The organism is Rhizobium sp. RU20A, from assembly GCF_900155885.1.
Classification (GTDB): domain Bacteria; phylum Pseudomonadota; class Alphaproteobacteria; order Rhizobiales; family Rhizobiaceae; genus RU20A.
Window position 1 is genome coordinate 56,935 of sequence record NZ_FTMB01000009.1, and the last position, 93,532, is coordinate 150,466.

Annotated in this window: 86 protein-coding genes and 1 riboswitch (1 of these 87 cut by a window edge); of the genes, 38 read left to right on the top strand and 48 right to left on the bottom strand. The window is 66.2% G+C overall.

The window, feature by feature from the left end; translation table 11 throughout:
• Together F3H41_RS17840 and F3H41_RS17845 are read left to right on the top strand one after the other, a co-directional pair.
• Positions 1-116, top strand: partial view of an MDR family oxidoreductase gene (locus tag F3H41_RS17840; protein ID WP_149740037.1) — the 3' end only. It extends 880 nt beyond the left edge of the window; 116 of the gene's 996 nt are visible here — the last part of the coding sequence; its start codon lies beyond the left edge, outside the window; it ends in the stop codon at positions 114-116.
• 16 nt (positions 117-132) lie between these two features.
• Positions 133-1,419, top strand: a complete 1,287-nt coding sequence (locus F3H41_RS17845) for a glycerate kinase (protein WP_149740038.1) — start codon at positions 133-135, stop codon at positions 1,417-1,419.
• Positions 1,420-1,545: 126 nt separating this feature from the next.
• On the opposite strand, the gene F3H41_RS17850 is transcribed toward F3H41_RS17845, so the two are convergent.
• Both F3H41_RS17850 and F3H41_RS17855 read right to left on the bottom strand, forming a co-directional pair.
• Positions 1,546-2,739, bottom strand: a complete 1,194-nt coding sequence (locus F3H41_RS17850; RefSeq protein ID WP_149740039.1) for a low temperature requirement protein A — start codon at positions 2,737-2,739, stop codon at positions 1,546-1,548.
• A 258-nt stretch (positions 2,740-2,997) separates the two neighbouring features.
• A complete protein-coding gene (locus F3H41_RS17855; protein WP_149740040.1) occupies positions 2,998-3,987 on the bottom strand; it encodes a P1 family peptidase in 990 nt (329 codons plus the stop codon).
• Between the two features lie 156 nt (positions 3,988-4,143).
• Between F3H41_RS17855 and F3H41_RS17860 the strand changes: the two genes are divergently transcribed.
• Positions 4,144-4,902 carry an SDR family oxidoreductase gene (locus F3H41_RS17860; RefSeq protein ID WP_149740041.1) on the top strand — a complete coding sequence of 253 codons (759 nt, stop codon included), beginning with the start codon at positions 4,144-4,146 and terminating at the stop codon, positions 4,900-4,902.
• A gap of 192 nt (positions 4,903-5,094) precedes the next feature.
• On the opposite strand, the gene F3H41_RS17865 is transcribed toward F3H41_RS17860, so the two are convergent.
• Both F3H41_RS17865 and F3H41_RS17870 read right to left on the bottom strand, forming a co-directional pair.
• Positions 5,095-5,883: a Crp/Fnr family transcriptional regulator gene (locus F3H41_RS17865; RefSeq protein ID WP_149740042.1), complete on the bottom strand. Its 789-nt coding sequence runs from the start codon at positions 5,881-5,883 to the stop codon at positions 5,095-5,097.
• A gap of 87 nt (positions 5,884-5,970) precedes the next feature.
• The gene (locus F3H41_RS17870) at positions 5,971-6,357 is read right to left on the bottom strand and encodes a hypothetical protein (RefSeq protein WP_149740043.1); all 387 of its coding nucleotides are present in this window, start codon (positions 6,355-6,357) and stop codon (positions 5,971-5,973) included.
• A gap of 124 nt (positions 6,358-6,481) precedes the next feature.
• Here F3H41_RS17870 and F3H41_RS17875 point away from each other — a divergent pair, with 124 nt between their 5' ends.
• Together F3H41_RS17875 and F3H41_RS21635 are read left to right on the top strand one after the other, a co-directional pair.
• Positions 6,482-7,231, top strand: coding sequence for an SDR family oxidoreductase (locus tag F3H41_RS17875; RefSeq protein ID WP_149740044.1), 750 nt, complete (start codon positions 6,482-6,484; stop codon positions 7,229-7,231).
• Between the two features lie 301 nt (positions 7,232-7,532).
• Entirely contained in the window at positions 7,533-9,947 is a 2,415-nt protein-coding gene (locus F3H41_RS21635; RefSeq protein ID WP_149740045.1) for a methyl-accepting chemotaxis protein, read from the top strand.
• A gap of 226 nt (positions 9,948-10,173) precedes the next feature.
• Here the strand turns inward: F3H41_RS21635 and F3H41_RS17885 are convergent, their stop codons facing one another.
• From F3H41_RS17885 to F3H41_RS17905, 5 genes are all read right to left on the bottom strand, one after another.
• Positions 10,174-10,923 carry a pyridoxine 5'-phosphate synthase gene (locus F3H41_RS17885; protein WP_149740046.1) on the bottom strand — a complete coding sequence of 250 codons (750 nt, stop codon included), beginning with the start codon at positions 10,921-10,923 and terminating at the stop codon, positions 10,174-10,176.
• Positions 10,924-11,371: 448 nt separating this feature from the next.
• A complete protein-coding gene (locus tag F3H41_RS17890) occupies positions 11,372-12,118 on the bottom strand; it encodes an ATP-binding cassette domain-containing protein (protein ID WP_149740047.1) in 747 nt (248 codons plus the stop codon).
• A complete protein-coding gene (locus tag F3H41_RS17895; protein ID WP_149740048.1) occupies positions 12,111-13,166 on the bottom strand; it encodes a ribose ABC transporter in 1,056 nt (351 codons plus the stop codon). The genes F3H41_RS17890 and F3H41_RS17895 overlap by 8 nt, the downstream gene beginning before the upstream one ends.
• 170 nt (positions 13,167-13,336) lie before the next feature.
• A complete protein-coding gene (locus F3H41_RS17900; RefSeq protein ID WP_149740049.1) occupies positions 13,337-14,329 on the bottom strand; it encodes an ABC transporter substrate-binding protein in 993 nt (330 codons plus the stop codon).
• Positions 14,330-14,463: 134 nt separating this feature from the next.
• Entirely contained in the window at positions 14,464-15,387 is a 924-nt protein-coding gene (locus F3H41_RS17905) for a sugar-binding domain-containing protein (RefSeq protein WP_210246674.1), read from the bottom strand.
• A gap of 306 nt (positions 15,388-15,693) precedes the next feature.
• Here F3H41_RS17905 and F3H41_RS17910 point away from each other — a divergent pair, with 306 nt between their 5' ends.
• From F3H41_RS17910 to F3H41_RS17925, 4 genes are all read left to right on the top strand, one after another.
• A complete protein-coding gene (locus F3H41_RS17910; RefSeq protein ID WP_149740114.1) occupies positions 15,694-16,608 on the top strand; it encodes a tagatose-bisphosphate aldolase in 915 nt (304 codons plus the stop codon).
• Positions 16,609-16,624: 16 nt separating this feature from the next.
• Positions 16,625-18,196 carry an ROK family protein gene (locus tag F3H41_RS17915; protein ID WP_244616263.1) on the top strand — a complete coding sequence of 524 codons (1,572 nt, stop codon included), beginning with the start codon at positions 16,625-16,627 and terminating at the stop codon, positions 18,194-18,196.
• A gap of 152 nt (positions 18,197-18,348) precedes the next feature.
• Positions 18,349-18,597: a BrnT family toxin gene (locus F3H41_RS17920; RefSeq protein WP_149740050.1), complete on the top strand. Its 249-nt coding sequence runs from the start codon at positions 18,349-18,351 to the stop codon at positions 18,595-18,597.
• Complete coding sequence (locus F3H41_RS17925) at positions 18,594-18,929, top strand: BrnA antitoxin family protein (RefSeq protein ID WP_149740051.1); 336 nt, start codon at positions 18,594-18,596, stop codon at positions 18,927-18,929. Before F3H41_RS17920 ends, F3H41_RS17925 begins: the two co-directional genes overlap by 4 nt.
• Before the next feature lie 6 nt (positions 18,930-18,935).
• Here the strand turns inward: F3H41_RS17925 and F3H41_RS17930 are convergent, their stop codons facing one another.
• Positions 18,936-20,348 carry an XRE family transcriptional regulator gene (locus F3H41_RS17930; RefSeq protein ID WP_149740052.1) on the bottom strand — a complete coding sequence of 471 codons (1,413 nt, stop codon included), beginning with the start codon at positions 20,346-20,348 and terminating at the stop codon, positions 18,936-18,938.
• 204 nt (positions 20,349-20,552) lie between these two features.
• On the opposite strand from F3H41_RS17930, the gene F3H41_RS17935 reads away from it, so the two are divergent.
• The 6 genes from F3H41_RS17935 (at position 20,553) to scpA (ending at position 28,973) form a co-directional block, all read left to right on the top strand.
• Complete coding sequence (locus F3H41_RS17935; RefSeq protein WP_149740053.1) at positions 20,553-22,085, top strand: acyl-CoA carboxylase subunit beta; 1,533 nt, start codon at positions 20,553-20,555, stop codon at positions 22,083-22,085.
• Positions 22,086-22,198: 113 nt separating this feature from the next.
• Positions 22,199-23,104: a glutathione-dependent disulfide-bond oxidoreductase gene (gene yghU, locus F3H41_RS17940; RefSeq protein ID WP_149740054.1), complete on the top strand. Its 906-nt coding sequence runs from the start codon at positions 22,199-22,201 to the stop codon at positions 23,102-23,104.
• A 9-nt stretch (positions 23,105-23,113) separates the two neighbouring features.
• Entirely contained in the window at positions 23,114-23,491 is a 378-nt protein-coding gene (locus F3H41_RS17945) for a hypothetical protein (RefSeq protein ID WP_149740055.1), read from the top strand.
• A 218-nt stretch (positions 23,492-23,709) separates the two neighbouring features.
• A complete protein-coding gene (locus tag F3H41_RS17950; protein WP_188129522.1) occupies positions 23,710-24,030 on the top strand; it encodes a hypothetical protein in 321 nt (106 codons plus the stop codon).
• Positions 24,030-26,036: an acetyl/propionyl/methylcrotonyl-CoA carboxylase subunit alpha gene (locus F3H41_RS17955; protein WP_149740056.1), complete on the top strand. Its 2,007-nt coding sequence runs from the start codon at positions 24,030-24,032 to the stop codon at positions 26,034-26,036. Before F3H41_RS17950 ends, F3H41_RS17955 begins: the two co-directional genes overlap by 1 nt.
• A gap of 798 nt (positions 26,037-26,834) precedes the next feature.
• Entirely contained in the window at positions 26,835-28,973 is a 2,139-nt protein-coding gene (gene scpA / locus F3H41_RS17965; protein WP_149740058.1) for a methylmalonyl-CoA mutase, read from the top strand.
• A gap of 687 nt (positions 28,974-29,660) precedes the next feature.
• Here scpA and F3H41_RS17970 read toward each other — a convergent pair.
• The 4 genes from F3H41_RS17970 to F3H41_RS17985 all read right to left on the bottom strand — a co-directional run bounded on the left by F3H41_RS17970 (position 29,661) and on the right by F3H41_RS17985 (position 34,906).
• Entirely contained in the window at positions 29,661-30,572 is a 912-nt protein-coding gene (locus tag F3H41_RS17970) for a DMT family transporter (protein WP_149740059.1), read from the bottom strand.
• A 118-nt stretch (positions 30,573-30,690) separates the two neighbouring features.
• On the bottom strand, positions 30,691-32,244 hold the full coding sequence (locus F3H41_RS17975) for an EAL domain-containing protein (RefSeq protein ID WP_244616264.1): 1,554 nt from the start codon (positions 32,242-32,244) through the stop codon (positions 30,691-30,693).
• Between the two features lie 70 nt (positions 32,245-32,314).
• Positions 32,315-33,526, bottom strand: coding sequence for a CaiB/BaiF CoA-transferase family protein (locus F3H41_RS17980; RefSeq protein ID WP_149740060.1), 1,212 nt, complete (start codon positions 33,524-33,526; stop codon positions 32,315-32,317).
• Positions 33,527-33,718: 192 nt separating this feature from the next.
• Positions 33,719-34,906: an acyl-CoA dehydrogenase gene (locus tag F3H41_RS17985; protein WP_149740061.1), complete on the bottom strand. Its 1,188-nt coding sequence runs from the start codon at positions 34,904-34,906 to the stop codon at positions 33,719-33,721.
• A 293-nt stretch (positions 34,907-35,199) separates the two neighbouring features.
• Here F3H41_RS17985 and F3H41_RS17990 point away from each other — a divergent pair, with 293 nt between their 5' ends.
• Entirely contained in the window at positions 35,200-36,921 is a 1,722-nt protein-coding gene (locus F3H41_RS17990; protein WP_149740062.1) for a methyl-accepting chemotaxis protein, read from the top strand.
• 66 nt (positions 36,922-36,987) lie between these two features.
• Here F3H41_RS17990 and htpG read toward each other — a convergent pair whose 3' ends face one another.
• The 3 genes from htpG to F3H41_RS18005 all read right to left on the bottom strand — a co-directional run bounded on the left by htpG (position 36,988) and on the right by F3H41_RS18005 (position 42,064).
• Entirely contained in the window at positions 36,988-38,892 is a 1,905-nt protein-coding gene (gene htpG / locus F3H41_RS17995; protein WP_149740063.1) for a molecular chaperone HtpG, read from the bottom strand.
• A gap of 311 nt (positions 38,893-39,203) precedes the next feature.
• The gene (locus F3H41_RS18000; RefSeq protein ID WP_149740064.1) at positions 39,204-40,658 is read right to left on the bottom strand and encodes an NAD-dependent succinate-semialdehyde dehydrogenase; all 1,455 of its coding nucleotides are present in this window, start codon (positions 40,656-40,658) and stop codon (positions 39,204-39,206) included.
• Between the two features lie 131 nt (positions 40,659-40,789).
• Positions 40,790-42,064: a 4-aminobutyrate--2-oxoglutarate transaminase gene (locus tag F3H41_RS18005; protein WP_149740065.1), complete on the bottom strand. Its 1,275-nt coding sequence runs from the start codon at positions 42,062-42,064 to the stop codon at positions 40,790-40,792.
• Positions 42,065-42,259: 195 nt separating this feature from the next.
• Between F3H41_RS18005 and F3H41_RS18010 the strand changes: the two genes are divergently transcribed.
• Positions 42,260-43,075, top strand: a complete 816-nt coding sequence (locus F3H41_RS18010; protein ID WP_149740118.1) for a cupin domain-containing protein — start codon at positions 42,260-42,262, stop codon at positions 43,073-43,075.
• A gap of 234 nt (positions 43,076-43,309) precedes the next feature.
• Here the strand turns inward: F3H41_RS18010 and F3H41_RS18015 are convergent, their stop codons facing one another.
• Together F3H41_RS18015 and F3H41_RS18020 are read right to left on the bottom strand one after the other, a co-directional pair.
• Positions 43,310-44,716 carry a carbohydrate kinase gene (locus F3H41_RS18015; RefSeq protein WP_244616265.1) on the bottom strand — a complete coding sequence of 469 codons (1,407 nt, stop codon included), beginning with the start codon at positions 44,714-44,716 and terminating at the stop codon, positions 43,310-43,312.
• Entirely contained in the window at positions 44,713-45,510 is a 798-nt protein-coding gene (locus tag F3H41_RS18020) for a DeoR/GlpR family DNA-binding transcription regulator (protein ID WP_149740066.1), read from the bottom strand. Before F3H41_RS18020 ends, F3H41_RS18015 begins: the two co-directional genes overlap by 4 nt.
• Positions 45,511-45,691: 181 nt before the next feature.
• Between F3H41_RS18020 and F3H41_RS18025 the strand changes: the two genes are divergently transcribed.
• From F3H41_RS18025 to F3H41_RS18040, 4 genes are all read left to right on the top strand, one after another.
• Positions 45,692-47,215 (top strand): sugar ABC transporter ATP-binding protein, encoded by a 1,524-nt coding sequence (locus F3H41_RS18025; protein ID WP_149740067.1) that lies wholly within the window; start codon positions 45,692-45,694, stop codon positions 47,213-47,215.
• Positions 47,215-48,219 (top strand): ABC transporter permease, encoded by a 1,005-nt coding sequence (locus F3H41_RS18030; RefSeq protein ID WP_149740068.1) that lies wholly within the window; start codon positions 47,215-47,217, stop codon positions 48,217-48,219. Before F3H41_RS18025 ends, F3H41_RS18030 begins: the two co-directional genes overlap by 1 nt.
• A 10-nt stretch (positions 48,220-48,229) precedes the next feature.
• Complete coding sequence (locus F3H41_RS18035) at positions 48,230-49,171, top strand: ABC transporter permease (protein ID WP_149740069.1); 942 nt, start codon at positions 48,230-48,232, stop codon at positions 49,169-49,171.
• A 66-nt stretch (positions 49,172-49,237) separates the two neighbouring features.
• The gene (locus tag F3H41_RS18040) at positions 49,238-50,344 is read left to right on the top strand and encodes a substrate-binding domain-containing protein (RefSeq protein ID WP_149740070.1); all 1,107 of its coding nucleotides are present in this window, start codon (positions 49,238-49,240) and stop codon (positions 50,342-50,344) included.
• Positions 50,345-50,661: 317 nt separating this feature from the next.
• Here the strand turns inward: F3H41_RS18040 and F3H41_RS18045 are convergent, their stop codons facing one another.
• From F3H41_RS18045 to F3H41_RS18115, 15 genes are all read right to left on the bottom strand, one after another.
• Positions 50,662-51,174 (bottom strand): copper chaperone PCu(A)C, encoded by a 513-nt coding sequence (locus F3H41_RS18045; RefSeq protein ID WP_149740071.1) that lies wholly within the window; start codon positions 51,172-51,174, stop codon positions 50,662-50,664.
• A 91-nt stretch (positions 51,175-51,265) separates the two neighbouring features.
• Positions 51,266-51,649: a hypothetical protein gene (locus F3H41_RS18050; RefSeq protein ID WP_149740072.1), complete on the bottom strand. Its 384-nt coding sequence runs from the start codon at positions 51,647-51,649 to the stop codon at positions 51,266-51,268.
• A gap of 139 nt (positions 51,650-51,788) precedes the next feature.
• Positions 51,789-52,787 (bottom strand): TerC family protein, encoded by a 999-nt coding sequence (locus tag F3H41_RS18055; protein WP_149740073.1) that lies wholly within the window; start codon positions 52,785-52,787, stop codon positions 51,789-51,791.
• Between the two features lie 163 nt (positions 52,788-52,950).
• Positions 52,951-53,226, bottom strand: coding sequence for a hypothetical protein (locus F3H41_RS18060; protein WP_149740074.1), 276 nt, complete (start codon positions 53,224-53,226; stop codon positions 52,951-52,953).
• A complete protein-coding gene (gene phnN, locus F3H41_RS18065) occupies positions 53,213-53,833 on the bottom strand; it encodes a phosphonate metabolism protein/1,5-bisphosphokinase (PRPP-forming) PhnN (RefSeq protein ID WP_149740075.1) in 621 nt (206 codons plus the stop codon). Before phnN ends, F3H41_RS18060 begins: the two co-directional genes overlap by 14 nt.
• The gene (locus tag F3H41_RS18070; RefSeq protein ID WP_149740076.1) at positions 53,830-54,969 is read right to left on the bottom strand and encodes an alpha-D-ribose 1-methylphosphonate 5-triphosphate diphosphatase; all 1,140 of its coding nucleotides are present in this window, start codon (positions 54,967-54,969) and stop codon (positions 53,830-53,832) included. The genes phnN and F3H41_RS18070 overlap by 4 nt, the downstream gene beginning before the upstream one ends.
• A gap of 1 nt (position 54,970) precedes the next feature.
• Entirely contained in the window at positions 54,971-55,678 is a 708-nt protein-coding gene (locus tag F3H41_RS18075; RefSeq protein ID WP_149740077.1) for a DUF1045 domain-containing protein, read from the bottom strand.
• 143 nt (positions 55,679-55,821) lie between these two features.
• Positions 55,822-57,324, bottom strand: coding sequence for a phosphonate ABC transporter, permease protein PhnE (phnE, locus tag F3H41_RS18080; RefSeq protein WP_149740120.1), 1,503 nt, complete (start codon positions 57,322-57,324; stop codon positions 55,822-55,824).
• A gap of 61 nt (positions 57,325-57,385) precedes the next feature.
• On the bottom strand, positions 57,386-58,348 hold the full coding sequence (phnE, locus tag F3H41_RS18085) for a phosphonate ABC transporter, permease protein PhnE (RefSeq protein ID WP_149740121.1): 963 nt from the start codon (positions 58,346-58,348) through the stop codon (positions 57,386-57,388).
• Between the two features lie 118 nt (positions 58,349-58,466).
• On the bottom strand, positions 58,467-59,372 hold the full coding sequence (gene phnD, locus F3H41_RS18090; RefSeq protein ID WP_149740078.1) for a phosphonate ABC transporter substrate-binding protein: 906 nt from the start codon (positions 59,370-59,372) through the stop codon (positions 58,467-58,469).
• Between the two features lie 85 nt (positions 59,373-59,457).
• Positions 59,458-60,300 (bottom strand): phosphonate ABC transporter ATP-binding protein, encoded by an 843-nt coding sequence (phnC, locus tag F3H41_RS18095; protein WP_149740079.1) that lies wholly within the window; start codon positions 60,298-60,300, stop codon positions 59,458-59,460.
• Positions 60,301-60,428: 128 nt separating this feature from the next.
• Positions 60,429-61,043: a DapH/DapD/GlmU-related protein gene (locus F3H41_RS18100; RefSeq protein ID WP_149740080.1), complete on the bottom strand. Its 615-nt coding sequence runs from the start codon at positions 61,041-61,043 to the stop codon at positions 60,429-60,431.
• Positions 61,040-61,747, bottom strand: a complete 708-nt coding sequence (phnL, locus tag F3H41_RS18105; protein WP_149740081.1) for a phosphonate C-P lyase system protein PhnL — start codon at positions 61,745-61,747, stop codon at positions 61,040-61,042. The genes F3H41_RS18100 and phnL overlap by 4 nt, the downstream gene beginning before the upstream one ends.
• A 17-nt stretch (positions 61,748-61,764) precedes the next feature.
• Entirely contained in the window at positions 61,765-62,541 is a 777-nt protein-coding gene (gene phnK / locus F3H41_RS18110; RefSeq protein WP_149740082.1) for a phosphonate C-P lyase system protein PhnK, read from the bottom strand.
• Positions 62,538-63,419 (bottom strand): alpha-D-ribose 1-methylphosphonate 5-phosphate C-P-lyase PhnJ, encoded by an 882-nt coding sequence (locus F3H41_RS18115; RefSeq protein ID WP_149740083.1) that lies wholly within the window; start codon positions 63,417-63,419, stop codon positions 62,538-62,540. Before F3H41_RS18115 ends, phnK begins: the two co-directional genes overlap by 4 nt.
• A gap of 50 nt (positions 63,420-63,469) precedes the next feature.
• On the opposite strand from F3H41_RS18115, the gene F3H41_RS21365 reads away from it, so the two are divergent.
• Entirely contained in the window at positions 63,470-63,616 is a 147-nt protein-coding gene (locus F3H41_RS21365; protein ID WP_188129523.1) for a hypothetical protein, read from the top strand.
• 11 nt (positions 63,617-63,627) lie between these two features.
• On the opposite strand, the gene F3H41_RS18120 is transcribed toward F3H41_RS21365, so the two are convergent.
• The 3 genes from F3H41_RS18120 to phnG are packed head-to-tail and all read right to left on the bottom strand — an operon-like array spanning position 63,628 to position 65,842.
• The gene (locus F3H41_RS18120) at positions 63,628-64,734 is read right to left on the bottom strand and encodes a carbon-phosphorus lyase complex subunit PhnI (protein WP_149740084.1); all 1,107 of its coding nucleotides are present in this window, start codon (positions 64,732-64,734) and stop codon (positions 63,628-63,630) included.
• 2 nt (positions 64,735-64,736) lie between these two features.
• Positions 64,737-65,372 (bottom strand): phosphonate C-P lyase system protein PhnH, encoded by a 636-nt coding sequence (phnH, locus tag F3H41_RS18125; protein WP_149740085.1) that lies wholly within the window; start codon positions 65,370-65,372, stop codon positions 64,737-64,739.
• A complete protein-coding gene (phnG, locus tag F3H41_RS18130) occupies positions 65,372-65,842 on the bottom strand; it encodes a phosphonate C-P lyase system protein PhnG (protein ID WP_149740122.1) in 471 nt (156 codons plus the stop codon). The genes phnH and phnG overlap by 1 nt, the downstream gene beginning before the upstream one ends.
• Positions 65,843-66,026: 184 nt before the next feature.
• On the opposite strand from phnG, the gene phnF reads away from it, so the two are divergent.
• On the top strand, positions 66,027-66,773 hold the full coding sequence (gene phnF / locus F3H41_RS18135; RefSeq protein WP_149740123.1) for a phosphonate metabolism transcriptional regulator PhnF: 747 nt from the start codon (positions 66,027-66,029) through the stop codon (positions 66,771-66,773).
• Positions 66,774-66,788: 15 nt separating this feature from the next.
• Here the strand turns inward: phnF and F3H41_RS18140 are convergent, their stop codons facing one another.
• Positions 66,789-68,261, bottom strand: coding sequence for a protein adenylyltransferase SelO (locus tag F3H41_RS18140; protein ID WP_188129532.1), 1,473 nt, complete (start codon positions 68,259-68,261; stop codon positions 66,789-66,791).
• 360 nt (positions 68,262-68,621) lie between these two features.
• On the opposite strand from F3H41_RS18140, the gene F3H41_RS18145 reads away from it, so the two are divergent.
• The 4 genes from F3H41_RS18145 (at position 68,622) to F3H41_RS18160 (ending at position 73,816) form a co-directional block, all read left to right on the top strand.
• The gene (locus tag F3H41_RS18145; protein WP_149740087.1) at positions 68,622-69,731 is read left to right on the top strand and encodes a PAS domain-containing protein; all 1,110 of its coding nucleotides are present in this window, start codon (positions 68,622-68,624) and stop codon (positions 69,729-69,731) included.
• A 12-nt stretch (positions 69,732-69,743) separates the two neighbouring features.
• Positions 69,744-70,199: a response regulator gene (locus tag F3H41_RS18150; protein ID WP_149740088.1), complete on the top strand. Its 456-nt coding sequence runs from the start codon at positions 69,744-69,746 to the stop codon at positions 70,197-70,199.
• The gene (locus F3H41_RS18155; RefSeq protein WP_149740089.1) at positions 70,196-72,511 is read left to right on the top strand and encodes a GAF domain-containing protein; all 2,316 of its coding nucleotides are present in this window, start codon (positions 70,196-70,198) and stop codon (positions 72,509-72,511) included. The genes F3H41_RS18150 and F3H41_RS18155 overlap by 4 nt, the downstream gene beginning before the upstream one ends.
• 189 nt (positions 72,512-72,700) lie before the next feature.
• Positions 72,701-73,816: an ABC transporter substrate-binding protein gene (locus tag F3H41_RS18160; protein WP_149740090.1), complete on the top strand. Its 1,116-nt coding sequence runs from the start codon at positions 72,701-72,703 to the stop codon at positions 73,814-73,816.
• A gap of 89 nt (positions 73,817-73,905) precedes the next feature.
• On the opposite strand, the gene lldD is transcribed toward F3H41_RS18160, so the two are convergent.
• The 3 genes from lldD to F3H41_RS18175 all read right to left on the bottom strand — a co-directional run bounded on the left by lldD (position 73,906) and on the right by F3H41_RS18175 (position 77,002).
• Positions 73,906-75,039, bottom strand: a complete 1,134-nt coding sequence (lldD, locus tag F3H41_RS18165) for an FMN-dependent L-lactate dehydrogenase LldD (RefSeq protein ID WP_149740091.1) — start codon at positions 75,037-75,039, stop codon at positions 73,906-73,908.
• A gap of 3 nt (positions 75,040-75,042) precedes the next feature.
• Complete coding sequence (locus tag F3H41_RS18170) at positions 75,043-75,864, bottom strand: FCD domain-containing protein (RefSeq protein ID WP_149740092.1); 822 nt, start codon at positions 75,862-75,864, stop codon at positions 75,043-75,045.
• Between the two features lie 457 nt (positions 75,865-76,321).
• Positions 76,322-77,002, bottom strand: coding sequence for a GntR family transcriptional regulator (locus F3H41_RS18175; RefSeq protein ID WP_149740093.1), 681 nt, complete (start codon positions 77,000-77,002; stop codon positions 76,322-76,324).
• Positions 77,003-77,100: 98 nt separating this feature from the next.
• On the opposite strand from F3H41_RS18175, the gene F3H41_RS18180 reads away from it, so the two are divergent.
• From F3H41_RS18180 to F3H41_RS18220, 9 genes are all read left to right on the top strand, one after another.
• Entirely contained in the window at positions 77,101-77,703 is a 603-nt protein-coding gene (locus F3H41_RS18180; RefSeq protein ID WP_188129524.1) for an amino acid synthesis family protein, read from the top strand.
• Positions 77,678-78,499, top strand: a complete 822-nt coding sequence (locus tag F3H41_RS18185) for an alpha/beta hydrolase (RefSeq protein WP_149740095.1) — start codon at positions 77,678-77,680, stop codon at positions 78,497-78,499. The genes F3H41_RS18180 and F3H41_RS18185 overlap by 26 nt, the downstream gene beginning before the upstream one ends.
• Positions 78,489-79,412 (top strand): flavin reductase family protein, encoded by a 924-nt coding sequence (locus F3H41_RS18190; RefSeq protein ID WP_149740096.1) that lies wholly within the window; start codon positions 78,489-78,491, stop codon positions 79,410-79,412. The genes F3H41_RS18185 and F3H41_RS18190 overlap by 11 nt, the downstream gene beginning before the upstream one ends.
• Positions 79,413-79,415: 3 nt before the next feature.
• Positions 79,416-80,453, top strand: coding sequence for an LLM class flavin-dependent oxidoreductase (locus F3H41_RS18195; protein WP_149740097.1), 1,038 nt, complete (start codon positions 79,416-79,418; stop codon positions 80,451-80,453).
• A 10-nt stretch (positions 80,454-80,463) separates the two neighbouring features.
• Positions 80,464-81,927 (top strand): aldehyde dehydrogenase, encoded by a 1,464-nt coding sequence (locus tag F3H41_RS18200; RefSeq protein WP_149740098.1) that lies wholly within the window; start codon positions 80,464-80,466, stop codon positions 81,925-81,927.
• A gap of 93 nt (positions 81,928-82,020) precedes the next feature.
• Entirely contained in the window at positions 82,021-83,031 is a 1,011-nt protein-coding gene (locus tag F3H41_RS18205; protein WP_149740099.1) for an ABC transporter substrate-binding protein, read from the top strand.
• 77 nt (positions 83,032-83,108) lie between these two features.
• Complete coding sequence (locus F3H41_RS18210) at positions 83,109-83,969, top strand: ABC transporter permease (RefSeq protein ID WP_149740100.1); 861 nt, start codon at positions 83,109-83,111, stop codon at positions 83,967-83,969.
• 12 nt (positions 83,970-83,981) lie between these two features.
• Positions 83,982-84,794, top strand: a complete 813-nt coding sequence (locus tag F3H41_RS18215; RefSeq protein ID WP_149740101.1) for an ABC transporter permease — start codon at positions 83,982-83,984, stop codon at positions 84,792-84,794.
• Positions 84,791-85,873: an ABC transporter ATP-binding protein gene (locus tag F3H41_RS18220; RefSeq protein WP_149740102.1), complete on the top strand. Its 1,083-nt coding sequence runs from the start codon at positions 84,791-84,793 to the stop codon at positions 85,871-85,873. The genes F3H41_RS18215 and F3H41_RS18220 overlap by 4 nt, the downstream gene beginning before the upstream one ends.
• Positions 85,874-86,024: 151 nt before the next feature.
• Here F3H41_RS18220 and F3H41_RS18225 read toward each other — a convergent pair whose 3' ends face one another.
• The 3 genes from F3H41_RS18225 to F3H41_RS18235 all read right to left on the bottom strand — a co-directional run bounded on the left by F3H41_RS18225 (position 86,025) and on the right by F3H41_RS18235 (position 90,083).
• Positions 86,025-87,014: a TRAP transporter substrate-binding protein gene (locus F3H41_RS18225; protein ID WP_149740103.1), complete on the bottom strand. Its 990-nt coding sequence runs from the start codon at positions 87,012-87,014 to the stop codon at positions 86,025-86,027.
• Between the two features lie 11 nt (positions 87,015-87,025).
• Positions 87,026-88,840, bottom strand: coding sequence for a TRAP transporter large permease subunit (locus F3H41_RS18230; protein ID WP_244616269.1), 1,815 nt, complete (start codon positions 88,838-88,840; stop codon positions 87,026-87,028).
• A gap of 96 nt (positions 88,841-88,936) precedes the next feature.
• A riboswitch (TPP riboswitch) is annotated at positions 88,937-89,083 on the bottom strand.
• A 73-nt stretch (positions 89,084-89,156) separates the two neighbouring features.
• Positions 89,157-90,083 carry a ribokinase gene (locus F3H41_RS18235; protein ID WP_149740105.1) on the bottom strand — a complete coding sequence of 309 codons (927 nt, stop codon included), beginning with the start codon at positions 90,081-90,083 and terminating at the stop codon, positions 89,157-89,159.
• Between the two features lie 195 nt (positions 90,084-90,278).
• Here F3H41_RS18235 and F3H41_RS21370 point away from each other — a divergent pair, with 195 nt between their 5' ends.
• The gene (locus F3H41_RS21370) at positions 90,279-90,455 is read left to right on the top strand and encodes a hypothetical protein (protein ID WP_188129525.1); all 177 of its coding nucleotides are present in this window, start codon (positions 90,279-90,281) and stop codon (positions 90,453-90,455) included.
• Between the two features lie 345 nt (positions 90,456-90,800).
• Here F3H41_RS21370 and F3H41_RS18240 read toward each other — a convergent pair whose 3' ends face one another.
• The 4 genes from F3H41_RS18240 to F3H41_RS18255 form a co-directional block, all read right to left on the bottom strand.
• Positions 90,801-91,502 (bottom strand): class II aldolase/adducin family protein, encoded by a 702-nt coding sequence (locus F3H41_RS18240; protein WP_149740106.1) that lies wholly within the window; start codon positions 91,500-91,502, stop codon positions 90,801-90,803.
• 133 nt (positions 91,503-91,635) lie between these two features.
• On the bottom strand, positions 91,636-92,280 hold the full coding sequence (locus F3H41_RS18245; RefSeq protein WP_149740107.1) for a nucleoside/nucleotide kinase family protein: 645 nt from the start codon (positions 92,278-92,280) through the stop codon (positions 91,636-91,638).
• Positions 92,281-92,536: 256 nt separating this feature from the next.
• Complete coding sequence (locus F3H41_RS21640; protein ID WP_244616266.1) at positions 92,537-92,851, bottom strand: hypothetical protein; 315 nt, start codon at positions 92,849-92,851, stop codon at positions 92,537-92,539.
• Positions 92,852-92,899: 48 nt separating this feature from the next.
• The gene (locus F3H41_RS18255; protein WP_149740108.1) at positions 92,900-93,148 is read right to left on the bottom strand and encodes a WGR domain-containing protein; all 249 of its coding nucleotides are present in this window, start codon (positions 93,146-93,148) and stop codon (positions 92,900-92,902) included.
• A 166-nt stretch (positions 93,149-93,314) separates the two neighbouring features.
• On the opposite strand from F3H41_RS18255, the gene F3H41_RS21445 reads away from it, so the two are divergent.
• Positions 93,315-93,532: hypothetical protein (locus tag F3H41_RS21445; RefSeq protein ID WP_210246675.1), on the top strand; the 218-nt coding region annotated here is incomplete at its 3' end.

The following is a 93,532-nucleotide window of genomic DNA, read 5'->3' on the forward strand; positions in this document are numbered from 1 at the left end:
CCGCTCTTCTCGATGCCATGACGGAGGTGCGGCCGATGAGCGATATCGTCGGGCTCGCCGATGCGATCATGGCCGGCACGGTGCGCGGCCGCGTCGTCATCGACGTCACCGCCTGATCCGTCCCGCTTGCCCATGGCCGGTCTTCCCGACGATCCCGCCCGCGATCCCGAAACCTTCCTGCGCCGTCTGTTCGACCGCGCGGTGGACGTCGCCGATCCCATGCGCTCGCTTTCGGCCTTCCTGCCGGCAAAGCCGGAGGGCCGCGTCGTGGTGGTCGGGGCCGGCAAGGCTAGCGCCCGCATGGCGGAGGCGGTGGAGGCCGCCTGGGGCCCGTGCGAGGGGCTCGTCATCACGCGCTATGGCTATGGCCGCCCCTGCCGCGGCATCGAGATCGTCGAGGCCGCCCATCCGGTGCCGGACGAGGCGGGCCGCGCCGCGACCGCCCGCCTGCTCGCACTGCTCGACAGCCTCGGCGAGGAGGATGTGGTGCTCGCGCTGATCTCCGGTGGCGCCTCGGCCCTGCTGGTGCAGCCGGCCGAGGGCCTGACGCTGGCCGACAAGCAGGCGGTGAACGCCGCGCTGCTCGCCTCCGGCGCGCCCATCGACCGCATGAACACGGTGCGCAAGCACCTCAGCCAGGTGAAGGGCGGGCAGCTGGCCGCCGCGGCCTTTCCGGCGCGCCTGCTGGCCCTGATGCTGTCCGACGTGCCGGGCGACGATCCCGCCTTCATCGGTTCCGGCCCGACGGTCGGCGATGCCTCGACGCCGGCCGATGCACTCGCCATCCTCGACCATTACACCGTGACAGTGCCCGAGGCGGTGCGCGCCGTGCTTTCGCGCCCCACCGGCGTCGTGCCGCCCGGGGATTCGCGCCTGTCGCGGGCCGAGACCGTCATCTATGCCGCGCCCGGCCAGTCGCTGGCCGCCGCTGCCGATCTCGCCCGGCAGGCCGGCTGCACGGTGCATCTCATCGGCGACGATCTGGAAGGCGAAGCGCGGGCGGTGGCGGCGGAGCAGGGCGAACGGGCGCTTGAAATCCGCCGCGCGCTGCGGCCGGGCGATGCGCCGGTGCTGCTGCTGTCCGGCGGCGAACTCACCGTTGTCAGGCGCGGCGAGGGCATCGGCGGCCCGAATGCCGAATTCTGCCTGGCGCTCGCCCTTGCCCTTGATGGCGCCGAGGGCATCCATGCGCTTGCCTGCGATACCGATGGCGTCGACGGCGCCGCCGAGGTGGCCGGTGCCGTCATCGACCCCGCAACGCTCGCCCGCGCGGAAAAGGCCGGCATCGACCCCGCCGCCGCCCTTGCCCGCAACGACGCCCACGGCTTCTTCGCGGCGATCGGCGGTCAGGTCGTCACCGGCCCGACGCTCACCAATGTCAACGATTTCAGGGCCATCCTCATCCTGCCGCCGGTGTGAGGCGTTCTTGCGTGCCGCGCCGTTTTTACGGTTCAGAAGGTCTGCGGAGCAAGCCGAGCGTCTCTTCTCCCCTCGGGGAGAAGGTGCCGGCAGGCGGATGAGGGGCTCTGACCCGCCTGCGTACCCTCACGCCACGGCCTTGGCGCGGTTCAGCGCCCTATATTCCCACAGGCACACGCCGAACAGCACGGCGGTGGCGAAGAATTGCAGTCCCATATTGCTGGCGAGCGAGATGGCCCCGCCGCTGAGCGCCAGAAGCGCAAGGCCCGCCGCGTGGGAATAGGGCAGCGCCGCGCCGGCCGATAGCTTCATCCAGCCGACGCCGATGAGGAAGAGGGCGGGCCCGCCGAGAATGGCGGCGGCGTGGGCGGGTGTCATCGCATGGGCATGGGAGAGCGCGAAATCCTCGCCCACAGCCGTGAGGATGATGCCGGCGACGATCGGCAGATGCGTGTAGGCAAACAGGGTGCGAACCGTTCCGACGGGCTTTTTGTCCGACACCGCCTCGTCTTCGGCCTCCTCGGCCTTCTCGGCGGCCTGCTGCTGGCCGTCATGGAAATAGAGCCACCACATCAGCACCGTATTGACGAAGGCGCAGATGAGAACCGGCAGCGTGGTTGTCTCGTCGAAGCGTTCCGAGGCATTCTTGCCCGTCGTCAGAATGGTTTCGCCGAGCGCGATGATCACGAAGAGCGCGGCGCGTTCGGCCAGATGTTCGCCATTGATGCCGGTTTCCTCGCGCGTGCCCCGTCCCAAACCCGGCAGCCAGTAGCGGATCACGGGCGCCAGATATTCGATGAGGAGGGCGATGGCCCACAGCGTGATGCGCGTTTGCCCGTCCGCCAGCCCGCCGGCCAGCCACAGCGCCGCGCTCGCCGCGGTCCAGAGCGTCACGCGCAGGAAGGTGCCCGCCTGCTCGCTGCCGGCGCGGCGCAGCGCCACGAGCGCAAAGACCGAGCGCGTCATCTGCAGCGCGGCATAGGCACCGGCGAACAACAGCCCTTTCTCGCCGAAGGCTTCGGGCAGGGCGATGGCCAGCAGGATGCCGCACAGCATCAGCGCAAAGAGCAGCAGGCGCACGCTCTCGTGCTCGGCATTCAGAAGGTTCGTCACCCAGGTCGTGTGGATCCACACCGACCACAGCGCGAGGATGAACAGCAGCGCCTCGGCGGCGATGCTGACGCTGAAATCCTTCGCCAGCGTTTCGGATAGCTGGATCAGCGCGAAAACGAAGACGAGATCGAAGAAAAGCTCGGGAAAACTCGCCTTTGAGGATTTCCGGTCGTCCTGCCGCAAGAGCCCGCCGCCGGGCGCCGGCATGCGTTCGCTGTCCCTGTCCAAGGCGTGATGTCCCCCATGTGATGCGAGGCAACGCGCGAGCGCGCAAAGGGTTCCGGCGGCGCCCCTCATCCGACCCTTCGGGCCACCTTCTCCCCGAGGGGAGAAGGGCACGCGGCAAGGCTTGCGGCAAATCGACGAGCGGCCCCGGCGTTACCTCCACGTCTCTTCTCCCCCTGGGGAGAAGATGCCGGCAGGCAGATGAGGGGCTACCCCTCCGCCCTACCGCTCCCCGCTCCATCACGCCCCCCAGCGGTCCCGCCAGCTCGCCTGCGCGCCCTCGACGGCGAGTGCGTCCGCCGCATGCACGCCGCGGCCGATGGCGCGGGCCATGGTGGTGGCGGCGAGGTGGCAGAGTTCGAGGAAATCGGTCATGTCGGGCGGGCCTTTTTCGCCCGTCGCGGCGGCGAACACCGTGTCGCCGTCGAGGCCAAGATGGGCGGGCAGGATGGCACGGGCGATGCCGTCATGGCCGAGCAGGGAGAGCCGGTGCGCCTCGGCCTTGGTTAGCGTCGCATCGGTCACGACCGCGCCGATGGTGGTGGCGATCCGGCCGGCGCCCTTGATGCGCAGTGCCACATGCTCGGCCGTCAACGGCGCGGGCAGGCCAAGTCCGCCGAATTCGCCGTCGCGCTCGAAGGGGGCGGCCCAGAAATGCGGACCGTCGCCCACCGTCGGGGCGCCGAGCGAATTGACGACGACGATGGCGGCGATGGTGAAGCCACGCGCCGTGACCGCGCTTGCCGAACCGAGCCCGCCCTTCACCGTCGCCGTCGTCGCGCCCGTGCCCCCGCCGACCGAGCCGAGCGCGAAAGCGCCGCCCGCAGCGTTGCGATAGGCCTCAAGCCCCATGTCGCGATAGGGCGAATGCAGCCCCCAGTCCTTGTCGCCGCCATTCAGGAGGTCCATGACGATGGCCTGCGGCACGATGGGCACGCGCGCCGGCCCCACCGCAAAGCCGCGCCCCTCGGCGCGCAATCCCGCCTGTACCCCGCCCGCCGCATCGAGCCCGAAGGCCGAACCGCCCGACAGCACGAAGGCATCCACCGCGCTGACCGTCATGGCGGGATCGAGCAGCGCCGTGTCCCGCCCGCCCGGCGCCCCGCCGAGCACGCTGCCGGAGGCGGTCGCCGGCCGGTCGAAGACGATCGCGGTGACACCCGAGCCGAGCGCGAGATCGGTGGCGTGGCCGACGCGCACGCCGGCAATGTCGGTGAGAAGGTTCAGCATGCGGTCGGTCTCTCCTGCAAGGTGCGTCAGCATGGCATGTCGGCAGGGGCGGTTGAAGCCACGTCGTCCCGCGCCCGCAGGCCGCCCCGGCAGAACGGCCTGCGGCAAACCGAAAAGATGCGCTAAAGCAGAGGAGAAGAGGGAGGAATCAGCACCATGACACAGCCAAGGATCGCACTCGTCACCGGCGGCGGCACGGGCATCGGCAAGGCCATCGCGACGGCGCTCGCCGGCGATGGCTACACGCTCGTCATCAGCGGCCGGCGCCTTGCCGTGCTGGAGGAAACGGCAGCCGCCATCGCGGCCGAAACGGGGGCGGAGGTGCGCGCCATTGCCGCCGATGTCGGCGATCCCGCCTCGGTCGCCGCGCTCTTCGCCGCCATCGAGGCCGCCTTCGGCCGGCTCGACCTTCTCGTCAACAATGCCGGCATGGGCGCCCCGGCCGTGCCGATGGAAGAGCTGACCTTCGAGCAATGGTCGGCCGTGCTCGCCGCCAATCTCACCGGACCCTTCCTCTGCACCCGCGAGGCCATGCGGCTGATGAAGGCGCAGACCCCGCGCGGCGGGCGCATCATCAACAACGGCTCGATTTCCGCCCAGACGCCGCGGCCCTTCTCCGCGCCCTATACGGCCACCAAGCACGCCATCACGGGCCTCACCAAGTCCACCGCCCTCGACGGCCGTCCCTTCGATATCGCCTGCGGCCAGATCGACATCGGCAACGCCGCCTCCGACATGACGGCCCGCATGGGCGGCGGCGTGCTGCAGGCCAACGGCGAGATCCGGCCCGAGCCGACCATGGACGTCACCCACGTCGCCCGCGCCGTCCTCTACATGGCCAGCCTGCCGCTGGACGCCAATGTGCTGACCATGACGGTCATGGCGACGCAGATGCCGCTGGTGGGGCGGGGGTAGGGGTGGGTTGAGGGGCGGGCGTCGCAAGCCCCTCATCCGCCCTGTCGGGCACCTTCTCCCCGAGGGGTGAAGGGATGGGCGGCGCTTGTGTGGCCTACCCTCCTCGTCTCTTCTCCCCAGCGGGGAGAAGATGCCGGCAGGCAGATGAGGGGGTTAAACACCATCCCTCATCCCCCCTAGACCCGCCACGCCTCAGGCGAACGCCGGCGTCGCCGTCGCTGCCACCACGGGCGGGACTACGGCCCCGTCAGCGCGCTTGGCCTTGCGGGTGCCTGCCGTCATCCCGCCGGCCAGCGCCGCCAGCAGGCCCATGTCCTTCACCGTCACCACTTCCGGGTGGTCGAAGGCGATCACGCTGTCGCGCTTGAAGGCGTTGAGGCAGCGGCTGACGGTTTCCAGCGTCAGGCCCAGCCAGTCGGCAAGGTCGGCGCGGGTGAGGTAGAGCGTGAAGGTCACGCGCCGACTCGCCGCATGGCGCTGCCGGCGGGGAAACTGGGCGGCGAGGTCGATCAGGGCGGAGGCGACGCGCTCGGTCGCCGTCTTGCGGCCGAGCAGCGTGGCATGCGCCAGCGAGCGGGTCAGCATGTCGCGCATGGCCGCCTCGATCGCGCCGCGCTCGGCCGGGCCGGTCGCATCGAGCGCCTCCAGCCGCGTGAAGGTCAGCGTTTCCGCCCCCGAGGGCGCGCCGCCCGTCAAGGCATTGCCGATGAGACGGCCGGGGCCGAGCACGTCGATCACCTGCCGCCGCCCGTCCGGCAGCGCCTGGAAGACGGAAACGCACCCTTCCGTGATGCGATAGACGAAGGGGCAGATGATGCCCTGGTGAAAGAGCGCGGTGCGCGGTGCGATCAGCGTGTTGCCGAGCGGGCGGGTGCAGAGCGGCCGCTCGCCGCAAACGGCATCGCAGGCAGGCTTCAGCGCAAGGGTTTCCGCAGGGGTTTCCAAGGCCGGAACGGCGGCGATCAGCGTCGGATTTGACATGGGTACGGCTTCCTTCGGCGACGGCGGCACGCTTTTTCGGCCGCACGGCGGATGGCTTTCCCGCCGGGCATCCGGCAGGCGGTGACATCAGGCAGGAAGAAGGGCGGGCGGCCCACGCGCCGAAAGCGCGCCGGTGCTGAGCGGGGGCGGCGCGGCAGCGGCAAAGGCCTCCATCCGGCCAAGGCTGATCCGGTCGGGGCCATCGAGCGCCAGCGGGCCGGGCCCGGGCAGAAGGAAGGTGGTCGGCAGGCAGCAGGCGAGGCATTTGCCATGCCCGCCGCCATGGTCCGGCTCATCGTCGCCATCGAGGCAAAGGTCGGGAAGCGTGCCGTCCGGCAGGGTGAAGGCGGCCATGGAGGGCCCGGCCTTCACCGTGCGCGCCGCCACCGGCGGCCAGACCAGCGCCAGGCACAGCACCGCGACGGCGCAGACGATGCGCAGCCACAGCGAGCCCTTGGACGTCCTGTCGATCATGCCGGTTCCCGGTTTCGTTCCAAACAGATAGGCGTTACGGTGTCTTACCGCAATGCGGCAGTTTGTCGGCAGACGGCGCACCCCGTTCATTTCGCTGTGACTGCAATGCGCGAAAGGAGTTCCCATGTTCGATCTTTCCGGCAAGACCGCGCTCGTCACGGGCGGCGGGCGCGGGCTTGGCCTTGAAATGGCCAAGGCGCTGGCGCGGGCCGACGCGCGCGTCTTCATCAACGGCCGCGATGCGGACGCGCTCGCGGCAACCGTCGATGCCGCCGGTGCCGAGGGCGTGCGTCTGGAGGCGGTGGCCGGCGATGTGCAAGGAGACGCGGCGCGGATCGTTGCCGATGTCGTGGCGGCGGCTGGCGGCCTCGACATCCTCATCCACGGCGTCGGCGTGCGCGACCGGCGCGGCATTCGCGATCTGCCGGTCGCCGATTTCTCCCGCCTTGTCGAAACCGATCTCGTCGCCGCCTACGGCATGGCGCAGGCCGCGCTGCCGCATCTGGAGCACGCGCCGGCGGGACGGCTGATCTTCGTCACCTCGATTGCCGCGACCCATGCCAAGCCCGGCGACCCCGCCTACACCGCTGCCAAGGGCGGGCTCGAGGCGCTGACCCGCTCGCTCGCGGTCGAGATCGGCGCCGATCGCCTCACCGTCAACGCCATCTCGCCGGGCTGGTTCGCCACCGAGACGAACCGGCATCTGGCCGAGGATGAAAGCCTGAAGCCCTTCGTCGAGGCGCGCATTCCGCTGAAGCGCTGGGGCCGGCCCGACGAGATCGCGAGCGCCGCCGTCTTTCTCGCCGCGCCGGAATCGAGCTTCGTCAACGGCCATACGCTCGTCGTGGATGGCGGCATGACGGCGCAGATGTGACCGATCGCGGGAATTTGCAATCGTCATTTTGTACTGTCGGACATGCCGATTTCTACTGATGGGTGATCTATTTTATTTCAGTTCTACCGTATCACTGTCTCACATATGAGACAGAATGTTCGCACGTACGAGTTGAGAAATATCTTTAAAATATTGATTAAGCGGCATAAATAGCATTTTAGGATGCTACGGATCTCATCATTTGCGTTAAGGATGTCGAAACCCTGCGCGTGAAAGCCTCGCCCCATCAAGTCATTCCAGCGATCTTTTCTTCTGTTCTGAAGAAAAAAGGGGGTTCGTCATGCAGTTTCGATCGATCAAGGCAAAAATCGTCGTGCTCTCCAGCCTGAGCATGATCACCGCCAGCGGCGCCCTGCTCGCCTATGGTTTCATCTCGTCCTCCAGCAGTCAGGCCTATGTTTCCGACAATGTCTCGGAGATGACGCGGGACCTGACCAAGGAGAGCCTGCTTCGGCTCGGCGCTTCCCAGGCAGCCACGATCCGCGCGTCCCTCGACGGCGCCTTCGATGCGGCGCGCAATCTCGCCCGCGGCTTCGAGGCGGTGGTCGGCGGGCCGGCCGCGACGCCCCCTGCCGAACGCCGGGAACAGCTGAATGCCATGCTGCTCACCGTTCTCAAGGACAATCCGCGTTTCAACGGCACCTACAGCGCCTGGGAGCCGAATGCGCTCGACGGGCTCGATGCGGATCACAGGAACGACCAGCGCGCCGGCTCGGATGCCACGGGCCGCTTTCTGCCCTATTGGACGCGCGATGCGGCCGGCAAGATCGATATCCAGCCGCTCGTCGAATATGACAGCCGCGATCTGCACCCCAACGGCGTGATGAAGGGCGGCTGGTATATCGGCCCGCAGTCGGGCACGGGCGAAAGCATTCTCGATCCGCTTCCCTATATCGTGCAGGGCAAGAAGGTCTATCTTGCCACCATGTCCGTGCCGATCACCGTCGACGGTCGTTTTGCGGGCGTGGCGGGTGCCGACTTCGACCTCTCCTTCGTCCAGACGCTGGCCAATGAGGTGAAGGCCGGCATGTATGACGGCAAGGCCTCGGTCGAGATCATCAGCAATATGGGCCTCGTCGTTGCCTCCAGCGAGCGGCCCGATACGATCGGCCAGCCGGCCGAGGTGGCAACCGCCGCCATTCCGGACCTGATGGAAACGATCCGCGCCGGAAAGGCCGTCGCCACGCACGCCAAGGGCCGCCTGCAGGCCGTTTCGCCGATCGTCATCGGCCGCACGGCAACGCCCTGGGCCGTGATGATCGACGTTCCCGAGGATGTCGCGCTCGCCAAGGCGATCGCGCTGGATCGCTCGCTTGCCACCCGCAATGCCCGTGACCAGTGGATGCAGACCCTTGTCGGCCTCCTCATCGCCGGTGCCGGCGTGCTGGCCATGTGGTTCGTCGCCCGCTCCATCGCCCAGCCGATCAGCGCCATGACCGGTGCGATGCGCCAGATCGCCGGCGGACAGCTTGAAACCGAGATCCCGGCCGCCGACCGCGTCGACGAGATCGGCAGCATGGCGGGCGCCGTCGCCGTCTTCCGCGACAATGCCATCGCCAATCTCGCTTTGGAAAAGGAAGCCGGCGAGCAGCGCCAGATGGCCGAGGGCGAACGGCGCCGGGTGGCCGATATCGAAAAGCTGAAGGCCGAAGAAACCGCCCATGCCACCGGCCAGCTCGCCACCGGCCTCAAGCAGCTGGCCGCCGGCGACCTTGCCGTGCGCCTCGACGAGCCCTTCGCCGACGCCTTCGAGGACCTGCGCGCCGACTTCAACCGCTCGGTCGCCCAGCTCGCCGAGGCCATGGCTGCCGTATCCACCGCGGCCGCCTCCATCGATGCCGGCTCGGCCGAGATCAGCCGCGGTTCGGACGATCTGTCCAAGCGCACCGAGCAGCAGGCCGCATCGCTCGAAGAGACGGCTGCGGCGCTGGACCAGATCACCGCCAATGTGTCGAATTCCTCGCGCCGCGCCGACGAGGCCCGCACCGTCGCCACGGAAGCCAATCGCAGCGCCGCCGAAAGCGCCCGCGTCATGTCCGGTGCCGTGGAGGCCATGGAACGCATCGAGCGCTCCTCGACACAGATCGCCAACATCATCGGCGTCATCGACGAAATCGCCTTCCAGACCAATCTTCTGGCGCTGAACGCAGGAGTCGAGGCGGCCCGCGCCGGCGAGGCGGGCAAGGGCTTTGCGGTCGTCGCCCAGGAAGTGCGCGAGCTTGCCCAGCGTTCGGCCAAGGCCGCCAAGGAGATCAAGGACCTCATCCGCAATTCCGCGACCGAGGTGGAGCACGGCGTGCGCCTCGTCTCCGACACCGGCGAGGCCCTGCGCGCCATCGGCACCCATGTCGCCGCCATCCACGAACATATGGAGGCGATCGCCACCTCGGCGCGCGAACAGTCCGTCGGTCTGTCGGAGGTCAATACTGCCGTCAACCAGATGGATCAGGTCACCCAGCAGAACGCCGCGATGGTGGAGGAAACCAATGCCGCGAGCGCCGCGCTCGCCAGCGAATCGACCGCGCTGCGCAGCCTGATTGCCCGCTTCCGGCTTGCCGGCGGTTCCGACCATGTCGTGGAGGCTCTGCGCGCCACCGCCCGCGGCATGGCCCAGCCCTCAGCGCCCGCCACCATCCGTCGGGTGGCCACTGCGCGCGCGGCCAAGGGCCCGGCGGGTGGCTGGCAGGATTTCTGACCGAGCAGTGTCAGGAACGGTGCGCCGATCCCGAACGGCCCCTCCGGGACGGCGCACCCATCAAGAAAACGCCCCGCCACCTTGCCCGCAGCGCCCCCGCTGCGGGCTTTTTCCTGCCACACGGCGACCGTCTCTTCTTCCCCCGGGGAGAAGGTGGCCCGATAGGGCCGGATGAGGGGGACCCCCAGACGCGCCGCCTGCCGTTATCCGGTAAAATACGCTCGCCTCACACGTCCTGCCCGCAGGCGCGGCGGAAGCGCCGCACGGTTTCGGCCATGCCGTGGATCAGCGCGTCGGCCGTCAGGTCATGGCCGATCGAGACCTCCGCGAGCTTCGGGATACGGGCAATCAGGGCCGGCAGGTTGGCCACCGTCAGGTCGTGGCCGGCATTGACGTCGATGCCGCGCGCCAGCGCCGCATCCGCCGTGCGACCGAGCAGGTCGAGCTGCTTCTCGGCGCCGGCGGGATCGGCATGGCAGCCGCCATAGGGTCCGGTGTAAAGCTCGATACGATCCGTGCCGACGGCCTTTGCCACATCCATCGCCGCTTCGCTGCCATCGCCATCAGCAAAGCAGGAAACGCGGATGCCGTGCCCCTTCAACTCCTTGATGGTCTCGGTGAGGAAGTCCTTGTGGGTCGCAAAGTCCCAGCCATGGTCGGACGTCGCCTGAGACGGATCATCCGGCACCAGCGTCACCTGATCGGCGCGCCCGGCAATGCACAGGTCGAGAAACTGCCGGGTCGGATAACCCTCGATGTTGAATTCGGCCTCGGCAAACGTGTCGATGAGATCGCGCAGCACCGGCACGTCGGAAAAGCGCACATGCCGCTGGTCGGGGCGCGGATGCACCGTCAGCCCCTGCGCGCCCGCCTCCAGCGCGATCTTCCCGATCCCCTCGACGCTCGGCCACGGCAGGTCGCGGCGGTTGCGTAAGTATGCGATGGCGTTGACATTGACGGAAAGGGCAGTGGTCATCGGCATGTCCAGACGTTGTGACGGATCGAATGTCGCGCGCCACAATGCGGGTGGCCGCGCGCCGACCATATCGGGGCGGCGGCGCCGGTGAAAGAGGCGGCGGAAGGATTTGGCGTCAGGGTGACAAGTGGGGGATAACCCCGAGGAATGCGTCCATTACCGTGGTGTACAAGACCAGCGGGGGCGTCTGGTTGACATGACAGCGACCTTCAAGTCAGCCTATCTTAAGAGATGATCTCCGGGGAATGCGTCGGAAATCGGGCGCGGTGCAAGGGCGCCGTCTTCACCGGGCTACACCCTATCGGCGGTCATCCTCGGGCCTGACCCGAGGATCCATTCCTCGAGCGCATCGGGTGCCGTGTGGATGCTCGGGTCAAGCCCGAGCATGACGGCGGTTGGGCTGAGGGCCTGCACGACAGCGAACGCCGCCGCCGAAAGCCGCTCCCCATCACCCCCCGATCATCAGCTTCACCACCTCGTCATGCGTCGTCTCCGCGATGTTGCGTTCACCCGCGACAACGCCGCGGCGCAGGACGACGATGCGGTCGGAGACGGCGAAAATGTCCTGCAGGTTGTGCGAGATGAAGATCACGCCTTTCCCTTGGGTTTTCAGCGACTTGATGAGAGAGATCACCTTGCGCTGTTCCGGCACGCCAAGGGCTGCCGTCGGCTCGTCCATGATGAGGATCTTGGCGTTCCAGTAGACGGCGCGGCCGATGGCGACGGCCTGGCGCTGGCCGCCGGAGAAGTTGCTGACCGGGGCGTCCAGCCGTTTGACGTGGAAGTCGAGCTTGGCCATCGTGTCGCGGGCCGCATCCGCCATCTTCTTGCGGTCGATGGCCGGCAGGAAGCCGAAGCGCTTCTTCATCGGCTCGCGGCCGAGGAAGATGTTGGCCCCGATCGTCAGGTTGTCGGCGAGCGCCAGATCCTGGTAGATCGTCTCGATGCCGAGCGCACGGGCCTCCTGCGGCGAGCCGAAGCTGACCGGCTTGCCCTCGATGAGGATCTCGCCGGAGGTCGGCGGATAGACGCCGGACAGCGCCTTGATCATCGTGGTCTTGCCCGCGCCGTTGTCGCCGGCCAGCGCCACCACTTCGCCCGGACGGACCACCATCGAGCAGTCCTGCAGGGCCTTCACCGCGCCGAAGTGGCGGGACAGATTGCGGATTTCCAGGAGGGGGGTCTGACTATTCATCCTGTTTGCCTCCGCTGAAGCGACGCTGTGCCTGGTCGATGAGGACCGAGATGATGATGACGATGCCGACGGCGATGAACTGCCAGAAGGGTTCGACGTTGAGGAAGACGAGGCCGTACTGGATGACGGCGATGACGAGCGCGCCGGCCACCGTGCCGATGATCGAGCCCGAACCGCCGAACAGCGACGCGCCCCCGATGACGACGGCCGCGACGCTGTCGAGCAGCAGCGGCTCGCCGGCCTGGGCGGCGCCGGCCGTGAAGCGGGCGGCATAGAGCGCGCCGCCGAGGCCCGCGCACATGGCCGAGAGCACGTAGAGCTTCAGGATATGGGCGCGGATATCGATGCCTGCGCGGCGTGCGGCCTGCATGTTGGCGCCGATCGCGTAATTGTGCTGGCCGAAGCGCGTTTGGCTGAGAATGTAGTGCATCACCAGCACGAAGACGGCGGTGACGATGACGAGATAGGGAATGCCGAAGATGCGGCCGTTGCCGAGCATGGCGAACCAGCTGTTGTTGACCGGCACCGTGGTGCCGCCGGCCAGAAGGAAGGCCGCGCCGCGGGCGACGCCGAACATGCCGAGCGTGCCGATGAAGGGCGGAATCTTCAGCCGCGAGATCAGCAGGCCGTTGATGATGCCGGGAATGGCGGCAGCCGCGACGGCGGCCATGATGCCGACGAGCATGGCGACCGGCAGCGGCATGGCGAGACCGGCGAGATTGACGATGTGGGCCGCGACGACGGCAGCCAGCCCCATGATGAAGCCGGTCGAGAGGTCAATGCCGCCGGAGATGATCACGTAGGTCTGCCCGACCGCGATCATCAGCGGCGCGACGGCAAAGATCGCCACGGACTGCCAGTTGAAGGGCGAAAAGATGAAGGTGCCGCCGAAGGACAGGCGTGCCCAGATCTCGAAGGTGATGATCAAGGCGCCGAGGAAGAGCCACGCCCGGAGCTGGGCGATGCGCTGCATCAGCGTCTTGCCGGTGTCGGCATGGTCTGCCTCGGGGGCGACATGCTTGGCGGCTTCGGTGGTCATGGTTGACATTTCCGTCCTGTTGTCAGCGGGGGCCTGTTTCAAGCTGCAATGGTTTCACGAAGGGGTATGGGGCGGCGTCCCGAGGCACGGCCTTGGCGCGTGGCGACGGCAGCGCCCGGGCCTGATGCATCAGGCGCTGCCGTCAACCCTCGGGAGGTACCTCGGTGAAGCCTTGCGGCTTATTCGGAGTAGATGAACTTGGCGACGTTGGGGTCGGCCACGTTGTTCTTGTCGATGACGGTGAAGCCGGTGCCGATCGCTGTCGGAACCGAGTTGCCCGTCAGGTGCGCATAGGCCGCCATCACGCCGAAATATCCGATTTCGGCCGGATGCTGGGCGATGGCAACGTCCACGAGGCCGCTGTTGATGTTGTCGACGATGCTGCCGGGCGCGTCGAAGGCAACGACCTTGACGGTGCCCGTCTGGCCCGCCTGCTGCACGCCGTTGGCGGCACCGAGAGCGGAGAAGAGGTTCGCGCCGAAGACGCCGGCCAGATCCGAGTTGCGGGCATAGACGGCCTGCAACTGCGAGGCAGCCTTGTTGGCGTCATTGTCGTTGAACTGGGTTTCGAGAACCGTGATGCCCGGATATTTGGCCATCTCGTCCTTGAAGCCCTGCTCGCGCTGGTCGGTGGTGGAAATGCCGGGCTTCACGTTGGAAACGTAGACCTTGCCCTTTTCGCCGATCGCAGAGGCCAGCGCACGGGCAGCCATGGCGCCGCCGAGCACGTTGTCGGAGGCGACGTAGGAGATCGGGAAGTCGGCATCGCCGGCACCCGTCTGGTACTGGCCGGTGCCGATGAAGGTATCGACCGTGATGACCGGGATGCCGGCGTCAGCAGCCTTCTTCAGCGGCTGCACGAGCTGGGTCTTGTCGGTCGGGGCGATCAGGATGGCGTCCGGCTTCTTGGCGATGACGGCATCGAGAACCGGAACCTGGGTGACCGGGTTGAAGTCCGGCGCGCCCTGGAAGACGAGTTCGGCGCCGACAGCCTTGGCGGCCGCTTCCGCGCCCTTGCGCATGGTGATGTAGAAGGCGTCCGTCGTCAGGCCCGGAATGAGCGCGATGGTGAACTTCTTGCTGTCCTGGGCGCTGGCGCTACCGGCCGAAAGCGCAATGGCGCCTGCCACAGCCAGAACACCGGCGGCTTTGAAAAGTGAACGACGCTGCATGGTCTCCTCCTCGAGATGAGCGTTTTTTCGAGCACGCCCCACTCCTCCAGCGGGCCGTGCACGCCTATCATCACGCCCGATTTTGTCGCGCGTCAAGTGCAATTTTTTCCAGAAAGATATTTCTTAGTGCTTTTTTAGGTGTGATCGCCCGCACGGGAGGCCGCCAGGCGGCCCAGTATCGCCTGCGCCGAGACCGTGTCGGTCACCAGCGCATTGACCATGCCGGCCCGCACGGCGCCGATCATCGCCTCGGCCTTTTCGGCGCCGGCCGCCACGCCGATCGACAGCGGCGCGGTGCGCAGTTGCGCCGCCGAGGCCGCGATCATCCGGGCCTCGCCCTCCCAGTCGAGAAGGCGGCCGTCCTCGCTGACATAGTGGCGAATCACGTCGCCGGCAGCCTCTACCAGCGCCTTTTCGCCGGCCGTCGCCGCGCTCGTCTCGGAGGGCTGCGGCGCGTGGGTGAGGCCAATCCCGACGATGGCGCAGTCGAGCCGGTTCCACAGCGCCACGGTCTCGCTGACGGAGGGATCGGCCAGCACCGCCTCGCGCAGTTCGGGCGAGGAGAGGTAGGGAACATGCAGGAAATGCGGGGCGCCGCCGATCTGCTCCGCGGCGAGACGCACGAATTCATTGATCTGGAAATGCGCCGCCGCCTGCTGCATGCCGCCGGTCAGCGGCACGATGCTGGCGCGCCCCAGCGCCGGCAGCCCGGCCAGCACCACTTCGCGCACCGCGCGTCCCCAGCCGATGCCGATCACCGCGCCGTCGCCGAGCCCGGCCGCCTTCAGCATGCTGCCGAGCGGCTGCGCCAGTGCGCCGAGCACGCCCGTCTGCGGCGTATCGATCACCGCGGCCGTCTTCAGGCCGAGAGCGGCGATCAGGTCCGCCGTGATCTCCTCCGGCGAGACCAGATCCAGCACCTCGATGCGCACGATGCCCACGGAACGGGCCTTTTGCAGCATGCGCGAGACGGTGGCCGTGGACACGGAGAGTTTGCGCGCGATGTCGATTTGCGACATCTCGGACTCGTAGTGCAGCTTGGCCACCATGTGCAGCATGGCGCGCGTTGCCGGCGTCTCGGAGGCGGGTTGCGGAGGCAGCTTGCAATTCCTTTCAGAAACGTGTTACATCACCCTCATTGGAGTTATCGCCGAAAACCAGCGTCTGCGCAACGGAGACTGCGACACCTGCGATCCCCCGACTTTGGCGGGGCTCGAGCGGTTTTGCAGCCGAAGGCGCCGTGCTGCGCGCTTTTGGCCGAAGCGCCGGTCCGAGAGGGCGGCGAAAACATGCGGCGGGCGAAGGCCCGCCCGGAAGCGGGCCACGATCGTGCCCGCAAGGGAGGAAGACCGATGACTGCCCCGATGAACGCGATGACCACGGCCGAACTGCGCGGCTACCAGCAGATCTGCGGCCATGACGGCGCCATGATGGTGATTGCCTGCGACCAGCGCGGCGGCATGCGCCAGGTGCTGGCCGATACGCCCGAAGCCCAGGCGAAGATCGGCAACGACGTGCTCGGCGACACCAAGGCCGATATTGCCCGCTACCTCGCCGTCGAGGCCGGCGGCGTGCTGGTCGATCCCGTCTGCGCCGTGCCGCAGATCGTCGACAGCTGGACCCTGCCGCGCAACACCGGCCTTCTCATCGGCCTCGATGCCTCCGGTTTCGACGTCACGCCCGAAGGCTATCGCCTCTCGAAGCTGGTGGACGGCATCACGGCCCGCCGCGTGCGCGAACTGGGCGGCACCGGCGGCAAGATCATGGTCTATCTGCGCGCCGACAGGCCGGAGGCCAACGCCCACAATATCGAGATCCTGAAGAGCTGCATCGAGGATTTCGTCCGCGAAGATCTCTTCCTCGTCGTCGAATTCCTCACCTATCGTCTCGAGGGCGAAACCAAGGAAGCTTATGAGGCGGCCCTCCCTGGCCTCATCGTCGAGGGCAGCCGCATTTGCCTCGATCTCGGCTCCAAGGTGCTGAAGATCCCCTATCCGGGCTCGGACGAGACCTGCGCGGCCGTCACCAAGCTGTGCGCCGGCGTGCCGTGGGCGGTGCTGTCCGCCGGTGTCGATCATTCGACCTTCCTCGGCCAGGTCGAAAGCGCCATGAAGAACGGCGCCTCCGGCGTCATCGCCGGCCGGTCGCTGTGGAAGGACTGCATCTCGCTCGACCGCGCCGTCACCAAGCAGCGCCTCCAGGAAGTCGCCGTTCCGCGCCTGCGCGAGTTGCAGGCGATCATCGGCAAGTACTTCGCTGCACCGCGCGCTGCGGCGTAAAGCTGGTCCGCGGATCATGGCGCTGACAGGTTTGCGTGAGGCGATCGGCCTCGACATTGGCGGCACGCGCATGCGCGTCGCCCGTGTCGATCAGGCCGGCACGATCATCGCGAAAAAGATCATCGACGGTTGCCAGGAGCCCGAGCGGGCACTGGCGATGATGATCGACCTCATCGCGGCCTTCGACCGTCCCGAGGTCGCCGCCATCGGCATCGGCATTCCCGGCCGTGTCGATGCACGCGCGGCCAGGGTGCTCTCCGGCGGCTTTCTCGATCTATCCGGCATCGACGTGAAGGGCCGCATCGAAGCGCGCTTCTCGCGGCCGGTCAGGCTGGAAAACGACTGCTCCATGGCGCTCATCGCCGAGGCCCGCATCGGCGCGGCGAAGGGGCTCGAGAACGTCGTGATGCTGACCATCGGCACCGGCATCGGCGGCGGCGCCATGCTGGATGGCCGCATCGTCTATGGTCGCCAGGCCGCCGGCCAGCTCGGCCACATCGTCGTCAACGAAAACGGCCCGACCTGCGTCTGCGGCCAGCAGGGCTGTGTCGAACTCTATTCCTCCGGCACCGCCTTCGGCCGCCTGAAGACGGCCGCCGGCTTTCCGGCCGACCTGCGCTGCGAGGAGGTCATCGACCGGGCCGGGGCGGGCGACGGGCCGTGTGCCGCGCTTCTCTCCGACTGGGCCCGCCCGCTGCGCGCCGCCCTCAACACGCTCTCCGCCAGCTTTGATCCCGATATCCTGCTGCTCGGCGGCGGGCTCGGCGACAGTGCGCTGAAGGCGCTTGCCCACGCCCCCGACGCCGGCCGCTGGTATCGCACGCCGGTCGCCGCCGCAAAGCTTGGCGACGATGCCGGCATGATCGGCTCGGCGCTCGCTGCGCTCGAAGCGCTGGGGCAGGGCATGTCCGGCTCTTCCACCCGGCCAAGCACCGCCGACTGTGCGGCCACGGTGTCCGCGCAAGCGTCCACACCGGTCGCTGCTCCCCCCTTTGCCGCGCCCCCCTTTGCCGCGTCCATTGGCGCGGACACTCGCATCGACCAGCCAGCCAGCGCTGCAAAACGCCTCATCCTCGTCAACGGCGTGCCGGCCTCCGGCAAGAGCAGCGTCGCGCGGCGCGTTGCCGCGCTGACGGGCGCCACGCTGATGGCGCTCGATACGATCAAGAACCCCTTCCTCGCCCGCATCGAAAACGTCGACCGCCCCTTCAACCGCACGCTCGGCCAGGCAAGTTATCAGGCGATCTTCGATGTCATCGCCGCCTCCGCCCCCGGCACATCCTTCGTCGTCGATGCCTGGTTCGGCTTCCAGCCGCTCGAAGACCTCGATCGCTACCTTTCCGCCTCCGGCGTGACAGTGCTCGCCGAGATCTGGTGCAGCGCGCCGCCCGAGGTGATCGGAAAGCGCTATCGCGCCCGCCTCACCGAACGCCTGCCCGGCCACCCCGGCGAAAGCTACGTCCCCGAACTCATCGCCCTCGCCGCCCGCGCCACCCCCACCGGCCGCGCCCCGCTGCTTACGGTGGACACAACCGTGCCGTTCAACGAGGAAAGGGCGATGACCTGGCTGGATGGCGTGTTGGGGTAAGGGCGGCGCTCAAACGAGCTCCGAGGCAGGCTCCGTCTGTCTTGGGACGCTTCGATCACCGAACTAGCCACAGTTTCCGTTGACCGCGCCCGCCCCGAGTTCCGTGCGGGCGCATTCTTGTTGACCCTTGATTTTTCGTGTACGAAAAATACATGAAGATCGTCTATGGCAATTCCAAGCGCCTGACCAATCTTCAGACGCACGGTCTGGATTTCGCCGATCTCGATCTGGACTTTTTCGATCAGGCGGTGGTCGTACCGGCAAAAGGCAACCGCTCCCTGGCGATCGGCCCGTTTCAGGGGATGATCATCGCGGCGGTGCTTTTCAAGCCGCTGGGTGCGGAAGCTCTGTCCATCATCTCCCTGCGTCCCGCCAGCACGAAGGAAAGGAAGCTGCTATGACTGTCCGGTTTTCCTCAAAGCGTCCCCTTACGGAAGAGGAAGAGGCCGACGTGCAGCGCATGATTGCCTCTGACCCTGACAATCCCGAGGTCACCGAGGAGCAGGTCGCAAAGGCGCGCCCCTTCCGCGACGTCTTTCCGGATCTTGCCGCCAGCATCGACCGGGAAAAGGCACGGCGCGGCCGCCCCAAGCTCTCCTCGCCGAGGGTCGCCGTCACGCTCCGCATGGAGCCGGCCGTCCTCGAGGCCTTCAAGGCAACGGGCGAAGGATGGCGCAGCCGGATGGAAGACGCCCTTCGCCGGGCCGCCGGCATCGATGAGACGGCGGGCTAGCGCCCATCACCCCATCTCATACGGCAAGGCCCCGCGCCGGTCGTGGTCGATCGTCAGCTTGCGTTTCAGCGGCGGCACGGCGCGTTGCGGGCAGCGGGTGCGTTCGCAGATCCGGCAGGAAATGCCGATCGGGTCGAAGGCGGCGCGGCTCTTGAGGTCGAGGTCGTCGGCATAGACGAAGCTTTCGGCATAGGAGATCTCGCAGCCGAGCGCGATGGCATACCGCGGCTGAAGCGCGCGAAAGCCGCCGCCGCCCTTGGTGATCTGCGTGGCGAGACAGAGGTAGCGCGCGCCATCGGGCGTTTCGGCCAGTTGACGGATGATGCGGCCCGGCTGTTCGAAGGCCTCGTGCACGTTCCACAAGGGGCAGGCGGCACCGAAGCGGGCGAATTGCAGCTTGGCGGCGCTGTGGCGCTTGGTGATGTTGCCGGCCCGGTCGATACGGGCGAAGAAGATCGGCACGCCCTTCAGGCCCGGCCTTTGCAGGGTCGAGAGCCGGTGGCAGACCTGTTCGAGGCTGGTGCCGAAGCGCACGGCCATCAGTTCGATATCGTGGCGCAGCAGCCGCGCCGCCTTCAGGAAGGGCTGATAGGGCATGATCAGCGCCCCCGCGAAATAATTGTGAAGGCCGATGCGACAGATCTCCTCGGCCTCGCCGGTGCGAAACCCCGCTTCCGAAACGATCGTCTCCACCAGCGGGCCTGTCTCCAGCTGCGCGATCTGCAACGCCGTCTGGAAATCGCGGGTCGGCGCCGGCGCATAGGCATTCAGCGTCAGGATGCGGGACGCCGGATCGTAGCGGCGCAGCGTCTCGTCGCCGGGCTCGGCCCTCACGACACGCACGCCGTGGCGGCGTTCGAGATGGGCGGCGAGCGCGCCCGGCCGCTCCCCTTCGCCGAGCCCGATCTCGGCCGCCAGTTGCTCGGCGGCAAGGTCCAGCGCGTGGATATAGTTGTCGACGAAGTGGAAGAAGTCGCGCACCTCCTCGTATGGCGTCGTCTCGCCCGCGCCCGGCTGGCGGCCGAGGCGGTCGTCGAGGCTGGCGAGCTCGTCCGAGGTGCGGCGATAGGCCTGGTGGCTGGCGATCAGCGCATGCGCCAGCCCCGGCGCGTTCTGCACCACCAGCTTCAGCTCCTGCAATCCCGGCTCGTATGCCGCAAACAAGGGATCGGCCAGCGCTTCGGACAGCGCCGAGAGCAGCCGGTCGTCTTCCCCGGATGACAGTTCGCCGATGTCGATCTGGAACTTCTCCGCCAGCGCCAGAAGCACGGCGGCCGAAACGGGTCGCTGGTTGTTCTCGATCTGGTTGAGGTAGCTCGTGGAAATGCCGATACGCTCGGCAAACTGCGCCTGCGTCGCCTTGATCTGGTCGCGCAGCGCGCGCACCTTGCGGCCGATATAGAGCTTTCCGATCGCCATGTTGCAACTTCGCAATTTACTGTTTGCAATTTTATAAACCCCGCACGCACACATGATCAAGCCTTCCGGCCTCGATCCTTTGTCGCTATTGCTCGCATCCGAAAATCCGGCGACAGTGCGCTCAGGAGATGCGGACCAAACCGCATGAAAACAGGCAGATAGGCAGCGGCCCCGCAGCATCGGACGCGCCTTTGGGAGGGCAGAATGCAATCGGTTCTGGCAGAACTGGAAGCCCGGCGCGCCGCGGCAAAGGCCGGCGGCGGCGAGCGGCGCGTTGCGGCCCAGCATGGCAAGGGCAAGCTGACGGCGCGCGAGCGCATCGAGGTCCTGCTCGATCCCGGCTCCTTCGAAGAATACGACATGTATGTGACCCATCGCTGCGTCGATTTCGGCATGGCGGCCGACAAGACCGCCGGCGATGGCGTCGTCACCGGCTGGGGCACGATCAACGGTCGGCAGGTCTATGTCTTCTCCCAGGATTTCACGGTGCTCGGCGGTTCGCTCTCCGAGACCCACGCGCAGAAGATCTGCAAGGTCATGGACATGGCGGTGCGCAATGGCGCGCCGATCATCGGCCTCAATGATTCGGGCGGCGCGCGCATTCAGGAGGGCGTCGCCTCGCTTGCCGGCTATGCCGAGGTCTTCCGCCGCAATGCCGAGGCCTCCGGCGTCATCCCGCAGATCTCCGTCATCATGGGCCCCTGCGCCGGCGGCGCGGTCTATTCGCCCGCCATGACCGATTTCATCTTCATGGTGCGCGACACCTCCTACATGTTCGTCACCGGGCCTGACGTGGTGAAGACGGTGACGAACGAGATCGTCACGGCCGAAGAGCTCGGCGGCGCTTCCACCCATACGAAAAAATCCTCCGTCGCCGATGCCGCCTTCGAAAACGACATCGAGACGCTGGAGCAGGTGCGTCTCCTCTTCGATTTCCTGCCGCTCAACAACCGCGACAAGCCGCCGGTGCGCCCCTTCCACGACGATCCCGCCCGCCTCGAAGCCCGGCTCGACACGCTGATCCCCGACAGTTCCACCAAGCCCTACGACATGAAGGAACTGATCCATGCCGTCGCCGATGAGGGCGATTTCTTCGAGATCCAGCGCGACTACGCGAAAAACATCGTCACCGGCTTCATCCGTCTGGAAGGCGAGACGGTCGGCATCGTCGCCAACCAGCCCATGGTGCTGGCCGGCTGCCTCGATATCGACTCATCGCGCAAGGCGGCCCGCTTTGTGCGCTTCTGCGATGCCTTCTCGATCCCGATCCTGACGCTGGTGGACGTGCCCGGCTTCCTGCCCGGCGTCGCGCAGGAATATGGCGGCGTCATCAAGCACGGCGCCAAGCTGCTCTTTGCCTATTCCCAGGCGACGGTGCCGATGGTCACCCTCATCACCCGCAAGGCCTATGGCGGCGCCTATGACGTCATGGCCTCCAAGCACATCGGCGCCGACATCAACTATGCCTGGCCGACCGCCGAAATCGCCGTGATGGGCGCGAAAGGCGCCACCGAAATCCTCTACCGCTCGGAACTTGGCGACGCCGACAAGATCGCGGCGCGCACCAAGGAATACGAGGAACGCTTCGCCAACCCCTTCGTCGCCGCCGAACGCGGCTTCATCGACGAGGTCATCATGCCCCACTCCTCGCGCCGCCGCATCGCGCGCGCCTTCGCCAGCCTCAGGGGCAAGCGCAAGGAGCAGCTCTGGCGCAAGCACGACACGATTCCCCTGTGATCCCCCGTAAGCTTTTGGGGCGGAAAATCGCCCGCACCGGTCTATAATGACCGCAGCGCCCGATCCTCACCCAAGGAGGCGGGCAGGAGCCAACGAGATCGAGGACCAAAGCCATGACCAGCAAACCGCCCGAAAACAATCTCCCCGCCGGCTATGTGGTGCCGGACGTCTGGACCTGGGACAAGGGCAATGGCGGCCAGTTCGCCACTATCAATCGCCCCATATCAGGCCCGACCCATGAGAAGGAGCTGCCGGTCGGCAAGCATCCGCTACAGCTCTATTCGCTCGGCACCCCGAACGGCGTGAAAGTGACGATCCTGCTGGAGGAAATGCTGGCGGCCGGGCACACGGGCGCCGAATACGATGCCTGGCTGATCAATATCGGTGAGGGCGACCAGTTCGGTTCCGGCTTCGTCTCCGTCAATCCGAATTCGAAGATCCCGGCCCTGATGGACCATCAACCGAAGGATGGTGGCGCGCCCTTACGCGTCTTTGAATCCGCTTCGATCCTCGTCTATCTCGCGGAAAAATTCGGCGCCTTCCTGCCGACGGAGCTGCGCGCCCGCACCGAGACGATGAACTGGCTGTTCTGGCAGATGGGCTCGGCGCCCTTCCTCGGCGGCGGCTTCGGCCATTTCTACGCCTATGCGCCGATCCACATCAAATACGCCATCGACCGCTACGCCATGGAGGTGAAGCGCCAGCTCGACGTGCTCGACCGGCACCTGGCCGACAACCGCTATCTCGCCGGCGAAGCTTATACGATCGCCGACATGGCCGTCTGGCCGTGGTACGGCCTGCTCGCCATGGGCGAGGCCTATGGCGATGCCGGCCGCTTCCTGGAGGTGCAGTCCTACGCGAACGTGCAGCGCTGGACGGCCGAGATCGGCGCCCGCCCGGCGGTCAAGCGGGGCCGCATGGTCAACCGCACCTCCGGCACGCCGGAAAGCCAGCTGCGCGAACGCCACGATGCCGCCGACTTCGAGACGAAGACGGCCGACAAGCTGGCCAAGGGCTGAGGGGACACCATGGCCATCCTCCCCGACATGACCAAACATCGCGGTTTCCCAGGCGGCATGCCCGGCACCGGCATCCAGTTCACCATCCGCCGTGCCAATCCGAAGGGCGTGACGCCGCTGAAAGCCATTCCCCGCCGGGCCCGTCCCGGCACCAAGGAGCATCTGGTGGACGCCGCCTTCCTCCACGCGCTCTGGCACCATTTCGGCACCGAGCCCTTCGAACGCGGCAACCTCGACGCCGCCCGCCTCAACCTCCTCTTCGGCCGCGAGGTGATCCCAGCCGACAAGGATTTCGACCCGCTCTCCTACGAGGCCATGCTCGTCATCAACGAACGCGTCGCCCGGCAGAATTTTCCCGAGAGCTTCGACGACGTATTCGAGGTGTGAGGGCAGGGGGAGCTGACTGAGACACCGTGACCGCCCCTTCACCCTGCCCTCTCCCCGAGGGAAGAGGGGCCCGCCACAAGCGGGCCGCCAGTGAGAGGGCGAGCGCCCGCCGCACCGTCTATTCTCCCCTCGGGGAGAAGATGCCGGCAGGCAGATGAGGGGAGCTGCCCGCCGCGCGAGGCCGCGAAGGGCAGGGAGAACAACGGAGGAGGCCAGCCATGCGGCTGCCGGAGAAGCCCGAGCTGACGCCGGAGGAGGCGCGGCGGGACCATGCCGAAATGCTGCGGTTCCTCGCGCTCAATGCGGCCGGCGGCGCGCTGATCGGGGTCGCGGTGGCGCTCGCCATCTACTGGTTCGATCTGGGCGGCTTTGGCACGCGGGTGGCGCGGGCCGACAATCCCGTCCTGCCGATCCTGCTTCTCGTCGTGCCGCTTGCCAGCATCTTCGGCGGCGCGGCGGCGGCGACCAGCATTCTGACGCTGCCCTACGGCGCCAAATACAAAGACAAGACAGACACGAGACCCGGAAAGCCCGACTGATGTTCAAGAAGATCCTTATCGCCAATCGCGGCGAAATCGCCTGCCGCGTCATCAAAACGGCCCGTCGTCTGGGCATCGCCACCGTCGCCGTCTATTCGGATGCCGACCGCAACGCGCTGCATGTGGAAATGGCGGACGAGGCGGTGCATATCGGCCCGGCGCCGTCTTCCCAGTCCTATATCGTCATCGAGCGCATCCTGGAGGCGATCCGCCAGACCGGCGCCGATGCGGTGCATCCCGGCTATGGCTTCCTCTCCGAAAATGCCGCCTTCGCCGCCGCACTCGAAAAGGAAGGCGTTGCCTTCATCGGCCCGCCGGTCGGTGCCATCGAGGCCATGGGCGACAAGATCACCTCGAAGAAGCTTGCGGCCGAGGCTGGCGTCTCCACCGTTCCCGGCCATATGGGCCTGATCGCCGACGCCGACGAGGCCGTGCGCATTTCCGCCGGGATCGGCTATCCCGTCATGATCAAGGCGTCCGCCGGCGGCGGCGGCAAGGGCATGCGCATCGCCTGGAACGATGCGGAGGCCCGCGAGGGTTTCCAGTCCTCGAAGAACGAGGCGAAGGCCTCCTTCGGCGACGACCGCATCTTCATCGAGAAATTCGTCACCGAGCCGCGCCACATCGAAATCCAGGTGCTCGGCGACAAACACGGCACGGTGCTCTATCTCGGCGAACGCGAATGCTCCATCCAGCGGCGAAACCAGAAGGTCATCGAGGAGGCCCCGTCGCCCTTCCTGACGCCGGAGACCCGCAGGGCCATGGGCGAGCAGGCCGTGGCGCTGGCGAAGGCCGTCGGCTACCACTCGGCCGGCACGGTCGAATTCATCGTCGATGGCAAGGCGAATAAATTCTACTTCCTCGAAATGAACACCCGCCTGCAGGTGGAACACCCCGTCACCGAACTCGTCACCGGTCTCGATCTCGTTGAGCAGATGATCCGCGTCGCCGCCGGCGAAAGGCTCTCGCTCGCGCAGGACGCGGTAAAGCTCAATGGCTGGGCCATCGAAAGCCGCCTCTACGCCGAAGATCCCTACCGCAACTTCCTGCCCTCCATCGGCCGCCTGACGCGCTATCGCCCGCCGGTGGAAGGCATCCGCGCCGATGGCACCAAAGTGCGCAACGATACCGGCGTCACCGAGGGCGGCGAGATCTCCATGTATTACGACCCCATGGTCGCCAAGCTCTGCACCTGGGCCCCGACCCGAGAAGCCGCCATCGACGCGATGGGCGCCGCGCTCGATGATTTCGAGGTGGAAGGCATTGGCCACAACCTGCCCTTCCTCGCCGCCGTCATGCGCCATCCGCGCTTTCGCGAGGGGCGGCTGACCACGGCCTTCATCGCCGAGGAGTTTCCGGAGGGCTTCCACGGCGTGTCGCCCGGTGCCGACGACGCCCGCGCGCTGGCGGCCATTGCCGCGCTCGTCAACCACCGCATCCAGAGCCGCGCCGCCACGATCTCCGGCACGATCGGCCATCACCGCCGCATCGTCGGTGCCGACTGGGTCGTCGCCTTCGCCGATCAGGAGTGGCCGCTCTCGCTGGATCTGACCGGGGAGGCCGCAACGGCCGTCTTCGAGGATGGCGACGCCGTCTCGGTTGCCGGCGACTGGCGCCCCGGCCGCACGCTCGGCACGTTTGCCGTCGACGGCCGGCCCGTCAGCGTCAAGATCGACCTTGCCGGGCCGGCGCTGCGCCTGCGCTTTCAGGGCATCGACATCACCGCCCGGGTGCGCGAGCCGCATGTGGCGGCGCTCGCCCGCCTGATGCCGAAAAAGGCGCCACCGGACACGTCCCGCCTGCTCCTTTGCCCCATGCCGGGCGTCGTGACCTCCATCCTCGTTGCCGAAGGCGACACGGTGGAAGCCGGCCAGGCGCTTGCCACCGTCGAGGCCATGAAGATGGAAAACGTTCTCAAAGCCGAACGCCGCGCCACCGTCAAACGCGTCGCCGTGCCCGCCGGCGCGAGCCTTGCGGTCGACGATCTCATCCTCGAATTTGCGTGAGGGGAGGCGGGATGGTCACGGTGCGGAGATCGGGGAGCGAACGGACGCCCTCCCACCTCCCCCTTGAGGGGGGAGGTCGCCGCAAAGCGGCGGGTGGGGGTGACCTCGCCAAGACCGCTGCTCTCGCAGATCCGAACATTACCGCCCGCCCCGCATCCGGGGCGGATCACCCCACCCCGTCCCTTCGGTCCGACCCTCCCCCTCAAGGGGGGGGTGGGTGCCAAGCGCCATCCTGCAGTGCCCCAAAAACCGCCGCCGAATGGATGGTGCTCGCCGAGAGGCAAGGGGCGCGCTCAACGAACCTTATCCGATCCGCCCGCTCCCACCTCCCCCTTGAGGGGGGAGGTCGCCGCAAAGCGGCGGGTGGGGGTGACCTCGCCACAACCGCTGCCCTCGCAGATCCGAACACCACCGCCCGCCCTGCATCCGGGGCCGGTCACCCCACCCCGTCCCTTCGGTCCGACCCTCCCCCTCAAGGGGAGGGTGGGTGCCAAGCGCCATCCTGCATTTCCCCAAAAACCTCCGCCGAATGGATGGTGCTCGCCGAGAGGCAAGGGGCGCGCTCAAAGAGCCTTATCGGATCCGCCCGCTCCCACCTCCCCCTTGAGGGGGGAGGTCGCCGCAGAGCGGCGGGTGGGGGTGACCCCGCCACAACCGCTGCCCTCGCAGATCCGAACACCACCGCCCGCGCCGCATCCGCGGCCGGTCACCCCACCCCGTCCCTTCGGGCCGACCCTCCCCCTCAAGGGGAGGGTGGGTGCCCCATCCCATCCTCTCCCTCCACCCACAGGTGATCCCATGACCCCGAAAACCTTTGCCGATTGGGCAGCGCTGGCCGAGAAGGAAGTCAAGGCGCCGGCCGAGAGCCTCGTGTGGCCGACGCCGGAAGGCATTGCGGTGAAGCCGCTCTATACCGCGCAGGATCTCGAAGGCGTCAACCACCTCGGCTCGCTGCCGGGCTTCTCCCCCTTCGTGCGGGGCCCGCGCGCCACCATGTATGCGGGGCGCCCCTGGACGATCCGGCAATATGCGGGCTTTTCCACCGCCGAAGCCTCGAACGCCTTCTATCGCAAGGCGCTCGCCGCCGGTCAGCAGGGCGTCTCCGTCGCCTTCGACCTTGCCACCCATCGCGGCTATGACAGCGATCATCCCCGCGTCGTCGGCGATGTCGGCAAGGCGGGCGTGGCGATCGACAGCGTCGAGGACATGAAGATCCTCTTCGACGGCATTCCGCTGGAGAAGGTGTCGGTCTCCATGACCATGAACGGCGCGGTCATTCCGGTGCTCGCCGCCTTCATCGTCGCGGGCGAGGAGCAGGGCGTGCCGCGCGCGGCGCTCTCGGGCACGATCCAGAACGACATTCTCAAGGAGTTCATGGTCCGCAACACCTATATCTACCCGCCCGAGCCCTCCATGCGCATCGTTGCCGACATCATCGCCTATACGGCGAAGGAGATGCCGAAATTCAATTCGATCTCGATCTCCGGCTATCACATGCAGGAGGCGGGTGCGACGCTGGTGCAGGAACTGGCCTTCACGCTGGCCGACGGGCGCGAATATGTGCGCGCCGCCATCGCCAAGGGGCTCGACGTCGATGAGTTCGCCGGCCGGCTCTCCTTCTTCTTCGCCATCGGCATGAACTTCTTCATGGAAGCCGCGAAGCTCCGTGCCGCGCGACTGCTCTGGACGCGCATCATGGAGGATTTCCGGCCGAAGAAGGCCTCGTCGCTGATGCTGCGCACCCACTGCCAGACGTCCGGCGTCTCGCTGCAGGAGCAGGACCCCTACAACAACATCGTGCGCACCGCCTTCGAGGCCATGTCGGCCGTGCTCGGGGGCACGCAGTCGCTGCACACCAATTCCTTCGACGAGGCCATTGCGCTGCCCACCGAGTTCTCGGCCCGCATCGCCCGCAACACGCAGCTCATTCTCCAGCACGAGACGGGCGTCACGAAGGTGGTCGATCCGCTCGCCGGCTCCTATTACGTCGAAAGCCTCACCAACGAGCTTGCCGAAAAGGCCTGGGCGCTGATGGAGGAGGTGGAGGCGCTCGGCGGCATGACGAAGGCCGTGCAGGAGGGACTGCCCAAGCGCCTGATCGAGGAAGCCGCCACCCGCCGGCAGGCCGCCGTCGACAAGGGCGAGGAGGTCATCGTCGGCGTCAACCGCTACCGGCTGGAAACGGAAGCCGAGATCGACATTCTCGAGATCGACAATTCCGCCGTGCGCACCGCCCAGGTCCGCCGCATCGAGGAAACCCGCCGCCGCCGCGACACCGCCGCCGTCGAGGCCGCGCTCGCCCGGCTGACGGAGATCGCCCGCAGCGGCGCGGGCAATGTGCTGGAAGCCGCCGTTAACGCCGCCCGCGCCCGCGCCACGGTCGGCGAGATCTCGGATGCGATGCGCACCGTCTTCGGCGATCACGCCGCCGTGCCCGAGGTCGTGCACGACATCTATGGCGATGCCTATCGCGACGAGCCGGAGCTGAAGGTGCTTGCCGGTCGCATCGCCGCCTTTGCGGAAACCGCAGGCGCAAAGCCGCGCCTCATGGTCGCCAAGCTCGGCCAGGACGGCCATGACCGCGGCGCCAAGATCATCGCGTCTGCCTTTGGTGACATGGGCTTCGAGGTGCTGGCGGGTCCCCTCTTCCAGACGCCGGAGGAGGCGGCCGATCTTGCCGTCACCTCCAAGGTCCATGTCGTCGGCATGTCTTCCCTCGCCGCCGGCCACAAGACGCTGGCGCCGCAGCTGGTGGAGGCCCTGAAGGCGAGGGGCGCGTCTGACGTCATCGTCATCGTCGGCGGCGTCGTGCCCCGGCAGGATTATCAGTATCTGCTCGACCACGGCGTTTCCGCCGTCTTCGGGCCCGGCACCAATGTCATGGAAGCCGCCCGCGCGGTGCTCGACCTGATCGAGGGGCGGCGGCGCAACGCTTGAAATCCGAAAATTTTTCCCCGTCCGTCCTCGTGTTGCGGGGCCGTCCCATACTGGCCTTGTCTTCCCATCGGATACACCGGCAGGCGTGCCGGCGAGGGAAGGCCGGCGCGGAAGGGAACGGGGCAGACGCGGCCCCCTCCGGTCCGGGTCCGCAAAACGGCTGCAAGCCCGCGCGAAAGCCGGGTGGAAGCTGGGCTTCAGGGACGTGAATGGCGGCGGGTGAAACACCGCCGTCCCGTAAAACCCGGCTGTTGCGGCGTCAAAGCCGCGTCGCAGGAGCCGGACGAGGCACCGGGTCGAGCCGGGAGCATCACGCCCGAGCAGTCAGGCTTGCGGATAAAAACCGCCGAACGGGGCGCTGGAAGGCGTCATTTTTACCAATACTTTTCGCCACCGGCGGCTTCGAGCGCCCCGTCCGAAAAGACCGACATCGACAAAACCCGGCGGCCAGCCGCGCGGGATGCGTCCGGCTATTTGAAAACAGAGATTCTCCAGCCGAAGGACCACCACCTCGGCGTTGCACAGGGCGGCAGGGCAGCCCTCGGGCTTGCTCTCTCCACCGTCACCCGCCCTCTGCGCCACCGTGCTCCCCTCTCTCCGCCGTCATTCTCCCCCTCCACCGTCATCCTCGGGCTTGACCCGAGGATCCAGTACCACCCGGCAATGCCTGAAAGATGGATCCTCGGGTCAAGCCCGAGGATGACCGGAAGGATGGGCCCGCGCCGCCCGGCGCTTCAGTTTCTGTTCGCGCAGCACGATGTAGGTCCCCGATCCCATGATGAGGACCGCGCCGATGACGATCGAGGTGCGCGGCACGTCGCCGAAGAAAAGATAGCCGAAGAGCACGGCCCAGAAGAGCAGCGCATATTGCAGCGGCGCCACCGTCGCGGCATCGGCCAGCTTCATGGCGCGGTTGACGAGCACATGGGCGAGCATGGCGACGATGCCGAGCAGGCCGAGCAGGACGAGATCGCCCGCGCTTTGCACCGGCGCCCAGTCGAAGGGCGCCCAGACGATGCCGACGAGCGCCGCCCCCACGATCTGCCAGAACACCAGCACCGTATCGGGCGTGCCGCGCAGCGAGCGGGCCGTCACCATCATGAAGGCAAAGCACATGGAGCCGATGAGGCAGATCAGCGCCGGCAGGCCGAGCGCCTGGCCCGACGGGTCGAGCGCGATCACGACGCCGATGAAGCCGACGACGATCGCGCTCCAGCGCCGCCAGCCGACCGTCTCCCCCAGCACCAGCGGCGAGACGGCGGCGACATAGATCGGCGCGGCCAGGAGATAGGTCATGACATCGGCGAGCGGCAGGAATTGCAGCGCCGCGTAAAACAGAAAGATCTCCGCCGTCGAGGCGGCGACGCGCGCCACCTGCAGACCCGGCCGCTCCAGCGCAAACAGCGGCCGCCAGCCGGTTTTCATCAGGAACGGCGCAAGAAGGATCAGTGCCGCCGCGCTGCGGATCAGCACGACCTGCCCGACCGAATAGCTCGCCACCAGCCACTTGCCCATCGTGTCGTTCAGCGAGAACATCAGCGTGGCAAGCAGCATCACGAAGGCGCCGCTGCGGGCGGCCGAGAAGATCAAGGCGGGCATTGAGGGGATCCTGACGCAAGAGCCCCGCATGTGCCACAAAGCGCTGACGGCGACCAGCCACCAATGCTGATGGATCGATCAGCGCGGGTGAGGGGCCAAGTGGCCGACCTTCCTTTTCTCAAGCCACGTCCCGCGTGTGCTGCCGCTCCGCGATGTAGGCCAGCGCGGCCTCGGCGGGCATCGGGCGGCCGAAGAGGTAGCCCTGGCCGATGTCGCATCCTTCGGCGAGGAAATAGGCGAGCTGGCTGTGTTCCTCCAGTCCCTCGATGGTCATGGCGACGTTGAGGCTCTTGCCGAGGCCGAGCATGGCCTTGACGATCTTCGCCTCGCGCCCTTCGGCAAGGTTCTTCGGCACGAGGCTCTTGTCGAGCTTGATCTTGTCGAACTGGAACCGGGCGAGCTGCGCAAGGCTCGAATAGCCGGTGCCGAAATCGTCGAGGGAGACCTGGATGCCGAGCAGCCGGAAGCCCCGGATCAGCGTTTCCGCCAGTTCCGGCTCCGTCATCAGCGCGTTTTCAGTGATCTCCATCTCCAGCCGGGCGGGATCGAGGCCGGTGACCTGCAGGATCTTTCCGATCCGCTCGACCAGCATCCGGTCCTCGAGCTGCAGCGGCGAGAGGTTGAAGGACAGGCGAATGGTGTCCGGCCAGCCTGCGGCCTCCCGGCATGCCTTGGCGAGCAGCTGTTCGAACAGCGGAGTGATCAGGCCGATCTCCTCGGCCAGCGAAATGAAGAGCTGCGGCGAGATCATCGTGCCGCTCTCGTCCTGCCAGCGGGCGAGCGCCTCGAAGCCGCAGATGTCGCCGGTCTTCAGGTCGATCAGCGGCTGGTAGTGGCAGGTGATCCTGTCGTCCTCGACGGCGCGGCGCAGGCGGTTCTCCAGTCGTGCCCTCGCGCTCACCCGTTCCAGCATGCCGCGTTCGAACAGCATCGTGCGGTTCGGTCCGTGCTTCTTGGCTTCGTAGAGCGCGACATCGGCGAGGTGGCAGACTTCGGCAAAGGCCGTGGCATGTTCGGGCCAGCGGGCATAGCCGACGCTCGCGCCGACCTGCACCATCATGTCCCCGGCCTGCACGGGCCGCGTCAGCGCATGAATGAGCATGGAAGCAAACTTCTCTTCCTTCTCGGGGGGCAGCCCGCTGGCGACGGCCAGAAACTCGTCGCCGCCGAGGCGGAAGATGCAGCCGCGCTGGGTGAAGGCCGACAGCCGCCGCGCGATTTCCACGAGCAGCAGGTCGCCGCCACGATGTCCGGCGAGGTCGTTGACCTTCTTGAAACCGTCGAGGTCAATGGCAAAGACGGTGACCTTGCCGATCGTCATTTCGGCGTTCGGCCCAGCCATGCCGGTCACGTCGAAGCGTTCGAGCGCATAGCGGTTCGGCAGGCGCGTCAGATGGTCATGGGTGGCGATGTGATTGGCGCGCTCGGCCGCCTGCCGGCGGCGCAGGGCCTCGTTCCTGAAGTCGCGCACCCTCAGCCCGGCATAGATGAAGCTGGCAAGGCCGACGATGTTGACGACGGCGAGAAACACCGTCACGCCGGGCCCGTCATTGGCCCGCAACTGCGCATCGAGCTCGAAACGCAGCATATAGGCGATCATCGATGCGAGAGCGGCGGCGCATCCAAGGAGGATCACCTGCCTGCCTGCGCTGCTGCGAATGAAGTCGTCCACGGTCCGATCCTCCGGCATGTGAATGCCTTTGTTGCAGAGCGGACTTCAAGGACGACTTAATGGTGCATCCCTATTTCTTCGGATTTATGAACTGTCTCTCAGATGCTTGCGGAAGATCAAGTCCGGCGAGGACCTCATCCGTGTGCTGGCCGAGCCGCGGTGCGCCCGTGGTGAGCGCAAGGCTGGCATCGGAAAAGACGATCGGCGTGCGCACGCCCGGCGCGGTGCCGCCCTTCGCACCCGCGTGGGGAAGATCGACGCGCATGCCGCGATGGGCGATCTGCGGATCGTCGAAGACGTCGGCGACGGTGTTGATCGGACCGCCCGGCACGCCTTCGGCTTCGAGCATGGAAAGCAGCGTGTCGCGGGCAAAACGCTGCGTCTCGGCCGAAAGCGCCTCGGTCAGCGCGTCGCGGTTGGCAACGCGCAGCGCATTGGTGGCAAAGCGCGGATCGCCGGCAAGATCCTCGCGTCCGAGAAGGGTCGCAAAGCGCACGAACTGCCGGTCATTGCCGACCGCGACGATGAGGTGCCCGTCGGCGACCGGGAAGACCTGATAGGGGGCGATGTTGGGATGGGCATTGCCGAGCCGCTTCGGCGCCTTGCCGGAAACGAGGAAGTTCAGCGCCTGGTTGGCGAGAACCCCGGTCATGCAGTCGAGCAGCGCAATGTCGATGCGCTGACCGCGGCCGGTGCGTTCCCGCTGGGCGAGCGCCGCCTGGATGGCGATGACGCCGTAAAGCCCGGTGAAGATGTCGGCAAAGGCGACGCCGATCTTCTGCGGCTCACGCTCGGGCTCCCCCGTCAGGTCCATGATGCCGCTCATGCCCTGCACGATGTAGTCGTAGCCGGCCCGGTGCGCATAGGGGCCGTCCTGCCCGAAGCCGGTGACCGAGCAATAGACGAGCCGCGGATTGACGGCCTTCAGGCTCTCGTAATCGAGCCCGTATTTGTCGAGCCCGCCGACCTTGAAATTCTCGACGAGAACGTCGGACTGCGCCGCCAGCCGCCGCACCGCCTCCTGCCCTTCCTTGGTGGTGAAATCGAGAACGACGGATTTCTTGCCGCGATTGCAGGCATGGAAATAGGCCGCATCCAGCCGCTCCCCGTCCTCGCCCTCCACGAAGGGCGGTCCCCAGCTGCGCGTGTCGTCGCCTTGCGGGCTCTCGACCTTGATGACGTCAGCCCCGAGATCGGCGAGCGTCTGCCCGATCCAGGGTCCGGCCAGAATACGCGCCAGCTCCAGCACCTTCAGGCCGGCAAGGGGATGGGTGTCGCTCATCTCTGGGTCTCCGTGGGCTAGGCTGTCCGGATTGGGGTTGTGTGCCCGCTCCCCTCTCCTCCGTCATCCTCGGGTCAAGCCCGAGGATGACGGAGGAGGGGGTCGAGGTGGAAAGGATCAAGGCGTAAGGCAATGGCCGTCGCGGCAGAGGCTCGCCCTACGCTCTCCGACGCCGCCGCGTCCGTCACACCCTCAGAAAAACGCCTGCAACCCCGTCTGCGCCCGGCCGAGGATCAGCGCATGCACGTCGTGCGTCCCCTCATAGGTGTTCACCGTCTCGAGGTTCACCATGTGGCGCATCACCTGGTATTCCTCGGAAATGCCGTTGCCGCCGTGCATGTCGCGGGCCATGCGGGCGATGTCGAGCGCCTTGCCGCAATTGTTGCGCTTGACGATGGAGATCATCTCCGGCGCCATGCGGTGCTCGTCCATCAGGCGGCCCACGCGCAAGGAGCCCTGCAGGCCGAGCGCGATCTCCGTCAGCATGTCCGACAGCTTCTTCTGGAAGAGCTGCGTCTGGGCGAGCGGCTTGCCGAACTGCTTGCGGTCGAGGCCGTACTGGCGGGCCGCATGCCAGCAGAATTCGGCCGCGCCCAGCACGCCCCAGGAAATGCCGTAGCGGGCCCGGTTGAGGCAGCCGAAAGGACCCTTGAGGCCTTCGACGTTGGGCAGCAGCTGCTCTTCGCCGACTTCCACATTGTCCATGACGATCTCGCCGGTCACGGACGCGCGCAGCGACAGCTTGCCGCCGATCTTCGGTGCCGAGAGGCCCTTCATGCCCTTCTCCAGGATGAAGCCGCGGATGGCGCCGCCATGGGCTTCCGACTTCGCCCAGACCACGAAGACATCGGCGATCGGCGCATTCGAGATCCACATCTTCGAGCCGACGAGCCGATAGCCGCCCTCGGTCTTGATGGCGCGGGTCTTCATGCCGCCGGGGTCGGAGCCGGCGTCCGGCTCGGTGAGGCCGAAGCAGCCGATATACTCGCCCGAGATCAGCTTCGGCAGGTACTTCTGCCGCTGCTCTTCCGAGCCATAGGCATGGATCGGGTAGATGACGAGGGAAGACTGCACGCTCATCATGGAGCGGTAGCCGCTGTCGACGCGCTCGACCTCGCGGGCAATCAGGCCGTAGGCAACATAAGAGGCGCCGACGCCGCCATAGGTGTCGGGAACGGTGACGCCGAGCAGACCGACCTCGCCCATTTCGCGGAAGATGCCGGGCTCGGTCTTCTCCTCGCGATAGGCCTCGATGACGCGCGGCTGCAGCTTATCCTGCGCATAGGCCCGCGCCGTATCGCGGATCATGCGCTCGTCGTCCGTCAGCTGGTCCTCGAGAAGGAAGGGGTCTTCCCAGACGAATTCGTTCTTGCCGGCCATGGTCTTCTCCTCGGTCGCGGAACAGGGCAGCGCCCCTGACATCTGCGGAGGGTTATCGCAGCCCGTCGGGAAAGCGCCAAACGAAAAACCCTCACAGTGTCATGACATCCACGCATGGCCGCAACCGATGGTGGATTGAGGGCAGGCACATGCAAGTCTCTCAATTCGTTGGCATTTAAGGTGTTCATTCACTCTTTCGAAAGAGGGAACGTAGTAGGGGGGTAAGTGTTCAGCGACACGGCGCCCGGCAGTTTCAAGCCGGGAACGATCGCGCTTACAGGAGTTTCCCCGACATGTCCTTCAGACATTTGCTCGGCGCCCGCGAGCGTTTGGCCATGCTCAATGCCATCCACCGTTCCCAGGCTGTCATCGAATTCGATCTTTCCGGCACCATCCTCTCGGCCAATGAAAACTTCTGCAAGACGATCGGCTATAGCGCGAACGAGATCGTCGGCCGGCATCACAGCCTGTTCGTTTCGACGGACGAAGCGCAATCGGGTGCCTACCGCGCCTTCTGGGCCGGGCTTGCCGCCGGGCACTTCAGCCAGGGCAAGTACCGCCGCATCGGCAAGGATGGCCGACAGGTGTGGATCGAGGCGACCTACAATCCGATTTTCCGCCGCGGCAAACCCTGGAAGGTCGTGAAGTTCGCCACCGACATCACCGCCCAGCATCGCAAGTCGATGGAAGAGGCCGGCAAGATCGAGGCCCTGTCGCGCGCGCTCGCCGTCATCGAGTTCACCCCGGACGGCCATATCCTGACGGCCAACGAGAATTTCCTGTCGACGCTCGGCTACACGCTGCCGGAAATCGTCGGCAAGCACCATGCCCTGTTCTGCGAACCGTCCTATGCGGCAAGCGATGCCTATCGCACCTTCTGGCGGGATCTCGGCCGCGGCACCTTCGCCTCCGACCAGTTCATGCGGATCGCCAAAAACGGCCGGCGCGTCTTCATCCAGGCCTCCTACAACCCGATCCTCGACGAGGACGGCCATGTGACCAAGGTGGTGAAATTCGCGACCGATGTTACGGCCCGTGTCGAGGCGGTCGAGGAGATCGGCGCGGGGCTTGAAAGGCTCGCGCAGTGCAATGTCCGCATTACCCTCGACAAGCCGTTCGTCGGCGAGCTCGAAAGTCTGCGCAAGAACTTCAACAGCTCGATCGGCGCCTTCCAGGCCACGCTCGAAAGGGTTCTGGATCAGACCCGCGGCCTGACCGCCGATAGCCAGGACATCCACGCGGCCGCCGATGACCTCTCCGAGCGCACTACCCAGCAGGCCGACGCGCTCGAAAACACCTCCAGCGCCCTGCACGAGGTGGCCGCCACCGTTGAGCTCGCCGCCCGCAATGCGTCCGAGACGCGCCGCCTCGTGCAGGAAGCGCGCAGCTCCGCCAACCAGTCGGGCAGCGTGCTGCGCGAGACGGTCGAGGCCATGAACCGCATCCAGAAAGCGTCGGACGAGATCGGCACCATCATCGGCGTCATCAACGAGATCGCCTTCCAGACCAATCTCCTGGCGCTGAATGCCGGGGTGGAAGCCGCCCGCGCCGGTGACGCCGGCAAGGGCTTTGCCGTGGTAGCCCAGGAAGTCAGGGCGCTCGCCCAACGCTCCGCCAGTGCCGCCAACGACATCCGGGCGCTGATCGGCAATGCCGGCCGCGAAGTGGTGGAAGGGGTCCGTCTCGTCGACGCCACCGGCCGGTCGCTTGAGGAAATCACCGCCTTCGTGGAAACCATCGACCAGAACATCGACGGCATCGCCACGGCGGCGTCCGAACAGACGGCGGGGATCAGCCATATCCGCCAGTCGATCCGCGATCTCGACGAGGTCACCCGCCAGAATGCCGACATGGTGCGCCGCACGGTCGCGATCAGCCAGAGCCTCGCTGACGGCTCCGACGCGCTCGCCGATCTCGTCGGCAATTTCAAGCTCAACCGACGCCGTGTCCAGCGCGAGGAGGGTGCCGTGCCGGCCACTCCGGTGCCTGTATCCCGCACCATGCGCGCAGCCTGAACCAGACGAAAGGGGCCCGGGAGACGCAGTCGCCCGGGCCCTTTCCAAAGATACCGTGGACGGCGATCAGGCCTTCAGCGCCCGATCGAACAGCCGCGACAGGCGCTCGGCGAAGGCCTTGGGATCGGCCGGCTTGTCGCCGTCGAGAATGCGGGCCTGGTCGAGCAGCAGGTGTGCCGCATCCGTCTTGAGGCCCTGATCGTCCGGCCGCGCGGCCAGCGCCTTAACGAGATCATGGCCCGGATTGACTTCCAGCACCGGCTTTGCCGCCTCCGACAGGCGTCCCGCGCCCTGCAGGATCTTTTCCAGGTGCCGGTCCGGCCCGTGTTCCGGCGCCACCAGGCAGACCGCGCTTTCGCGCAGGCGATCCGAAACCCTGACATCCGAGACGGCATCCGAGAGCACGCCCTTGGCAAAGGTCACGAAATCCGTGACCGCCGGCGAGGCATCGGCCGGCTTCGTTTCGGCCTCGTCCGCCGCGCCGATCGCCGCGAGATCGGCGCCGCCCTGCGTCACCGACTTGAAGGCCTTGCCATCGAAATCCGGCACCGCCGTCACCCAGAAACTGTCGACGGGATCGGTTAGCAGCAGCACCTCGATCCCCTTGGCGCGGAAACCTTCAAGCTGCGGGGAGGCAAGGATCTGCGCGGCATTGTCGCCGGTGATGTAGTAGATCGCCTGCTGCCCGTCCTTCATGTCCTTGACATAGTCGGCCAGCGAGCGCACGCCCTCGCCGGAGGTCGTCGTCTTGAAGCGGGAAAGAGCGAGCAGCTGCTGGCGCCGCTCGAAGTCCTCGTAAATGCCTTCCTTCAGCACCGTGCCGAAGGTGTCCCAGACCGTCGCGAAAGTCTCCGGCTCGTTCTCGGCCAGCTTCTCGATGTCCTTCAGCACGCGGTTCGTCACGCCCTTGCGGATTGCGCCGAGGATCGGGCTTTCCTGGATCATCTCGCGCGAGACATTGAGCGGCAGGTCGGCGGTATCGACAAGGCCGCGTACGAAACGCAGGTAGCGCGGCATGAGATCGGCATCGTCGGTGATGAAGACGCGCTTCACATAAAGCTTCATGCGCCCCTTGCGATCCTGGTCGAAGAGATCGAAGGGTCGCGAGCCCGGCACGAAGGCGAGCGCGGTATATTCATGCCGCCCCTCGGCGCGGAAATGCACGGTGAGCGCCGGATCGTCATACTGGCCGGCGACGCCGCGGTAGAATTCGGCGTACTCTTGCCTGCTGATCTCGCTCTTCGACTTCGTCCACAGCGCCGACCCGTCGGCGATCTGGCGGGCTTCCTCGCCGGGCTTGTCGATGATGCTGATCGGCACCGGCACGTGGCCGGACTGGTCCTTGACGATCTTCTCGACCGTCCATTTCGACGTGTACTGCTTGGCATCGTCCAGAAGATGGAGCGTGATGCGGGTGCCCCGCACCGGGGCTTCGGAGGGGTCGATGGCCGCCACCGTATAGCTGCCCTTGCCGTCCGACGACCACAGGAAGGCCTCGTCCGAACCGGCACGGCGCGTCGCCACATCGATGCGCTCGGCCACCATGAAGGCGGAATAGAAGCCGACGCCGAACTGGCCGATCAGCTGCGCGCCGGCCGCGCCGCTTTCCTTCTCCTTCTGGGCCGCCTCGATGCGTTCCATGAAGGCCTTCGTGCCGGACCGCGCGATGGTGCCGAGGGCCTCCACGAGATCCTCGCGGCCCATGCCGATGCCGTTATCCTCGACGATCAGCCGCTTGCCCTCTTCGTCCAGCGTCAGCGTGATCTTCGCCTGCGGATCGGACCCGAGAAGGGCAGGGTTCTCGATCGCCTCGTAGCGCAGCTTCTCGCAGGCATCGGCGGCATTCGAGATCAATTCGCGCAGGAACACGTCCTTGTCGGAATAGACCGAGTGCACCATCAGGTGCAGAAGCTTCGCGACATCGGCCTCGAACACATGGTTCTCGACGGAACCCTTGGCGGCAGCAGTCATCGGCGGAAAACCTCCTTGGCTTACAGGTGGGTGATGGAAGTGCGCCTCAGGTGGCGAAATCCGGCGGGGAATTCAAGGGGGCGGGCCATGGTGTTTGCGCGTGAAGACTCGTCAGAGTTTCCCGTCATGCTCGGGCTTGACCCGAGCATCCATGCGGCATCCGCCGCACTCTTGGCGTGGATCCTCGGCTCGGTGGCCGAGGATGACGGAGACCGGAGTGAAGGCCCTGCCCGGAAGCGAGGCCTTTCGCACATGAGCAAGCGCTTGCCCGCACTCCAAACGAGCGATGGCATAGCCCTCTAGTCAGCCCCTCAAATGTTCCCCATGCAGAGATACTTCATCTCCAGATAATCCTCCGCGCCGTGGCGGGAGCCCTCGCGGCCGATGCCGGATTGCTTGAGGCCGCCGAAGGGGGCGGCTTCCGACGACATGCGGCCGGTGTTGATGCCGACCATGCCGTATTCCAGCGCTTCGGCGACGCGCCAGACGCGGCTCAGATCGCTCGCATAGAAATAGGCGGCAAGGCCATAGATCGTGTCGTTCGCCTCGCGGATCACGGCTTTTGCATCGGTGAAGGCGACGATCGGCGCCACGGGGCCGAAGGTTTCGTCGCGGGCGATCTGCATGTCCTGCGTCACCCCCGTCAGAACGGTCGGCGGGAAGAAGGTGCCGGATGTGCCGAGCCGCTGGCCGCCGCAGCGCACGGTGGCCCCCTTGGCGCAGGCGTCGGCGATATGCGTCTCGATCTTGCCCAGCGCCCGGGCATCGATCAGCGGCCCGACCGTGCTCTTCGCATCGAAACCGTCGCCGACGGTCAGTTTCGAGACGGCGGCCGCGAATTTCTCCGCGAAGGCATCATGAACGGCGGCGTGCACATAGAGGCGATTGGCCGACACGCAGGTCTGGCCGGCATTGCGGAACTTCGCCTGGATCGCGCCATCGACGGCGGCATCGATATCGGCGTCGTCGAAGACGATGAAGGGCGCGTTGCCGCCGAGCTCGAGGCTGAGCTTCTTGATCTGGTCGGCGCCCTGCCGCATCAGGATGCGGCCGACTTCGGTCGAGCCGGTGAAGCTGACCTTGCGCACCCGCGGATCGGTGCAGAAGACCAGCCCGATCTCCGCGCCGTCTGCGGCCGTCAGGATCGAGAAGATCTCGCCCGGAATGCCGGCCCGCATGGCGAGGTGGTGGAGCGCGAGCCCGATCAGCGGCGTCTGTTCGGCGGGCTTGAGCACCACGGCGCAGCCGACGGACAGCGCCGGCGCCACCTTGCGGGCGATCATCGAGGCCGGGAAGTTCCAGGGCGTGATGGTGCCGACGACGCCGACCGGCTGCTTGATGACGATCATCCGCCTGTCGTCCGACGGCGCCGGAAAGGTCTCGCCGTAGATGCGCTTGGCCTCTTCCGCATACCACTCGACATAGGCTGCAGCATGCTGCAGCTCGGAGCGGCTTTCGGCCAGCGGCTTGCCCATTTCGGCCGTGAGCACGGCCGAGAGATCGTCGATATGGGCAAGAATCAGGTCGTGCCAGGCCCGCATCACGGCGGAGCGGTCCTTGGCGGGACGCCGGCCCCAGGCTTCGCGCGCCTCTTCCGCCCGCGCCACGGCCTCCGTCGCATCCTTTGCACTGAGATCGGCGACATCGGCAAGGTGCTCGCCGGTCGAGGGGTTCACGACGGCAAAGGTCGCGGCACTGTCCCGCGGTGCCGGAAAGATCGCGGCCGGGTCTGTCAGATGGCGAAGAAGCGCGGGGTGAAGCTGCATGGCGGGTCCTGACATCGGGGCTGGGCAATCACGGAAGGGGTGATGTCCTCTGCCTGTCCGCCCGCGGCCCCGCAACGAAAAATGCGATACGGCGACCCGGCCGCCTTGAGGCCGGGTTGCCGCTCTTTGGATCAGGCGGCCGTGCGGGCTGCGAGGATCGAGGCTTCGAGAATGTCGAGCGCTTCGGCGAAGACATTGTCCTGAATGGTGATCGGCGCCAGGAAGCGGATGACATTGCCATGCACGCCGCAGGTCAAGAGGATCAGGCCGCGGTTCAGCGCCTCGAGGCGCACGCGGTTGGCAAAATCGGCGCTCGGCAGGCTGGTCGTGACGTCGTTGAACTCGACCGCATTCATGAAGCCCGGGCCGCGGATGTCGACGATCTCCGGCGCCTGTTCGCGGATCGCGGCCAGGCGCTGCTTGAGCCGGCCGCCGAGCTGCTCGGCGCGGTCGCAGAGGTTTTCGTCGGCGATCACGTCAAGCACGGCGTGGGCTGCGGCAACGCCGAGCGGGTTGCCGGCATAGGTGCCGCCGAGGCCGCCGGGGCCGGGCGCATCCATGATTTCCGCACGGCCCGTGACGGCGGCGATCGGGAACCCGCCGCCAAGGCCCTTGGCCATGGTCACGAGGTCGGCCGCAATGCCGTAATGCTCCATGGCAAACAGCTTGCCGGTACGGGCAAAGCCGGTCTGCACCTCGTCGGCAATCAAGAGCATGCCGTGCTCGTCGCAAATCTGGCGCAGCGCCTTCATCAGCGGGGCCGGCACTGGATAGAAGCCGCCTTCGCCCTGCACCGGCTCGACGATGATGGCGGCAACGCGCTTGGGATCGACATCGGCGGCAAAGAGTTTTTTCAACGTGGTCAGAGACTGCTCTACACTGGTGCCGTGCAGTTCGATGGGGAAGGGCGCATGGAACACGTCAGCCGGCATGGCACCGAAACCAACCTTGTAGGGCACGACCTTTCCGGTCAGCGCCATGCCCATGAAGGTGCGTCCGTGGAAACCGCCGGTAAAGGCGATGACGGCCTGCCGGCCGGTGGCGGCGCGGGCGATCTTCACGGCGTTTTCCACCGCTTCGGCACCGGTGGTGACGAAGATGGTTTTTTTCGCGAAGTCGCCGGGCACGATCGTGTTCAGCCGCTCGGCGAGCTCGACATAGTTTTCGTAAGGCACGACCTGGTGGCAGGTGTGGGTGAAGCGGTCGAGCTGCGCCTTGACCGCCTCGATGACGCGCGGATGGCGGTGGCCGGTGTTGACTACGGCGATGCCGGCGGCGAAATCGATATAACGGTTTCCTTCCTTGTCCCAGATTTCGGCATTTTCAGCGCGATCGGCATAGATCTGCGTCGTCATGCCCACGCCACGGGAAATGGCGGCATTCTTGCGTTCGGTCAGCGTGCTCATCTGGGGCTCCGGGAAACGGTCGAGGAAAACGGGGCGAGAGAATAATTTGCATTTTTTCTGCAAGCTTTTATTTTGATAATCCGGTGGCGGGTGGAATTCAAATGAAAAATCGTGACGGATCGATCACGCCGTCTGTGGTAGCGAGGGGTGAAGGGGATGCGGTCCATGCGCCCCGTCGAAGAGGTCAGTCCACCCATGTCCGATGAGAGCGAGGTTCGTTACAAGGTCGCGGAAGCTGCCCGGCTTGCCGGCGTTTCCGCCTCCACGCTGCGCCTGTGGGAAAGCCAGCAGCTCGTCGTGCCCGTCCGCTCGCCAAGCGGCCATCGGCAATATCTCGCCTCCGACATCGCGCGCCTGCGCCGCATTGCCTGGTATCGCGCCGAGCGCGGCCTGAACCCCGCCGCCATTCGCGAGGCATTGCTGACGGAAGATGAGGGCGAGGCCGCCACCCCGGCGCCCGGCGGCGAGACCAACACGATCGGCCGCAAGCTCCGGGCACTGCGCCATGCGCGCGGCCTGACGCTGGAGCAGATGGCCGGAGACATCGGCGTCACCGCCTCGGTTCTCTCGACGCTGGAGCGCACCTCGCAGGGCGTTTCCTTCGCCGTGCTGCACGCCATCGCCGCCTTCTTCGACACGACAGTCTCAAGCCTTTCCGGCGATGATGGCCTCAGGGACGGCTCGGTGGTCAAATCCGGCGAATGGCGCACATGGCCGCAGACAACGCCGGGCCTGACCGTGCAGATCCTTGCCGAAGGCCGCAACCAGATGGATTGCCACCGCTTCGTGCTCGCCCCCGGCGCCTCGAGCGAAGGCGCCTATCGCCACGAGGGCGAGGAGTTCATCCACGTCCTCACCGGCCGCGTCGAAATCATCCTCGACAGCCAGGAGTTCCACGACCTGCAGCCCGGCGACAGCCTCTACTTCGAAAGCCGGCGCCACCACGCCTGGACCAACCGCCACGACGGCGAAACCGTGCTGCTCTGGATCAACACGCCACCGACGTTTTGATGGGGAGGGATCAGTTGGATGTACGTTGGTCCTTGGCGGCCCCTCATCCGCCCTTTCGGGCACCTTCTTCTCGAGGCGAGAAGGGATGTGCGGCAGCCGTTTCAACCAGAAGAAGGTCAGCGCGCAGGCATTGTCTTGGTCAATTGAGGCAGCCATTCGTGGCAACCCCCTCTCCCCTGGGGGAGAGGGCAGGGTGAGGGGGCATTGCCCCGGCCGCCCCGCTTGCGGACGCCCCTATCGCCCCGCCTTCGCCGCCTCGCGCCAGGCGGCGGCATAGGCGTCGAGACCCGGAATGACCTGCGGCTCTACCCGCGTGCAGGGATCTTTGAATGGTGAAACACCAAACGTTTCGAAGGCGAGGCTCGCTGCCCCCGCGGCGGTGCCTTCGGCATCGGCATTGACGAGCACGGTCTGGTTCGGCCTTAAAGACGCGATCAGCGTCGCATAGACCGGGTTCAGCGCCAGTCCGCCATCGATGATGACGGTGTTGTCGGAGCCCAGCATGTCGAGCACCGTTGCCGTCATGCAGGCGAGGTAGAGCGAGCCGACGGCGGCGCGTTCGGCCTCGCTCGCCGGTTCCGGGCCGACGAGGCGGCCGACACTCTCCGGATAGGGGCCGCCCGGTGCAAAGCTCGGCAGCGCCATCTGACCGGCAGCGATCGCCGCTTCGATCTCGCCGAGACCGATCTTCACGCGGGCATTGCCGCTGATCAGGTCGAACTCACGCCCCCCCATAAAGCGGGCCGTGACCACCGGCTGGCGATCGACGGAGACGTTGGCGAGCATGTCGCGCGCGCCGTCCATCTGGTCGAGCGTCGCATCCGTGTTGAAGGCGATCACCCAGGTGCCGGTCGAGATCAGGCTGAAGGAGGTGTAGCCGAAGGAGCGGTAGAAATAGAGCGAGGCATTGCTGTCATGCACGCCGTTGTGCACCTGCAGCACCCGCTCGCCGCCATCCGGCAGCGTCAACGCGAGCGTGCCCACCACCGCGCCCGCCCGCTTCAGGGGCGGCATCTTCTCGCGCCAGCCGAGGTGATCGACGAGGCTCGAATAGTCGTCACGCTGGGGCGACCACAGATGCGAGTGGCAGCCGACATAGCTGATCTCGGCCTGAACGGTGCCGGCAAGGCGCCAGTTCCAGAATTGCGGATAGGGAAGGATCGCCTGCGCCTTCGCAAAAGCCTCCGGCCAGTGCTCGGCGCGCCAGTAGATGTGCAGGCCGTAATTCAGCCCGGCCGGCAGGTCCGGCGAGCCGGTTTCCGTAAAGGGCGGCTGAAGGGCGCGGAAGCGCTGTTCGATCTCACCCGGTGCCGCATACTCATAATCGAGGATTGGCAGCAGCAGTTGATCATCGGCAATCAGTGCGAAGGTGCAGGCGTGGGCGCTGATCATGACGCGATCACAGTCGAGCTCGGTCGCCGCGGCCGCCAGGCTGTCCCGCACCCAGCTATGCAGTGCCTCTTCATCGAGGATGCGCGTTGCACCATCCATCACCCAGCGCGGCGCGCTGCGGGCGGTGGCCAGCACGGTGCCATCCTGGCCGTAGACCAGCATCTTGCTGTTTGTCTTTCCGAAATCGAAGACGGCCAGCGTCTTGCCCTGCCGTGCGGCGGCCTGGGGCGTCAGGGTCAGCGGGCTCATGCGGGCTCCTGCGGGCTGACGGCGGCGACGATAACCTCGACGCCTTCATTGGTGAGCATGTCGTGATGGGTTTCCGAAATGCGATCATCGGTGATCACCGTGCTGATCCGCGTCAGCGGCAGCACGGGATAGCGCGCCCGCATCTCGAATTTGGAACTGTCGGCGAGCACGATGATCTCGTCGGCGCGCTTGGCGAGCCCGGTGATGATCGGCACCATCAGCGGGTGGGACTCCAGCATGCCTTCGAGCCCCAACGCCTGCGCGCCGAGGAAGAATTTCGAAGCGAAAACGTCCGGTTGCTGCATGGACGAGGAAAAGACGACGCCCGGCTCGCGGTGCAGTTCGCCGCCGGCAATCGTGACGTGGCAGATACCGTTCTCCCACAGCCAGGCGGCCAGCGGCATGGAGTTGGTGAAAATCTTCACGCTGCGCCGCGCCAGCATCTGCGCGAAGATGAAGGAGGTCGTGCCGCCATTGATGATGAGGGAGTCGCCGTCGTGGCAGAGCTTCGCGGCCTCCACCGCAATCGCGGTCTTGGCCTCCACGTTCACCACGCGGTTTTCCATGAAGGGGCGGGCGTGCATGCGCTGCACATGGGCGCCCTCCGGCAGCGCAATGCCGCCAAACACCTTGCGAATGACGCCCGCCTGGTGCAATTTTGCAATGTCGCGGCGGATCGTGGCCGGGGATGCCCCGACCACATCGAGCAGGTCCCGCACCGTTGCAAAGGGGCGCTCCTTCAGCGCCTCCTGGATAAGCCTGTGGCGCTCAGGCTCCGCGCCTTCTACCCGCATGATCAAAGTTCCTCTCTCCCTGGCCGTATTTGATGCAACATTTGCGTGATTTCCGCAAGAAGGATTAATTTTCGGCGGATATTGACGCTCGTTGATCGTTCATGCTTATATTTGATCAGGGAGGGTCGTGACGGCAGAGGAAGCCGGGCGCGACCGGAAATAGCGCTGGGAGGAGTCACCGGTGCCCGAGACTGTTCAACCGTTCGTCAGCCTGACGGGCGCAACGAAAACCTTTGGCGGCATTACGGTGCTGAAAGCCGTGGACTTCGATGTCCGCCCGGGCGAGGTGCATGCGCTGCTCGGCGAGAATGGCGCTGGCAAGTCCACACTCATCAAGATCATCTCCGGCCTGTATGTGCCCGATGGCGGCACGATCCGCATCGGCGGCGAGACGGTGACGCTGTCGTCCACCCGCGACGCCTCCAGGCGCGGCATCGCGACCGTCTATCAGGAGCTGCTGCTCTTCCCGGAAATGACGATCGCTGAAAACATCTTTCTCGGCAATTATCCGAAGACCGCCTGGGGCGGCATCGATTGGCCGGAAGCCCGCCGTCGCGCGCGGGCCTTGCTCGACAGCCTCGACAGTCCGGAGCTCGACATCGACCGCAAGGTCGCGAGCCTCTCCGTCGCCCAGCGCCAGCGCGTCGAAATCGCGAAAGCCCTCAGCCGCGATGCCCGCGTCCTCATCATGGACGAGCCGACGGCCTCGCTCGCCGAAGCCGATGTGCAGCGCCTCATGGAAGTGGTGCGGGCCCTGCGCCAGCGCGGTGTCGGCATCATCTATGTCAGCCACCGCATGCCCGAGATCTTCGCTCTGGCCGACCGCGTCACCGTGCTGCGCGATGGCGAGCTGATCGGCACCCGCGACATCGGCGAGGTCACGGAAGCGACCCTCGTTGCCATGATGGTCGGCCGTTCCATCGACCAGCTCTTCCCCAAGCCCGAGCCCATCATCGGCGAAACGCTGCTGGAGGTCGAAAACCTCGTCTCCGGCAAGCTGGTGAAGGGCCTGAGCTTCTCGGTGCGCAAGGGCGAGATCCTCGGCATTGCCGGCCTCGTGGGCTCCGGCCGCACGGAAACGGCGCTCACCCTCTTCGGCATCACGCCGGCCGAGTCGGGCCGCATCCGCATTGCCGGCAAGGAGGTGACGATCCGCTCGCCGCGCGAGGCGCGTGACCTCGGCATTGCCTACGTGCCGGAAGATCGCGGCCTTCAGGGCCTCGTGAAATCCATGACCATCCGCCAGAACGTCTCGATGGCCTCCATCGACCGCCTGTCGCGCGGCATCTTCATCCGCTTCGCCGAAGAGGCGGCCCGCGCCGTCAACGCCGTCAAGCGCTTCGGCATCCGGGCCCGCGCCGGCATCGAGCAGCCCGTCGGCCAGCTCTCGGGCGGCAACCAGCAGAAGGTCGTCATCGCCAAGTGGCTGGAAACGGCCCCGCGCATCCTCATCCTCGACGAGCCCACGCGCGGCGTCGATGTCGGCGCAAAATCCGAAATTCACGCCATCATGGGCGAGCTGGCCCGCACCGGCGTCGCCATCATCATGATCTCGAGCGAACTGCCGGAGGTCCTCGGCATGAGCGACCGCGTGCTCGTCATGAACAATGGCCATCTCGTTTCCATCATCGACCGGGCCGACGCCAACGCCGAAAGCGTCGGCGCCGCCATGACGGTCGCCAAGAAAAGCAAGGATGCCGCCTGATGGCAAACGCCAATCATCCGACCTCCGCATCCGGCCGAGCGCCGTCCGAACGCGGCGTCATCGCCCGCTTCGCCGCTGCCTACGGGCAGGAAATCGTCATCTTCTTCGCCATGATCGCGCTCTTCGTGATCGTCACGGCTATCAATCCGCGCTTTATCAGCCCGGAGAACCTCAACACGATCTTCTCCGGCAACGCCTATATCGCCGTCGCAGCGATCGGCATGGCGATGATCATCATCACCGGCCATATCGACGTCTCCGTCGGCGCGCTGATCGGCGTGCTCGCCACCATTTCCGGCACGCTTGCGGTATCCGGCTATCCGGTCTGGGTGGCGCTCATCGTTCCCGTCTTCGTCGGCATGGCCGTCAATGCGGTCATCGGCGTCATGGTGGCCTATGCCCGCATTCCGTCGATCGTCGTCACGCTCGGCATGCTCTCCATCCTGCGCGGCGGCCTGATCACGGTCACCGGCGGCGCCTGGATTTCCGGCCTGCCGCCGGAGTTCCTGATCGCCCAGGCCAAGCCGCTCGGCGTGCCCGCACCCATCTATTTCATGGTGGCGCTGACGCTGCTCGCGGCCTTCTGGATGCGCTATTCCGAGTTCGGCCGCTCGCTGTACGCCATCGGCGGCAATCCGGAAGCGGCGCGCGCCTCGGGCATCCCGATCGAGCGGCGCACCGTCATGGTCTTCGTCATCCACGGTGCCTTTGCGGGCCTCGCCACCATGCTGTTCGCCACGCAGTTGCAGGTCATCCAGTCCACCGTGCCGCCGAACCTCGAACTCACCGTCATCACCGCGGCCGTCATCGGCGGCGTGTCGATCCTCGGCGGCACCGGCACGGTCATCGGCTCCACGCTTGCCGCCATCCTCTTTGCCGCCATCGGGTCGGCGCTCATCTTCACCAACGTGTCGGCCTACTGGCTGCGCGCCGTCATCGGTGTCCTCATCCTCGTCACGGTGATGGCCGACATGATCCGCCGCAACCGTCAGGGCCGGGCGTGAGGAACCAGTTATGATCAAGCGTATCCTGCGCCACGAAACGATCCTCGCGCTGCTGACCGTCATCGTCCTGGCCATCCTCGCCTATCAGTCCGACAAGTTCTTCACGGTCGACAACCTCCTCAACCAGGGACGCCTGATGACGGAAGTCGGGCTGGTTGCCGTGATCATGACCTTCGTCATCGTCACCGGCGGCATTGATCTGTCGGTCGGCTCCATCGTCGGGCTGACGGCGATCCTGACGGGCGTGTTCTGGAAGTCGCTCGGCCTGCCGCTGCCGCTCGCCGCCTTCGCGGCCATTGCCTGCGGCACCTTCGGCGGCTTCATGAACGGCGTCATCATCACCCGCTTCAAGGTGCCGCCGCTGATCGCGACGCTGGCAACGCTGGCGCTCTATCGCGGCCTTGCCGAGGGCATCAGCCAGGCGCGTTCCGTGCGCGGCTATCCCGAGTCGTTCTACGTGCTCGGCCAGGGCAACATGCTCGGCGTGCCGACGCAGCTCTGGCTTCTCATCATCACCGCCATCGTCGCCGGTGTCGTGCTCGGCTACACCCGCTGGGGCCGCACGGTGTATGCGATCGGCAGCAACGAGGTGGCTGCCCGCTTCTCGGGCCTGCCGGTCGACCGCGCCAAACTCGCCGTCTACACGGCTTCGGGCTTTGCGGCGGCTGTTGCCGGTGTCATTCTGGTCTCGCGGGTATCGACCACCCGGTCCGACATGGGCACCGGCCTCGAGCTCGACGCCATCACCGCCGTCGTTCTCGGCGGCACCTCGATCTTCGGCGGACGCGGCACGGTCATCGGCACGCTGCTCGGCCTGATCCTGATCCAGGCGTTGAAGAACGGCCTGTCGCTGGCCGGCATCAAGGGCGACGGAACCATCGTGCTCATCGGCGTGGTGCTCATCCTCACCATTCTGATCAGCAACATCGTTCACCGGGACGGCAACCGGTAGGGAAAAAGACGTCAGGCTGCTTTGCCAGAGGAACCGGCAGCCGCGTCACAAGGAGGAGAAACCGAAATGAAGAAAGTTCTGCTTGCAAGCCTGGTGAGCCTGTCGCTCTCCGCCAGCTTCGTTCACGCCCAGTCGGCCTATACCGGCGGCGACGACCTGCCGACCAACCCGCTCGCCTGCGACGGTGCGGCCGGCGAAGTCGCCTCCAAGCCCTATGACGGCGGCGAGCCGACCAATGCGCCGGACCGCAAGGGCAAGACGATCAATGTCGTCGACGTGCCGAAGCTCGTCGGCATCGGCTACTTCAATGCCACCTCCAAGGGCATTGCCGATGCGGCCAAGGAAATGGGCACGATGGAGGCCAAGACGGACGGCCCGACCAAGGCCAACATCGACGACCAGATCACGCTGATCGACAACTACATCACGTCTGGCGTCGACGGCATCCTGTTCGCCGCCAACGACCCGGTCGCCATCGCGCCGGTGCTGAAGAAGGCGCTCGCCGCCGGCATCAACGTCGTCGGCTACGACGCCAACGCCGAGCCGGATGCCCGCCAGTGGTTCGTCAACCAGGCCGAGTTCAACGGCATCGCCAAGTCGGTCATCGACAGCCTCGCTGCCGAAATCGGCAAGGACGGGTCCTTCGCCATCGTGACCTCCACCTTCACGACGCCGAACCAGGCCCGCTGGATCGCCGAAATGGCTGCCTACCAGGCCAAGTGCTATCCCGACATGAAGTGGCTGGAAACGGTCGAAGCCCAGGAAGACAACATCCTGTCCTTCAACCAGGCCAACACGCTGATCAACAAGTACGGTCCGGAACTGAAGGGCATCGTCGGCATGACCTCGGTTGCAACGCCGGCTGCCGCCGACGCTGTCACCCAGGCCGGCAAGTGCGGCTCGATCGCCGTCGTCGGTCTCGCCACGCCGAATGCCATGAAGCCCTACGTCTCGTCGGATTGCGTCAAGTCCGTCGTCCTGTGGAACCCGGTCGATCTCGGCTACGCCGCGGCTTATGTGCTGCGCGCTGCCGCCGATGGCGACCTGAAGGCCGGCGCCACCTCGGTCAAGGCCGGCAAGCTCGGCGAACTGAAGGTCATCAACGGCTCCGAAATCCTGCTCGGCTCGCCCTTCGTCTTCACCAAGGACAATATCAACAACTTCGACTTCTAAGTCGAGAACGTTCAACCTTGAACGGGAAGAGCCGGCCCTTGGGCCGGCTCTTCTGCGTTTGATGTTCGAAAGGTGCCGTATCGGGGTCGCAGATGCAAGACGGGGTCACCTTCAAGATGACCCGACCCAGTCATCCTGGCTCCAAAAGACGTCTCCGTTCGGGAAGCCCGTCACCCCACGATCCGTTATCCTCGGCCCCCGAGCCGAGGATCCACCCTCAGCCGCCGGTCGGGCCGCATGGGTCCTCGGGTCAAGCCCGAGGACGACGGTGGAGAGGGAACGGGTCCTCCGCTCGTGGTGCTGCGAGTTGCCCGTCCTCAATGCGCCGTATGATCTTCCGCGCCAGCCGCGCCGTGCTTGGAGTGATCCTCGGCCTTGGGATTGGCGCCATCCACCTTGAACTCCACGTCGACCGTGCCGGCCTTCTCGAAGGTGAGCGTCGCCTTGATCATCTCGCCTTCCTTGAAACCTTCCGGCACGTTCATGAACATCAGGTGGTAGCCGCCCGGCTTCAGCTCGGTCGTCTGTCCCGCGGGAATGGCGAGGCCATCGGGCAGCGCGCGCATCTTCATCACGTCGTTCTCCATGGTCATTTCATGGATCTGGACCTCCGGCGCGCGGTCGGAGGTCACGGAAACCAGCCTGTCGTCGGCCGTGCCGGTGTTCTCGATCTTCATGAAGCCACCGCCGACCTTCTGGCCGGGCAGCATGGCCTTGGAGAAGGGATGGCCGATCTTCAGCGGGCCGACGGAATAGCCATGGGCGAGAACGGCGCCGGCGGTGGCGAGCGTCAGGGCGGCAACGGCGAAAAGGGTCTTGAGGGTCTTCATGGTATGTCTCCTGTCACCGCGGATGCGGGCCTCTCACGGGCACACGGCATCGGCGGCGGATGGGTGGTGTCACTGGGAAGGATTGCGGGCGTCAGCCGAGACGAGGCGGCGCGCGGGGACCCTGTCCATCGTGGCGGACGACCTTGACGGGCGCGGCGTGCGAAGGCGCGATGCCGGAGAGCAGGACAGGCAAGTTGACGGGAAGGCAGTCGCCGGTCGGGAGTGGTGGCAGCAGGCTCGCGCCGATGCGGCAGGCTTCGCAGCTCTTGCCGGCAAGCTTCAGCTTGCCGTCGGCACTGGCGGGTTGGCACAGATCCGCCAGCGTTCCGTCCGGCAGCGTGTAGGACAGCGGCACGGCCGTGCCGGCCTCAGCGAAGGCCTGCAGCGGGGGCTGATGCGCAAGGCTGAGGAACAGCAGCGCGAGCACGCAAAGCGCCCTTGCCAGTCCATCCCTGATCGAAGCCGTGCGTCGCACCCTGGTCTCTCCCCGTCTCCTGCGAGCTCTACCCCGGTCGGCCGGGCGGTGCAATGCGGCAAATTGGGAGGGGTCGCCAAATGCGAAACGGGCAGACGATGGCGCGCCTGCCCGTTCCGTTTCAGTCGATGGCCGCCGCTTATTCGCCGACCGGACGCTCCAGCGTCTCGGGCTTGCGGGTCTTGATCAGGCTCCAGATCACGCCGGCGGCGATGATCGCGAAGGTCACACCCAGCGAGATGGCGGCGGGGAACTTCTCCAGGCCCATGAGGTCGGCGACGAAGACCTTCGAGCCGATGAAGACGAGCACGATGGCCAGCGCCGGCTTCAGGTAGTGGAAGCGGTGGATCATGGCAGCCAGCGCGAAGTAGAGGGCACGCAGGCCGAGGATGGCGAAGATGTTCGAGGTGTAGACGATGAACGGGTCGGTGGTGATGGCGAAGATCGCCGGGACCGAGTCGACTGCGAAGATCACGTCGGCCACTTCGATCACAACCAGGGCCATGAAGAGCGGCGTCATGAACCAGACCAGCTTGCCGGTCTTCGGGTGCGGCTTCTTGACGAAGAAGTTCTCGCCATGGTGCTCGTCCGTCACGTTGAACCGGCGGCGCATGAAGTTGACGAGCGGGTTCTTTGCAATATCCGGCTCCTGGTCACCCACGAACAGCATCTTGATGCCGGTGAAGATCAGGAAGGCAGCGAAGAGATAGAGGACCCAGCCGAACTCGCTCACCAGCGCGGCGCCAAGGCCGATCATGATGGCGCGCAGCACGATCACGCCGAGGATGCCCCAGAAGAGCACGCGGTGCTGGTAAACGCGCGGGACGGCGAAGAAGGAGAAGATCAGGGCGATGACGAAGACATTGTCGAGCGCCAGCGTCTTTTCGACCACGAAGCCGGTGAGATAATTGAGGCCCGCTTCGGAGCCGAGATACCACCAGACCCAGCCGCCGAAGGCGAGGCCAAGGGTAATGTAGAGGGCAGACAGCTTGAGGCTGTCGCTGACTTCGATCTCCTTGTTCTCCTTATGGAGAATGCCAAGGTCGAAGGCAAGGATAGCGATCACGAGCGAAATGAAGCTGGCCCACATCCAGATGGGCTTGCCGAGCCAGTCGGCAAAAAGGAAGGCGAAATCCATCGTCTTCAGTTCCTTCGCCGGCGATTCTGTCGACAAAGGTCCGACATCGCAGGAGCGCCGGCGGCTCATGCCAGAGGGTCCCGGACCAGGGGTTGGCGATGAGATAAGGCCAGCCTGTGCGCCGTTCAATGAGTCGCCGCTAAAAAAAGATGATCGCTTGCGATCACATCATTGCGAGATTGCGTGATCGTGTTGTTGGCGGTGCGGTGACGGTCGAAATCTGGCCTGAAGCCGCGTGCTTCATGCGGGCATGGGATCCCAGACGCTGATCATCGCCACCTTGCTGAGCCTCATCGCCTGGGTCGGCATATCCGATGCCACACGTTCCGGCTATCGGGAAGCCGGGAAAGTGCACCTGATCCTCGACCTGCACCTGCACGAACGGCTCGGTCTTCTGCAGGATCACTCGACCGAAGTGATGCGGCTCACAGATCGCCACCCGCGGCGCTGCCTGACGCCATGCGATTGAAACCGCTGGCAATGTCCTCGATCAGACCGGCAAAGCGTTGCGCGGCACTCTCGATCGGGCCGGAATTGTCGATCAGCGTGAAGCCGGGACCCATGGACTGCTGCTCGCGGGGCCTACGGGCCAGGCGCGCCGAAATCTCCGCTTCGCTCTCGCGCCCCCGGGCGGCGAGGCGGCGGGCGAGTATGTCGGGCGTGGCCGTGATGAGGACGCCGTGGATGATGCCGAAGGCACCGCGGAAATCGTCGATCGCATGGCGGCTGCCATTGACGATCACGGTGCGGCCGGCGGCGATGTCGCAAAGCGCTTGCTTGGGCACGCCGTAGTCCAGCCCATGCGCATGCCAGGACACGGCAAAGTCCCCGGCCTCCCGCATCTGCCGGAACGTGTCGGCGCAGACGGCATGGTGGGCTTCGCCGCCCGCATCGGCGGGCCGGGTGATCGTGCGCTGCAGGAAGACAATGTCGTCGCGGGGGCCGAGCAGCGTGCGGGCCGCGGCCATGACGCTGTCCTTGCCAGCGCCGCTCGGGCCAACGACGACAACGAGTCCGCCCTTGCTGATCACGCCACGGTTCATCATGCCACCCGGCGACCTTCGCGCCAGACGGCGCGCACGACGGGGATGCCGGAGGGGCGGCGCACGCGCACCACGTCGGCGCGCAACCCCTCGGCGATGCGGCCGCGATCATCGAGGCCCACGGCGCGGGCCGGTGTGGCACTGACCATGGCAAGCGCCTTCGGCAGGCTGATCGCCTCGATCTCGTCGGCGAGCAGGAAGGGCGCGTGGATCAGGCTGAAGGGCACATAGTCCGAAGAGAGCACGTCGAGAACGCCGGCAGCGGCCAGATCCCGGGCGGCGATATTGCCGGAATGGGACTTACCACGCACGATATTCGGCGCGCCCATGAGGACGCTGAGGCCGGCCTCGTGCGAGGCGCGGGCCGCTTCCAGCGAGGTCGGGAATTCCGCGAGCCGCACGCCATGGGCGAGCGATTCCTCCACATGGGCGAGCGTCGCATCGTCATGGCTGGCAATGGCGATTCCACGCTCGATGCAGGCCTTCGACAGGGCTTCGCGGTGCGGCAGCGAATATTGCGCCGAGAGCGCCAGCTGGCGATCCACGTAGATGGCGAAGGCTTCGTCGGAGAGGCCGCGCTTGGTCTTGTAGTAGAAGACGTACTGATCCATCGTCTGGAACTGACGCTGGCCCGGCGCATGGTCCATCAGCGAGACGAGGCGGACCTGCGGATCGTTGCGGAAATCCTCGAAATGCTCGAGCACATTGGTGGTCGAGACCTCGCAGCGCAGATGGATGAGATGATCGGCGCGCAGCCGGTCCTCCTTCTTGGCCTCCAGCAGCGCGTCGGCCATGGCGCGCATCTCGCCCTTCTCGAAACCATCATCGGCATCCGAGCCGAGGCGCAGGCAGTCGAAGACCGTGGTGATGCCGGAGGTCACGACCTGCGCGTCATGGGCCTGGATTGCCGCCGTCTTCATCCAGCGCACGCCGGGGCGGGGCGAATAGTGGGATTCGAGGTGGTCGGTGTGCAGTTCCACGAGCCCGGCGATGACGTAGTCGCCTTCCATGTCCTCGCCGGTGACGCTGGACCCGACGTCGATACCGGCGATGCGGCCCTCGCGGATCACGAGGGAGCCATCGACGATCTCGTCTTCCAGCACGATGCGGGCGTTCTTCAGCACGAGTTCCTGGGTCATGTCAGGTCGTCTTTCCTTCAAGCGCAAGCGCTTCATTGGCGTGGACGCGGAACGGCGCACCGCGCTCGGTTTCCGCAAAGAGGGTGATGTGGTCGACCGGAACGGGCCGGTCGAGAAGAGGCGCAAAGAGGCTGTCGAGATGGGCGTGCATGGCATCGCGGGCGGTCTCTTCGACCGGGCCCGTCAGCGTCATGTGAAAGCGGAAGTCGGAGAAGACGTAAGGGTAGCCCCATGCGTGAAGATGGGCGCGCTCGCTCTCCGTCAGCGTCTCGGGCTTGCGCCTGATGATGTCGGCAGCCGAGAGCGGGGCGCGGAAGGGTTCGAAATCGCGCACGCAGGCAGCGGCGAAGGCCTCGAGCTCGGGGGCCGGCCCATCCGGCACCAGGGCGAAGAAGGGACCGAGGCGCCCGACGGTGAGGCGCGGAATGGTGAAGGCGGGGGTCACGGACGCAAAGTCCTTCAGCGCCGTAACGAGCTCCGCCGCCGTGCAGCTGTCAGCCAGCGAGAAGGGCGCCTTCAGCGTGCCGTGAAAGCCGTAGCGGACCGGATCGGCCACGAGGGCGGCATGCTCGGCCGCGTCATAACCGTCCGGCAGGGGGCCGGCGGGTGCGAGGATCTCGCCGGAAAAGGCATCCCGGCCGAGCCAGCGCGCGGCGGTCCGGGTCAGCGGATCGGCGGCGGGCGGCGTAAAATAGAGGGCAAAACGCACGGGTTCACGATTCCTGGGAGAAGCAGCGCATCTGGACAGCGCCGGGCCGGACTAGGCCTGCTTCGTGACAGTAGCGTGAATTGCGCATGACCGTGGCGTGAAAATGGCTTTCGCCAGTCCGGCTCCGCAAAAGGCCGGGGATATCAGTGTCCGCGGCTGCCGATCAGCCGCGAGCGCAGCGCATTCGAGACGGTGTCGAAGAGGAAGACGACGCCGAGGATGAGCAGCACCATGTAGGCGACGTTCTCCCAGTCGGAATTGGTGCGCATTGCCTCCCACAGCTTCAGGCCGATGCCACCGGCGCCGACCGCGCCGATGATGGTGGCCGAGCGGGTGTTGGACTCCCAGAAGTAGAGCGCCTGGCTGGCGAAGACCGGCAGCACCTGCGGCAGGATGCCGAAGCGCTTGACGGTGATCTCCGGCGCGCCGACCGATTTGACGCCCTCGCGCTGCTTGTCATCGATGTTCTCCAGCGCCTCGGAATAGAGCTTGCCGAGCGTGCCGGTGTCCGTGAAGAAGATCGCCGACATGCCGGCGAGCGGCCCCGGACCGAAGGCGCGGGTGAAGAACAACGCCCAGATCAGCATGTCGACCGAGCGCAGGAAGTCGAAGAAGCGCTTGGTGAGCTGGTTGGCGACGCGGCTGCCGGTGATGTTGCGCGCCGCCACGAAGCAGAGCGGGAAGGCGATGAGCGAGGCAAACAGCGTGCCGATGAAGGCCATGACGATGGTCTGCAGCAGCTTGGTCCAGACATCCAGATGCTGCCATTCGGAATTGTAGAGGATGTTGCTCCAGGCGAGCGACAGGTTCGACTGGGCGGGATCGATGCGCGGGGCGCTGGTGATCAGCGCGAAGACCTCCGCTGCCGACTTGTCGAAGAAGGGCGACTGGGTGTCGAAGAGGAAGTTCGCCCAGCCGAAGAAGCGGTTGCGGATGGAGACGTCGTTGCCGGCGACCTCCGCCCAGCCGGTCGCGCCGAAGGCCAGCGTGATCTTCTCGCCCGGACGCTTCTGGGTCGCCCATTCCGGCAGGGCGCCTTCGGCTTCAACCGTGCCCGTCTGGTGGTCGAGGCGCATGGTCAGCGTCTCTCCGCCATGTTCAGCGATCACGACATCCGGTGTCACCTCGATGCGCGTGCTGCCGTTGTAGCGCACCTCGGCACGGGAGAGGACCTCCTTTGTCACCGTCTGCGGCGCGGCCTGCGGTGCGGCGGCCTTGTCGCCCATCAAGGCGCCTGCGCCCATGAAGCCGATGGACGGCTTGGTTGCCGTGGACGCGGCATTGCCGGCGGTCGGCTCGGCGCCGATGGTGCGGGTCATGGTCCGCTTCTCCACCGTCAGCCAGTCCGGATCCGGATTGTCGCCGAGCGGCGAGAAGCGCGGATAGGTGAGCGTCATCGCGCCGTCCCTGGCGATATCGAATTCCGGGCGCACTTCGTAGGAGACCCAGTCGGCGAGATAGGTGCCGGCAATGCCCCAGTTGGCACGGCGCAGCGTATCGCCGACATTGAACATCCACCAGGAGAAGATGCAGTAGGCGACGACGGTGACCGCGATGATCAGCGGACGCCAGGAGCGCTGCGAGGCATGTTCCAAAAGCACGGCATGGCGCAGCGCGACGGCATCGCGCTCTGCGGCGTTCATCATCGGGCGGGCGGGCGCAAGGGTCGGCAGGGGCGTCGGCATAGTCGTCGGCATGGGCGGGACCTCAGGCAGTCAGTTCGAAGGCGCGGTCGCCCACCAGGCGGCGGCGCAGCCAGGCGGAAAACTGATCGACGGCAATGATGGTGAGGAGCAGCAGGAACACGATGGCGATGGTCTTTGCCGGATGGTTCTGGCCGATGGAGAGGCGCAGCAGTTCCCCGATGCCACCGCCGCCGACGGCGCCGATGATGGTCGAGGCGCGCACATTGATCTCGAGGCGCAGCAAAGCATAACTCAGGAAATTCGGCATGACCTGCGGCACGGTGCCGAACCAGACGCGCTCGATCCAGTTGCCGCCGACCGCCGTCAGGCCCTCGTCCGGCTTCATGTCGGCGTTCTCTACCACCTCGAAGAACAGCTTGCCGAGCGCGCCGACCGTGTGGATCGACACCGCGATGATCGCCGGTATGGCGCCGATCGACAGGACCGCGAGGAAGAAGCCGGCGATGACGACTTCGGGGAAGGCGCGCAACACTTCCATGACGCGGCGCACGGGCACGCGGATCCAGCTGTTGCGCGTCAGGTTGCGGGCAGCCAGGAAGCAGAGCGGAAAGCCGAGGGCAAAGCCGAAGAGCGTGGAGAGGATCGCGATGTTGATCGTCTCCAGCATCTTGTGGAAATATTCGGGGATGTAGATCGACTGCGTCAGATAGAGCCGACCCTCCGGGTAATTGTACTTGAAGCTGCCGTCGTCGTAAGGCGAGGGCAGGTCGAAGAGGGCGCGCACAGGCTCCATCGCGTCGCGCGGGGCCATGTCGCCGAGAAAATCGAAGAAATAGGGCAGGCGGTCGAAGAACTTGCCGGCATTGGTCTCGTTGGCGAACCAGAGCGAGCCGAAAGTGGCCACCAGCAGGATGGCGACGCTGAGGAGCGTATAGGAGCGGCGTTTCGCGGCCAGCTCGTTCCAGTGGCGCTCGACGAGCTTGCCGCTGTCGCTGAGCCGGAGGTGGGGGCTGTTGGCGGGCATGGTTGCCATCGGTTCCATCCGGTCTGGCCGGCCTTCTCTGGGGTATCACTTCGGTCGCAGGAAGCCGCCCCCGTGCGGCTGGCGCAGCGGGGGCGGAAAGGGGGGTCGGCTCTAAAAATCAGCCGCCGATGGTCGCCTTGCGGGCCTCGATGATCGGCTTGTAGAAGTCGACGTTGACTTCCGTGAAGGCCTTGTAGTCACCGCCCATGACGGCCTTGAAGCAGGCTTCGTCGGTCTTCGGCAGGTCCATCATCATCTGCTTGAACTTGGCCTTGGTGTCGGCCGGCAGTTCGTTGCGAACGACGATCGGGCCGTTCGGGATCAGCGGAGACTTCCACAGCTCCACCAGATCGTTCATGTCGAGGATGCCCTTCTGGACCATCTTGTGGAGGTTGCCGGAGGTGTAGCCGTCCTTCCACTCGCCAACGCCCGAACCGAAGGTCGTGCCGGCGTCGAAGGTGCCCTTCAGCACTTCCAGGACGAGGTTTTCATGGCCGCCGCCGAAGCCGGTCGAGCCGAAGAATTCCTTCACCGGTGCGCCAACGGCTTCCGGCAGCGTGACGAGGGGAACGAGGTAACCCGAGGTGGAGTCCGCATCGGCGAAGCCGAGCTTCTTGCCCTTCATGTCTTCGAGCTTGGTGATGCCCGAATCCTTGCGGGCGACCATGATCGAATAATAGCCGGTCGAGCCATCGGCCTGCACGGTGGTCATGATCGGCTCGACGGCGTCGGCCTTGGCGAGGTAGATCTTGGCAAAGCCGGAAGCGCCGAGTTCGGCATAATCGAGCGTGCCGCCGAGCAGGCCCTGGATCACGCCGTCATAGTCGGCGGCCGGGAAGAAGGAGACCTTCTCGACGCCGAGGGCGTCCTTCAGGTGGCCTTCCATGCAGGCGTAGTTGCGCAGGCGGTCGGCTTCGTTCTCGCCGCCGATGATGCCGACGCGGAATTCCTTCAGGTCAGCGGCCTGAACATGCGAAACGGTTGCCAGAAGCGCGACGGCGCCCAGCAGGATCTTCTTCATCATGATCGTAGTCTCCCCGTTATCCGGCCCCTGCCGGATGATTGCGGTTGAAGACGGCGCGCGCTTGCCGCGCGGTCCGTGCGGCGGGTCAGATCCCCGCCAGTACCAGCGGCTTGAGGCCGGCGGATTCGGTCGTGTCGGTGCTGGCGGCCAGCGTGCCGTTGAGGCTCGTCGAGGTCAGGCTCTCTTCCAGATCGCCCTCGGTGCCGTAGATGCTGCGCACGGCAGCGGCGGTCAGGTCGCGCGGATTGCCGTCGAAGACGACTCGGCCCTGCGCCATGCCGATAATACGCTCGCAATAGGCGCGCGCCGTATCCAGCGTGTGCAGGTTGGTGATCACGGTGATGCCGTCGCGCTCGTTGATGTCGCGCAGCGCGTCCATGACGATCTTGGCGTTCAGCGGATCGAGCGAGGCGATCGGCTCGTCGGCGAGCAGCATGCGCGGCCGCTGCATCAGGGCGCGGGCAATGGCCACGCGCTGCTGCTGGCCGCCCGACAGCGTACCGGCCGGCTGCAGCGCAGTCTGTTCGATGCCGAGGCGCTCGAGCGCGGCGATGGCTTCGATGCGCTCTTCGCGGGTGAACATGTTGAGGATGGAGGCGATGGTGGACCGGTGGTTCAGCCGGCCGAGCAGCACGTTGGTGAGCACGTCGAGGCGCGGCACGAGGTTGAACTGCTGGAAGATCATCGCGCAGTCACGGCGCCAGGCGCGAAGCTCCGAACCCTTCAGCTTCGAGACGTCCACATCGCCCAACCGGATGGAACCGGACGTCGGATCGACCAGGCGGTTGATCATGCGCAGCAGCGTGGACTTGCCGGCGCCCGAGCGGCCGATGATGCCGACCATCTGCCCCTCGGGAATATCGAACGTGACATCATCCACGGCAGCCTTGCTACCGAACCGGCGCGTGACGTTCTGAAGCTTAAACATAGCCCGGCCCCGAAATTCTTCGTTAACACTCTTGTTAGCGAAGGGCTCTAGCGCCGGTTCATGAAGTGACAATGTCGGTTTGATGTCGGTTCTGTTACAATGTGACAGTCGTGACGAACCGGTGAACCTTACCCGCCATGGCGGGCAAGGAAGGCTTCCGCGTCCAGGTTGCGAAAGTCCGGCAGCGCGTCGCGCAGGCGTTCATGGCTCCAGTCCCACCAGGCGATGACTTCGAAGCGCGCGGCGATCTCGCGGGGAAAACGCTCGCGGATCAGCTTGGCCGCCACGCCCCCGACGATGGTGTAGGGCGCGACATCCTTGCTGACGACGGCGCCGGCCCCGACCACCGCACCATGGCCGACGGTCACGCCCGGCAGGATGGTGGCGCCGTGGCCGATCCACACGTCATGGCCGATCACGACGCGGTTGTCGCGCCGCCAGGTAAAGAAGTCCGTGTCTGGCTCGGCATCCGGCCAGTAGTCGTTGGCGCGGTAGGTGAAGTGGTGCAGCGTCGGGCGCCAGACCGGGTGGTTGGTGGCGTTGATGCGCACCGCGGCTGCGATATTGGCGAATTTGCCGATCGTCGCGCACCAGACGGCGCCGTCCTGCATGATGTAGGAATAGTCGCCCATCTCCGCCTCGCTGATGCGGCAGCGCTCTGCGACCTCCGTGTAGCGGCCGAGAACGGACTGCTCGACGCTGGCGCTCGGATGGATCAGCGGCTGTTCGGAAAGCTTCGTCATGCGGCAAGTCCTCGGGGCGAGAAGGCGGAAACATCGAGCACGCGGTCGGCGACGATGTCGCGCACCTCCTGGTCGTGGAAGATGCCGATCATCGCGGTGCCTGCCGCCTTCTTCTCCGTGATCATGTCGGTGACGACGCGGCGGTTGACGGCATCGAGCGAGGCCGTCGGCTCGTCGAGCAGCAGGATCGGGTGATCGGTGATGAAGCCGCGGGCAATGTTGACGCGCTGCTGCTCGCCGCCGGAGAAGGTGGCGGGCGGCAGGTCCCACAACTGGTGCGGCAGGTTCAGCCGCTCCAGCATCGCCATGGCCCGGCCGCGGGCTTCTTCGGCGCCAACGCCGCGCGCCGTCAGCGGTTCGGCTACGACATCGACGGCGGAGACGCGCGGCACGACGCGCAGGAACTGGCTGACATAGCCCAGCGTATCGCGGCGCACCTCCAGCACGGCGCGCGGTTCCGCCGTGGCGATATCGATGAGATGGCCGTGGTGGGACACGACGATCTGGCCGCTGTCGACGCCGTAATTGCCGTAGAGCATCTTGAGGATGGAGCTCTTGCCGACCCCCGAGGGGCCGCCGAGCACGAGGCATTCGCCGGCGCGGGCCGAGAAGGTGACGCCCCGGACGACCGGCAACATAAGGCCGCCGCGCAGGTGCATGGTGAAGCTTTTTTCGACGTCGGAAACGACGAGGGGGGTAACCATGGGAGGTCCTTTCCGGCTCAGACCTGGAGGATCGAGGAGACGAGGAGCTGGGTGTAGGGCTCGCGCGGATCGTCGAGCACCCGGTCCGTCAGACCCTGTTCGATGACGCGGCCGTCCTTCATCACCATCATGCGGTGCGAGAGGAGGCGGGCGACGGCAAGGTCGTGGGTGACGATGATCGCCGAAAGGCCGAGATCGTTGACGAGGCCGCGCACGAGATCGAGCAGGCGGGCCTGCACGGAGACGTCGAGCCCGCCCGTCGGCTCGTCCATGAAGACGAGACGGGGCGAGGTGACGAGGTTGCGGGCGATCTGCAGGCGCTGGCGCATGCCGCCGGAAAAGGCGCGCGGCTGGTCGTCGATGCGGCTGCGGTCGATTTCCACCCGCTCCAGCCAGCCGGTGGCGGCCTCGCGGATGTTGCCGTAGTGCCGGTTGCCGATCGCCATCAGCCGTTCGCCGACATTGGCGCCGGCCGAGACCGCCATGCGCAGGCCGTCCGCCGGATTCTGGTGCACGAAGCCCCAGTCGGTGCGCATCAGGAAGCGGCGTTCCGCTTCGCTCATGCGGGCGAGATCGCGCAGGTCACCGTCTCGCATCCGGTATTCGACAACGCCGGTGGTCGGCATCAGGCGGGTGGAGATGCAGGAGAGCAGGGTCGTCTTGCCGGAGCCGGATTCCCCGACGATCGCCAGCACCTCGCCGGGATAGAGGTCGAAGGAAACGTCGCGGCAGCCGATGCGCGCGCCGTAGCATTTGGAAAGGTCCCGGACCTTGAGAAGGGGTGCGTCGCTCATTGCGCGGCCTCCAGCTTGGCCACGCCCAGCTCGCCCACATGGCCGGCGGCGCGGCGATCCTCGCAGTAATCGGTGTCGGAGCAGACGAACATGCGCCCGCCCCGGTCATCCAGCACCACCTCGTCCAGATAGACGTGGTTCGCGCCGCACAGCGCACAGGGCTTTTCGAAATGCTGGATCTCGAAGGGGTGGTCCTCGAAGTCGAGGCTGACGACATCGGTGTGGGGCGGCAGCGCGTAGATGCGCTTTTCGCGGCCCGCGCCGAAGAGCTGGAGCGCTTGCGAGCGGTGCATCTTCGGATTGTCGAATTTCGGGATCGGCGAAGGGTCCATGACGTAGCGTCCCTCGATCTTCACCGGATAGGCGTAGGTCGTGGCGATATGGCCGTTGCGGGCAATGTCCTCGTAGAGCTTCACATGCATGAGGCCATATTCTTCCAGCGCATGCATCTTGCGGGTCTCGGTCTCGCGGGGTTCGAGGAAGCGCAAGGGTTCGGGGATCGGCACCTGGTAGACCAGCGTCTGGCCCTCCGTCAGCGTCTCCTCGGGGATGCGGTGGCGGGTCTGGATGACGGTCGCATCCCTGGTCTTCGTGGTGACGGCGACGTTTGCGACCTTCTGGAAGAAGGCGCGGATGGAGACGGCATTGGTCGTGTCGTCCGCCCCCTGGTCGATCACCTTGAGAACGTCATCCGGTCCGAGGATCGCGGCCGTCACCTGCACGCCGCCGGTGCCCCAGCCATAGGGCATGGGCATTTCGCGGGAGGCGAACGGCACCTGATAGCCGGGAATGGCAATGGCCTTCAGGATGGCGCGGCGGATCATCCGCTTGGTCTGCTCGTCCAGATAGGCGAAGTTGTAGGTTGCGAGATCACTCATTGGATCATACCTCTGAAAGGCCGGAGAGCGGCGGGCATGAGGGGCGTGTCATGGAATGGATTTTCATTGGCGTCTTCGCGGGCGTCGCGCTGCTGGTCGCGATCTTCCGCAAATCCGGCAGTCCCGGCGATGGCGGCGGCGTCTTCGACAATGGCGGCAAGGACGGCTGCGGCGATGGAGACGGGGGCGGCGACTGACATCGGGCGGCTCATTCGGCAGCCTCACTTGCATCATCGGCGGGATGGCGCGCCGCCTCGTATTCCCGGCGCATGCGGCGCACGAGGTCGAGTTCGGCCTGGAAGTCCACGTAATGCGGCAGCTTCAGGTGCTCGACAAAGCCGGTGGCCTGCACGTTGTCGCAGTGGGAGATGACGAATTCCTCGTCCTGGGCCGGGGCGGTGCGATCCTCGCCGAATTCGTCGGCGCGCAGCGCCCGGTCCACCAGCGCCATGGCCATGGCTTTCCGCTCGCTCTGGCCAAAGACGAGGCCATAGCCGCGGGTGAACTGCGGCGGCGCCGAGGCCGAACCCTTGAACTGGTTGATCATCTGGCATTCCGTCAGCTTCAGGCGGCCGAGCGGGGCGGCAAAGCCGAGTTCAGGCGTTTCGATTTCCACCTCGACGCTGCCGATGCGGATTTCGCCGGCAAAGGGATGGGTGCGGGCGTAGCCGCGCTGGGTGGAATAGGCGAGGGCCAGGAGAAAACCCTCGTCGCCGCGGGCAAGCGCCTGAAGCCGCACGTCGCGGCCCATGGGAAACTCCATCGGCGTGCGGGTGATGTCGCCGGGTCCGTTTTCGCCGCCGGCCTCGCCATCGCCCTCGATCAGGCCTTCGCCGGAAAGAATGTCGCTCACCCGCATGGCGGGCTCGCCGCTGGCCGGCCGGCGGGTACCTTCTGGCACATCGCCGTCTTCGAGCAGGGCGGGATCGAGCAGGCGGTGGGTATAGTCGAAGGTGGGGCCGAGCAGTTGTCCGCCCGGCAGGTCCTTGTAGGTGGCGGAAATGCGCCGTTCGATCGCCATCTCGCCTGTTTCGACCGGCAGGCTGGATCCGAAGCGGGGCAGGGTGGTGCGATAGGCGCGCAGAATGAAGATCGCCTCGATCATGTCGCCGCGGGCCTGCCGGATGGCAAGGGCCGCCAGCGCGGGATCGTAGAGCGAGGCTTCCGCCATGACGCGGTCGACGGCGAGCGAAAGCTGCGCCACGACCTGGTCGTTGGTGATGGCGGGCAGGTCGCGGTCGCCGCGCCGACGGTCGGCCAGCAGGCGGTGGGCATTGGCAATGGCGGCTTCCCCGCCCTTCACGGCCACATACATGGCTATTCCTCCGCGGTCTGAAGGCTGGTGCTGCGGGGCAGGCAGAGAAGATCGCTGCCGGCCGTGAGGATGAGATCGACGCCGCGCGGGAAGAGCGCGCGATTGTCGCGCCACAGCGTGGTAAAGATCGGCGGCAGTCCGGAGGGTGCGATCGTCTGCGTCGTCTCGATGCCGGGCCCGCGGGCGAGAAGCGGCGCGCCGCCCCCCAGCGCCGGCAGTTCCACCACGAGCGTTGTCGAGCGGTCCGGATAATCCTGCGTGCCAAGCGCGAAGCTCGATAGCGGCGGCAGGCTCTGGCCGGCTTCGACGAAGGCGAACTGGGCCGCCGCCTTGTCTTCGGTGACACGAGCGCCGCTGTGGAAGGAGATCCAGGAGGGCACGACGGAGGCGCGGGCGGCGGGCGTCAGCCAGACGGCCGTGTCGGCATCGAGGAGGGTGAGCGCCACGGCGCCCATGGCCCGGGAGAAGGGGGCTGGCGGATCGACGCTGTCATCCAGCGTCTGGATGCGGCCGGGCCGTGCCATGGCGTCCATCAGCGCGCGGAACACGGCCTGGGACTGGAAGACCGGATCGGCAAACCCGCCGGCATAGGCGCGCTGGCTGTTCTTGTGGGATGGTGTCTGCTGGCTATGGGGCATCAGTCGTCTCCGCGCACCATGGTGAAGAAATCGACGCGGGTGGCGGCCGTTTCCTCGGCCTGCCGGCGCTCGGCCTGCGCTAGCTCCGCCTCGCTGTCCGTGATGAAGGCGGCAATGGCGCCCTGATGGTCGCCGCGCTGGTGGAGCGCATCGAGAATGGCGGCGAGCCGCGCATGCTGGCGGTCGGTGCCCAGCAGCTGCCCGTGGCCGATCTCGCCGGTCGACAGGCGCACCGTGGCACGGCTGACGGTCGCTTCGCCCAGATTGAAGGGCGAGCCGCCGCCGCCGATGCGTCCGCGCACCATGACGAGGCCGGTCTCGGGACCGCGTACCGGATGGATTTCGACGTCCGGCGCAATCTGTGCCAGAATGGATTCGAGCCGCTGGCGCGGCAGGCGGGCGAGCACCGCCATCAGGCGGCGCCGAAGGACGGGGTCCAGAACGGATCCGGCTTGCGCCGGCCGGTCCATGGCGTATTCCTTGGGGGTCATTGCCGAAGCTCCAAAGGTCTATTAATCTAGACAACTGAACCTATGGCTAGATGCAAATCGTGACATGCATGTGACGCGAGACCCATTCGAAGGACGAAACATGGCAGGCAGGCGGGTGAAACCGGGTGTTCAGAAGGGGGCGACAGTCGGCGCGATGCCGGAGATGCGCGACGAGGACGGCGAACGTCCCGTCGAGCGGCAGCTCGGTGTTGCCCTCTGGCGGCAGATCGCCGACCGCATCCGCGCCAAGATTGCCGAGGGCACCTATGACTCGACCGGTCGCCTGCCGCCCGAGGCGGTGCTGGCCGGCGAGTTCGGCGTCAACCGCCACACCGTGCGCAGCGCCATCGCCTCGTTGACGGAAGAGGGAATTGTGCGCCCCATGCAGGGCCTCGGCACGCTGATCAAACGGCAGGAACGTCTGCAATTCCCGATCTCGCGGCGTACCCGCTTTTCGGCTGGCCTGGCCGACCAGACCCGCGATATCGCCGCCCGCCTCATCGCGTCGGAACGCATGGCGGCAATCGCCGAAATTGCCCGCGCACTCAAGCTGGAACTCCCGTCCGAGGTCATCCGTCTCGACATCGTCTCGGCCGCCGCCGGCCGGCCGGTCTCCACCTCGACCGCCTTCTTCCCGGCGGCGCGGTTTCCTGACATGGCCGACTGTTTCCGCCGCACGGAGTCGGTGACGCGGGCCTTTGCCGAGCAGGGGCTTGCCGATTACGTGCGCCTGTCGACCGATATCGTTGCCCGCCATGCCGATGCCGGCGAGCGCAGCCTGCTGTCCTTGTCGCCGGGCTCGATCGTCCTGGAAACGACCGCCGTCAATGCCGATCTCGAGGGCGTGCCGGTGCAATATGCCCGCACCCGCTTTGCCGCCGACCGCGTGCAACTGCACATCGAGACGTGAGGCGGTGAGGCCCCGTCAGGTGCCGCAGAAGGTGCGCGCCACGCGCTCGTCCGGCTGCGGCGCGAGGGTAAGGTCGGCATGTTCCGGCTGGTCCTCGTAGGGGCGCGCCAGCACCGCTACGAGACGCTCGAACGGCGCGAAATCACGTCGCTCGACGGCCGCGACGATCGCTTCCTCGATACGATGGTTGCGCGGTATGAAGGCCGGATTGATGGCGCGCATGGCGGCCAGCCGTTCGCCAGCGCCGCGCCGGTCCGCCGCTAGACGGTTCCGCCAGTCAATCGCCCAGGCGTCAAAGGCCATGGGATCGGCAAATTCCGCCCGGACGACCGCGTCGGCGGCGGGATCGATGGCTGCGGCGCAAAGCGCCCGGAAGGTGCGGGTGAAATCGGCCTCGCCCGCCTCCATGGTCGAAAGCAGCCGCTGCACCAGATCGAGGTCGCCATCCTCGGGCGCATCGAAGAGGCCCATCTTGGCGCGCATGCCAGCGAGCCACGCGGTCTGAAACTGCCCCGCAAAACCGACGACGATGCCATTGGCGATCTCGATTGCCTTGTCGGTGTCGGCATCGATGAGCGGCAGCATGGCCTCGGCCAGCCGCGCCAGGTTCCACTGCGCCAGCCCCGGCTGGTTGCGATAGGCATAGCGCCCCTGCTGGTCGATGGAGGAGAAGACCTTCGTCGCCTGATAGGCATCGAGGAAGGCGCAGGGACCGAAATCGATCGTCTCGCCCGAGACGGTCATGTTGTCCGTGTTCATCACGCCGTGGATGAAGCCCACCTGCATCCAGCGGGCGACAAGCCGCGCCTGCCGCTCGACGATGGCGGCGAGCAGGGCGGGATAGGGCGCATCCTGTTCGGAAAGATCCGGATAGTGGCGGGCGATGACGTGATCGGCGAGGATGCGCAGCCCCTCTTCGTCGCCGCGCGCGGCCAGATATTGAAAGGTCCCGACGCGGATGTGGCTGGCGGCGACGCGGGTGACGATGGCGCCCGGCAGCACCGTTTCGCGGTAGACGACATCGCCCGTGAGGGCCGCCGCAAGGGCGCGCGTTGCGGGAATGCCGAGCGCATGCATGGCCTCGCTGACAATGTATTCCCGCAGCACGGGTCCCAGCGCCGCGCGTCCGTCGCCGCGGCGGGAAAAGGGCGTCGGCCCCGAGCCTTTCAGCTGGATGTCGCGCAGGTTCCCGGCCCTGTCCCTCACTTCGCCGATCAGCAGCGCCCGCCCGTCGCCGAGTTGCGGCACGAAGCTGCCGAACTGGTGGCCGGCATAGGCGATGGCGACGGGACGGGCATCGTGCGGCACGGCGGCACCGGAAAAAAGCGCCGTCAGGTCCGCCGGCTCGATGCGGGCGAGATCGAAGCCGAGTTCGGCGGCGAGGGCCTCGTTGACCGTGATGAGCAGCGGCGCTTCCGGCTGGGAGGGCAGGGCTTCGGCGCGAAACGGCTGCGGCAGACCGGCATAGACCGCACTGAAGGCGGGCATGCCTTCACTTTCGATGATGCCGGAAATCTCTCCGCGTGCCGTGATCATCACCAACTCCCTGCATGTCCGCTGCTGTCTGACAGGCGTTAGGTAGGCCAGTCGGCGCCTCTTTGCCAGCGCAACATGCCCGGCGCGCCTTTTCTGGCTTGCCTTTGAGGCAGGGCAAAGAGCAGCAACCGACTCGAAAATATGGTGTCGCGGTGCGATTGCCGGATGGAAAACCTGCCTTATTTAGTAAGACGCATGACTGCGCGTGTTCGAAAGAACGGCGGGACGGGGAACGCATGGCGCGCCATCACGGACGCGCCGGAACCTCCGGGCCGGTCAGGCTTTTAGGCAGTATTGTGTCAGGGTGTGCGAATGATCGAAAAAATGACGCCGAGGCAGGGTGCGCGCGATGCGGGGGACAGGCTGGTCGCCGACCAGGCGAGCGAAAACCCCTTCGCGGCTGCCTTCAAGGCGACGCGCATGCCCATGCTGATCACCGATCCGCATCAGGCCGACAACCCCATCATCTTCTGCAATCGCGCCTTCAGCGACCTCACGGGATATAGCCGGGAGGAACTGGTCGGTCGCAACTGCCGCCTGCTGCAGGGAGAGGGCACCGATATGGCCGCGATCGCCCGGCTGAGGGATGCCATCAGCGAAGGGCGCGACATTTCCATCGACATCCTCAACTACCGCAAGGACGGCGCGCCCTTCTGGAACGCGCTTTTCGTCAGCCCGGTGCGCGATGCCGAGGGCACGATCCGCTATTTCTTCGCCTCGCAACTGGATTTCACCAACATCAAGAGCAAGGAAGCCGAGCTTGCCCGCGCCCGGCACATTGCCGAGGAAGAGGTAGCCGAGCGCACCGCCGACCTCACCGAAGCCCTTCGCGCGAAGACCGCCCTGGTGCACGAGGTCGACCACCGCGTCAAGAACAACCTCCTCACCATCGCCTCCATCCTCAAGCTCCAGGCGCGCATGACGACGGACGAGACGGTCGGCCGCACGCTGATGTCGGTGCTGAACCGGGTGGAAGCGCTGAGCACGGTGCAGCGCAAGCTCTTGAACGATGAGGATGTCGGCCATTTCGACGTCGCCGATTTCGCCAAGACGCTGATCGTCGATATCGTCAGCGCGCTTCGCCGGACCGATATTGTGCTGACGACGGATGTCCATGAAGTCGTCGTGCCCGCCACCAAGGCCTCGCCGCTCGCCCTCATCATCAACGAACTCGTCGGCGACGCGGTGCGGCGCGGACTGAGCCAGAGCGGCGGGGAGATCCACCTCGAAGTGCGCCGCCTGAACGGCCATTTCCTCATCCGTGTCGCCGACACCGTTCAGCCCGTCACGGTGGATCCGGAGGAAGAGGCATTCGGCTTCAAAATGCTCGAAGCCTGCTGCCGGCAATTGCGCGCGACGATGGAGCGCCGTGTCACGGGAGACCGCACCGAGGTCGTGGTAACGTTGATGGTCAAGGACTGAAGGAAGAGTTGCGTGAAGGTATTGATCGTCGAGGACGAGATCTTGCTGGCCATGGAACTGGAAAGCGAAGTAGAGGCCGCCGGCCATGAAATCGTCGGCATGGCGGCCGACAGCCGTGAGGCCATTGCGCTCGTCGAGGCGGCGGAGCCGGAATTTGCCTTTGTGGACATCCACCTCCTGGATGGCCCGACCGGCATCGCGGTCGGCCAGTCCCTGGCCCTGCGGGAAATCCCTTATGTCTTCGTCTCCGGCAATGTGAAGCGCATCCCCAATGATTTTGCCGGTGCGCTCGGCGCGATCGAGAAACCCTACACGATGAACGGCCTGCAAAACGCGCTGGCCTTCATCGAAAGCTATGTCAACGGCCACCAACCGGTCCTCAGCCCGCCGCCGAGCCTTCTCCTGTCGCCCGCTCTCGGGACATTTTCCGGCGACGCGGTCGCAGAACCGTCCGCGGACCGCCCGTGACCCACTCATCCGACCGTCTCCAGGCCGTCAAGAATTCCGGGCTGCTCGACGCAAGGGGGCGCCGCGAGTTCAACGACATCGTCGATCTCGTGAAGGCCGGCATCCGGTGCCCGGTTGCCGTGGTCTCGATCCTCGACGCCGACCGCCAGGTGTTCATCGGCCATCTCGGCCTGCCGGGCCAGTGGGCCGAACGCGGCGAGACGCCCCTGACCCATTCCTTCTGCCAGCATGTGGTGCGCGATGCGCGCCCGCTCGTCGTCGGCGACGCGACCGTGCATGACCTCGTGCGCGACAATCTCGCCATTCCCGATCTCGGCGTCATCTCCTATATGGGCGTGCCGATCTCCCTTCCGGATGGCACGATTGTCGGCGCGCTCGCCGCCATCGACGGCCAGCCGCGCGACTGGAGCGAAGCGGAACTCGATGTGCTCCGCAAGATCGGCCGCGTTGCCTGCAACCAGATCGAGACCTTCGTCTCCGAACGGCAATGGGGCTCGCTGTTCGAGCAGCTCGAAGAGGGCATCGTCCTCGGCACGCTCGTGCGCGACGCGACAGGCAGGGCGATCGACTGGCGCTTCGATACCGTCAATGCCGCCTGGGCACGGCAGGTCGGCCTGTCGCCCACGGATGGGCCCGGCAGCACGCTGCTCAGCCTGTTTCCCGAGGCGGAGGCGGAATGGATATCGGATGTGGTCGAGGCCGTGGAGAGCGGTGCGGTGCGCCGTTACTTCCGCCGGTTCGCAACGCTCGACCAGTGGTATGAGGGCTATATCCAGCCCATGGGCCGGGACAGGTTCCTCATTGCCGGGATCGAGGTGACGGAGCGCATGCGGGCGATCTCGGCGCTGGCCGAGAACGAGGCGCGCATGCGCCTCATCATCGAAGGCGCCAAGGACTACATCATCGTGACGATCGACGAGGCCGGTCGGATCACCAACTGGTTCGGCGGTGCGACGGAGACGCTGGGCTGGACGGAAGAAGAAATGGTCGGGCAGCCCTTCGCCGCCATCTTCACCGCCGAGGACCGGGCCGCCGGCGTTCCCGAACAGGAGATCGCCAGGGCGGCCGCCGAGGGCGTTGCCAGCGACCGGCGCTGGCACCGTGCTGCGGACGGGGCGCGCGTCTTTCTTGATGGAACGCTGCGCCCGCTGGCCGGCGGCGACGGGACGACCGCGCATGGCGGCTACATCAAGATGGCGCGCAACGCGACCGCCCAGAAACTTGCCGAGGATCGCCAGTCGGCGCTGCTCAACCTTGGCGACCGGATCCGCGATTTCGATACGGTGACCGAGGTTGCCTTCACGGCGGCCGAAATCCTGGCCCGGAGCCTGCCTGGGGCGACGCGGGCGGGTTACGGCATCGTCGATCACAGTGAAGAGACCGTGGAGATCCTGCCCGACTGGCGGGCAGAGGGCATGTTTACCATCGCCGGCCTGCATCACTTCCGCACCTACGGTTCCTATATCGAAGATCTGAAGCGCGGCGAGATCGTCATCATCCCCGATGTGGCGACCGACCCGCGCACGGTCGATTCGGCCGATTTGCTGCATTCGCTCGGCATTTCCGTTCTGGTCAACGTGCCGATCATGGCGCATGGCATCTTCGTCGGCGTCATGTTCGTACACTACGAAAAGCCGCACGCGTTCGATCCCGAAGAGCGCGATTTCGTGCGCACCGTTGCCGACCGGACGCGCGAGGCCATCTCCCGGATCCGGGCGGAGGAGGAGCAGCAGGTCCTCAACCAGGAGATCAGCCACCGGCTGAAGAACACGCTGGCCATGGTGCAGGCGATTGCGACGCAGACTCTGCGGCCGGTGACGGAGCGGGCGCCGGTCGAGGCTTTCACCAGTCGGCTGAATGCGCTCTCCAAGGCCCATCAGGTGCTGCTCAGTCAGGATTGGTCCTCGGCGCGCATGAAGGCCGTCGTCACCTCCGTGCTCGATCAGGTCGCCCCGCCCGATCGCCACACCGTCGAGGGGCCGGATGTCGAGATCGGCCCGCGCACCGCGCTGTCGCTCGCGCTGGTGCTCCACGAACTCGCCACCAATGCGCTGAAATATGGCGGCTGGTCGAATGCCGATGGCCGGATCGTGATCGGCTGGAACCTGGAAGGCGCCGATGGCGATCAGACCATGGTCCTGACCTGGCAGGAAATTGACGGACCCCCCGTAATGGCCCCGGCCACCAAGGGCTTCGGCTCGCGCCTCATCCGCATGGGCCTGACGGGAAACGGCGGTGTCGTCGTCGACTACCGCCCGCAGGGCCTGTATGTGGAAATGCGCGGCTTGCTGTCGCAGCTTCGTCAATCCTGACCGTTTCGCGGTCAATGGCCCGGCAAAAACTGGCTATCGGGTGATCGGCAACGCCGGCACGGCTTGCGGAGCGCGGGCAGACGCGGCAGGGTCGCGCCGCGGCGATGCCAAGCCCTTTGGGCAGCAGCGCCTGACAAAAGCATTGCGAGAGCCTGCCGTCCAAGGTGGCTCCTAGGGAGTAGACATACCATGAGAAAGTTCCTGATCCTCGGCACCGCGATTGGCCTGCTGATGGGTACGGCCGCCCGTGCCGATGACCTGACCTTCGCCGTTGCCGGCCCGCTGACGGGTCCGCTCGCGACGATCGGCGACCAGTTCAAGCAGGGTGCGCAGGCCGCAGCCGACGCGATCAACGCCAAGGGCGGCGTGATGGGCCGCCAGATCGCCCTGCAGTTCGAGGATGACCAGTGCGACCCCAAGCAGGCCGTCTCGATTGCCAACCGCATCGCGGCCGCCGGCATCCAGTTCGTCGATGGCCATGCCTGCTCGGGTTCGAGCATCCCGGCCTCGGCCGTCTATGCCGAAAACGGCACGCTGATGATGACGCCGGCCTCCTCCAATCCGGTCCTGACCGATGCCGCCGCCGCCAATGGCTGGGCGAACATCATGCGTCTTTATACGCGCGACGATGCCCAGGGCGCCTTCATCGGTCCGTGGATCGCCAAGGAATATGCCGGCAAGAACGTCGCCGTCCTGCATGACAAGTCGGCCTACGGCCAGGGCATCGCCGATGCTGTCCGCGCCACGATGAACCAGAACGGCCTGAAGGAAGTCATGGCCGAAGGCATCAATGCCGGCGAAAAGGACTACAACGCCCTCGTCACCAAGCTGAAGGACGCCAAGGTCGATGTCGTCTATTTCGGCGGTTATCACCCGGAAGCCGGCCTGATTCTTCGCCAGGCGGCCGAGCAGGGCTACACGTTCCAGATGATCATGCCCGATTCCATCGCCTCGCCGGAATTCTGGCAGGTGGCGGGCCCGGCCGGCGAAGGCACGCTCTTCGTGTTCCCCTCCGATCCGCAGGCGAAGCCCGAAGCCAAGGAAGCCGTCGAGAAGATCACCGCCGCCGGCTTCAAGCCGGATGGCTTCACGCTCTTCTCCTACGCCGTGATCCAGGCCTTCGCGCAGGGCATCGAGCGGGCCGGCTCCGACGATCCGACCGCCGTTGCCGCAGCGCTGAAGAACGGCCAGCCGATCGAAACCGTCGTCGGCACCGTTACCTTTGACGAAAAGGGTGACCTGAAGAACGCCAGCTACGACATCAACCGCTGGAGCAACGGCACCTACGCGCCGATCGCCAAGTAAGCCGGCAACTGTCCGGTCCATGCATGACAACGGGCGGGATGGTCACCATCCCGCCCGTTGTCATGTCATGTCATTCTAGGCGAGAGCCATCACAGCGCCAGCATGTTCCGGTCGATCTCGCCGATGGAGCGGGCGCCGGTCAGCGTCATCGCAACGCGCATTTCCTTCGCGACAAGGTCGAGCAGATTGGCAACGCCTGCCTCGCCACCGGCGGCCAGCGCATAGATGAAGGCGCGGCCGAGCATGACGGCATCGGCGCCGAGCGCGAGCATGCGCACCACGTCGAGGCCGGAGCGAATGCCGGAATCGGCAAGGATCTTCATCTCGCCCTTCACCGCATCGGCGATCTCGGGCAGGGCCCGTGCGGTCGAGCGCACGCCGTCGAGCTGCCGGCCGCCATGGTTGGAAACGACGATGCCGTCGGCGCCGAAGCGCACCGCATCGCGCGCATCCTCCGCGTCCAGAATGCCCTTGATGATCATCGGGCCCTTCCAGAAATCGCGGATCCATTCGAGGTCCTTCCACGAGATCGACGGATCGAAATTGTTGGCGAGCCAGCCGATATAGTCCTCGAGCTTCGTCGGCTGGCCGCGATAGGCGGAGATGTTGCCGAGGTCGTGCGGCCGCCCCATCAGGCCGACGTCGAAGGCCCATTGCGGATGCAGGACCGCCTGCAGCATGCGCCGGAAGGCGGCATTCGGGCCGGACATGCCGGAATGGGCGTCGCGGTAGCGCGAGCCGGGGGTCGGCATGTCCACGGTGAAGACCAGCGTCGTGATGCCGGCCGCCATGGCGCGCTCCAGCGCGTTTTTCATGAAGCCGCGATCCTTCAGCACGTAGAGCTGGAACCAGATCGGCGCCGCCGACGCCTTCTGCACCTCTTCGATGGGGCAGACCGAGACGGTGGAAAGCGTCAGCGGAATGCCGCGCGCGGTCGCCGCGCGCGCCGCCTGCACCTCGCCGCGCCTTGCATACATGCCCGTCAGCCCGACGGGCGCCAGCGCGACCGGCATGGCGAGGGTGCGGCCGAAAAGCTCGGTCGTCAGGCTGAGGCTCTCGACATTCTTCAAGACCCGCTGGCGCAGCGCGATCTCGGAGAGGTCGGAAACATTGTGCTTGAGCGTATGCTCGGCATTGGCGCCCCCATCGATATAATGAAACAGGAAGGGCGGCAGGCGGCGGCGGGCCGCCTCGCGGTAGTCGGTCGGGGACGAAATGATCATCGGTCAGCTCCTCGGGTGTGTCCCGCGACGAAGCGCGTCGGCGCGCTCGATGCGCGCCCGTTCCTCGTCGAGGGTCCGGATGGTTTGGGCAACGAAATCGATGTGGGTGTCGGAGGCAAGGCGTGCGGCATCCGCATCGCCGGCCGCGATCGCCTCAACGAGGGCCTGGTGCTGGTCGCTCAGGCGCTCGAAGGTGCGGGGCACGACATAGAGCTTGTCGAGGCTTTGCGAGATGCTGCTTTGCAGGAGGCCGAACATGCTCGACATGACCGAGCGCAGCACGGCATTGTGCGAGGCATCGGCGATGGCGAGGTGAAAGGCCGCATCCGCACGGGCCTCGGCTGCGGCATCGCCTTTCTGGTGGCCCTCTGCCAGCGCGTCGAAACAGCGGCGGATGGCGTCGATGTCGGCAGGCCTGGCGCGCTGGGCCGCGTGATAGGCGGCCTGGCCCTCGAGGCCGCGCCGCACCTCCAGAACGTCGTGGCCAAAGCCGGGATTGCCGGCGACCAGCGGCGTCAGCGGATCGACGATGGTCGTATGCGTCCAGCGCGCCGCCGCCGGCTCGGCGATGATGTTGCCGCCCTTGCGGATGACAACCCGCCCGCGGGCGGCAAGGCGCAACAGCGCCTCCCGCAGGCTGTTGCGCGAGACGCCGAGGCACTCGGCCAGCGCCCGCTCCGAGGGAAGGCGATCGCCGACGGCAAGGCGGCCCTCCACGATCAGCGCCTCGATGGTACGCTCCACCCTGTCCGTCACGCTCGTTGCGGGCGCGGCGTCGGATGTCGGGATCGTATCGGCCTCAGCTTTCGTCACGGTCTTGTCCATCTGGCGGGTCCTTGAAATGCCAGCCGGATCACGGCCCGCAGGGTCCGAAGTCCGCTTCCAGAACACCTTCACTCATTGGCCCTACCAAATTTGGTAGGCTATGATGCCTGGTACGCCACTTCACCGCAGAAAGTCAATTCGGCACATGATATCCGACGTTCATTCCGGGTTTTGGTAGTACCAAAGACAGATTAGATCCCGGTCTTGGTCCGATCCCGCCATGCCGGCGAACGCGCACCTAGGGCTCTATGGCTGATCCGGCGCAGAGGCTGAATGCTGGTGATGTCGCGGGTTGGAAACTGCTAGGCACGCGCCTATCAACGCCTGGACCCATCCAGCTGAAGTCAGTGCGTGAGATTGTTCCATAAGATGTCTTACGCCACATTTTGAGGGGGAAGAATTTTATATATATATATTTATCAATAATTTACGACGGTTTTCACCCTGCGCTCGCCCCCTACGCCAGCAGGTGTTCCGCGATGCGTGCGGCTTCGGCGACGTGGGCCTTGCAGGCGGTGGCGGCGCCGTCGGGGTCGTTGCGGCAGATGGCCTCATAGATTTCACGGATGCGGGCCGGGCCGGAGACGGTACGGTTGCTGGTGGACAGCGTCATGACGCGCAGGCGCGAGATGCGGCTGTTGAGGCGGCTGACGATGTCCCAGGCGATGTTGTGCCCGCTGGTTTCGAAGATGATCGCGTAGAAATCATGGGTGGCATCGAGAATGGCCGGGGGTGAGCTGTTCTTCGAGGTCCTGTCGAGCTCCTCCAGGACGGACTTCAGCCGCGCCTTGACCGCCGCATCGGCGCGTCGCGCGCAGTCGGCAACGGCGGTGGATTCCAGCGCTGCGCGGATCTCGTAGATCTGCCGCGCATCGTCCCAGGACAGCCGTGCGACCGTCGGCCCCTGCTTGGCAACGTTATCCACGAGTCCTTCCGACTCCAGGTGCCGTATGACCTCGCGGATGACGGAACGGGAGACGCCCAGCTGATCGCAGAGCGTGCGCTCCACCAGCCGCTGGCCCGGTTCGAACAGGCCCGAAATGATCGCGCGACGCAGGCGGTCGAGTGCGATTTCCCGCAGCGTTGCGGGCGGCGTTTCGATGCGGAGATCGGCGAGTTTGGGGTCTTGGCTGGACATGCTTCGGTGTACCCGCAATTTTCTCCAGCGGCAAGGCCTTGACACGTCGTATTATGGTATACCAACATGTGAGCAGACAAAGACGACAGGAGGCAGCCTTGGCGCCGGTGATACGCAAAACCCTTCTCCACGTGGAAACGACGCTCATCGAGGGTGGCAAGGCCGCGCCCGTGCCGCTGACGCTGATCGCGGCCATCGCTGTTGTGAAGAACCCCTGGGCCGGTCGCGGTTTTGTCGAAGACCTGAGGCCGGAGATCCGTGATGCGGCGCCGGTGCTCGGCGCGCTGCTGACCAAGATGATCCTCGATGCCGCCGGCTCCGGCGAGACGGTGGAGGCCTATGGCAAGGCGGCGGTCGTCGGCCTCGATGGCGAGGTCGAGCATGCCTCCGCCCTCATTCACACGCTGCGCTTTGGCAATCACTACCGCACGGCCGTCGGTGCGAAGTCCTACCTCGCCTTCTGCAACACCCGCGGCGGCGCCAATGCGCCGATCATGATCCCGCTGATGGACAAGAACGACGAGGGCCGCCGCTCGCACTACCTGACCATTCAATGCGCCATCCCGGATGCGCCGGCCGCCGACGAGATCGTCGTTGCTCTCGGCGCCTCCATCGGGGGGCGCCCGCATCACCGCATCGGCGACCGCTACCAGGACCTCAAGGAGCTCGGCAACGATGCCAGCAATCCCGCATCGGTCTGAGACAGTCTCGGGCACGGCCTATGCCGTGACGGGCAGCGGCGCGCCGCTGGTGCTGATCCACGGGGTCGGCATGCGGCTCGAAGCCTGGGCGCCGCAGATCGCGGCGCTGTCGGAACGCTTCGAGGTGATCGCGCTCGATCTGCCCGGCCATGGCGAAAGCCGTCCGCTGCCGAAGGGCGCGACGCTCCCGGATTTCGTGGCGCGCATCGCGACTTTTCTGTCGGAGATTGATCGCGGCCCGGTCAGCATCGCCGGCCATTCCATGGGCGCGCTGATTGCGGGGGGCCTTGCCGCCGAGGTGCCCGGACAGGTGAGCCGCGTGGCGCTCCTGAACGGCGTCTATCGGCGCGATCCGGCGGCGCGTGCCGCCGTCGAGGCGCGAGCTGCCGAGATTTCCACCGGCGGCTTCGACCGCGAAGCGCCGCTTGCCCGCTGGTTCGGCTCCGATGGCGACCATGGGGCGGCGCGCGCACTCTGCGGGAAGCTGCTCGCCGAGGTCGACGCCGAGGGCTATGCCACCGCTTACGGCGCCTTCGCGACGGGCGACGCCGTCTACGCCGATCGCTGGCCGGATGTCGCCTGCCCCGCCCTCTTCCTCACCGGCGAGGGTGACCTCAATTCCTCCCCGGCCATGTCGCGGGCCATGGCGGTGGCCGCGCAGAACGGGCGGGCGCTGATCATTCCCGGCCACCGCCACATGGTGAACCTGACGGCGCCCGATCAGGTCAATGCCGCCCTGATCGACTGGATGGGCTGGACGGTCTCGCAACGCAAGGAAGCCTGCCATGACGCATGATCCACGCCAGCTGCGCGATGCCTTCGGCGCTTTTCTCACCGGCGTTACCGTCGTCACCACCTTCAATGCCGAGGGCCAGCCGATTGGCTTTACGGCCAATTCCTTCACCAGCGTCTCGCTCGATCCCCCGCTCCTCCTCGTCTGCCTCGCCAAGACCTCGCGCAATTATGCCGCGGTCACCGAGGCGGCCGGCTTTGCGGTCAACATTCTCTCCGAAGCGCAGAAGGACGTGTCGAACACCTTTGCCCGCCCCGTCGAGGATCGTTTCGCCGCCGTTGACTGGCAGCGCGGCCCGTTCGGCTCCCCGGTCTTTTCAAGCGTTGCCGCCTGGTTCGACTGCGCCACCCATTCCGTCATCGATGCCGGCGACCATGCGATCCTGATCGGCCGGGTCGAGGCCTTCGAAAATTCCGGCCTGACCGGCCTTGGCTATGCGCGCGGCGGTTACTTCCTGCCCGCACTCGCCGACAAGGTGCTGATTTCGGGCCAGGACATGCCGCAGGTGCTGGGCGCGGTCGCCGAGCGCGATGGCGCGGTGCTCTTGACCGAGACGGCCGATGGCGGCCTCGCCCTGCCGGCGCTGGAGCTTGGGGCCGGCGACGGTGTCGATGCGCTCGCCGCCCATCTTGTGTCCCTCTCCGGCCTGCCGGTGCAGCCGGGCCTCGTCTATTCCATCTACGAGGACACGCGGGCGCGCCGCCAGCATGTGATCTATCGTGCGACCCTTGGAGATGGCGCGGCCACGGGCGGCGTGTTCTTCCCCGTCGAGGCGCTGCCGCTGGAGCGCATTGCGGATGGCGCGACGCGCGATGTGCTGAAGCGCTATGCGGCGGAACAGAGCCTCGGCAATTTCGGGGTCTATGTCGGAAATCAGGAAAGAGGCCGGGTGCATGCCCAGCCGGTCAGGAGCTAGTCGATGAAGTTCTCGCTCTTCGTTCACATGGAACGGCTCGATGCCGGCCAGACGCATCAGGAACTCTACGAGGAGTTCATCGCGCTGTGCGAGATCGCCGATCGCGGTGGCATGCACGCCATCTGGACCGGCGAGCATCACGGCATGGATTTCACCATCGCGCCGAACCCGTTCATCAATCTTGCCGATCTCGCGCGCCGCACCAGGAATGTGCGCCTCGGCACCGGCACGGTGATCGCGCCCTTCTGGCACCCGATCAAGCTTGCCGGCGAAGCAGCGATGACCGACATCGTCTCCGGCGGCCGGCTCGATATCGGCATTGCCCGCGGCGCCTATGGCTTCGAATACGAGCGGCTGCATCCCGGCCTCGACGCCTGGGGCGCGGGCCAGCGCATGCGCGAGTTGATCCCGGCCGTCAAGGGCCTGTGGGCCGGCGACTATGCCCATGATGGCGAGTTCTGGAAATTCCCGGCCACCACCTCGGCCCCGAAGCCCGTGCAGGCGCCGCATCCGCCGATCTGGGTGGCGGCGCGCGATCCGAACAGCCATGAATTTGCGGTGGCGAACGGCTGCAACGTGCAGGTGACGCCGCTGTGGAACGGTGACGGCGAGATCGAAAGCCTGATGGGCCGCTTCAACACGGCCTGCGAAAAGGCCCCAGAGGTCGAGCGCCCGAAGATCATGCTGCTGCTGCACACCTATGTGGGCTCGGATGCCGACGACGTGGAGCAGGCTGCGCGCGAGGTCAGCGTCTACTACAATTACTTCTTCGCCTGGTTCAAGAACGAACGGCCGATCCATCAGGGTCTCATCGCCCGCCTCAGCGAGGAGGAGATCGCCGCCAACACCAATCTCTCTCCTGCCGTGATGAAGGCCAACATGCCGATCGGCACGTCGGACGAGGTGATCGCGCGCCTCAAGGCCTACGAGGCACTCGGCTACGACGAATATTCCTTCTGGATCGACACCGGCATGACGTTCGAGCGCAAGAAGGCCTCGCTCGAACGCTTCATCGCCGAGGTCATGCCGGCCTTCCGGTAAGGAGAAAAAGATGCAGCGTTTCCAGCAGTATATTGACGGCGCCTTCGAGGATGGCAGTGCCCGTTTCGACAGCCTCGACCCCGCAACCGGCACGGTCTGGGCCGATATGCCGGAGGCGCGCGAAGGCGATGTCGACCGGGCGGTCAGGGCTGCGGAACGCGCGCTTTGCGAAGGCCCCTGGGCGACGATGACGGCGACGCAGCGCGGCAAGCTGCTTTACCGTCTGGCGGACCTCGTCGCCGCGCGGGCCTCGGTGCTCGCCGAGCTCGAGACCCGCGACACCGGCAAGATCATCCGCGAGACTTCCGCGCAGATCGCCTATGTCGCGGACTACTACCGCTATTACGCCGGCCTCGCCGACAAGATCGAGGGCAGCACGCTGCCGATCGACAAGCCGGACATGGATGTGTGGCTGCGCCGCGAGCCGGTCGGCGTCGTCGCGGCCATCGTTCCCTGGAACAGCCAGCTCTTCCTTTCCGCGGTCAAGCTCGGCCCGGCGCTCGCCGCCGGCTGCACGCTGGTGGTCAAGGCCTCCGAAGACGGTCCGGCGCCGCTGCTCGAATTTGCCCGGCTCGTGCATGAGGCCGGCTTCCCCGCCGGTGTCGTCAACGTCATCACCGGCTTCGGCCCCTCCTGCGGCGCGGCGCTGACCCGCCATCCGGGCGTCGCCCACATCGCCTTCACCGGTGGTCCGGCCACGGCCGCGACGGTGGTGCGCAATTCCGCCGAAAACCTCGCCAGCACCTCGCTGGAGCTCGGCGGCAAATCGCCCTTCATCGTCTTTGCCGATGCCGATCTCGAAAGCGCCGCCAATGCGCAGGTCGCCGGCATCTTCGCCGCCACCGGCCAGTCCTGCGTGGCCGGCTCGCGCCTTCTCGTCGAGCGCTCCATCAAGGACCGCTTCCTCGCCATCCTCAAGAGCCGCGCGGAGGCCGTCGCGATCGGCTCGCCGCTCGACATGGCAACGGAAGTCGGCCCGCTCTGCACCGGGCGCCAGCGCAAGCTGATCGAGAGCGTCGTCGCCGCCTCGCTCGAGGCCGGGGCAAAGCTTGTGGCCGGCGGCAGCCGCCCGAAGGAGGAGGGCTTTTACTATGCCCCGACCATTCTCGACTGCGACGGCGTGACCTCGCCCTCCGTCGAGACCGAACTCTTCGGCCCGGTTCTTTCCGTTCTCTCCTTCGAGACCGAAGAGGAGGCCGTGCAACTGGCCAACGCGACCCGTTTCGGCTTGGCGGCCGGGGTCTTCACCCAGAACCTTGCCCGCGCGCATCGCATGATCCGCAAGATCCGCTCCGGCATCGTCTGGGTCAACACCTACCGCGCCGTCTCGCCCATCGCGCCCTTCGGCGGCTTCGGCCAGTCCGGCCATGGCCGCGAAGGCGGGCTTGCCGCTGCGCTCGACTACACCCGCACCAAGACCGTCTGGGTCCGGACATCAGATGATCCGATCCCCGACCCCTTCGTGATGCGGTAATGTCCTGCCCCGACGCCGGGAGAAAAGGGCGCGGGGCCGACGATCATGCCGAGACCACTCGAACCATCAAGAACGTGAAAAAAGGGGAATGACATGAAGAGACTGCTTCTCGCCACCGCGCTCGCCGCCATCCTCGGCGCGGCCGGTTCCGCTTCCGCCGCCGATATGGTGTTTTCCAGCTGGGGCGGCACCACGCAGGACGCCCAGAAGGCTGCCTGGGCCGACACCTTCACCGCCGAAACCGGCATCAACGTCGTGCAGGACGGCCCGACCGACTACGGCAAGATCAAGGCCATGGTCGAAGCCGGCAACGTGACCTGGGACGTGGTGGACGTCGAGGGTGACTATGCCGTGCAGGCCGGCAAGGCGGGCCTGCTCGAAAAGCTCGACTTCTCCATCATCGACAAGAGCAAGCTCGATCCGCGCTTCGTGACCGATTATTCGGTCGGCAGCTTCTATTATTCCTTCGTCATCGGCTGCAACAAGGACGCCGCCGGGACCTGCCCGAAGAGCTGGGCCGACCTTTTCGACACCGCGAAATTCCCCGGCAAGCGCGCCTTCTACAAGTGGTCCGCACCGGGCGTGATCGAGGCAGCCCTGCTTGCCGACGGCGTTGCCGCCGACAAGCTCTATCCGCTCGACCTCGACCGCGCCTTCAAGAAGCTCGACACGATCAAAGCCGACATCGTCTGGTGGGATGGCGGCGCCGCCTCGCAGCAGCTTCTCGCCTCCGGCGAAGCCCCCTTCGGCTCCTTCTGGAACGGACGCCTGACGGCGCTTGCCGCCACCGGCGTGACGGTCGAGACTTCTTGGGACCAGAACATCACGGCCGCCGATGCGCTTGTCGTGCCCAAGGGCACAAAGAACAAGGAAGCAGCGATGAAGTTCATCGCCAACGCCACCTCCGCCAAGCCGCAGGCCGAGTTCGCCGCCGTCACCGGCTATGCGCCGATCAACCTCGGTTCGCCCGAGATGATGGCCGCCGACGTGCGCAAGACGCTGCCGGACATGCAGGCGGCAAGCCAGGTGAACGCCGACATGACGTACTGGGCCGAGCACCGCGACGAGATCGGCAAGCGCTGGTACGACTGGCAGGCCAAGTAAGCCGCACCGCACGACGATACCGCCTGCCGGCGCAAGCGCAGCCGGCGGGCGTCCTCCAGTAATCAGGGTATTGAAGCATGGCCATGACCGCCACGGCGGCGCCGGGAGAGCGCATTGCGCGCCGCAGACACGCCGCCTTCGTGTGGGCGCTGCCCGCGCTCGTCCTCATCCTGCTGTTCTTCGTCACCCCCGTTCTGGGGCTTCTGCTGCGCAGCGTCACCGAGCCGACGCTCGGCCTGCAGAACTATGCCGAACTGATCGGCACCGGCACCTATGCCCGCATCTTCGCCAACACCTTCCTCGTCGCCGGCGTGGTGACGGCGCTCTCGGTGGTCATCGGCTATCCCGTCGCCTGGGCGCTCGCCGTGCTGCCGCGCCCATGGGGCCAGCTCGTCTTCGCGATCATCATCCTCTCCATGTGGACGAATCTTCTCGCCCGCACCTATGCATGGATGGTGCTCCTGCAGCGCACCGGCGTGATCAACAAGACGCTCATGGGGCTCGGCGTGATCGACCAGCCCCTGGCGCTCGTCAACAATCTCGTCGGCGTCACCATCGGCATGACCTACATCATGCTGCCCTTCGTCATCCTGCCGCTGGTCGGCGTCCTCAGGGCCATCGACCCCGCCATCCTGCGCGCAGGCGCCCTGTGCGGCGCCAACAGCTGGCAATGCTTCACCCGCATCCTGCTGCCGCTGTCGCTGCCGGGCATTGCGGCGGGTGCCCTGATGGTCTTCGTCATGGCGCTCGGCTACTACGTGACCCCTGCCCTTCTCGGCGGCACGGCCAACATGATGCTGGCCGAAATGGTCGCGCAGTTCGTCCAGTCGCTCGTCAACTGGGGCATGGGCGGGGCCGCCGCCTTCGTGCTGCTCGTCGTCACGCTCGCGCTCTACGCCGTGCAACTGCGCTTTTTCGGCGCCGGCCGGATCGGCTGAGGAGAAACCGCCATGCTTCTCGATTTCGACCGCCTCGGCCCGTGGAAGTGGGTGCTGATCACCATCACCACCCTGGTCTGCCTGTTCCTGCTGCTGCCGATCGTCTTCATTGCGGCGCTCTCCTTCGGCTCGTCGCAATGGCTGATCTTTCCGCCGCCGGGCTGGACGACGCGCTGGTACGGCGAGCTTTTTGCCGATCCGCGCTGGCTGCAATCGGCCTTCACGAGCCTGAAGATCGCCGCCATCGTCACCGTTCTCTCGGTGGGCATCGGCTTTCTTGCCGCCCTTTCGCTCAATCGCGGCAGCTTTGCCGGTCGCGAGGTGCTGCGGGCGCTGTTCCTGACGCCGATGATCCTGCCGGTGGTGGTGCTCGCCGTCGCGCTCTACGCCTTCTTCCTGAGGATCGGCCTCAACGGCACCACGCTCGGCTTCATCATCGCGCATCTGCTGATCGCCCTCCCCTTCTCGATCATCTCGATCGGAAGCGCGCTCGAGGGTTTCGACAAGTCGATCGAGGACGCCGCGATCCTGTGCGGCGCAAGCCCCTGGGAGGCGCGGCTCAGGGTCACGGTGCCGGCGATCAGCCATGGCCTGTTCGGCGCCGCCGTCTTCTCGTTCCTCGCCTCCTGGGACGAAGTGGTGCTGGCGATCTTCATGGCGAGCCCGACGCTGCAGACCCTGCCCGTCAAGATCTGGGCGACGCTGCGCCAGGACCTGACGCCCGTCATCGCCGCCGCCTCCACGCTCCTCATCCTCTTCACCATGCTCCTGATGATCATCGCGGCGCTCGTCCGACGCGGCAGCAAACAAGGGACGAAACCATGACCTCAGCCTTCATCGAGATCCGCGACATCAAGAAGCAGTACGGCCCGATCACCGCCGTGAAGGACGTGACGCTCGATATCCGCAAGGGCGAGTTCATGACCTTCCTCGGCCCATCCGGATCGGGCAAGTCGACGACGCTCTACATGCTCGCCGGCTTCGAATACCCGACGGCCGGCGACATCAGGCTGAATGGCAGGACGCTGCTCGATACGCCCTCGCACAAGCGCAACATCGGCATGGTGTTCCAGCGCTACACGCTCTTCCCGCACCTGACGGTCGGCGAGAACGTCGCGTTCCCCTTGCGCATCCGCCGCCTGCCGAAAGCCGATGTGGAGCGCAAGGTGAGGGAGGCGCTGCGCCTCGTGCGGCTCGAAGGTTTCGAGGATCGCAAACCCGCTCTGATGTCCGGCGGCCAGCAGCAGCGCGTGGCGCTTGCCCGGGCGCTGGTCTACGATCCGCCGGTGCTTCTGATGGACGAGCCGCTGTCGGCGCTCGACAAGAAGCTGCGCGAGGAAATCCAGTTCGAGATCCGCCGCATCCACCAGGAAACCGGCGTGACGATCCTCTACGTCACCCACGACCAGGAAGAGGCGCTGCGCCTGTCGGACCGCATTGCCGTCTTCAGCCAGGGCAAGATCGACCAGATCGGTTCCGGCCAGACGCTCTATGCCGAGCCCGCCACCCGCTTCGTCGCCGGCTTCATCGGCGATTCCAACTTCATCGATACGGATGTCGTCTCCGTCGAGGGCAGCCACGCGACGCTGGCGCTGCCGGGCGGGCGCACGGTCTCCGGCGTGCCGCTCCATAGCGCCGGCCCCGGCAAGACCGCAGCGCTTTTGCTGCGCCCCGAGCGCATCGACCTGAAAGTCGGCGAAGCGGGCGCGGCCGACGCCCTTTCCGGCACCATCCGCGACATCACGTTCCTTGGCAACAACACTGACGTGCTCGTCGATATCCCCGCCGGCAAACAGCTCTCCGTCCGCCTCCCCTTCGGCCACCCGATGCTGGACGGCCTGAGGCCCGCGCTGCCCGTGGCGCTGTCCTTCAACCCCGCGACGGTGCACGCCTTCCAGGGGTGAGGGGCTGCCGTTCTCTTTCCCGCTCCGTCTCTCCCTGTCGTCCTCGGGCTTGACCCGAGGACCCATGCAACCCTCTGCGCCTGCGGCCGTGCATCCTCGGGTCAAGCCCGAGGATGACACCGGGTGTGGTTCCGGTTCGGAACGATCGCCCTCACGACCCCGCAATGGCGTGGATACGGTCGAGGCCGCCGACGGTCTCGGCCATGTCCTGCCAGACGCCGGTGGCGCCGCGGCGCCAGTCGTCGATGGCCTCCGGCTGGAGAAGCTGGCCGCCATGGGCGCGGGCCGTCTCCACGGAGCGGGCCTCATCCTCGACGATCAGCCGGTTGAAGTCGGCGGCGCCCGCTTCTGCCGCCTCTGCCAGCACCTGCCGGTCCTCGGCCGTCAGCCCGTTCCAGAAGGTGGCGCCGAAATAGACGACGCCGGTGGCAAAGATGTGCCGGGTTTCGGTCATCGAGGGCACCACCTCGTAGAGCTTGAAGCCGGCATAGGCGGATTTGGTGAGGTCCATGGCATCGGCGACGCCATTGGCGAGCGCATTGTAGGTTTCGGTAATGGGAATGCCGACGGGGGTGGTGCCGAAGGCGCTCCAGAGTTTCGTGTGCAGCGGGCTCTGGATGACGCGGATCTTGAGACCTGCCAGTTGTTCCGGCCGCGTCACCGGCGTTTTGGTGAGAAGGTTGCGGGCGCCATAATGGATGAAGGCGGGCGTGATGAACTGCTGCGCCGCGAATTTCTCCGTCAAGGCCGCGCCGATTGGTCCTTTCACCGTCGCCTCGACATGGGCGGCATCGCGGAACAGGAAGGGCAGGTCGAGGATCTGCGCCTCCGGCACCCAGCCCGATAGTGCCGAGACGGTGGCAAGGCTGCCCTGGATGGCGCCGAGCCGGATGCCTTCCGCGACCTCCTTTTCGCCGCCGAGCGCGCCGCCCTTGACGATGGTGAAGGCAAAGCGGCCGGGACGCCTTTCCTCGACCCTCGCCGCGATGGTCTGCCAGATCGTCGTCTCCGGCTTGTCGTCGCCAAAGAGCGAGGCGACGGTGATCTTCTGCGCCTTTGCTTCGGCCCGGCCGATGAGGGCGGGCGCGGCGAGCGCGAAGGCGGTGAGGCTGAGGGCGGTGCGACGGGTGAGCAGGGGCATGGCATGGCCTTTCACAGGAAGAGGAGGGTTGCGATGGAGATGAGGGCGAGCGCCACGAGGAGTGCGGCGAGATAGGGCGTGACGGCGCGGAAGATCGCGCCGGCGGGAACGCCGGTGACACCGGCGACGACATAGACGAGCATGCCGAGCGGCGGTGTCAGGCCGTGGATCATCAGATTGACGACGAGGATGACGCCGAAGGCGACGGGATCGATGCCGGCGGCCATGGCGGCCGGCAGCAGGATCGGCCCGAGCAGCAGGATGGCCGCGCCGATATCAAGCACGAGGCCGGCGGCAAGCAGCACGAGATTGGCGAGCAGCAACACGGCGCCGGCACTGCCGCCGAGAAGGGTGACGAGGTGCGTCACCAGCCCGGCCACATCATCGACGGCGAGCTGGAAGGCAAAGGGCGCGGCGGTGCCGATCAGCATGCCCACGGCCGCAGCCTCCCCCGCCGACTGGCGGAACACGGCCGCGATGGCGCGAAACCTTAGTCCGGCAGCCATTGCGAGACCGAGCGTATAGAGCGCCGCAAGCCCCGCGGCTTCCGTCGTCGTCACCACGCCGAAGCGGATGCCGGCCACGACGATGACGCCGAGCCCGAGGGCCGGCAGCGCGGCGGCCAAGGCTGCGCGGCGCTCTTGCGTGGTGGCGCGGGGCATTGCGGTCCCTCTCCGGCCCGCCGACAGATGGATCGCGACGGCAAGGCAGAGCGCCATCACGCCGCCCGCCGCAAGGCCGCCCGTCAGCAAGGCGCCGACCGACAGGTTGGTGGCGGCGGCAAGGATCAGGAAGGCGATGGAGGGCGGGATGACATTGTCGAGCACGGAGGTGGCGGCGATCAGCGCGCCGGCCTCGGCCGGCCTGTGGCCATGGCGGGCGAGTTCCGGCTGGAACGTGGCGGCCCCGAAGGCGGCATTGGCGACGGAAGAACCGGAGGCGCCGGAGAACAGAACGCTGGTCAGCAACGTCGTCTGGGCAAGGCCCGCCCGCCGGTGGCCGACGAGGCTGGCGGCGAGCCGCACCAGCCGACCCGCCGCACCTGAGCCCGTCAGCAGCCCGCCCGCCAGCAGGAAGAAGGGAATGGCGAGCAGCAGGAATTTCGACAGGCCCGTGACGGTCGTGGAGACGATCGCCGCTTCCGGCTGCGGACTGCCAAAGGCGATGGCGGCATGGGCGGCGGCCAGAAAGGCGTGGGGCAGCGGCGCGCCGCAGGCAAGGCCGATGGCGGCGGCGAGCGCAAGGAAGAGGCTGGGCGGCAGGTCCGTCTCGACCGACAGGAAGGGGACGATGCTATGCAGGGCAGCGCCGATGACCAGCGCGGCGAAAAGCGCCCTACCCCGCCCCGCGGAGAGCCGCGACAGGGTGAGCAGTGCGAGCAGCAGCCCCCCTCCCCCGGCGAGAAAGCCGAAGCGCAGGCCCTCGGGAAGGCCAAGCGTCGGGGAGATGCCACCGAGCGTCCTCGCGACCGTTGCGCCGCCGAAGAGAAGCACGAGGGCGGCCATGGTGGTCATGGCATCGGCCATCACGCCGGCCGGCGCTTTCAGGGCCTGCGGCAGGCGGGTGGTCAGGGCGTCGAGCCGCATGGCGAGCGGCCCGTTCAGCGCCAGCGGCGCGGCAAGCGCGATCATCGCCACCTGCAGCCAGATCGCCAGCTCTTCGGCCCCGACGAGCCCGACATGCAGGAGATAGCGAAGGCCGGCATTGGTGATGACGAGCGCGAGCAGCACGGCGAGAAGGAGAGCCGCAAGGCCGGAGAGCAGCGCTTCGAGCCGCGAAATCACAGCGCCGGAGAGCGCGGCGATGCGCCCGTCATTTCTCGTGATAGCCGTGGTTGCCGACACGCCGGACCTCCTGCTTCGAGATCCGGCCATGCGGGTGAGAGAGAGGAAGACAGAGGGCTATTTCGCCCGCACGGGGCCACGCCGTCATCCGCACCGTCCCTCCGCCAGTATGAGCTGGATCAGGTTCATCGGGTTCCTGCGCTGCGTTGGGATCTGGCCTTTCGGGTCAAATCCAGCGGCGAAGCAGTATCTCAGCCCCTTGTCGGGACGCCCCTGGTGATTGGACGCGACTGTGGCGAAGCGGCCGGCCTTCGTCAAGGCCGGTCGAACAGATGCCTTTAGGTAAGTCGTTGCTATCCTATTGGCTACCGGCCAGCAGGGCTTCGACCTCGCCAAGGTCCGGCATGGCCGGTGCCGTGCCGCGGCGGGTGACGGCGATGCCGGCGGTGGCGCAGCCGTAGCGCGCCGCCTCGGCCGGATCGAGCCCGCGGGAGAGCGCGGCCGCGAAGCCGCCGATGAAGGCGTCGCCCGCCCCCGTTGTGTCGATCGCCGGTCCCGGCGCGATGGCAGGCACGAGGACGGAGCGATCGGCGGCGTGATAGAGCGCGCCGCGGCTGCCGAGGGTGATCAGCGCCGCACCGGCGCCGCGCGACAGGAAGACATCGCCGGCGCGCTTCGCATCCTCGATGCTCTCGAGCGCAAAACCGACAAGGGCGGCTGCCTCCGTCTCGTTCGGCGCGATGAAATCGCAGAGCGGATAGAGGTCTTCCGGAAAGGGCTCGGCCGGGGCGGGGTTGAAGACGGTTCTGACGCCGGCGGCGCGGGCGATCTCGAGGCCCCGCCGGGCCGCCGCAACGGGCTGCTCCAGCTGCGTGACGAAAACCGATGCGTTCTCGATGGCATCGCGCGCCGCCTCCACATCCTCCACGCTGATCGAGAGCGCCGCGCCGGCATAGACGATGATGGCATTGTCGCCGGTCTTGTCGTTCACATAGATGAAGGCCGCACCGGTCGGCTGGTCCTCCATCTCGATGATGCGCGGCGTCACCCCCGCCGTCTGCCAGGTGCGCCGCGCGAGGTCGCCGAAGGTGTCGCGGCCGATCCGCGTCAGGATCGTGGTGGCGGCCCCTGCCCGCGCGGCCGCCACCGCCTGGTTCGACCCCTTGCCGCCCGGCCCGACCGCAAAGCCGCTGCCGGCAATGGTTTCGCCGACAGCCGGCATGCGCGGTGCCAGATAGGCCGTATCGGCCACGAAAATCCCGAGAATGGCGACGCCCTTGTCCATGATGCTCTCCCTTGCCGGTCGTCTTGTCGTTGCAGCGAGATTAGCAGGGCAAGCCGGGCAGGAAAGCGCCGCCGCGCATTTTCGCCCCCTCCCCTGCCCTGTTCCACCGGAAACAGCGTGGGCACGGGGATCATGCGATTGTCGGGTCACTGGATGAGACGGGCTCATCCACACCAGATCAAAAGGACCTGACCCATGCGCAAGATCGTTCTCTCCACCGTCATCGCCGCCTTCGCCGCCCTCTCCTTCGCCGCCCCCTCCCAGGCCGGCTATTACAGCTACGACTACCAGCCCTATTGCTTCATCAAGAAGATTAAGACCTGGGACTCCTACGGCAACCTCGTCATCAAGAAGGTCAAGGTCTGCAAGTAAGGGGCGCTGTGCAGACCGGGGCGCGGGTGGAAAAACCTCCATCCGCGCCCTTTTGCGGCTGGGGCGGTGTGCGATGGTGCGACGGCTGCGACGGCTGCGACGCAGGCCCCCTCATCCGCCTGCCGGCACCTTCTCCCCGAGGGGAGAAGGGACAATGCCGATAGCGCTGAGATCTGCTTTGGCTGAGAGCCAGCCTGGCCGCCCTTCAAGCGCATCTTGGGGCAGGCGCGCGCCCCAACTCTCTTCTCCCCTCGGGGAGAAGGTGCCGGCAGGCGGATGAGGGGGTACACCGCAAGACACGCCCCTCGCCCCTCAACAAAACGGCGAGGCCCCGCCCCTTCCGGATCAGCCGGCCGACTGGCGCGGGCGGGCGATGTCGCTTTCGCCTTCGGCTTCCGGGCCGAAGCCGTAGCTCATGCGCTTCATCTGGGCGGCGACGCGCTCCATTTCGGCGTCGGAGAGAACGGGCGGTTCGCCAAGCGTCAGCGCCTGCACGTAGATGCGCGAGAGGGTCTCGATCTCGATCGCCATCCACAGGGCGTGTTCGAGGCTCTTGCCGAGCGAGATCTGGCCGTGCTGGCCGAGGAGGCAGGCAAGCCGCCCCTCCAGCGCCTTCAGCGCGTGGTCCGACAGTTCCTGCGTGCCGTAGGTCGCATACTCCGAGCAGCGGATCGTGTTGCCGCCGGCAATCGCCGTCATGTAGTGGAAGCTGGGGATCGAGCGGTGGTGGCAGGCAAGCGTCGTCGCATAGATCGAATGGCAGTGCAGCACCACGTCGATATCCGCACGGTTCTTCAGAATGTCGCGGTGGAAGCGCCATTCGGAGGAGGGGCGCGGGCCGACATAGGTGCCGTCGAAATCCATCTCCACAATGTCACCCGGCGTCATTGTTTCGTAAGCCATGGATGACGGTGTGATGAGGAATCCCCGGTCGATGCGCACCGAGAGATTACCCGATGTGCCTTGGTTGATGCCGCTGTCGTTCATGCGCTTGCAGATATCGATCATCTGCCGGCGAAGCTCGGCATTGCTGGTGGCGGTGGTCATGTCATGATCCTTTCGGAAAGCCCTTAGGGGGCGTTGGGTGGCCGGGCTGTCAGCTTTGGCGTCTTGTGCGCGCTTGACCCGTGCGAGTGGCCGCCGGTCCTCCCCTCCCCGGGGGTCCGGCGGAAATCCTGTGTCAGTTCTTGATGCGCAGATCCGGCTCGGCGCTGCCTGCGATGATCGTCATGCCGTTCGGCATGTCGTTTTCGTCGAGCTTGAAGCGGATCTCCTCGGGCGTCAGATTGTAGTGCACCCAGCGCGCGGTGAGGCGGCGGCGCAGCTCCTCCTCGGTGACGTCGACGAAGACGGTGTAGTCGAAGACGGGTTTGAGCTGATCCCAGGGCGTCGCGCGCATCAGGAGGAACGTGCCCTCGCAGACGATGATGTCGGTGGAGCGGGGAATGAGCCGGCCACCGGCGCGCGCGATCTCAATGTCGCGATCGAAGACGGGCACGGCGACCGTGTCGTCCTCGTTGGCCTTGAGCCGCAGCAGCATGTGGCGCAGGCCGTGCACATCGAAGGTGTCGGGCGCGCCCTTGTAAGGCCGCCGCCCGATCGCGTTCAGCACGAGATCGTCATAATGGTAGCCGTCCTGCGGGAAGATCGCGGCGTGACCCGGCGAATCGCGGTTCAGCCGGTCGACCACCGCTTCCGAAAGCGTGGATTTGCCCGAGCCAGGCGGCCCTGCAATGGCGATGATGACGCGGCGCCCGCCGCCGTCGCGAAACCGCGTCTCGGCGATCTCGGCGATGATTTCGGCATTTTCCAAGACATCGGCCATGACGCATCTCCTCCTGCCTGTTCCGGCTGATGGAGATAGCACCGCTGACCGCCGCAAGGCGACAGCAAAATTGCAGGTTTGCGCAGCAAATTGCCGCGACGTCGGCACGGTGCCTTAAAGCCGGGAGCGGACCGCCCTGTCCCCTCCCCTGTCGATGCCTTCTCCGATATCGGCTTCGTCGCGTCAGTTCGTTGCAAGACCGGCTGACGTCTTTAAGAAAGCCGCGCGTCCGATCGCCCCTTCAGCGCGTCGGACGTCAGTAGAAAAGATGCCAGGGCGTCAGGAAGGCGCGGGCCATTTCCTGTTCGCGCTCCCGCTCGCTGCGCTCGTCCTTGCGCTTGCCGAACAGGGTCTTCAGAAAGCCCGGCCGCTCTTCGCTGGCCGGTGCCGGTTCGCGCTGATCGCGTGTCGTTTCCGCCTGCGCGAGGTATCCGAGCGTCATTCCGCCAAAGTGAAACATGCCAATCCCCTTCTCGCCAATTCCGGCTGTTGTCGCCAAATTCGGTGGATGCGCCTCTTTTGTGCGCTTGCCGCGGCTGTTGGTTAACCGCCGGTTAAGAAAGAGTGCCATGTCCTTGGCAGGAGTCAATAGTCTACCAATCTGGTCGGGAACGGACGATCATGCACCTTCCAGGCGCCGGTATCCTCTCTTCAGCCGCCGGGCGGCGTGGCGGGCCAGCGCGGCCTCGGCCTCCCCTTTCGACCCGTGCCATTCGGTGCATTCCTGCCCGCGCGTGCCGATGCGGCCCCAGCAGCGTACCAGCGCCACCGGGCCGAACAGGGTCGGCTGCAGGCTGAGGCCATAATAGCGGGCCATGTTGCGCGCGGGATCTTCGCGGCGGAAATGCAGGCTGTGGGGTGTCGTCATGCCGACGAGTCTCGGCCCTTGCCGGCGCGGTGTCCAACGAGAGTTTCGAATCGGTGAGCGAGGACCGATTCATCGCCGTGATGCATTGCGCTGCCAGCATGGTGAAGCAAGGATTAGGGTCAAAACCCGATCAGGATAGGTGTTCTGTTGAGGAGGATGGGACTGAATGGCAGCGAACAAGCGCAAGTCAAGGCCCGCTGGCCCTGTCGAGCATTGTTCGCCATCAGTCGGCCCATCCTCCTCAACCCTGCGGGCAAGGTCAATTTTGCGCCTGAGGACGTCGGAAAGGTTTGAAAATGATGCGCATTTCCTGCACCTTCCCTCCTACCCAGACGCAAAATTGACCTTGCAGAACACCTATCCTGATCGGGTTTTGACCCTAAG

Coding starts and splice junctions, on each gene's coding strand:
- F3H41_RS17845 (WP_149740038.1), top strand. CDS start 133: ATGGCCGGTCTTCCCGACGATCCCGCCCGCGATCCCGAAACCTTCCTG.
- F3H41_RS17850 (WP_149740039.1), bottom strand. CDS start 2,739: ATGCCGGCGCCCGGCGGCGGGCTCTTGCGGCAGGACGACCGGAAATCC.
- F3H41_RS17855 (WP_149740040.1), bottom strand. CDS start 3,987: ATGCTGAACCTTCTCACCGACATTGCCGGCGTGCGCGTCGGCCACGCC.
- F3H41_RS17860 (WP_149740041.1), top strand. CDS start 4,144: ATGACACAGCCAAGGATCGCACTCGTCACCGGCGGCGGCACGGGCATC.
- F3H41_RS17865 (WP_149740042.1), bottom strand. CDS start 5,883: ATGTCAAATCCGACGCTGATCGCCGCCGTTCCGGCCTTGGAAACCCCT.
- F3H41_RS17870 (WP_149740043.1), bottom strand. CDS start 6,357: ATGATCGACAGGACGTCCAAGGGCTCGCTGTGGCTGCGCATCGTCTGC.
- F3H41_RS17875 (WP_149740044.1), top strand. CDS start 6,482: ATGTTCGATCTTTCCGGCAAGACCGCGCTCGTCACGGGCGGCGGGCGC.
- F3H41_RS21635 (WP_149740045.1), top strand. CDS start 7,533: ATGCAGTTTCGATCGATCAAGGCAAAAATCGTCGTGCTCTCCAGCCTG.
- F3H41_RS17885 (WP_149740046.1), bottom strand. CDS start 10,923: ATGACCACTGCCCTTTCCGTCAATGTCAACGCCATCGCATACTTACGC.
- F3H41_RS17890 (WP_149740047.1), bottom strand. CDS start 12,118: ATGAATAGTCAGACCCCCCTCCTGGAAATCCGCAATCTGTCCCGCCAC.
- F3H41_RS17895 (WP_149740048.1), bottom strand. CDS start 13,166: ATGTCAACCATGACCACCGAAGCCGCCAAGCATGTCGCCCCCGAGGCA.
- F3H41_RS17900 (WP_149740049.1), bottom strand. CDS start 14,329: ATGCAGCGTCGTTCACTTTTCAAAGCCGCCGGTGTTCTGGCTGTGGCA.
- F3H41_RS17905 (WP_210246674.1), bottom strand. CDS start 15,387: ATGCTGCACATGGTGGCCAAGCTGCACTACGAGTCCGAGATGTCGCAA.
- F3H41_RS17910 (WP_149740114.1), top strand. CDS start 15,694: ATGAACGCGATGACCACGGCCGAACTGCGCGGCTACCAGCAGATCTGC.
- F3H41_RS17915 (WP_244616263.1), top strand. CDS start 16,625: ATGGCGCTGACAGGTTTGCGTGAGGCGATCGGCCTCGACATTGGCGGC.
- F3H41_RS17920 (WP_149740050.1), top strand. CDS start 18,349: ATGAAGATCGTCTATGGCAATTCCAAGCGCCTGACCAATCTTCAGACG.
- F3H41_RS17925 (WP_149740051.1), top strand. CDS start 18,594: ATGACTGTCCGGTTTTCCTCAAAGCGTCCCCTTACGGAAGAGGAAGAG.
- F3H41_RS17930 (WP_149740052.1), bottom strand. CDS start 20,348: ATGGCGATCGGAAAGCTCTATATCGGCCGCAAGGTGCGCGCGCTGCGC.
- F3H41_RS17935 (WP_149740053.1), top strand. CDS start 20,553: ATGCAATCGGTTCTGGCAGAACTGGAAGCCCGGCGCGCCGCGGCAAAG.
- yghU (WP_149740054.1), top strand. CDS start 22,199: ATGACCAGCAAACCGCCCGAAAACAATCTCCCCGCCGGCTATGTGGTG.
- F3H41_RS17945 (WP_149740055.1), top strand. CDS start 23,114: ATGGCCATCCTCCCCGACATGACCAAACATCGCGGTTTCCCAGGCGGC.
- F3H41_RS17950 (WP_188129522.1), top strand. CDS start 23,710: ATGCGGCTGCCGGAGAAGCCCGAGCTGACGCCGGAGGAGGCGCGGCGG.
- F3H41_RS17955 (WP_149740056.1), top strand. CDS start 24,030: ATGTTCAAGAAGATCCTTATCGCCAATCGCGGCGAAATCGCCTGCCGC.
- scpA (WP_149740058.1), top strand. CDS start 26,835: ATGACCCCGAAAACCTTTGCCGATTGGGCAGCGCTGGCCGAGAAGGAA.
- F3H41_RS17970 (WP_149740059.1), bottom strand. CDS start 30,572: ATGCCCGCCTTGATCTTCTCGGCCGCCCGCAGCGGCGCCTTCGTGATG.
- F3H41_RS17980 (WP_149740060.1), bottom strand. CDS start 33,526: ATGAGCGACACCCATCCCCTTGCCGGCCTGAAGGTGCTGGAGCTGGCG.
- F3H41_RS17985 (WP_149740061.1), bottom strand. CDS start 34,906: ATGGCCGGCAAGAACGAATTCGTCTGGGAAGACCCCTTCCTTCTCGAG.
- F3H41_RS17990 (WP_149740062.1), top strand. CDS start 35,200: ATGTCCTTCAGACATTTGCTCGGCGCCCGCGAGCGTTTGGCCATGCTC.
- htpG (WP_149740063.1), bottom strand. CDS start 38,892: ATGACTGCTGCCGCCAAGGGTTCCGTCGAGAACCATGTGTTCGAGGCC.
- F3H41_RS18000 (WP_149740064.1), bottom strand. CDS start 40,658: ATGCAGCTTCACCCCGCGCTTCTTCGCCATCTGACAGACCCGGCCGCG.
- F3H41_RS18005 (WP_149740065.1), bottom strand. CDS start 42,064: ATGAGCACGCTGACCGAACGCAAGAATGCCGCCATTTCCCGTGGCGTG.
- F3H41_RS18010 (WP_149740118.1), top strand. CDS start 42,260: ATGTCCGATGAGAGCGAGGTTCGTTACAAGGTCGCGGAAGCTGCCCGG.
- F3H41_RS18015 (WP_244616265.1), bottom strand. CDS start 44,716: ATGAGCCCGCTGACCCTGACGCCCCAGGCCGCCGCACGGCAGGGCAAG.
- F3H41_RS18020 (WP_149740066.1), bottom strand. CDS start 45,510: ATGCGGGTAGAAGGCGCGGAGCCTGAGCGCCACAGGCTTATCCAGGAG.
- F3H41_RS18030 (WP_149740068.1), top strand. CDS start 47,215: ATGGCAAACGCCAATCATCCGACCTCCGCATCCGGCCGAGCGCCGTCC.
- F3H41_RS18035 (WP_149740069.1), top strand. CDS start 48,230: ATGATCAAGCGTATCCTGCGCCACGAAACGATCCTCGCGCTGCTGACC.
- F3H41_RS18040 (WP_149740070.1), top strand. CDS start 49,238: ATGAAGAAAGTTCTGCTTGCAAGCCTGGTGAGCCTGTCGCTCTCCGCC.
- F3H41_RS18045 (WP_149740071.1), bottom strand. CDS start 51,174: ATGAAGACCCTCAAGACCCTTTTCGCCGTTGCCGCCCTGACGCTCGCC.
- F3H41_RS18055 (WP_149740073.1), bottom strand. CDS start 52,787: ATGGATTTCGCCTTCCTTTTTGCCGACTGGCTCGGCAAGCCCATCTGG.
- phnN (WP_149740075.1), bottom strand. CDS start 53,833: ATGATGAACCGTGGCGTGATCAGCAAGGGCGGACTCGTTGTCGTCGTT.
- F3H41_RS18070 (WP_149740076.1), bottom strand. CDS start 54,969: ATGACCCAGGAACTCGTGCTGAAGAACGCCCGCATCGTGCTGGAAGAC.
- phnE (WP_149740120.1), bottom strand. CDS start 57,324: ATGATGAACGCCGCAGAGCGCGATGCCGTCGCGCTGCGCCATGCCGTG.
- phnE (WP_149740121.1), bottom strand. CDS start 58,348: ATGCCCGCCAACAGCCCCCACCTCCGGCTCAGCGACAGCGGCAAGCTC.
- phnD (WP_149740078.1), bottom strand. CDS start 59,372: ATGATGAAGAAGATCCTGCTGGGCGCCGTCGCGCTTCTGGCAACCGTT.
- phnC (WP_149740079.1), bottom strand. CDS start 60,300: ATGTTTAAGCTTCAGAACGTCACGCGCCGGTTCGGTAGCAAGGCTGCC.
- F3H41_RS18100 (WP_149740080.1), bottom strand. CDS start 61,043: ATGACGAAGCTTTCCGAACAGCCGCTGATCCATCCGAGCGCCAGCGTC.
- phnL (WP_149740081.1), bottom strand. CDS start 61,747: ATGGTTACCCCCCTCGTCGTTTCCGACGTCGAAAAAAGCTTCACCATG.
- phnK (WP_149740082.1), bottom strand. CDS start 62,541: ATGAGCGACGCACCCCTTCTCAAGGTCCGGGACCTTTCCAAATGCTAC.
- F3H41_RS18115 (WP_149740083.1), bottom strand. CDS start 63,419: ATGAGTGATCTCGCAACCTACAACTTCGCCTATCTGGACGAGCAGACC.
- F3H41_RS21365 (WP_188129523.1), top strand. CDS start 63,470: ATGGAATGGATTTTCATTGGCGTCTTCGCGGGCGTCGCGCTGCTGGTC.
- F3H41_RS18120 (WP_149740084.1), bottom strand. CDS start 64,734: ATGTATGTGGCCGTGAAGGGCGGGGAAGCCGCCATTGCCAATGCCCAC.
- phnH (WP_149740085.1), bottom strand. CDS start 65,372: ATGCCCCATAGCCAGCAGACACCATCCCACAAGAACAGCCAGCGCGCC.
- phnG (WP_149740122.1), bottom strand. CDS start 65,842: ATGGACCGGCCGGCGCAAGCCGGATCCGTTCTGGACCCCGTCCTTCGG.
- phnF (WP_149740123.1), top strand. CDS start 66,027: ATGCGCGACGAGGACGGCGAACGTCCCGTCGAGCGGCAGCTCGGTGTT.
- F3H41_RS18140 (WP_188129532.1), bottom strand. CDS start 68,261: ATGCCCGCCTTCAGTGCGGTCTATGCCGGTCTGCCGCAGCCGTTTCGC.
- F3H41_RS18145 (WP_149740087.1), top strand. CDS start 68,622: ATGATCGAAAAAATGACGCCGAGGCAGGGTGCGCGCGATGCGGGGGAC.
- F3H41_RS18160 (WP_149740090.1), top strand. CDS start 72,701: ATGAGAAAGTTCCTGATCCTCGGCACCGCGATTGGCCTGCTGATGGGT.
- lldD (WP_149740091.1), bottom strand. CDS start 75,039: ATGATCATTTCGTCCCCGACCGACTACCGCGAGGCGGCCCGCCGCCGC.
- F3H41_RS18170 (WP_149740092.1), bottom strand. CDS start 75,864: ATGGACAAGACCGTGACGAAAGCTGAGGCCGATACGATCCCGACATCC.
- F3H41_RS18175 (WP_149740093.1), bottom strand. CDS start 77,002: ATGTCCAGCCAAGACCCCAAACTCGCCGATCTCCGCATCGAAACGCCG.
- F3H41_RS18185 (WP_149740095.1), top strand. CDS start 77,678: ATGCCAGCAATCCCGCATCGGTCTGAGACAGTCTCGGGCACGGCCTAT.
- F3H41_RS18190 (WP_149740096.1), top strand. CDS start 78,489: ATGACGCATGATCCACGCCAGCTGCGCGATGCCTTCGGCGCTTTTCTC.
- F3H41_RS18195 (WP_149740097.1), top strand. CDS start 79,416: ATGAAGTTCTCGCTCTTCGTTCACATGGAACGGCTCGATGCCGGCCAG.
- F3H41_RS18200 (WP_149740098.1), top strand. CDS start 80,464: ATGCAGCGTTTCCAGCAGTATATTGACGGCGCCTTCGAGGATGGCAGT.
- F3H41_RS18205 (WP_149740099.1), top strand. CDS start 82,021: ATGAAGAGACTGCTTCTCGCCACCGCGCTCGCCGCCATCCTCGGCGCG.
- F3H41_RS18210 (WP_149740100.1), top strand. CDS start 83,109: ATGGCCATGACCGCCACGGCGGCGCCGGGAGAGCGCATTGCGCGCCGC.
- F3H41_RS18215 (WP_149740101.1), top strand. CDS start 83,982: ATGCTTCTCGATTTCGACCGCCTCGGCCCGTGGAAGTGGGTGCTGATC.
- F3H41_RS18220 (WP_149740102.1), top strand. CDS start 84,791: ATGACCTCAGCCTTCATCGAGATCCGCGACATCAAGAAGCAGTACGGC.
- F3H41_RS18225 (WP_149740103.1), bottom strand. CDS start 87,014: ATGCCCCTGCTCACCCGTCGCACCGCCCTCAGCCTCACCGCCTTCGCG.
- F3H41_RS18235 (WP_149740105.1), bottom strand. CDS start 90,083: ATGGACAAGGGCGTCGCCATTCTCGGGATTTTCGTGGCCGATACGGCC.
- F3H41_RS21370 (WP_188129525.1), top strand. CDS start 90,279: ATGCGCAAGATCGTTCTCTCCACCGTCATCGCCGCCTTCGCCGCCCTC.
- F3H41_RS18240 (WP_149740106.1), bottom strand. CDS start 91,502: ATGACCACCGCCACCAGCAATGCCGAGCTTCGCCGGCAGATGATCGAT.
- F3H41_RS18245 (WP_149740107.1), bottom strand. CDS start 92,280: ATGGCCGATGTCTTGGAAAATGCCGAAATCATCGCCGAGATCGCCGAG.
- F3H41_RS21640 (WP_244616266.1), bottom strand. CDS start 92,851: ATGGCACTCTTTCTTAACCGGCGGTTAACCAACAGCCGCGGCAAGCGC.
- F3H41_RS18255 (WP_149740108.1), bottom strand. CDS start 93,148: ATGACGACACCCCACAGCCTGCATTTCCGCCGCGAAGATCCCGCGCGC.